This window comes from Hydrogenophaga sp. GW101-3F08 (assembly GCF_059424585.1).
In genome coordinates this window covers 1-110,839 of sequence record NZ_JBWKZP010000011.1, presented here as the reverse complement: position 1 = coordinate 110,839, position 110,839 = coordinate 1, and the positions used below count along the sequence as shown (strand labels likewise).

At 69.3% G+C, this 110,839-nt stretch carries 105 protein-coding genes and 1 riboswitch (1 of these 106 cut by a window edge); of the genes, 52 read left to right on the top strand and 53 right to left on the bottom strand.

From position 1 onward, the window contains the following. The 3 genes in view from AC07YZ_RS22420 to AC07YZ_RS22410 are tightly spaced (at most 8 nt apart) and all read left to right on the top strand, a layout consistent with a single transcriptional unit that may run on beyond the window. A protein-coding gene (locus AC07YZ_RS22420; RefSeq protein WP_494796418.1) for a PAS domain-containing sensor histidine kinase crosses the window boundary here: on the top strand, positions 1-263 show its 3' portion. It extends 1,261 nt beyond the left edge of the window; only the last 263 of its 1,524 coding nucleotides appear in the window; its start codon lies beyond the left edge, outside the window; it ends in the stop codon at positions 261-263. Beyond that, positions 260-973, top strand: coding sequence for a response regulator (locus AC07YZ_RS22415; protein ID WP_494796417.1), 714 nt, complete (start codon positions 260-262; stop codon positions 971-973). Before AC07YZ_RS22420 ends, AC07YZ_RS22415 begins: the two co-directional genes overlap by 4 nt. An 8-nt stretch (positions 974-981) precedes the next feature. Next, on the top strand, positions 982-1,977 hold the full coding sequence (locus AC07YZ_RS22410; protein ID WP_494796446.1) for a zinc-dependent alcohol dehydrogenase family protein: 996 nt from the start codon (positions 982-984) through the stop codon (positions 1,975-1,977). A 10-nt stretch (positions 1,978-1,987) separates the two neighbouring features. Here the strand turns inward: AC07YZ_RS22410 and AC07YZ_RS22405 are convergent, their stop codons facing one another. Genes AC07YZ_RS22405 through groL form a run of 4 tightly spaced genes read right to left on the bottom strand, consistent with a single transcriptional unit; the run spans position 1,988 to position 5,529 of the window. Further along, entirely contained in the window at positions 1,988-2,608 is a 621-nt protein-coding gene (locus tag AC07YZ_RS22405) for a phosphoribosyltransferase (protein WP_494796416.1), read from the bottom strand. 11 nt (positions 2,609-2,619) lie between these two features. Next, on the bottom strand, positions 2,620-3,195 hold the full coding sequence (locus AC07YZ_RS22400) for a bifunctional pyr operon transcriptional regulator/uracil phosphoribosyltransferase PyrR (protein ID WP_494796415.1): 576 nt from the start codon (positions 3,193-3,195) through the stop codon (positions 2,620-2,622). A gap of 18 nt (positions 3,196-3,213) precedes the next feature. Continuing rightward, a complete protein-coding gene (locus AC07YZ_RS22395) occupies positions 3,214-3,855 on the bottom strand; it encodes a dienelactone hydrolase family protein (protein WP_494796414.1) in 642 nt (213 codons plus the stop codon). A gap of 39 nt (positions 3,856-3,894) precedes the next feature. Then, a complete protein-coding gene (gene groL, locus AC07YZ_RS22390; protein ID WP_494796413.1) occupies positions 3,895-5,529 on the bottom strand; it encodes a chaperonin GroEL in 1,635 nt (544 codons plus the stop codon). A gap of 262 nt (positions 5,530-5,791) precedes the next feature. Between groL and AC07YZ_RS22385 the strand changes: the two genes are divergently transcribed. Beyond that, the gene (locus AC07YZ_RS22385) at positions 5,792-6,217 is read left to right on the top strand and encodes an Hsp20/alpha crystallin family protein (protein WP_494796412.1); all 426 of its coding nucleotides are present in this window, start codon (positions 5,792-5,794) and stop codon (positions 6,215-6,217) included. A 21-nt stretch (positions 6,218-6,238) separates the two neighbouring features. Here the strand turns inward: AC07YZ_RS22385 and ftsH are convergent, their stop codons facing one another. Both ftsH and AC07YZ_RS22375 read right to left on the bottom strand, forming a co-directional pair. After that, positions 6,239-8,089 carry an ATP-dependent zinc metalloprotease FtsH gene (gene ftsH, locus AC07YZ_RS22380; protein WP_494796411.1) on the bottom strand — a complete coding sequence of 617 codons (1,851 nt, stop codon included), beginning with the start codon at positions 8,087-8,089 and terminating at the stop codon, positions 6,239-6,241. A 133-nt stretch (positions 8,090-8,222) separates the two neighbouring features. Continuing rightward, on the bottom strand, positions 8,223-8,516 hold the full coding sequence (locus tag AC07YZ_RS22375; protein ID WP_226492329.1) for a hypothetical protein: 294 nt from the start codon (positions 8,514-8,516) through the stop codon (positions 8,223-8,225). Positions 8,517-8,635: 119 nt separating this feature from the next. On the opposite strand from AC07YZ_RS22375, the gene AC07YZ_RS22370 reads away from it, so the two are divergent. The 9 genes from AC07YZ_RS22370 to AC07YZ_RS22330 all read left to right on the top strand — a co-directional run bounded on the left by AC07YZ_RS22370 (position 8,636) and on the right by AC07YZ_RS22330 (position 15,632). Continuing rightward, on the top strand, positions 8,636-9,862 hold the full coding sequence (locus AC07YZ_RS22370; protein ID WP_494796410.1) for a YjgN family protein: 1,227 nt from the start codon (positions 8,636-8,638) through the stop codon (positions 9,860-9,862). Continuing rightward, positions 9,862-10,971, top strand: coding sequence for a M48 family metallopeptidase (locus tag AC07YZ_RS22365; RefSeq protein ID WP_494796409.1), 1,110 nt, complete (start codon positions 9,862-9,864; stop codon positions 10,969-10,971). The genes AC07YZ_RS22370 and AC07YZ_RS22365 overlap by 1 nt, the downstream gene beginning before the upstream one ends. Positions 10,972-11,224: 253 nt before the next feature. Next, positions 11,225-11,539 carry a BON domain-containing protein gene (locus tag AC07YZ_RS22360; protein WP_494796408.1) on the top strand — a complete coding sequence of 105 codons (315 nt, stop codon included), beginning with the start codon at positions 11,225-11,227 and terminating at the stop codon, positions 11,537-11,539. Positions 11,540-11,594: 55 nt separating this feature from the next. Further along, positions 11,595-11,990: a hypothetical protein gene (locus AC07YZ_RS22355; protein ID WP_494796407.1), complete on the top strand. Its 396-nt coding sequence runs from the start codon at positions 11,595-11,597 to the stop codon at positions 11,988-11,990. 16 nt (positions 11,991-12,006) lie between these two features. Beyond that, complete coding sequence (locus AC07YZ_RS22350) at positions 12,007-12,390, top strand: hypothetical protein (RefSeq protein ID WP_494796406.1); 384 nt, start codon at positions 12,007-12,009, stop codon at positions 12,388-12,390. Further along, positions 12,387-12,794 carry a hypothetical protein gene (locus tag AC07YZ_RS22345; RefSeq protein ID WP_494796405.1) on the top strand — a complete coding sequence of 136 codons (408 nt, stop codon included), beginning with the start codon at positions 12,387-12,389 and terminating at the stop codon, positions 12,792-12,794. Before AC07YZ_RS22350 ends, AC07YZ_RS22345 begins: the two co-directional genes overlap by 4 nt. Before the next feature lie 20 nt (positions 12,795-12,814). After that, on the top strand, positions 12,815-12,964 hold the full coding sequence (locus AC07YZ_RS22340; protein ID WP_226492336.1) for a lmo0937 family membrane protein: 150 nt from the start codon (positions 12,815-12,817) through the stop codon (positions 12,962-12,964). Positions 12,965-13,077: 113 nt separating this feature from the next. Then, positions 13,078-14,793: a PAS domain-containing hybrid sensor histidine kinase/response regulator gene (locus AC07YZ_RS22335; RefSeq protein ID WP_494796404.1), complete on the top strand. Its 1,716-nt coding sequence runs from the start codon at positions 13,078-13,080 to the stop codon at positions 14,791-14,793. Next, positions 14,790-15,632: a response regulator gene (locus tag AC07YZ_RS22330; protein WP_494796403.1), complete on the top strand. Its 843-nt coding sequence runs from the start codon at positions 14,790-14,792 to the stop codon at positions 15,630-15,632. Before AC07YZ_RS22335 ends, AC07YZ_RS22330 begins: the two co-directional genes overlap by 4 nt. A 144-nt stretch (positions 15,633-15,776) precedes the next feature. Here the strand turns inward: AC07YZ_RS22330 and AC07YZ_RS22325 are convergent, their stop codons facing one another. Next, the gene (locus AC07YZ_RS22325) at positions 15,777-16,394 is read right to left on the bottom strand and encodes a glycine zipper 2TM domain-containing protein (RefSeq protein ID WP_494796402.1); all 618 of its coding nucleotides are present in this window, start codon (positions 16,392-16,394) and stop codon (positions 15,777-15,779) included. A 216-nt stretch (positions 16,395-16,610) separates the two neighbouring features. Here AC07YZ_RS22325 and AC07YZ_RS22320 point away from each other — a divergent pair, with 216 nt between their 5' ends. The 5 genes from AC07YZ_RS22320 (at position 16,611) to AC07YZ_RS22300 (ending at position 27,195) form a co-directional block, all read left to right on the top strand. After that, positions 16,611-16,850 (top strand): hypothetical protein, encoded by a 240-nt coding sequence (locus AC07YZ_RS22320; RefSeq protein ID WP_226492339.1) that lies wholly within the window; start codon positions 16,611-16,613, stop codon positions 16,848-16,850. A gap of 57 nt (positions 16,851-16,907) precedes the next feature. Next, entirely contained in the window at positions 16,908-25,442 is an 8,535-nt protein-coding gene (locus AC07YZ_RS22315) for a GH36-type glycosyl hydrolase domain-containing protein (RefSeq protein ID WP_494796445.1), read from the top strand. Between the two features lie 166 nt (positions 25,443-25,608). Next, the gene (locus tag AC07YZ_RS22310; protein ID WP_494796401.1) at positions 25,609-26,328 is read left to right on the top strand and encodes a Crp/Fnr family transcriptional regulator; all 720 of its coding nucleotides are present in this window, start codon (positions 25,609-25,611) and stop codon (positions 26,326-26,328) included. 109 nt (positions 26,329-26,437) lie between these two features. Then, entirely contained in the window at positions 26,438-26,617 is a 180-nt protein-coding gene (locus tag AC07YZ_RS22305; RefSeq protein WP_494796400.1) for a hypothetical protein, read from the top strand. A gap of 23 nt (positions 26,618-26,640) precedes the next feature. Continuing rightward, entirely contained in the window at positions 26,641-27,195 is a 555-nt protein-coding gene (locus AC07YZ_RS22300; protein WP_494796399.1) for a hemerythrin domain-containing protein, read from the top strand. Between the two features lie 161 nt (positions 27,196-27,356). Here AC07YZ_RS22300 and AC07YZ_RS22295 read toward each other — a convergent pair whose 3' ends face one another. Next, complete coding sequence (locus AC07YZ_RS22295) at positions 27,357-28,493, bottom strand: OmpA family protein (protein WP_494796398.1); 1,137 nt, start codon at positions 28,491-28,493, stop codon at positions 27,357-27,359. 268 nt (positions 28,494-28,761) lie between these two features. Here AC07YZ_RS22295 and AC07YZ_RS22290 point away from each other — a divergent pair, with 268 nt between their 5' ends. The 6 genes from AC07YZ_RS22290 to AC07YZ_RS22265 all read left to right on the top strand — a co-directional run bounded on the left by AC07YZ_RS22290 (position 28,762) and on the right by AC07YZ_RS22265 (position 35,544). Next, entirely contained in the window at positions 28,762-29,463 is a 702-nt protein-coding gene (locus AC07YZ_RS22290) for a Crp/Fnr family transcriptional regulator (RefSeq protein ID WP_494796397.1), read from the top strand. 517 nt (positions 29,464-29,980) lie between these two features. Then, positions 29,981-30,478: a peptide-methionine (R)-S-oxide reductase MsrB gene (msrB, locus tag AC07YZ_RS22285; protein ID WP_494796396.1), complete on the top strand. Its 498-nt coding sequence runs from the start codon at positions 29,981-29,983 to the stop codon at positions 30,476-30,478. Between the two features lie 2 nt (positions 30,479-30,480). Then, entirely contained in the window at positions 30,481-31,065 is a 585-nt protein-coding gene (gene msrA / locus AC07YZ_RS22280) for a peptide-methionine (S)-S-oxide reductase MsrA (protein WP_494796395.1), read from the top strand. A 156-nt stretch (positions 31,066-31,221) separates the two neighbouring features. Then, a complete protein-coding gene (locus tag AC07YZ_RS22275) occupies positions 31,222-31,959 on the top strand; it encodes an ABC transporter ATP-binding protein (RefSeq protein ID WP_226492347.1) in 738 nt (245 codons plus the stop codon). Between the two features lie 7 nt (positions 31,960-31,966). Continuing rightward, on the top strand, positions 31,967-34,336 hold the full coding sequence (locus AC07YZ_RS22270) for an ABC transporter permease (protein ID WP_494796394.1): 2,370 nt from the start codon (positions 31,967-31,969) through the stop codon (positions 34,334-34,336). Beyond that, positions 34,333-35,544: an efflux RND transporter periplasmic adaptor subunit gene (locus AC07YZ_RS22265; protein ID WP_494796393.1), complete on the top strand. Its 1,212-nt coding sequence runs from the start codon at positions 34,333-34,335 to the stop codon at positions 35,542-35,544. Before AC07YZ_RS22270 ends, AC07YZ_RS22265 begins: the two co-directional genes overlap by 4 nt. A gap of 414 nt (positions 35,545-35,958) precedes the next feature. Here AC07YZ_RS22265 and AC07YZ_RS22260 read toward each other — a convergent pair whose 3' ends face one another. The 3 genes from AC07YZ_RS22260 to AC07YZ_RS22250 all read right to left on the bottom strand — a co-directional run bounded on the left by AC07YZ_RS22260 (position 35,959) and on the right by AC07YZ_RS22250 (position 40,227). Further along, positions 35,959-37,122 (bottom strand): lipocalin-like domain-containing protein, encoded by a 1,164-nt coding sequence (locus AC07YZ_RS22260; protein WP_494796392.1) that lies wholly within the window; start codon positions 37,120-37,122, stop codon positions 35,959-35,961. A 5-nt stretch (positions 37,123-37,127) separates the two neighbouring features. After that, positions 37,128-39,734, bottom strand: a complete 2,607-nt coding sequence (locus AC07YZ_RS22255; RefSeq protein ID WP_494796391.1) for an ABC transporter permease — start codon at positions 39,732-39,734, stop codon at positions 37,128-37,130. 127 nt (positions 39,735-39,861) lie between these two features. Next, complete coding sequence (locus AC07YZ_RS22250) at positions 39,862-40,227, bottom strand: SPW repeat protein (protein ID WP_494796390.1); 366 nt, start codon at positions 40,225-40,227, stop codon at positions 39,862-39,864. A 223-nt stretch (positions 40,228-40,450) separates the two neighbouring features. Here AC07YZ_RS22250 and AC07YZ_RS22245 point away from each other — a divergent pair, with 223 nt between their 5' ends. Together AC07YZ_RS22245 and AC07YZ_RS22240 are read left to right on the top strand one after the other, a co-directional pair. Continuing rightward, a complete protein-coding gene (locus tag AC07YZ_RS22245) occupies positions 40,451-41,347 on the top strand; it encodes a transglutaminase-like domain-containing protein (protein ID WP_494796389.1) in 897 nt (298 codons plus the stop codon). A gap of 109 nt (positions 41,348-41,456) precedes the next feature. After that, on the top strand, positions 41,457-41,627 hold the full coding sequence (locus tag AC07YZ_RS22240) for a hypothetical protein (protein ID WP_226492363.1): 171 nt from the start codon (positions 41,457-41,459) through the stop codon (positions 41,625-41,627). Between the two features lie 119 nt (positions 41,628-41,746). Here AC07YZ_RS22240 and AC07YZ_RS22235 read toward each other — a convergent pair whose 3' ends face one another. Continuing rightward, the gene (locus AC07YZ_RS22235; protein WP_494796388.1) at positions 41,747-42,409 is read right to left on the bottom strand and encodes a class I SAM-dependent methyltransferase; all 663 of its coding nucleotides are present in this window, start codon (positions 42,407-42,409) and stop codon (positions 41,747-41,749) included. Positions 42,410-42,601: 192 nt separating this feature from the next. Continuing rightward, a riboswitch (TPP riboswitch) is annotated at positions 42,602-42,710 on the top strand. Positions 42,711-42,776: 66 nt separating this feature from the next. On the opposite strand from AC07YZ_RS22235, the gene AC07YZ_RS22230 reads away from it, so the two are divergent. From AC07YZ_RS22230 to AC07YZ_RS22205, 6 genes are all read left to right on the top strand, one after another. Further along, positions 42,777-43,847 carry a thiamine ABC transporter substrate-binding protein gene (locus tag AC07YZ_RS22230; protein ID WP_494796387.1) on the top strand — a complete coding sequence of 357 codons (1,071 nt, stop codon included), beginning with the start codon at positions 42,777-42,779 and terminating at the stop codon, positions 43,845-43,847. A 76-nt stretch (positions 43,848-43,923) separates the two neighbouring features. Further along, the gene (locus AC07YZ_RS22225; protein ID WP_494796386.1) at positions 43,924-45,567 is read left to right on the top strand and encodes an ABC transporter permease; all 1,644 of its coding nucleotides are present in this window, start codon (positions 43,924-43,926) and stop codon (positions 45,565-45,567) included. Continuing rightward, positions 45,560-46,204 (top strand): ABC transporter ATP-binding protein, encoded by a 645-nt coding sequence (locus AC07YZ_RS22220; protein ID WP_494796385.1) that lies wholly within the window; start codon positions 45,560-45,562, stop codon positions 46,202-46,204. The genes AC07YZ_RS22225 and AC07YZ_RS22220 overlap by 8 nt, the downstream gene beginning before the upstream one ends. Before the next feature lie 79 nt (positions 46,205-46,283). After that, positions 46,284-46,631, top strand: coding sequence for a heavy metal-binding domain-containing protein (locus AC07YZ_RS22215; protein ID WP_226492368.1), 348 nt, complete (start codon positions 46,284-46,286; stop codon positions 46,629-46,631). Positions 46,632-46,647: 16 nt separating this feature from the next. Further along, positions 46,648-47,094, top strand: a complete 447-nt coding sequence (locus AC07YZ_RS22210) for a hypothetical protein (RefSeq protein WP_226492369.1) — start codon at positions 46,648-46,650, stop codon at positions 47,092-47,094. A gap of 5 nt (positions 47,095-47,099) precedes the next feature. After that, positions 47,100-47,534, top strand: a complete 435-nt coding sequence (locus AC07YZ_RS22205; RefSeq protein ID WP_494796384.1) for a DUF4124 domain-containing protein — start codon at positions 47,100-47,102, stop codon at positions 47,532-47,534. Between the two features lie 6 nt (positions 47,535-47,540). On the opposite strand, the gene AC07YZ_RS22200 is transcribed toward AC07YZ_RS22205, so the two are convergent. Both AC07YZ_RS22200 and AC07YZ_RS22195 read right to left on the bottom strand, forming a co-directional pair. Then, entirely contained in the window at positions 47,541-48,728 is a 1,188-nt protein-coding gene (locus tag AC07YZ_RS22200) for a lytic murein transglycosylase (protein ID WP_494796383.1), read from the bottom strand. Between the two features lies 1 nt (position 48,729). Next, complete coding sequence (locus tag AC07YZ_RS22195) at positions 48,730-50,094, bottom strand: MBL fold metallo-hydrolase (RefSeq protein WP_226492372.1); 1,365 nt, start codon at positions 50,092-50,094, stop codon at positions 48,730-48,732. A 170-nt stretch (positions 50,095-50,264) separates the two neighbouring features. Here AC07YZ_RS22195 and AC07YZ_RS22190 point away from each other — a divergent pair, with 170 nt between their 5' ends. Then, positions 50,265-50,966 carry a haloacid dehalogenase type II gene (locus AC07YZ_RS22190; RefSeq protein ID WP_494796382.1) on the top strand — a complete coding sequence of 234 codons (702 nt, stop codon included), beginning with the start codon at positions 50,265-50,267 and terminating at the stop codon, positions 50,964-50,966. A gap of 22 nt (positions 50,967-50,988) precedes the next feature. Here AC07YZ_RS22190 and AC07YZ_RS22185 read toward each other — a convergent pair whose 3' ends face one another. Continuing rightward, positions 50,989-51,774 carry an IclR family transcriptional regulator domain-containing protein gene (locus AC07YZ_RS22185; protein ID WP_494796381.1) on the bottom strand — a complete coding sequence of 262 codons (786 nt, stop codon included), beginning with the start codon at positions 51,772-51,774 and terminating at the stop codon, positions 50,989-50,991. A 220-nt stretch (positions 51,775-51,994) separates the two neighbouring features. Here AC07YZ_RS22185 and AC07YZ_RS22180 point away from each other — a divergent pair, with 220 nt between their 5' ends. The 3 genes from AC07YZ_RS22180 (at position 51,995) to AC07YZ_RS22170 (ending at position 54,669) form a co-directional block, all read left to right on the top strand. Beyond that, positions 51,995-52,918 carry a 4-hydroxyphenylpyruvate dioxygenase gene (locus tag AC07YZ_RS22180; protein ID WP_226492375.1) on the top strand — a complete coding sequence of 308 codons (924 nt, stop codon included), beginning with the start codon at positions 51,995-51,997 and terminating at the stop codon, positions 52,916-52,918. Between the two features lie 39 nt (positions 52,919-52,957). After that, complete coding sequence (locus AC07YZ_RS22175) at positions 52,958-53,872, top strand: sugar phosphate isomerase/epimerase family protein (protein WP_494796380.1); 915 nt, start codon at positions 52,958-52,960, stop codon at positions 53,870-53,872. Between the two features lie 83 nt (positions 53,873-53,955). Further along, positions 53,956-54,669: a YebC/PmpR family DNA-binding transcriptional regulator gene (locus AC07YZ_RS22170; protein WP_494796379.1), complete on the top strand. Its 714-nt coding sequence runs from the start codon at positions 53,956-53,958 to the stop codon at positions 54,667-54,669. Between the two features lie 23 nt (positions 54,670-54,692). Here AC07YZ_RS22170 and AC07YZ_RS22165 read toward each other — a convergent pair whose 3' ends face one another. From AC07YZ_RS22165 to AC07YZ_RS22155, 3 genes are all read right to left on the bottom strand, one after another. Beyond that, positions 54,693-54,947, bottom strand: a complete 255-nt coding sequence (locus AC07YZ_RS22165; protein ID WP_226492378.1) for a hypothetical protein — start codon at positions 54,945-54,947, stop codon at positions 54,693-54,695. 67 nt (positions 54,948-55,014) lie between these two features. Next, entirely contained in the window at positions 55,015-55,716 is a 702-nt protein-coding gene (locus AC07YZ_RS22160; protein WP_494796378.1) for a DsbA family protein, read from the bottom strand. A 12-nt stretch (positions 55,717-55,728) separates the two neighbouring features. Further along, the gene (locus tag AC07YZ_RS22155; RefSeq protein ID WP_494796377.1) at positions 55,729-56,595 is read right to left on the bottom strand and encodes an MBL fold metallo-hydrolase; all 867 of its coding nucleotides are present in this window, start codon (positions 56,593-56,595) and stop codon (positions 55,729-55,731) included. Between the two features lie 126 nt (positions 56,596-56,721). Between AC07YZ_RS22155 and AC07YZ_RS22150 the strand changes: the two genes are divergently transcribed. Next, the gene (locus tag AC07YZ_RS22150) at positions 56,722-57,612 is read left to right on the top strand and encodes a LysR family transcriptional regulator (protein WP_226492381.1); all 891 of its coding nucleotides are present in this window, start codon (positions 56,722-56,724) and stop codon (positions 57,610-57,612) included. 229 nt (positions 57,613-57,841) lie between these two features. Here AC07YZ_RS22150 and AC07YZ_RS22145 read toward each other — a convergent pair whose 3' ends face one another. Then, entirely contained in the window at positions 57,842-58,894 is a 1,053-nt protein-coding gene (locus tag AC07YZ_RS22145) for a DMT family transporter (protein WP_494796376.1), read from the bottom strand. A 211-nt stretch (positions 58,895-59,105) separates the two neighbouring features. Between AC07YZ_RS22145 and AC07YZ_RS22140 the strand changes: the two genes are divergently transcribed. Continuing rightward, on the top strand, positions 59,106-59,963 hold the full coding sequence (locus AC07YZ_RS22140) for a hypothetical protein (protein ID WP_494796375.1): 858 nt from the start codon (positions 59,106-59,108) through the stop codon (positions 59,961-59,963). On the opposite strand, the gene AC07YZ_RS22135 is transcribed toward AC07YZ_RS22140, so the two are convergent. From AC07YZ_RS22135 to AC07YZ_RS22110, 6 genes are all read right to left on the bottom strand, one after another. Next, positions 59,957-60,790 carry a shikimate dehydrogenase family protein gene (locus tag AC07YZ_RS22135; protein WP_226494701.1) on the bottom strand — a complete coding sequence of 278 codons (834 nt, stop codon included), beginning with the start codon at positions 60,788-60,790 and terminating at the stop codon, positions 59,957-59,959. The two genes, AC07YZ_RS22140 and AC07YZ_RS22135, sit on opposite strands and share 7 nt — an antisense overlap. 57 nt (positions 60,791-60,847) lie before the next feature. Next, positions 60,848-61,324, bottom strand: coding sequence for a type II 3-dehydroquinate dehydratase (gene aroQ / locus AC07YZ_RS22130; protein WP_226492384.1), 477 nt, complete (start codon positions 61,322-61,324; stop codon positions 60,848-60,850). 140 nt (positions 61,325-61,464) lie between these two features. Then, the gene (locus AC07YZ_RS22125; protein WP_494796374.1) at positions 61,465-62,463 is read right to left on the bottom strand and encodes a TRAP transporter substrate-binding protein; all 999 of its coding nucleotides are present in this window, start codon (positions 62,461-62,463) and stop codon (positions 61,465-61,467) included. A gap of 96 nt (positions 62,464-62,559) precedes the next feature. Continuing rightward, positions 62,560-63,840: a TRAP transporter large permease subunit gene (locus AC07YZ_RS22120; RefSeq protein ID WP_226492386.1), complete on the bottom strand. Its 1,281-nt coding sequence runs from the start codon at positions 63,838-63,840 to the stop codon at positions 62,560-62,562. A 22-nt stretch (positions 63,841-63,862) separates the two neighbouring features. After that, entirely contained in the window at positions 63,863-64,396 is a 534-nt protein-coding gene (locus tag AC07YZ_RS22115; protein WP_494796373.1) for a TRAP transporter small permease, read from the bottom strand. Between the two features lie 95 nt (positions 64,397-64,491). Beyond that, entirely contained in the window at positions 64,492-65,175 is a 684-nt protein-coding gene (locus AC07YZ_RS22110; protein WP_226492388.1) for a TetR/AcrR family transcriptional regulator, read from the bottom strand. 151 nt (positions 65,176-65,326) lie between these two features. On the opposite strand from AC07YZ_RS22110, the gene AC07YZ_RS22105 reads away from it, so the two are divergent. Continuing rightward, positions 65,327-66,361: a DnaJ domain-containing protein gene (locus tag AC07YZ_RS22105; protein ID WP_494796372.1), complete on the top strand. Its 1,035-nt coding sequence runs from the start codon at positions 65,327-65,329 to the stop codon at positions 66,359-66,361. 113 nt (positions 66,362-66,474) lie between these two features. Here AC07YZ_RS22105 and AC07YZ_RS22100 read toward each other — a convergent pair whose 3' ends face one another. From AC07YZ_RS22100 to AC07YZ_RS22085, 4 genes are all read right to left on the bottom strand, one after another. Next, a complete protein-coding gene (locus tag AC07YZ_RS22100) occupies positions 66,475-67,374 on the bottom strand; it encodes a DMT family transporter (RefSeq protein ID WP_494796371.1) in 900 nt (299 codons plus the stop codon). A gap of 96 nt (positions 67,375-67,470) precedes the next feature. Beyond that, complete coding sequence (locus AC07YZ_RS22095; RefSeq protein WP_494796370.1) at positions 67,471-69,435, bottom strand: potassium transporter Kup; 1,965 nt, start codon at positions 69,433-69,435, stop codon at positions 67,471-67,473. A 76-nt stretch (positions 69,436-69,511) separates the two neighbouring features. Next, a complete protein-coding gene (locus tag AC07YZ_RS22090; RefSeq protein WP_494796369.1) occupies positions 69,512-70,222 on the bottom strand; it encodes a response regulator in 711 nt (236 codons plus the stop codon). Then, entirely contained in the window at positions 70,219-71,793 is a 1,575-nt protein-coding gene (locus tag AC07YZ_RS22085; RefSeq protein ID WP_494796368.1) for a sensor histidine kinase, read from the bottom strand. Before AC07YZ_RS22085 ends, AC07YZ_RS22090 begins: the two co-directional genes overlap by 4 nt. A gap of 183 nt (positions 71,794-71,976) precedes the next feature. Between AC07YZ_RS22085 and AC07YZ_RS22080 the strand changes: the two genes are divergently transcribed. Both AC07YZ_RS22080 and AC07YZ_RS22075 read left to right on the top strand, forming a co-directional pair. Next, positions 71,977-72,636 (top strand): glutathione S-transferase family protein, encoded by a 660-nt coding sequence (locus AC07YZ_RS22080; RefSeq protein ID WP_494796367.1) that lies wholly within the window; start codon positions 71,977-71,979, stop codon positions 72,634-72,636. 403 nt (positions 72,637-73,039) lie between these two features. Next, on the top strand, positions 73,040-75,712 hold the full coding sequence (locus tag AC07YZ_RS22075) for a cation-translocating P-type ATPase (protein ID WP_494796366.1): 2,673 nt from the start codon (positions 73,040-73,042) through the stop codon (positions 75,710-75,712). On the opposite strand, the gene AC07YZ_RS22070 is transcribed toward AC07YZ_RS22075, so the two are convergent. From AC07YZ_RS22070 to AC07YZ_RS22055, 4 genes are read right to left on the bottom strand one after another with little or no spacing between them, the layout of a single operon-like run. Beyond that, the gene (locus AC07YZ_RS22070) at positions 75,704-76,687 is read right to left on the bottom strand and encodes an FAD:protein FMN transferase (protein ID WP_494796365.1); all 984 of its coding nucleotides are present in this window, start codon (positions 76,685-76,687) and stop codon (positions 75,704-75,706) included. The genes AC07YZ_RS22075 and AC07YZ_RS22070 overlap by 9 nt on opposite strands. Beyond that, positions 76,668-78,875, bottom strand: coding sequence for a PepSY domain-containing protein (locus AC07YZ_RS22065; protein WP_494796364.1), 2,208 nt, complete (start codon positions 78,873-78,875; stop codon positions 76,668-76,670). The genes AC07YZ_RS22070 and AC07YZ_RS22065 overlap by 20 nt, the downstream gene beginning before the upstream one ends. 10 nt (positions 78,876-78,885) lie before the next feature. Further along, on the bottom strand, positions 78,886-79,362 hold the full coding sequence (locus AC07YZ_RS22060; protein WP_494796363.1) for a DUF2271 domain-containing protein: 477 nt from the start codon (positions 79,360-79,362) through the stop codon (positions 78,886-78,888). Positions 79,363-79,385: 23 nt separating this feature from the next. Further along, positions 79,386-79,799 carry a PepSY domain-containing protein gene (locus AC07YZ_RS22055; RefSeq protein ID WP_494796362.1) on the bottom strand — a complete coding sequence of 138 codons (414 nt, stop codon included), beginning with the start codon at positions 79,797-79,799 and terminating at the stop codon, positions 79,386-79,388. Between the two features lie 730 nt (positions 79,800-80,529). Between AC07YZ_RS22055 and AC07YZ_RS22050 the strand changes: the two genes are divergently transcribed. Further along, positions 80,530-80,952, top strand: coding sequence for a hypothetical protein (locus AC07YZ_RS22050; RefSeq protein ID WP_494796361.1), 423 nt, complete (start codon positions 80,530-80,532; stop codon positions 80,950-80,952). Between the two features lie 144 nt (positions 80,953-81,096). On the opposite strand, the gene AC07YZ_RS22045 is transcribed toward AC07YZ_RS22050, so the two are convergent. Both AC07YZ_RS22045 and AC07YZ_RS22040 read right to left on the bottom strand, forming a co-directional pair. Beyond that, the gene (locus AC07YZ_RS22045; RefSeq protein WP_494796444.1) at positions 81,097-81,456 is read right to left on the bottom strand and encodes an FMN-binding negative transcriptional regulator; all 360 of its coding nucleotides are present in this window, start codon (positions 81,454-81,456) and stop codon (positions 81,097-81,099) included. A 25-nt stretch (positions 81,457-81,481) separates the two neighbouring features. After that, the gene (locus AC07YZ_RS22040; protein WP_494796360.1) at positions 81,482-82,993 is read right to left on the bottom strand and encodes a ComEC/Rec2 family competence protein; all 1,512 of its coding nucleotides are present in this window, start codon (positions 82,991-82,993) and stop codon (positions 81,482-81,484) included. A gap of 155 nt (positions 82,994-83,148) precedes the next feature. On the opposite strand from AC07YZ_RS22040, the gene AC07YZ_RS22035 reads away from it, so the two are divergent. Further along, on the top strand, positions 83,149-85,131 hold the full coding sequence (locus AC07YZ_RS22035; RefSeq protein WP_494796359.1) for an acyltransferase family protein: 1,983 nt from the start codon (positions 83,149-83,151) through the stop codon (positions 85,129-85,131). A 60-nt stretch (positions 85,132-85,191) separates the two neighbouring features. On the opposite strand, the gene AC07YZ_RS22030 is transcribed toward AC07YZ_RS22035, so the two are convergent. The 6 genes from AC07YZ_RS22030 to AC07YZ_RS22005 all read right to left on the bottom strand — a co-directional run bounded on the left by AC07YZ_RS22030 (position 85,192) and on the right by AC07YZ_RS22005 (position 90,790). Continuing rightward, positions 85,192-86,196, bottom strand: coding sequence for a transketolase family protein (locus AC07YZ_RS22030; protein ID WP_494796358.1), 1,005 nt, complete (start codon positions 86,194-86,196; stop codon positions 85,192-85,194). Beyond that, complete coding sequence (locus tag AC07YZ_RS22025) at positions 86,193-87,047, bottom strand: transketolase (RefSeq protein WP_494796357.1); 855 nt, start codon at positions 87,045-87,047, stop codon at positions 86,193-86,195. The genes AC07YZ_RS22030 and AC07YZ_RS22025 overlap by 4 nt, the downstream gene beginning before the upstream one ends. A gap of 34 nt (positions 87,048-87,081) precedes the next feature. Next, positions 87,082-88,341, bottom strand: a complete 1,260-nt coding sequence (locus AC07YZ_RS22020) for a TRAP transporter large permease (RefSeq protein WP_494796356.1) — start codon at positions 88,339-88,341, stop codon at positions 87,082-87,084. Positions 88,342-88,371: 30 nt separating this feature from the next. Next, positions 88,372-88,887: a TRAP transporter small permease gene (locus AC07YZ_RS22015; protein WP_494796355.1), complete on the bottom strand. Its 516-nt coding sequence runs from the start codon at positions 88,885-88,887 to the stop codon at positions 88,372-88,374. Between the two features lie 19 nt (positions 88,888-88,906). Then, positions 88,907-89,893, bottom strand: coding sequence for a TRAP transporter substrate-binding protein (locus AC07YZ_RS22010; protein ID WP_494796354.1), 987 nt, complete (start codon positions 89,891-89,893; stop codon positions 88,907-88,909). 147 nt (positions 89,894-90,040) lie between these two features. Continuing rightward, complete coding sequence (locus tag AC07YZ_RS22005; protein ID WP_494796353.1) at positions 90,041-90,790, bottom strand: SDR family NAD(P)-dependent oxidoreductase; 750 nt, start codon at positions 90,788-90,790, stop codon at positions 90,041-90,043. Between the two features lie 187 nt (positions 90,791-90,977). On the opposite strand from AC07YZ_RS22005, the gene AC07YZ_RS22000 reads away from it, so the two are divergent. After that, positions 90,978-91,862: a LysR substrate-binding domain-containing protein gene (locus AC07YZ_RS22000; protein WP_494796352.1), complete on the top strand. Its 885-nt coding sequence runs from the start codon at positions 90,978-90,980 to the stop codon at positions 91,860-91,862. A gap of 21 nt (positions 91,863-91,883) precedes the next feature. Here the strand turns inward: AC07YZ_RS22000 and AC07YZ_RS21995 are convergent, their stop codons facing one another. The 12 genes from AC07YZ_RS21995 to aroE form a co-directional block, all read right to left on the bottom strand. After that, positions 91,884-93,395, bottom strand: a complete 1,512-nt coding sequence (locus tag AC07YZ_RS21995; protein ID WP_494796351.1) for a tripartite tricarboxylate transporter permease — start codon at positions 93,393-93,395, stop codon at positions 91,884-91,886. Position 93,396: 1 nt separating this feature from the next. Beyond that, entirely contained in the window at positions 93,397-93,843 is a 447-nt protein-coding gene (locus AC07YZ_RS21990) for a tripartite tricarboxylate transporter TctB family protein (RefSeq protein ID WP_494796350.1), read from the bottom strand. An 83-nt stretch (positions 93,844-93,926) separates the two neighbouring features. Then, entirely contained in the window at positions 93,927-94,913 is a 987-nt protein-coding gene (locus AC07YZ_RS21985; protein WP_494796349.1) for a Bug family tripartite tricarboxylate transporter substrate binding protein, read from the bottom strand. A 114-nt stretch (positions 94,914-95,027) separates the two neighbouring features. After that, positions 95,028-96,452 carry a sensor histidine kinase gene (locus tag AC07YZ_RS21980; RefSeq protein ID WP_494796348.1) on the bottom strand — a complete coding sequence of 475 codons (1,425 nt, stop codon included), beginning with the start codon at positions 96,450-96,452 and terminating at the stop codon, positions 95,028-95,030. Then, positions 96,449-97,117: a response regulator gene (locus tag AC07YZ_RS21975; protein ID WP_494796347.1), complete on the bottom strand. Its 669-nt coding sequence runs from the start codon at positions 97,115-97,117 to the stop codon at positions 96,449-96,451. The genes AC07YZ_RS21980 and AC07YZ_RS21975 overlap by 4 nt, the downstream gene beginning before the upstream one ends. 20 nt (positions 97,118-97,137) lie before the next feature. Further along, positions 97,138-97,941, bottom strand: coding sequence for an amidohydrolase family protein (locus AC07YZ_RS21970; RefSeq protein WP_494796346.1), 804 nt, complete (start codon positions 97,939-97,941; stop codon positions 97,138-97,140). Beyond that, positions 97,938-98,945: a tripartite tricarboxylate transporter substrate binding protein gene (locus AC07YZ_RS21965; protein ID WP_494796345.1), complete on the bottom strand. Its 1,008-nt coding sequence runs from the start codon at positions 98,943-98,945 to the stop codon at positions 97,938-97,940. The genes AC07YZ_RS21970 and AC07YZ_RS21965 overlap by 4 nt, the downstream gene beginning before the upstream one ends. A 10-nt stretch (positions 98,946-98,955) precedes the next feature. Further along, the gene (locus tag AC07YZ_RS21960; protein WP_494796344.1) at positions 98,956-99,693 is read right to left on the bottom strand and encodes a GntR family transcriptional regulator; all 738 of its coding nucleotides are present in this window, start codon (positions 99,691-99,693) and stop codon (positions 98,956-98,958) included. Positions 99,694-99,810: 117 nt separating this feature from the next. After that, entirely contained in the window at positions 99,811-100,125 is a 315-nt protein-coding gene (locus AC07YZ_RS21955) for a helix-turn-helix domain-containing protein (protein WP_494796343.1), read from the bottom strand. Then, complete coding sequence (locus AC07YZ_RS21950) at positions 100,097-100,492, bottom strand: type II toxin-antitoxin system RelE/ParE family toxin (RefSeq protein ID WP_494796342.1); 396 nt, start codon at positions 100,490-100,492, stop codon at positions 100,097-100,099. The genes AC07YZ_RS21955 and AC07YZ_RS21950 overlap by 29 nt, the downstream gene beginning before the upstream one ends. Positions 100,493-100,584: 92 nt before the next feature. Continuing rightward, positions 100,585-101,472: an EamA family transporter gene (locus tag AC07YZ_RS21945; protein WP_494796341.1), complete on the bottom strand. Its 888-nt coding sequence runs from the start codon at positions 101,470-101,472 to the stop codon at positions 100,585-100,587. A 259-nt stretch (positions 101,473-101,731) separates the two neighbouring features. Further along, complete coding sequence (gene aroE / locus AC07YZ_RS21940) at positions 101,732-102,553, bottom strand: shikimate dehydrogenase (protein WP_494796340.1); 822 nt, start codon at positions 102,551-102,553, stop codon at positions 101,732-101,734. A 181-nt stretch (positions 102,554-102,734) separates the two neighbouring features. On the opposite strand from aroE, the gene AC07YZ_RS21935 reads away from it, so the two are divergent. From AC07YZ_RS21935 to AC07YZ_RS21900, 8 genes are all read left to right on the top strand, one after another. Beyond that, entirely contained in the window at positions 102,735-103,394 is a 660-nt protein-coding gene (locus AC07YZ_RS21935; protein WP_494796339.1) for a DsbA family oxidoreductase, read from the top strand. A gap of 54 nt (positions 103,395-103,448) precedes the next feature. Further along, the gene (locus AC07YZ_RS21930; protein ID WP_494796338.1) at positions 103,449-105,536 is read left to right on the top strand and encodes a sensor histidine kinase; all 2,088 of its coding nucleotides are present in this window, start codon (positions 103,449-103,451) and stop codon (positions 105,534-105,536) included. Positions 105,537-105,539: 3 nt separating this feature from the next. Next, positions 105,540-106,247 (top strand): response regulator transcription factor, encoded by a 708-nt coding sequence (locus AC07YZ_RS21925; protein ID WP_494796337.1) that lies wholly within the window; start codon positions 105,540-105,542, stop codon positions 106,245-106,247. A 223-nt stretch (positions 106,248-106,470) separates the two neighbouring features. After that, the gene (locus AC07YZ_RS21920; protein WP_494796336.1) at positions 106,471-107,286 is read left to right on the top strand and encodes a type II secretion system protein; all 816 of its coding nucleotides are present in this window, start codon (positions 106,471-106,473) and stop codon (positions 107,284-107,286) included. Between the two features lie 38 nt (positions 107,287-107,324). Continuing rightward, the gene (locus tag AC07YZ_RS21915; protein WP_226492407.1) at positions 107,325-108,221 is read left to right on the top strand and encodes a type II secretion system protein; all 897 of its coding nucleotides are present in this window, start codon (positions 107,325-107,327) and stop codon (positions 108,219-108,221) included. After that, positions 108,222-108,701: a hypothetical protein gene (locus tag AC07YZ_RS21910; protein ID WP_494796335.1), complete on the top strand. Its 480-nt coding sequence runs from the start codon at positions 108,222-108,224 to the stop codon at positions 108,699-108,701. It begins immediately after the preceding gene. Further along, positions 108,698-109,987, top strand: coding sequence for a hypothetical protein (locus AC07YZ_RS21905; RefSeq protein WP_494796334.1), 1,290 nt, complete (start codon positions 108,698-108,700; stop codon positions 109,985-109,987). The genes AC07YZ_RS21910 and AC07YZ_RS21905 overlap by 4 nt, the downstream gene beginning before the upstream one ends. A 99-nt stretch (positions 109,988-110,086) precedes the next feature. Next, positions 110,087-110,686 (top strand): hypothetical protein, encoded by a 600-nt coding sequence (locus AC07YZ_RS21900; protein WP_494796333.1) that lies wholly within the window; start codon positions 110,087-110,089, stop codon positions 110,684-110,686. Positions 110,687-110,839 lie beyond the last annotated feature (153 nt).

Below are 110,839 nucleotides of genomic sequence, written 5' to 3'. Positions count from 1 at the left end.
GTTCGGCGTCGCATATCGAACTTTGTGTCGAGGACAACGGCGCCGGGTTTCCCGACGACCCTCTCGGGACACCGAAACGTTCATTCGGCCTGATCGGCATCCGCGAGCGGGTGCTCATGCTGGGAGGGCAGCTCAGCATCGGCAACCTGCCGGAGGGTGGCGCGAAGCTGGTGGTGAGGCTGCCCATATCCGGGACACACGACACGGCGATGGCCACGGCGGTGCCGCAGGACAACGGTTCGGTTGCTGGAGATGCGCCATGAACGACACCACATTGCACGCCGGGCTCCGTCTGCTGCTGGTGGACGACCACACGGTGGTGCGCGAGGGGCTCAAGCGGCTGCTGGACCCGCAGGCGAACCCGTGGAGCATCACCGAGGCCGGCACCGGTTTTCAGGCGCTGGAATGCCTGCGCCGCCAGGCTTTCGATCTCGCCATCGTGGACCTGTCCCTGCCGGGCATGAGCGGGCTGGATCTGATCCAGCGCATCAAGGGCGAATTCCCGTCGGTGGCGGTGCTGGTGCTGACGATGCACAGCGAAGAGCAATATGCCATTCGCGCCTTGAAGGCGGGGGCCAACGGCTACGTCACCAAGGACAGCGCGGTCACCGAGCTGGTGGCCGCGGTGCGCAAGGTGGCGTCGGGTGGTGTTTTCCTCTCGGCGTCGCTGGCCGAGCGGGTGGTGCATCAGCTCAACTGGCAGCATCCGCTGCCCGGTCTGCAGGACCTGACCAACCGGGAGCTCGACATCCTGCAGCGCCTCGTGAGCGGCCAGCGCCCGGTGGACATCGCCGACGCGCTGCACCTGTCGATCAAGACAGTGAGCACGCACAAGAAACACATCCAGGAAAAGCTGCGGCTGGACTCCACGGCCGCGCTGGTGCGTTTCGGGCTGGAGCACCAGCTGGGCCGGGAGCTCATGGGGGAGGCACCGCCCGGGGACGGCGATGGCAATGAAAGGGCAGCGAGATGAGCCACACGATGCGCGCCATGGTGCTGGAGCGGCCCGGTACCGGCCTGCGCCTGGTGCACCGCGCGGTGCCCGCGCCCGGCGCCGGGCAGATCCTGATCGCGGTGGAAGCCTGCGGCGTGTGCCGCACCGACCTGCATCTGGTGGACGGCGAGCTGCCCGACCCGGTGCTGCCCTTGATTCCCGGCCACGAGATCGTGGGCCGGGTGGCAGCGCTGGGGGCCGGTGTGCCGGGCTGGCAGGCTGGCCAGCGCGTGGGCGTGCCCTGGCTTGGCTGGACCTGTGGCCATTGCCGCTTCTGCCGCGCCGGACGGGAAAACCTGTGCGAGCAGGCGCGCTTCACCGGCTACCAGATCCCCGGCGGCTACGCGCAGTACACCGTGGCCGATGCGCGCTACTGCTTTGCGCTGCCCGATGAGCCCGCGCCCGAGCACCTGGCGCCGCTGCTGTGCGCGGGGCTGATCGGCTACCGCGCGCTGCGCATGGCCGGCGACGCGCGGCGGCTCGGGGTGTATGGCTTTGGCGCGGCGGCGCACCTGATCACGCAGGTGGCGCGGCGCCAGGGCCGCGAGGTGTTCGCCCTCACGCGCCCGGGCGACGCCGAGAGCCAGGCGTTTGCGCGCCGCCTGGGCGCGGCCTGGGCCGGTGGTTCGGATGAAACGCCCCCCGAACCGCTGGACGCGGCCCTGATCTTTGCCCCGGCGGGTGCGCTGGTGCCCACCGCGCTGCGGCACCTGGACCGGGGCGGCTGCGTGGTGTGCGCGGGCATCCACATGAGCGACATCCCTTCATTTCCCTACGCCTGGCTCTGGGGCGAGCGCTCGCTGCGCTCGGTGGCCAATCTGACGCGCCGCGATGGTGATGAATTCTTTGAACGGGTGCGGCAGGCGCCGCTGCAGACCGAGGTGCACGTGTTTGCGCTGGAGCAGGCCAACGAGGCGCTGGATCAGTTGCGCCGCGGCGCCTTTCAGGGCGCGGCCGTGCTGCGCATGGACGCCCCCGCCTGAAAGAGACGGGTCAGGCCCTGAGCTGCGCGATCACCTCGTCGTCCTCCACCTGGGGGAAGTCGCGGTAGAACTGGCCGACGGCCTGGAAGTCTTCGGGGGCGTGCAGGCAGACCACCTCGTCGGCCAGGGGCTGGACCAGCTCCAGTGCTTCGAGCGACGACACGGGCACGGCGCAGACCAGCCGGGCCGGATGGCGCTGGCGCACGCTGTGCAGCGCGGCGATCATGGTCGCGCCGGTGGCCAGGCCGTCGTCCACCACGATCACCACGCGACCGGCCGGGTCGATGGGGGTGCGCAGCGGCGAGTACATCGTGCGGCGCGCGTCGAGTGTCCGCAGCTGCTGACGCTTTTCTTCGTCAATGTAGTGTGGGTCGGCGCCGACCTCGGCCGCATAGGGGGCGATGGTGCTCCAGCCGCTCTCGTCGATGGCGCCGATGGCCAGCTCGGGCTGGTACGGCGCGTGCAGCTTGCGCACCAGCACCACGTCGAAGTCGCCCTTGAGCAGACCGGCCAGGGTCTTGCCCATGGGCACCGCGCCACGGGGAATGGCGAGCACCAGCGGTTTCTGGCCCCGGTAGGCGCCCAGCCGGGTCGCCAGCTGGCGGGCGGCGTCTTCGCGGTCCTGGAACATGGCGGCTCCTTTCAAACGGTCCGGCCCGCGGGCGCCGGCTGCAGCAACTGGATGCTGAAGTCGGGCTCGTAGGGCGGCACATGGCATTCGACGATGTCGGTGGGCGCGACCTCGAGTCGCAGTCCCACCACGTCGGCCCGCAGCGGCAAGGTGGTCACGCAGCGGTCGGCCAGCACCACGAGGCGGACGGCCGCGGGCCGTTTGCGGGTCAGCCAGTCCACCACCTTCAGCGCCGAGTGACCGGTGTACAGCACATCGTCCACCACGAGCAGGGTGTGGTCTCGCAGGTCCAGCGCGGCGTGGTGCGGCTCTTCGGCGAACTGCGTGTCGGGGAACAGCAGCGTGAGGTCGTCGGCGTAGCGCTTGACCGACAGGTCCAGCCGCAGTGGTGGGGCCAGACCATGGCGCTGCACCATGCGCTGGGTCAGGTGGTCGGCCAGCGGAGCGCCCCGGCGCAGCACGCCCACCACCGCCACCGGGCCGTGGCCCTGCAGCAACCCGACCGCCTGCTGTGCCATGCGGTCCATCACAGCGCCCAGGCTGGCGCTGTCGTAGAGACAGGTTCGGGAGCCAGGAACGTCGTTCATGGGTGTTTGCGGCCCGCTTCAGGCGTCCGGCCTGTGAGGCAGGTGTTTCAGGAACCAGTCGGCGGCGAGCGCGGCCACGCTCTCCAGCGTGCCGGGCTCTTCGAACAGGTGGGTGGCACCCGGCACCACTTCCAGGCGTTTGGCGCAGCGCAACTGGCGCAGCGCCCAGCGGTTGAGTTCCAGCACGTCCCCGTCGTCGCCGCCCACGATCAGCAGGGTGGGCGCCTGCACCCGGGGCAGGTGCTCCTGGGCCAGATCGGGGCGCCCGCCGCGCGAGACCACCGCGGCGATGCCCTGGGGCCGATCCGCCGCGGCCACCAGCGCGGCTGCCGCTCCCGTGCTGGCGCCAAAGAGGCACAGCGGCAGGCCCGAGAGGTCTTCGCGCTGCCAGGCCCATTGCAGGGCCTCCTGCACGCGCTGGCCGAGCAGTGTGATGTCGAACACCTTGCGCCGGTCCCGCGCTTCGTCCAGGGTCAGCAGGTCGAACAGCAGGGTGGCCAGCCCATGCCGTTGCAGCGCGCGGGCCACCCAGCGGTTGCGCTCGCTCAGGCGGCTGCTGCCGCTGCCGTGCGCGAACAGCACCAGGCCCCGGGCCCGGGTTGGCACCGCCAGATCGCCCTGCAGCGAGGACGCCTGGAGAACCACGGCTTCAGTGATCATGACCATGTCGGTGGCTGATGGCGCGGGGGGTGTTTCATCCTATAACTCCGGCAGGGTGGCTCCGGGCATGCCCATGTCCTGCGGGGCTTTGGGCGCCGGGGCGTTGGCGATCATGCAGTCGGTGGTCAGCACCAGGCTGGCAATGGAGCCGGCGTTCTGCAGCGCCAGGCGCGTCACCTTGGCCGGGTCCATCACGCCCATCTGCAGCAGGTCACCGTAGGTGCGGGTGGCCGCGTTGTAGCCGTACGCGGGCTCGGCCGAGTCGTCCACGCGCTGGAGCACCACCGAGGGCTCGTCGCCCGCATTGCGGGTGATGCAGCGCAGCGGCTCTTCCAGCGCCTGCGCGATGAGGCGGATGCCGGAGTCGTGGTCCAGCGAGCTGCCGTGCAGATCCGCCAACACGCGACGCGCGCGCAGCAGCGCCACGCCGCCGCCGGGCACGATGCCTTCCTCGATGGCCGCGCGGGTGGCGTGCAGCGCGTCTTCGACGCGGATCTTGCGTTCCTTCAGCTCGGTCTCCGTGGCCGCGCCCACCTTGATCAGGGCCACGCCGCCCGACAACTTGGAGATGCGCTCTTCCAGCTTCTCCTTGTCGTAGTCGCTGGTGGCGGCCTCGCGCTCCTTGCGCAGGCTGGCCACGCGTTCCTGGATCGCCTGCGTGGTGCCGGCGCCACCGATCACGGTGGTGTCCTCCTTGCCCACCTCCACCCGCTTGGCACGCCCCAGATCGGAGAGCTGGGCCTTGGCCAGCGTCAAGCCCAGTTCGTCGCTGATCACCGTGCCACCGGTGAGCACCGCCATGTCCTGCAGCATCGCCTTGCGCCGGTCGCCAAAGCCGGGCGCCTTCACCGCGCAGGCCTTGAGCGTGCCGCGCATGGTGTTGATCACCAGCGTGGCCAGCGCATCGCTGTCGATGTCCTCGGCGATGACCAGCAGGGGCTGGCCGCTCTTGACCACTTCTTCCAGCAGGGGCAACAAGTCCTTCAGCGAAGACAGGCGCTTGTCGCACAGCAGGATGACCGCTTCCTCCAGCGTGGCGCTCTGGCGCTCGGGGTTGTTGATGAAGTAGGGCGAGAGGAAGCCGCGGTCGAACTGCAGACCCTCCACCACCTCCAGCTCGCTGCTCAGACCCGAGCCGTCTTCGATGGAAATCGCACCCTCGCGGCCCACGCTGTCGATCGCGCGCGCCAGCAGTTCGCCGATGGAGCGGTCGTTGTTGGCCGAGATGGACGCCACATGGGCGATCTCCTGCGAGCTGGCGCAAGGCCGGGCCATGCGGTGCAACTCGGCCACCACGGCCTCGATGGCCTGTTCCATGCCGCGCTTGAGGTCCATCGGATTCATGCCGCCGGCCAGGTAGCGCAGGCCTTGCTGGATCATGGCGTGCGCGAGCACGGTGGCGGTGGTGGTGCCGTCGCCGGCCATCTCGCTGGTGCGCGAAGCCACCTCGCGCAGCAGCTGCGCGCCCATGTTCTCGAACCGGTTCTCCAACTCCACCGATTTGGCCACCAGAACACCCGAGTTCACGATCTGCGGCGCGCCGTATTCGCGGTCCAGGATCACGGTGCGCCCGCGCGGTCCCAGCGTTACCTTCACCGCCTCGGCCAAGGCATCGACACCGCGGCGGATCTTGTCGCGTGCCTCCTCGCGAAAGAGCAGTTGTCTGGCGGTCATGTTCAAGTCCTCCGGCAGCAAGTCTCTGGGAATCTGCGTGACAGCACGTACAGCGCATCTTTCCATCGTCCGGAGCAGGTTCGATTGAGCGTGCGCAATGCCGTGGCATCTGGGTCCGCCGCCAGCGGTGGCACCGCCGTGTGGCGTGCCATTGACCAGACTCAATGCGCAGGCTGTTGTGGCGTATCAGCATTCCCGGCGGGGGCGCGTTTCCGTGTTTGCGCTCCAGTCATCCCGCATCCCACCCCAAAGGAGAAGCTCCATGAACGAAATCAGTACCCGGGACCCGTTTTCCGTTGACCTTTTTGACGATGCGTTCCGCAGTTTCTTGCGCCCCTGGGTGGCCCGTGGCACCAGCCACGCCCCCCAGATCAAGGTCGAGCTCACCGAAAGCAACGGCGACTACAAGCTCAAGGCCGACATCCCCGGCATGCGCAAGGAAGACATCGAAGTCAACATCGATGACAACAAAGTGAGCATCTCGGCCGAGCTGAAGAAGGAAAGCGAGGAGAAGAAGGGCGACCGTGTCATCCGCTCCGAGCGCCAGTACGGCTACGCCAGTCGCAGCTTCTGGCTGGACAGCCCGGTGGACAAGGCCAAGTCCACGGCCAAGTACCAGGACGGCGTGCTCGAACTGACGCTGCCCAAGAAGGCGCCGGCCACCTCGCAGCGCCTCGATATTTCCTGACGGCCCGCGACCGGCCGGCCTTCAGTTCACGGGCGGCTCGGGAGCGGGCTGCCCGGGCGCCGGCAGGCCGGTCAGGGCGCGCAAGGCGTCCGCGTCCAGCGTCTCCCGCACCAGCAACGCCCGCGCGCAGCGCTCCAGCATCTCGCGCCGCTCCTGCAGGATGTCGGTGGCCCGCCCGAAGGCCTGCATCACGGCGGCTCTCACTGCCTCGTCGATGCGTTGCTGGGTCTCGGGGCCGGGGTGCCAGCCGTTCTGCGCCAGGCCCGGTACGTCCAGGAAGGGCTGGCGCTGGGGCTCGAAGGCCACATAGCCCAGCGACTCGACCATGCCGTAGCGCGTGGCCATGTCGTGCGCGATGTTGGTGGCCCGGGCCAGATCGTCCGCGGCGCCGGTGGAGAGCTGGCCGAACACCAGTTTCTCCGCCGCGCGGCCGCCCAGCAACACCGTGATCTTGTGCTCCAGCTCTTCCTGTGACATGAGGAAGCGGTCTTCGGTGGGGCGCTGGATGGTGTAGCCGAGCGCGCCGACGCCACGCGGAATGATGGACACCTTGTGCACGGTGTCGGTGCCCGGCAGCGCCATCGCCACCAACGCGTGGCCCATTTCGTGGAAGGCCACCACCTCGCGTTCGTGCGGGTTGAGCACGCGGTTCTTTTTCTCCAGCCCGGCCACGATGCGCTCGACGGCGGTGGTGAAGTCCTCCAGGGCGATGCCTTGCGCGCCGCGCCGGGTGGCCGCGAGCGCCGCTTCGTTGCACAGATTGGCCAGGTCGGCCCCCGAGAAGCCGGTGGTGAGTTGGGCCACCTGCTCCAGCGACACCTGGGGCGCGAGCCGGATCTTGCGGGTGTGCACCTGCAGGATCTGCACCCGGCCGGCCTTGTCGGGCCGGTCCACCAGCACCTGGCGGTCAAAGCGGCCGGCGCGCAGCAGGGCCGGGTCCAGCACCTCCGGCCGGTTGGTCGCCGCCAGCAGCACCAGACCCGAGGAACTGTCAAAACCGTCCAGCTCGGCCAGCAACTGGTTCAGCGTCTGCTCACGCTCGTCGTGGCCGCCGATGGGCGAGACCGCGCCGCGCGCGCGGCCCAGCGCGTCGAGTTCGTCGATGAAGATGATCGCCGGCGCCCTGGCGCGAGCCTGCTCGAACAGATCGCGCACGCGCGCGGCGCCCACGCCCACGAACATCTCCACGAACTCGCTGCCCGAGATGCTGAAGAACGGCACGCCCGCCTCGCCGGCCACGGCCTTGGCCAGCAGGGTCTTGCCGGTGCCCGGGGGGCCGACCAGCAGCACGCCGCGGGGCAGCCGCGCGCCCAGCCGGCCAGACCCTTGCGGGTCCTTCAGGAAGCTCACGATCTCCTGCAGCTCGGCCTTGGCCTCGTCCACGCCGGCCACGTCGGCGAAGGTCACGCCGGTGTCGCGCTCGACATAGACCTTGGCGTGGCTCTTGCCAATGCTCATGAAGCCGCCCGCGCCCTGGCGGTCCATGAAGCGGCGGATCACGAAGAACCACACGCCGATGAACACCAGACCGGGCACGATCCACGACAGCAGGTCGCGCAGCAGCGTGCTTTCCACCACACGCCGGTAGGGCACGCCGTGTTTCGAGAGGCGTTCGGCCAGATCGCCCTCGACCCGGTTGGCCACGATGGTGGTCTTGCCGTCGGCCGCGGGGGTTTTCAGGGTGCCGGTGAGCGTGGTCTCGCCCACCACCACTTCGGCCACACGGCCCTCGGCCAGCGCCTGCTCGAACTCGCTGTAGGGCACGGCCTCCACCGTGCGGGCGGTCTGCCAGAGGGTCTGGATCCATGTCAGGGCCAGCAGCGCCAGCAGCCAGTAGCCCAGGTTCCACTGAACCTTTTGATGGGGTTGCATGTGATCGCCTTTCTGTCGGGAGCGCAGGTGCAGCGCCGCCCATGGCGCAGCGCCATGGATGCCGGCCATCGGCCATGCATCTTAGTGGTTCATGGTGTCTGGCGGCCCCCCGATCGGGCGGGGCAGGGACGGGTCAGGCGTGGCTGTGCGCCAATTCGCGGGCGATGCGGGCGTGGACCCGCTCCAGCTCGACGATGAGCTCGTCGACCTGCTCCATGAACTCTTCCCGGCTGGAGTGCGGGCTGCGCGTGATCAGTTCGGTGGAGTGCTCGGCCAGCGCCTGCTCACCCGCTTGCCGGGCCCAGCGCCGCACCTCGCAATAGGCCAGCAGGGCCAGCCGGCCCATGTCGCCGCTGCGGCGGGCGTATTGCAGGTCCCCCAGAAGGTCTTCGAGTCCGGGCAGCAAGAGTGCGTTGGAGGCGTTCATGTTGCAGTGCAGCATATCCCGGTTTGCGGGCCCTGGCTCGCCCATTCGTCGGCCGGCGGAAGCCATGTAGCCAAATGTTACGATGTACGCCATTTTTATACACAGAGGGAGGATCCGGCATGGCCTATGACGATTTCGCGGCAACCGAGTGGATGGCGGGCAGCGCGCCCGGGGCGTTGCACAAACCCCGGGTGCTGGACATCCGCTTCACCGGCTCGGGCAGCGAGTATTTCCGCATCTGGATCGTCAACCTGTTGCTGACCCTCGTCACGCTCACGCTGTACCTGCCGTTTGCCCGCGCGCGGCGCATGGCCTATTTCCAGAACAACACCCTGGTGGGCGGCGACCCGCTGGGCTTTCACGCCGACCCGTGGAAGATGTTTCGCGGCTACTTGCTGGTGCTGGTGCTTGGCGTGGGGTATTGGGCGGTGTCGAACTTCATGCCGGCGTTCGCCTGGGCGGCGCTGCTGGTGTTCATGGTCCTGTGGCCGGCCCTGTGGCGCGCCTCGCTGCAGTTCCGCCTGCGCAACACCAGCTGGCGCGGTGTGCGGCTGGCCTTCCTGGGCGACCTGAAGTCCGCTTACCTGACCCTGTTGCCGTTTTTCCTGCCGGCGCTGGCCTTCGTGCTGTTCCTGCCCAATCTGCCGGATGGCGAAGAGGTGGACCCCGAAGCGATCCAGCGGGGGCTGGTGATCGTGGGCGTGGTCGTGCTCGGTTTCCTGGCTGCACTGCCCTGGCTGATGGCGCGCATCAAGCGCTACCAGCATGGGGGTTACGCCTTCGCGCAGGAGCGCGCCGAGCTCACCGCGGGGGCCGGCCGTTTCTACGGGCTGTTCTTCAAGGTGCTGGGGGTGATCCTGCTGACCTTGCTGCTCGCCGGCGTGGTGGTGGCCATGGCGATGGGGGCCTTCATCGCCTTTGGTGCGCTCACGCTCGCCGAACTCTTCAGTGGCGGTGCTTCCCAGGGCATCTTCGCCATGATCGCGATGGTGTTCGTGATGGGCCTGGCCTACCTGATCCTGCCGCTGATCGTCGGCCCCTACGTCTCCTCGCGCCTGCAGAACCTGCTGTGGGCGCACACCAGCAGCCCGCGGGTGCAGTTCCAGAGCGCGCTGCGCTTTGGCCCGCTCTTGCGCATCACCCTGGTGAACTGGCTCCTGATCCTCCTGACCCTGGGCCTGTTCTGGCCGTTCGCCAAGGTGCGCGCCACCCGGGTGCGGCTCGAAGCCCTGTCGCTGCAGGTGCAGGGCGATGTGGACCAATGGGTGGCCGAGGCGCAGACGCAGGGGCAGGGCGTGCTGGGCGACGCCGCGGGCGACTTCTTCGGCCTTGACATGGGCCTGTGATGAGCACGCCGGGGTCGCTCGACACCCAATGGTTTGACGGGCGCAGCCCACGGGCCCGGCCCGCGAGCCTGCGCATCGAAGGCGACGAACTGCTGCTGGGCACCGACGATGGCCAGGTGCGGCGCTACCCGGTGAAGGCCGTGCGCTGGCCCGAGCGCACCACCCACGGCCAGCGCCAGACCGAGCTGCCCGACGGCGGGCTGGTGCAGCACGCCAACGCCGCCGAATGGGACGCCTGGTGGCGGGCCAGCGGCCTGCACGAGCGCGCCGTGGTGGGCTGGATGCAGAGCTGGCGCGCCACGCTGGTGGCCATGGCGGGCAGCGTGGCGTTTCTCGCCGCCGCCTGGGTCTGGGGCGTGCCCTGGCTCAGCCAGGCGCTGACCCACCTGGTGCCCGCCTCGGTGGAGGTCGCCATCGGAGAACAAAGCCTGGAGCAGCTCGACCGGCTGTTCCTGGCGCCCAGCCGCCTGCCCCAGACCCGGCAGGACGCCCTGCGCCAGCGCTTTGCCTCGGTGGTGGAGCGCGCCTACCCCGAAGGCGATGCACCGGCCTGGCAACTGTCGTTTCACCGCTCCGAGCTGCTGGGCGCCAACGCTTTCGCACTGCCCGGTGGCGCCATCGTGATGACCGACGAACTGGTCGAGCTGCTGGACGACCAGCCCGATGCCATCGTGGGCGTGCTCGCGCACGAGCTCGGCCATGTGCAACACCGCCACGGGCTGGACCTCATGGTGCGCGCCAGCCTGGTCAGTGCCCTGGTGGGCGTGGTGCTGGGCGATGCCAGCGGCTTCCTGGCCACGGTGCCCGCCACCCTGGCCACGCAGTCGTACTCGCGCGATGCCGAGCGCCAGGCCGACGCCCATTCGGCGCTGCTGCTGCACCGCAGCGGCATACCGCCGGCGGTGATGGCGGTCTTCTTCGAGCGCCTGCTGGAGGACGAGGGGGGCGACCTGCCCGACACCAAACCGGGGCCGAAAGCCCCGACCCGCGATGACGCGGGTGCCAAGCCGGACGAAGAGGGCGACGCGCTGCCCATCGCCATCTCCAGCCACCCGGACCACGCCGCGCGCATCCGCTTCTTCCGGGAATGGCAGGCGTCTGCCCCCTGAGCACCAACACGGTCTGAGCGCGGCGGCGCGCTCAGACCCAGGGCGGCACCCTACGCGGCGGTGCCGCACCCGCCTGTCACCTGTCTGAATCGTCCTGATCGGCACTGCCGGCCGGTGGTGCGCCAGCGCACAGACGCACCCGCGTCACAGCCCTACTGTGGACCCATTGGCACCGGGATCGACCCGGCCTGCCATGCGGTGCGGCCCACCCAGGGTCGCGGCCGCCGTTCAACCACACCACAGAAGGACGACCATGAAAACCAACCAACGCTTCGCCATCCTCCTGCTCGCCGTGGCGGCCGCCACCGGCATCGCCGGCTGCGCTTCGAGCCCCACGAAGGAAAGCACCGGCCAGTACGTGGACGACACCGTCATCACCACCCGGGTGAAGGCCGCGATCATCAAAGACGACATGCTCAAGGCGACGGAGATCAACGTCGAGACCTTCAAGGGCGTGGTCCAGCTCAGTGGTTTCGTGAGCTCCGAAGCCCACATCAACCGCGCCGTGCAGGTCACGCAGGGCGTGCCCGGCGTCCGGTCGATCAAGAACGACATGCGCCTGAAATGACCGGCGGGCCACGGCCCCGGTATTCCCTCTCCACCCTGATCACCAAAGGAACACCATGAGCAACAACCCCAACACCCTGGGCGACGACGCCTCTTCGCTGGCCCACGCGGTCGCGCAAACCACCGGGGACGCGATGCGCGCCACCCAGCGCGCGACGCAGCAAGGCATGGACCGCCTGTCCGACGACATCGGCAACGTGCGTGGCCAGGCCAGCACCGCGTTCCAGCACCTGAAGAGCGACACCGAAGCGCTGGCGCACCGCGGCATGGACGCCGTGCGCGACAGCGCCGGCCAGCTGCGCGAGAAATCGCTGCACGTGAAAGACGCCACCACCACCTACATCCAGCACGAGCCGGTCAAGTCCGTGCTGATGGCCGCCGCCGTGGGCGCCGCGCTCATGGGCCTGGTGGCGCTGTTCAGCAGCCGACACGGCGGCCACAACGGTCGTTGAATTCGGAGCGCCGGCCATGATCCACCCCGTGTTCCGTCTGGCCGCCTCGCAGCCTCAGCTGCTGGCGGAGCACGCGGCGGCGTACGCGGGCCTGCTGGGCGAAGAGCTGGCCATCGGTAGCGCGCGCCTGAAGCGGCGCCTGGCGCTCCAGCTGGCGGGCGCGGCCTGCCTGGTGGTGGCCGCGGTGCTGCTGGGCGTGGCCTTGCTGCTGTGGGCCTCGCTGCCCGGGGCCGGTGCCCGCGCCCCCTGGCTGTTCGTGCTCACGCCCGTGCTGCCGGCGGTGCTTGGCCTGTGGGCCCTGTGGCTGGCGCAGGACCGCGAGACGGTGGAATGGTTCACCAGCCTGCGCCGGCAACTGGCCGAGGATGCAGCGCTCCTGCGCATCCCGGAAACACCATGAGCCCGACCCGGGCGCCCGGCGCGGTGCCGGCACTGACGGCCGAGTTGCGGGCCGTGCTGGCCTGCGAACGGCTGGCGCGCAACCGCGAGCGCCTGTCCGGCTGGCTCGAACAGGACCGCCGCAACCAGGCCGCACGGGTCTCCGGCGGCTGGCTGGCGGGCGCCCTGTGGCCCGTGCTCCAGGGCCTGGGCACCCAGCCGGTGGTGTCGCTCGCGCTCGGTGCGCTGGCCCGCGGCTGGCAGCAGCGGGCACCGGCCACCTCCCTGCCAGCGCCGCCGCTGGAAACCCAGGCCCTGGGCGCCGCGTGGGCGGTGGTGCGCCGCCATCCCAAGGCCAGCCTGACCGCTGCGGTCATCGCTGGCGCTGCCCTGCTGTGGAGCCGTCGGCGCCGCAGCCCTTCCTGATCCCAACCCAAGGAACCACCATGCTCTACACCATCGCCGTCGTCCTGCTCATCCTCTGGCTGCTGGGACTCGTCACCGCCACCACGATGGGCGGCTTCATCCACATCCTGCTGGTGGTCGCCATCGTCATGGTGCTGCTGCGCGTGATCAGCGGGCGCAGTCCGCTCTAGCGTTCCAGGTCACCCGTTGTGCTGGCTGTGTGGGCCAGCGTACAGACGCTGCCCGCAGGGGCGGCTAGTGTCCGCCCATGCCGCCCCACGGGTGGCCCTCACCAGAGACCTTGATGCCCGAGACCACCCTGCGCCGCGGCGCCCCAGAGTTCCCGGGCAAGCCGGGCGAGCCCACCGAGTCGGGGCGGCGCAATGCGTTGCTCAAGGCCGGGGCGCTGCAGAACGCCATCCTGAACAGCGCCAATTTCTCGATCATCGCGACCGATGAAAAAGGCATCATCCAGCTCTTCAACGTGGGGGCCGAGCGCATGCTGGGCTACCGCGCCGACGAGGTGGTCAACCGCGTGAGCCCGAGCGACATGCACGACCCGCAGGAAGTGCATGCGCGCGCCATGGCCCTGAGCCGGGAGCTGGACACGCCGATCGCGCCCGGCTTCGAGGCCCTGGCCTTCAAGGCCTCGCGCGGCATCGAAGACATCTACGAACTCACCTACATCTGCAAGGACGGCAGCTGGTTCCCGGCCATCGTGTCGATCACCGCGCTGCGCGACGACTACGGAGACCTCATCGGCTACCTGCTGATCGGCACCGACAACTCGGTGCGCAAGGGCGTGGAGCTGCAACTCAACGAGGCCGTGGACGCGGCCGAAAAAGCCAACCGCGCCAAGACCGATTTCATCTCCAGCATGAGCCACGAGCTGCGCACGCCGCTCAACGCCATCCTGGGATTTGCGCAACTGGTCGAGTCGGGCACACCCGCGCCCACGCCCACGCAGCAGCGCAGCATCGGGCAGATCCTGAAGGCGGGCTGGTACCTGCTGGAGCTGATCAACGAAATCCTCGACCTCACGCTCATCGAGTCCGGCAAGCTCACGCTCTCGGGCGAACCGGTCTCGCTCACCGAGGTGCTGGCCGAGTGCCGGGCCATGGTGGAGCCGCAGGCGCAGCAGCGCGGCATCGGCATGGTGTTCGCGCGGCTGGAGGCACCGCGCTACGTGAAGGCCGACCGCACCCGGCTCAAGCAGGTGCTGATCAACCTGTTGTTCAACGCCATCAAATACAACCAGCGCGGGGGCCACGTCACGGTGGAGTGCACGCTCACGCTGGACCCGCCCGACACGGTGCGCATCAGCGTGCGCGACACCGGCCCGGGCCTCGTGCCCGCTCAGCTGGCCCAGCTGTTCCAGCCCTTCAACCGGCTGGGCCAGGAGTCGGGCGCCGAAGAGGGCACCGGCATCGGCCTGGTGGTCACACAGCGGCTGGTGCACCTCATGGGCGGCCAGATCGGTGCCAGCAGCACGCCCGGCGTGGGCAGCGTGTTCTGGGTCGAGATGGCGCTGACCGCGGCACCGCTGAACGCCGTGCTCGACGCGGTGCCCGCCGACCCGCCGCGCCCCGATGCACTGCCGGGCACGCCGCTGCGCACGCTGCTGTATGTGGAAGACAACCCGGCCAACCTGGAGCTGGTGGAGCAGATCATTGCGCGGCGCACCGACCTGGGCCTGCTGGGCGCGGCCGACGCCAGCCTGGGCATCGAGTTCGCGCGCGTCTACCAGCCCGAGGTGATCCTGATGGACATCAACCTGCCCGGCATCAGCGGCATCGAAGCGCTGAGGATCCTGCGCGCCGACCCCGCCACGGCCCACATTCCCATCATCGCGCTGAGCGCCAACGCCGTGCCGCGCGACATCCAGAAGGGCCTGGAGGCGGGTTTCTTCAACTACCTCACCAAACCCATCAAGGTCGCCCAGCTCATGGACGCGCTGGACGCGGCCCTGCGTTTCGCCGAAACCACCAGCGGCCCCGCCATCCACCAGGAACCCGCATGACCCTCACCGAACAAGAACGGCTCGGCGCCCGCATCCTGATCGTGGACGACCAGCCCGCCAACGTGAGCCTGCTCGAAGCCATGTTGCACGAGGCCGGCTACACCCAGGTGTCCAGCACCATGGAGCCCGACAAGGTCTGCGCCATGCACCGCAAGACGCCGTTCGACCTGATCCTGCTCGACCTGCAGATGCCGGGCATGGACGGTTTCCAGGTGATGGAAGGCCTCAAGGCCAACACCGCCGAAGACGACTACCTGCCGGTGCTGGTGATCACCGCCCAGCCGGGCCACAAGCTGCGCGCGCTGCAGGCCGGCGCCAAGGACTTCGTGAGCAAACCGTTCGACATGGTCGAGGTCAAGGCGCGCATCCACAACCTGATCGAGGTGCGCCTGCTGCACCGGCAACTGGCCCGGCACAACAGCGATCTGGAACGCCAGGTGCACGAGCGCACGGCCGAGCTGCGCGAGAGCGAGGCGCGCTACCGCGGCCTGACCGAGCTGGCCACCGACTGGTACTGGGAACAGGACGGCGATGGCCGCTTCACCAAAGTCTCGGGCCCGGTGCTGGAGATGCTGGGCCTGCAGGTGGAAGCCTTGAACGACGACGATGGACAGTCGCCCGTCGACGACGATGGCGGTGGCTGGAACCCGACCGAGCGCCAGCTGCTGCAAGCCCGCATCGCCGCGCGCAGCCCGTTCCTGGACATGGTGCTGAGCCGCGAACTGCCAGGCGGCGTGACCCGCCAGTACCGCGTGAGCGGCACACCCATGTTCGACGCCAGCTGCACGCTGATCGGCTACCGCGGTTTCGGCGTCGAGATCCTGGGTTCAAACAAGTAAAACGCCCAGCTCCAGGGGCGCGGTGAAGGACACCACGCCTTCCGGAGCGACATGCCCCAAGCCCAGGGCACCGCCGGGCCGGCTCCGCCGGACGGCCAGTGCCGCCCCCCTGGGGGGGTAGCGCGAAGCGCTGCGGGGGGGACTCTACTCGCGTGGCTCGCCGTTGCCGTTGACGGTGAGGCTGCGCCCGGGGGGCGAGAGCATCTGCGCGCGGTGCGTGATGCCGCGGAAGCGGTAGGTCACGTCCCAGTAGGCGGGTTCGCTCTGGCTGTTGACGGTGCTGCAGCGCTGCACCTCCTGCGTGCTCACCGGGTTGCCGTAGCGGTCGCGGCCGACCTGGGAGCCGATGGCCGCGCCCGCCACCACGCCGCCGGCGGTGGCCAGGTCCCGGCCGCTGCCGCCACCGATCTGGTGCCCGATCACCCCGCCGATGACCGCACCGACGATCGCGCCACCGACGTTGGCCGCGGGGCGCTGCGGCACCTGTTCACGTTCCATCCAGCAGCGCTGCTCGGTCTGGCCCATGACGGCGCGGACCGACAGCACCTCGGCCTCGTAGAGGGTCTCGTTCTGGCGGCGGCGGTAGTCGCGCCGCTGTTCGCGCTGGCTGGGGTAGGTCTGCACCTGCACCGGTTCCTGCGCCATGGGTTGTTGCTCGTACACCGGGTAGGGCACGGCGCAGCCGGCCAGGCCCAGCGTGGCGGCGGCTGCCAGCCAGACAGCGGTCTGGCGCAGCGTGAAGAGGGGTGTGGGGTTTGACATGGGGAATCCTTTGCGTGAGAGGAAGCGTTGTGGGTCGGGCCTCAGGATGGCCCCCGCACCGGGTGGCGTCTGTACGCTGACGAACACCCGGGCGCGCAGGTGGCGCTGGCGGATCGGTCTGTTCGTCAACGTACAGACACGTGGTGGCCCAGTCGGTACAAGGGGTGACGCGGGGCGCTGCCTGGCAATCCCCCACCCCCGATCCTGGAGAAGATCATGTCAACCCATTCAATGGCCCCCCACTGGGCCACCTCGTCGTTGGGCCACCCGGCGGACATTTCGGCGCTGGAGCGCTCGGCGCTCAGCGACCACCTGGCCCACTGCGGCGCCCAGCGCGGGCGGCTGCAGGTGTTGTGGAGCGGGGCCGACGAGCTCCAGGGCATCCTGGCCGGGCGCGTGATCACGTCGGCCGTGGTGCTCACGCTGCTGTTCGGTGGCTCCTGGCTCATGCTGTAAGTGGTTGCCACCAGCTTGCAGGCGCAATGGGCCTGGGTTCCACCGAAGATCGAGCGCATGCTCGACGCGGCGCGCGGCGTCGCACTCGAACCGATCCGCTCCGAGCTCTTTGGCGTGGCCCGCTTCGAGCAGCACGGCCGCAGCCTGGGCGAGTCGCACCGGGCCGGGCGCGCGGGCTTCGGCCAGGCCACGTTCTATCCCCGCCTGCAGAGCAACATCCGCAGCCTGCGGGCGGCCTACCAGTACATCGCGCACGAGGCCCACGAAGGGCACGACATCAGCCCCGCGGCCGAATGGCTGTTTGACAACTTCCACCTGATCGAAAGCCAGCTGCGGGAAATCCGCGAAGGCCTGCCGGCGCGCTACTACCGTTCGCTGCCGGTGCTGCAGGACGCCCCGCTGGTGGGACTGCCGCGTATCTACGGCGTGGCCTGGGCCTTTGTCGCGCACACCGACAGCGCCTTCGACGAAACCCTGCTGAGCCACTTTCTGGACGCCTACCAGGACTCGCGCGAACTCAGCCAGGGCGAGCTGTGGGCGCTGCCCACCACGCTGCGGGTGGTGCTGGTGGAAAACCTGCGCCGCCTGGCCGACCGCATCGCCAGCCACAAGGCCGCGCGCGACCTCGCCGGCCTGTGTGCCAGCCGCATCGGCGAGCTCTCGCTGGGGGCGGTCACGTCGATGCGCGAGCTCATGGAGCAGCGGGGTGTGGGCGATGTCTTTCTGTCGCACCTGGCGCAGAGCCTGGTGGGGCACGCCACCGCCGCCAGCGACTCGCCCCTGGCGCAGGTGCGCCGCTGGCTGCAGGACGTGGTGCCCGACCTGGCCGCGCTGCAGGCCCAGCACCACGCCGCCCAGGCCGCCGACCACCTGAGCGTGGGCAACGCCGTGACCGCGCTGCGCCTGATCGGCGCGGCCGACTGGCCCGACATCGTAGCGCGCACCAGCCGCGTGGTCCGCGTGATGCTGCGCTCGCCGGTGTTCAAGGCCGAGGACGACGCCACGCGCGACAGCACGCTGCACGGCATCGAGCGCCTGTCCACCCTGAGCGGGCAGGGCGAGGCCGCCGTGGCCCAGGTGCTGCTGGTGCTGATGGACGGCGCCAGCGGCCCCGCCGCGCTGGCCGGCCACTGGCTGCGCGGCGAAGGCCGCGCCACGCTGGAGCAGTCTCTCGGCCTCAGGCACCGGGTGGCGGGCCTGTGGCGCGCGTTCAGCGGGTTCTCGCGCACGCCCGCCTACCTGGGCGCCATGGGGGTGGGCACGCTGCTGCTGGTGGCCTGGCTGCTGCACCGGCCCGACTGGCTGGCCGCGGGCGGGCCGGCCCAGCTCGGCAGCGTGCTGGTGGGCCTGGTGATGCTGCTGCCCGCGTCCGAGGCCGTGGTGGCCGTGCTCAACCGCCTGATCGGCGAGTCGGTGAAACCCGCGCACCTGCCGCGCCTGCTGCTGGCCGATGGCATCCCGCCGCAGGCCCGTGTGATGGTGGTGGTGCCGGCCCTGTTGAACCACCCGGCCGGCATCGCGCAGACGGTGCACCGGCTGCAGCTGCACCACCTGGCCAACCCCGAAACCAACGCCCAGTTCGCCCTGCTCAGCGACTGGTGCGATGCCGACACCGAACACCGGCCCGAAGACCAGGCCCTGCTGTCGTACGCGCAAGACCAGCTCGCCGCGCTCAACACGCGCCACCCGGTGGCGCCGGGCCGCCCGCCGCGTTTCCTGCTGCTGCACCGCGCGCGCAGCCCGAGCACCACGCAAGGCCAGTGGCTGGGCTGGGAGCGCAAGCGCGGCAAACTGGAGCAGCTGGTGGCCGCGCTGGCCACCGGAGCGCCCGGGCCCTTCTTCGAGCTCGGTGAACTCTCGTGCATGGCGCCGCACACGCGCTACATCTTCACGCTCGACAGCGACACCCAACTGCCGCCGGGCCGCCTGCGCACCCTGGTGGGCGTGGCCGAACACCCGGACAACCAGCCCCGGCTGGACGCCAGCGGGCGGCGCGTGCTGCAGGGCTACGGCATCCTGCAGCCGCGCGTGGTGCCGCCGCTGGCGGGGGAGGGCGTGCGCACCGCCTGGCAATGGCTGTTCGACGGCCAGGCCGGCATCGACCCCTACAGCGCCATGAGCTCGGACGTGTACCAGGACCTGTTTGGCGAAGGCAGCTTCACCGGCAAGGGGCTGCTGCACGTGGCCACGCTGCACGCCGTGCTGGGCCAGCGCCTGCCGACCGAGCAGGTGCTCAGCCACGACCTGCTCGAAGGTGCCCTGGTGCGCTGTGCCGTGGTGACCGACGTGACCCTGATCGAGCCCGAGCCCGACCACACCGACGCCGCCGCCTCGCGCCTGCACCGCTGGGCCCGCGGCGACTGGCAGCTGCTGCCCTTCCTGCTGCGGTCCCGCCAGTGGCCGCTGGGCGCCATCAACCGCTGGAAGCTGTTTGACAACCTGCGCCGCTCGCTGGTGGCGCCGGCCTGCCTGCTGCTCGTCGGCCTGGCCATGGCGGGCCTGGGCCTGTCGCTGCCCGCCGCGCTGGCGCTGACCGTGGCCGCCTACACCGCCGGCCCGCTCATGGGCGCGCTGGCGGGCTGGGTGCCGCGCCACTGGCGCCTGCTGGGCCAGCGGTACGCGGTCGCCGCGTCGCAGGACCTGCTGCGCGCGCTGGGTGGCGGGCTCTGGCACCTGGCGCTGCTGCCGCAGCAGGCGGTGCTCGCGCTCGACGCCGTGCTGCGCACCCTGCACCGGCTGCTGGTGAGCCGGCGCCACCTGCTCGAATGGACCACCGCCGAAGCGGCCCAGGCCGGCCTGGGCACCGGCCTGCTGCCCACCCTGTGGCGCCACCGCGCCGAGCCGCTGGCCGCGCTCACCCTGGCGGGCCTGCTGTGGCTGTTCGTGCCGGCCCCCGGCGCGCTGGCGCTGGCCGTGCTCGGGCTGTGGGCGCTCGCGCCGCTGCTGGTGTGGCTGGGCAACACCCCGCGGGCACGCCGCCCCGCGCTGGCGGCGGCCGACCGCGAGCTGCTCGAAGGCGTGGCGCGCGACACCTGGCGCCTGTTCGAGCGCTGCGTGGACGCCGACAACCACCACCTGCCGCCCGACAACCTGCAGACCATGCCCTACGAGATGGTGGCGCACCGCACCTCGCCCACCAACATCGGCCTGTATCTGCTGAGCACCGCCTGCGCGCGCCAGTTCGGCTGGATCGGCACGCAGGACCTGCTCACCCGGCTGGAAGCCACGCTCGCCACCCTGCAGCAGATGGAGCGTCACCGCGGCCATTTTCTGAACTGGTACGACACCCGCACCCTGCAGCCGCTGCCGCCGCGCTACGTGTCCACGGTGGACAGTGGCAACCTCAGCGCGCACCTGCTCACCGTGGCCCAGGCCTGCAGCGAGCTGGCCCACGAGCCACACGCCGCACAGCCCGGCGCCGAGGCGCTGCGCCTGTCGCACCAGCGGCTGCGGCCGCGCCTGGCCCTGCTGCAGACCCTGCTGCACCGGCCGCTGGAGCAGACCGCCATCGGCCGGCTGCTGGAAACCCCCATGCCCGAGCCGTGCGAGGCCGCGGCCTGCGCCGCCTTCTTCGCCCTGCTGCAGGAAGCCAGCCACGAGCTGGGCGGCCTCACGCAGGCGCGCAACCCGGCCATCGTCAGCCACGTCACCACGCCGCAGGACGAACTGGTCTGGCTGCTGAGGGACCACCTCGCCACGCTGCACTCGGCCGGTCAGGACGCCGCCGCGATGGGCGCGGGCAGCTGCGAGCGCACCACCGGGCGCCTGCGCGAACTCGCCGCCGCGCTGGAGGCGCTGGCCTGGGCGCCGGACTTCCACTTTCTCTACAGCCCCAAGCGCCACCTGCTGCACATCGGCTACCGGCTCGAGGAGCAGCAGCTCGACGCCAGCTTCTACGACCTGCTGGCCTCGGAATCGCGCAGCACCAGCCTGCTGGCCATCGCCAAGGGCGAGCTGCCGGTGCGCCACTGGGCGGCGCTGGGTCGGCCGTTTTTTGCCAGCGGACGGCGCGCCGTGCTGCGCTCCTGGTCGGGCTCGATGTTCGAGTACCTGATGCCCTCGCTGGTGGTCGCCGAACCGCGCGGCAGCGCGCTGCGCGAAGCCGGGCGCTCGGCCTTGCAGGAGCAGATGGCTTTCGTGGACGGCACGGCCATGCCCTGGGGCATTTCCGAGAGCGCCTACGCCGGGCAGGACCACACCCTGGCCTACCAGTACGCGCCGCAGGGTGTGCCGCGCCTGGCGCTGCGCCGCACCCCGGTGGCCGAACGCGTGATCGCGCCCTATGCCACCGTGCTCGCCACCCAGGTGGATCCGGCGCTGGCCTGCGACAACCTGCGGCGTCTCGCCGCGCTGTCCGCGCGCGGGCGCTACGGCTTTTTCGAGGCGCTGGACTACACCCCCGCGCGGCAGATCCACGGCGAGCGCTTCACGGTGGTCCACACCTTCATGGCGCACCACCAGGGCATGAGCCTGGTGGCGCTGGCCAACGTGCTGCGCGGCGGCGTGGCGCAACGCTGGGGCATGGCGCATCCGCGCATGGAGGCGGTGGGCTCGCTGCTGCACGAGCGCGCGCCGCGCGAGCTGCCCGCGCTGCAGGCGCCGCTGCGGCTGCCGCTGCCGCTGCAGGCCCTGCAGAGCCGCGCGCCGGACCACATCCGCACGCTCATGCCAGGCGCGCAGGCGCTGGAGCCCACGCACCTGCTGGGCAATGGGCGCTACAGCGTCACGCTGCGTGCCAACGGCGCGGGCTGGAGCCGCTGGGGCCAGACCGGCATCACGCGCTGGCGCGACGATGCGCTGCGCGACGCCTGCGGCAGCTTCGTCTACCTGCGCCTGGACGCCGCGGGCGCTCCGGTGTCGGTCACGCAACACCCCGCGCCCGACCCGCACGCGGTCTACAGCTGCCGCTTCCACACCGACCGCGTGTGTTTCGATGCGGTCTGGCCCGAGCTGCGGATCAACACCACGGTCTGGGTCAGCCCGGAAGACGACATCGAACTGCGCAAAGTGGTGCTGTCCAACCTGAGCGATCAGCCCATCGAGCTGGAGCTGATCTCGGCCTTCGACGTGACCCTGGCCAGCCACGCCGCCGACGAGGCGCACCCGGCGTTTTCCAACCTGTTCGTCAAGACCGACTGGCTGCCCGAGCAGCAGGCGCTGCGCTGCGTGCGCGCGCCGCGCCTGGTGACTGAAAGCGCGATGCAGGCCGCGCATTTCGTGGCCGACACCGAGGGCGAGGTGCTGGGGCTGCGCTGCCAGACCGACCGCCTGCGCTGGCTCGGCCGCCACCACACGCCGGGCCAGCCGCTGGCGCAGATGGACCCGGTGCCGCTGGAGGCCGGCGCGCTTGAAACCGGGCTGGACCCGGTGGCCGCGCTCGGGGTGCGGCTGCGCATCGCGCCGGGCGCGCAGGCCATCGTGACCTTTGCCACCGCCGCCAGCGACGACGCGGCCACGCTGCGCGCCGTGATCGACAAGTACCGCCAGCCCAGCTACGTGGCGCGTTCCTCGGTGATGTCGGCCACGCTGGCCGGCATCTCGGCGGTGCCGCACCGCCCGCGCACCGACTACCTGCCCGCGCTGCACGCCCTGACCACCGCCCTGGTGCTGACGCTGCCCAGGATCGACCCGCCGCTGCCCGGCCTCGCGAACGCGCCGCCGCACGGCAGCGACCGGCGCCTGCTCTGGCCGCTGGCGATCTCGGGCGACCGCCCGCTGCTGCTGGTGCACGCCGGCGCGCCGCAGGGCCTGGGCCTGTTGCGCGTGCTGGCGCAGGTGCTGCGCGAGTGGTCGCGCGCCGGTGTGGCCTGCGATGTGGTGGTGCTCAGCCACGAGGCGCATTCGTACCACATGCCGCTGCAGCGCGAGCTCACCCTGCTGCTCGAACAGCACGCGGCCGACCTGCAGACCCGCCCCGGCCCGGCCGTGACCGGCCTGCACCTGCTGCGGGCCGACGAACTCTCCACCGAACAGATCGGCACGCTGCGCCACCTGGCGCGCGTGCAGCTGCAGGCCGACGGCCAGGCCCTGCTGCACCAGGTGCGCGGCTGGTGCGACTGCCACGAAACGCCGGTGGCGCGCCCCTGGCGCGGTGAGCCCGCCGTGCCGGACCCGGTGCCGCTGCGCCTGGGCGAGACCGCGGCCGCACCGGCCGAGGGCGTGTTCGCGCATGACATCGGCGCCTTCGCCTTCGAGGCGAGCTCCACGCAGACACCGCAGAGGCCCTGGTGCAACGTGCTGGCCAACCCCGGCTTCGGCGCGCTGGTCTCCGAGAGCGGTGGCGGCAACACCTGGGCCGGCAACAGCCGCCTGAACCAGCTCACCGCCTGGGCCAACGACCCGGTCGGCGATCCTCCGTCCGAGTGTTTCCTGCTGCAGGACCGCCGCACGCGCGAGGTCTGGAGCGTGGCGCCGTCGGCCTGGGCCGCCGAGGGCATCGGCTACCAGGTGGTGCACGGCCAGGGGCTCACCACCATCAGCCACCGGCGTGGTGCGCTGGCCGTGTCGGTCAGCTGGTGTGTCGACCCCGACACCGCGGTCAAGCAGGTGCGCATCCGGCTGGCCAACCACGGCAACGGCAAGGCCCACCTGCGCATCACCGGCCTGGTGGAGTGGATGATGGGCGAGAAGCGCAGCGATCGCGGCAGCCTGCTCTGCAGGCCGTATTTCGTGAGTCCGCCCGGCGCCGGCCTGATCGGGCTGTTCTGCACCCAGACCGAGGCGGCGGGTGGTTTCGGCGAGGGGACCGCCTTCTTCTGCGAGTCGCACGAGGGCGTGGACGACCCCGAGGGCATGGACTGGACCTGCGACCGCCGCGCCTTCTTCGACCACCGGGGCCAGCTGGTGCTGCCGCAGCGCCTGGGGCAGCGCAGCGGCTTCGGGCTGGACCCGTGTGCGGCGCTGTCGCGGCCGGTCACGCTGCGCCCCGGCGCGTCGCTCGATCAGGTCTTTCTGATCGGCTACGCTCCCAGCCCCGAGGCGGCGCGCACCCTCATGCGCCAGGCCACCGCCAGCAACGCCCGCGAGCGCGAGCGCCGCACTTCGGCACGCTGGGACGCGTTGCTGGGCACGACCCAGGTGGCCACGCCCGACCCGCTGTTCGACACCCTGGTCAACCACTGGCTGCTCTACCAGACCGTGTCCTCGCGCCTGTGGGCCAAGGCCGGTTTCTACCAGGCCGGCGGCGCCACCGGCTACCGCGACCAGCTGCAGGACGCGATGGCCCTGGTGGGGGCCGACCCGGCCATCTTGCGCGCGCAGATCGTGCTCTGCGCCTCGCGCCAGTTCGGGGCAGGCGACGTGCAGCACTGGTGGCACGCGCCGGGCGGCGCTGGCGTGCGCACGCACTTTTCAGACGATCTGCTGTGGCTGCCCTACGCCACCACGCACTACCTGCAGGCCACCGGCGACACCGCCCTGCTGGACGAGACCGCGCCCTTTCTCGACGGCGCGCCACTGCCCGAGGGCGCGGAAGACCGTTACGACACGCCCGGCATCAGCGCCGAGACCGCCAGCGTCTACGAACACGGCGCGCGCGCCATCGACCGCAGCCTGCCGGTGGGCGCCCACGGTCTGCCGCTGATGGGCAGCGGCGACTGGAACGACGGCATGAACCGCGTCGGCAGCGAAGGGCGGGGCGAGTCGGTCTGGCTGGCCTGGTTTCTGTGCAGCATCGTGGCCGACTGGCTGCCGCTGGCGCGCGCACGCGGCGAACGCGACCGGGCGCGCGCCTGGGAAACGGCGCTGACCGGCTGGCGCGTCGCGCTGGGCAGCGAAGCCTGGGACGGCGCCTGGTTCAAGCGCGCCTTCTTCGACGACGGCAGCCCGCTCGGCTCGGCCACCCAGGCCGAGGCCCACATCGACCTGATCGCGCAGGCCTGGAGCGTGCTCTCGGGCCAGACCTCGCCCGAGCGCCAGCGCCTGGCGATGGACGCGGTGGAGGCTCAACTGGTGGACCGGGAGCATGGCCTGATCCGCCTGCTCGACCCGCCGCTGCAATACGCCAGCCCGAGCGCCGGTTACATCCAGGCCTACCCGCCGGGCGTGCGCGAAAACGGCGGGCAGTACGCCCACGCCGGCGTCTGGGCGCTGATGGCCGCGGCCACCCTGGCGCAGCGCGAGCCGGGCAACGCCGCCGCGCAGGACACGCCTTACCGCTATTTCACCTACCTGAGCCCGGCCCACCGCGCGGCGCACGCCGACTGGGGGCCGCGCTACGGCGTGGAGCCCTATGTGATGGCGGCCGACGTCTACAGCCAGCCGCCCTACGAGGGCCGCGGCGGCTGGAGCTGGTACACGGGTGCTGCGGGCTGGCTGCACCGGGCCGCGCTGGGGTCCATCCTGGGCCTGCAGATCGGCGCCGAGGACCTGTGCTTCACCCCCTGCCTGCCCACGCACTGGGCACGGGCCGAGCTGACGCTGGTGCGCAACGGTCGCCACATGCGCTTTGTGCTGGTGCGCGGCGACCCGCAGGCGGCCCTGGCCGCCTGCACCGAACCGCATGCCCGTTTGCTGCGGGTGGGCGAGCCCCTGCGCTGGACCGATCTGCCGAAAAACAGCTGTTGCGTCGTGCCGCTGCCGCCCGCCGCCTGAGCCGCGACGTGGACAACCCGCCCCTGGCCACCGCAGGGCGGCCACCGTACGTCAGCGTACAGACAGGGCCCCTGTTTGTCTGTACGCTACCGGACACACTACGCTGCCCGGCTCTCCCGCCGGGCGGGTGGGCGACGAACACAACCACACCAGGGGACTACGAACAATGGACACTGCACCGGACCAGTCGGCCAATGACTTGCTGGCCTCGATGCCCGCGCCCGAGTGGCAACGCGTGGCGCCCCTGCTGGAGGCGGTGGACCTGCCGCTGGGCCTGGTGCTGTACGAGTCGGGCAGCAAGATGAGCCACGTGTACTTCCCCACCAACGCCATCGTCTCGCTGCTGTACGTGATGGAAAACGGCGCCTCTGCCGAAATCGCGGTGGTGGGCAGGGAGGGGCTGGTGGGCATTGCGCTCTTCATGGGTGGCGAGACCACACCCAGCCGCGCCGTGGTGCAGAGCGCGGGCAAGGGCTACCGCCTGCGCGCGGCCGACATCAAGGACGAGTTCAACCGCTCCGGGCCGGTGCTGCACCTGCTGCTGCGCTACACCCAGGCGCTCATCACCCAGATGGCGCAGACGGCGGTGTGCAACCGCCACCACTCGCTGGACCAGCAGCTGTGCCGCTGGCTGTTGCTGAGCCTGGACCGCCTGAGCGGCAACGAGCTGGTGATGACGCAGGAACTGATCGCCAACATGCTCGGCGTGCGCCGCGAGGGCGTGACCGAAGCGGCGCTCAAGCTGCAGAAGCTGGGCATGATCCGCTACGCCCGCGGGCACATCACGGTGCTTGACCGCGACGCGCTCGAAGAACGCGTCTGCGAGTGTTATGCCGTGGTCAAGAACGAGTACGACCGGCTGCTGCCTCACCGCATCGCGGTGTGAGCAGGGGCGCCGGGTTCGTGCGGTGTCGCACAGACGCTGCCGGGTGGCAACCTTTACAAAGACACACGGATGGGCGCGTTGTGCGCAACTCCAGTGCCAGGAACTTGCCATGATCGAACTCGCCAACAAAGTCACCACGCCCCAACCGCTCGCGCCCCAGCCACCGGACAACGCCGTGACCGGCGAAGGCACGCCGCCCACAGGGCACCCGCTTCGGCCGGTGCACCCGCCCACCACCACCGACACGCCGCCGGCCACGCCGGGCATGCCGCCCCCGCGGCCCGCTTGAGCGCGGCGGCCCTGGAGCCACCGATGCGGCCCAAAGCCGGCTTGCGCGCCCGCGACGCCCTCGACCAGTTGCGGCTGGACTACGAGGTGATCCGAAAGCTGCTGCGCGAATACGACGGCCTGCGTCTGGTGGAAGGCTGTGCCCCCGCGCGCAAGGCCGAGATCGTGGACCGGCTGTGCGACGCGCTGAGCCTGAACGCGCAGATCGAGGAAGAGATCTTCTACCCGGTGGTGCGCCCGGTGCTGGGCTGCAATGTCCGTGCCCAGGCCGCGCTGTGGGACCACACCCCGCTGCGCCACCTGATCGCGCGGCTCGACGAGATGGACCCCGCCGACCCCGCCTACGACGGCACCGTGATCGACCTCGGCGACTGCGTGCTCGCGCGCATCGAAGAGGCCCGGGCGGTGCTGTTCGTGGAGGTGCGCGTGGTGGGGTTGGACACCGCCGCGCTGGGCGAGCAGATGGCCCGCTGGCGCCGCGCGCAGCAACAGCAGGACCTCACCCTGGTCGGCCTGCCGCAGGCCCCCGCGGTGCCGGCGCCAGGCTGGCCGGTGGACTGCCGCTTGACGCTGGCGTGAGGCCCGTCAGCGTCAGCGCCTGAGCCGTTTCGCCGCTCGCGCCTCACAAAGCCAGAGCCCAAGAGAAAGCCCGCCCCCAGCGGTATCGCTGGCGGCGGGCTTTGGCCTTTGCGCCTGCTGCTGCCCCACAGGGCACGGCAGGCGCTCAGGAGGTCAGAGGCTCAACGGGTGCCGTTGACTTCCACTTCCACGCGGCGGTCGGGCTGCAGGCAGTTGATCAACTGGGCGCGCGACTGTTTGTCGGAACAATCGCCCGCGGCGGTCACGGGCTGGCTCTCGCTCTTGCCCACGGCGCTGATCAAGGCCGGGTCCACCTTGCCGTTGCTCACGAGGTAGTTCTTGACCGAGGCGGCCCGCTCGTCGGACAGGGTCTGGTTGTAGGCGGTGGAGCCCAGGCGGTCGGTGTGGCCTTCGACGCTGATCGACTGGTAGCGGGTGCCGCCGAGCTGGTTGCTGAACTTGTCCAGTTCGGCCTTGCCTTCGGGCCGCACGGTGGCCTTGTCAAAGCCGAACAGCGTGTCGGCCGAGAAGCTCACGCGCTGGGGCGCGGGGGCCACCGCCACGGGGGCGGGCATGGGGGCCGCCGCCACCGGTGCCGGCATCGGGGCGGGCGCCACATAGACCGGGGCCGCGGCCACCTGAGCAGCGGGCGCACGGCCGAACGGGAACACCAGGCTGACCGAGACGACGTCGGCGTTGGTGCGGTGGCCGGTGGCGTTCTTCAGGCGGTAGCGCTCCAACTCGCCGCGGACCCACACCGAGGACGACATCTCGTATTGCACGCCCAGGCCGACCTTGTAGTTGGTGTCGTTGTGTTTGCTGCGCGAGGAGATGCCCGCGCCCGCACCGGTGCCGCTGAAGCGGTCTTCGGACCAGGCGTGTTGCGCGCCCACGCGGGCCAGGGCCGAGAAGCGCTCGGTCAGCGGCATGGTGCCCACCAGATCCAGGTTCATGCCATGGACCCGGGTTTCACCGGACAGCGTGCCGAAGGGCGCGGTGTTGGTGGTGAAGCGGTTCTTGCCCAGGTCGAAATAGCCACCCTCGATGGCGAGGTTGCGGTTGAACTGGTAGCCGCCAAAGATCTTGAAAGCGGTGTCCTTCTCGTCGCTGGCGGTGCCCGAGGTGTTGACGCCAGGCAGCAGGATGCCGGTGGTGCGCGGGGCGTCGAGCTCCGTGCGCGACTGGCCCACCGAGCCACCGCCGTAGAAGTGGCTGGTGTCCTGCGCGTACGCCGACGATGCCAGGAAGGTGGCCATGCCGGCGAGGCCGAGCAGGTGGAGGACGGACGTTGATTTCATGGAGGTCTTTCTCGCGTCAGAGACGCATTTGCGCGGAGTGCACCCCCCGTTTTTAGGGCGTGGTGTGCACAGCGTCCGTGCGCTGGAATACATGTGCGCAATCGCCACAGTGCCGGCCCGAAAAGCCCTTGTGTGCGCTGGCAGACAGTCAAGCCCGTTCGCGGCGCACACACTGTTTTTCGGTTCACCGCGGGCACGTTGTCCGGGGCGGATTCCATGACGCCATCCCTTTCGGCTGGCGCCGAACCACCAAGGACACCCCACATTCATGGCACATGCCGACAACCTCCTGCTGCAACAGCTGCCGAACGCGGCGCGACGGCATCTGATCGACCAGTGCGAACCCTTCGAGCTGGTGTTGTCCGCCGAGCTCAGCGTGCGCGGCGAGCCGCTGAGCCACGCCTACTTTCCGCTGGAAGGCTTCATCTCGCTGGTGATCGACGTGGACCACTACCCGGCGCTGGAGGTGGGCATGGTGGGGCGCGAGGCCATGCTCGGTTCGGAGCTGGTGCTGGGGCTGGCGAAGACGCCGTGGCGCGCCCTGGTGCAGGGCGCGGGCAACAGCTGGCGCATCGGCGCCGAGGCCCTGCGCGCGGAGCTGGCGAGCAGCCCGGCGCTGCTGCAGGTGCTGCAGACCAGCCTGCTGGTGCGGCTGCACCAGCAGACGCTGGCCTCGGCCTGCGAGCGGTTCCACGAGATCGGCCCGCGCCTGGCGCGCTGGCTGCTGATGAGCCAGGACCGCGCCCAGGCCGACAGCTTTCACGTCACGCAGGAGTTCATGGCCCTGATGCTCGGTGTGCGACGCGTGGGCGTGACGGTGGCCGCCGGCGAGTTCCAGCACAGCGGTTTCATCGCCTACCACCGGGGCGAACTGACGGTGCTCAACCGCGCGGCGCTGGAGGAGCAGGCCTGCAGCTGCTACGCCGCCGACAAGCTGCTCCACACGGAGCTGACGGGCCACAAACACTAGGGTTCACGCCTTTCAGGGGCGTTTTCTTCCTGTGCCTGGTGGGCGCTGTCTATCGGGTGGCACCTCGCGGCTGCGGTGAGCGCAGCACCTCGTGGCCAAGGCGGGCAGGCCTTGGCAACAAAGGGGTGGGTTCACCACCGTTGGAGCGCCACGTCACTTCTTTGCTGCGGCAGGCGCTGTCCGGTGGGGGCGATTTCTGGGGCGGCTGTGACCGCCAGCCTGGGGCCGGGCGCGCAGGTGCGCGCTTCGTTTCTGACTCGCGGCCATTGTCTGAGCGTAGAGAGCGCAGCGAACGCAGCGAGTTTGGGCGCGCCGGCCCCAGGCTGGTGGGCACAGCGGAGTCGGCGCAAAGCGCCGACCGCCCCAGTATGAGCCCCCGCCGGACAGCGCCTGCCGCAGTCGCGAGGTGCAACGCGCGGCGCCAGCGCACCGGACCGGACCGGGGTGGGGCCTTTTCATTCGCTGTAAGGTTCCTACGCCAGGTCCGACTCACGGTATCGAAACAATGGAGACTGCCATGGAACGCAGAGACCTGTTGAAGCGCCTGACCGGCTGGTGCGCCGCTGCGGCGCTGCCCGCCAGCGCGCGGGCCGCACCCCCCGCTGCGCTGAAGAAGACCGAGGCTGAGTGGAAAAAGCTCGTCTCGCCCGCGGCCTACGCCGTGCTGTTCGAGCACGGCACCGAGCGCGCCGGCAGCAGCCCGCTCAACGCCGAAAAGCGCCCGGGCACCTATGTGTGCGCGGCCTGCCACCTGCCGCTGTTCGACGCCGCCCACAAATACGAGAGCGGCACCGGCTGGCCCAGCTTCTGGCAGCCGCTGCCCGAGGCCGTGGGCACCCAGACCGACTTCAAGCTGATCGTCCCGCGCACCGAATACCACTGCGCGCGCTGCGGCGGGCATCAGGGCCACGTGTTCAGCGACGGCCCCCCACCCACCGGCAAACGCTATTGCAACAACGGCCTGGCCCTGGCCTTCGTGCCCCAGGGCCAGGCCTTGCCCCCACTGAGGACCTGACCATGATGAAGACCCCACGTTTGCTGGCGCTGGCCGCGTTGCTGGCCACCGCCGCGGCCGCGGCCCAGGCGGCCACCGCCACGGCGGTCTTTGCCGGCGGCTGCTTCTGGTGCATCGAGAAGGACTTTGAAAAGCTGCCCGGGGTGGTGGAGGTCGAGTCCGGCTACACCGCCGGCAACACCGCCAACCCCAGCTACGAACAGGTCAGCGCGGGCCGCACCGGCCACACCGAGGCCGTGCGCGTGGTCTACGACCCGGCCCAGGTGAGCTATGCGCAGCTGGTCGAGTACTTCTGGCGCCACATCGACCCCACCGTGAAAGACCGGCAGTTCTGCGACGTGGGCAGCCAGTACCGCAGCGGCATCTACTGGGGCAACGAGGCCGAGCGCCAGGTGGCCCAGGCCAGTCGCGACGCGCTGCTGAAAAGCGGGCGCTTCAAGACCATCCACACCGAGCTGGCGCCGGCCAGCGCGTTCTACCTGGCCGAGGACTACCACCAGGACTATTACAAGAAGAACCCGGTGCGCTACAACTACTACCGCCTGTCCTGCGGGCGTGACGCGCGTGTGAAGCAGCTCTGGGAATAGCGCTGTGGTGGGCACCCCGGGCCGCGCGGCCCCGGGGTGCGTGCGTGGTGTCTGGCGGGCGCTTGATACAAGTCAGGGCCGGAAGCGGCATTGCTGCAATACTGTCCACGGGTCGCGCGTCCGCGAGGCCCTGGAACCGCTGCCACACCCGAACCCATGGATGCTCCCATCGCCCGCACCGAATCCGTGTTCCAGGCCCGCGGCCTGACCAAGGTCTATGGCGAGGGCGCGACCGCGGTGCACGCGCTGCGTGGGGTCGATCTGGACATCGTGCGCGGCGAATTCGTGGTGCTGCTGGGCGCCTCGGGCAGCGGCAAGTCCACCCTGCTCAACATCCTCGGTGGCCTGGACACGGCCACCAGCGGCACGGCCCAATGGACCCACGCGGGCGAGACGCACGAACTCATCGGCGCCGACGACGCCGAGCTCACACGCTACCGGCGCGAACACGTGGGCTTCGTGTTCCAGTTCTACAACCTGATCCCCAGTCTGACCGCGCGCGAGAACGTGGCGCTGGTGACCGACCTCGCCGAAGACCCCATGAAACCCGAAGACGCGCTGGCGCTGGTGGGCCTGGGCGAGCGTTTGAACCACTTCGTGTCGCAGCTCTCGGGCGGCGAGCAGCAACGCGTGGCGATCGCGCGCGCCATCGCCAAGAACCCCCAGGTGCTGCTGTGCGACGAGCCCACGGGCGCGCTCGACTGCGCCACCGGCGTGATGGTGCTGCAGGCCATCGAACACGTGAACCGCGAACTGGGCACCACCACCATCGTGATCACGCACAACGCGCCCATCGCCGAGATGGCCGACCGCGTGCTGCGCCTGGCCGACGGGCGCATCGTCGAGACCCGCGTCAACACGCACAAGGTGGCGGCGGCGGGCCTGAGCTGGTGAACGCGCCATGAAGGCCATCCACATCAAGCTCTGGCGCGACCTCCAGCGCCTGCGCGCGCAGGTGTTCACCATCGCGGTGGTGGTGGCGATCGGTGTGGCCGGTTTCGTGGGCATGTTCTCGGTGCACGAGTCGCTCAAGGGCTCGCGCGACGCCTTCTACCGCGACAACCGCCTGGCCGACGTGTTCGCCAGCGTCAAGCGCGCGCCGGTGCACCTGCGCGAGCGGCTGGCCGCGCTCGACGGCGTGGCCGAGGTCAAGCTCGACGTGGTGTTCGACGCCCAGATCGACCTGCCCGGCGTGGCCCCGCCCGTGACCGGGCGCTTCATCGGGTTGGACCTGGCCCGCGCGCACGCCGGCCGCCAGGGCTTGAACGCGCTCACGCTCAAGCGCGGGCGCTGGCCCGAGCGCGACGGCGCGCTGGAGGCGTTGGTGAGCGACCGTTTCGCCGTGGCGCGCAGCCTGAACCCCGGCGACACCGTGCACGCCATCCTCAACGGCAAACGCGAGCGGGTGCACCTGGTGGGCACGGTGGCCTCGCCCGAATACGTGTTCGCCTCGCAGGGCGGCGCGCCCGACGACCAGTCGTTCGGCATCTGGTGGATCGATGGCGACCGCATGGTCCAGGCCTTCGACATGCAGGGCGCGTTCAACCAGGCCGCGCTGCGGCTGGACGCGGGCGTGGTGGCGGCGCCCGTGCTGGCCCAGGTGGATCGCCTGCTCGAACCCTTTGGCGCGATCGGCGCCGTGGGCCGCGACAAGCAGCTCTCGGCCAAGATCGTGGAAGACGAGCTGGCCCAGCTCAAGGTGATGGGCACCGTGCTGCCGTCGATCTTTCTCATGGTGGCCATGTTCATCCTCAACGTGGTGCTCAGCCGCCAGGTGGCCACGCAGCGCAGCCAGATCGCCGCGCTCAAGGCGCTGGGCTACAGCGACGGCGCGATCGCCTGGCACTACATCCAGCTCGCTTTCGCCATCGCCGGGCTCGGCGTGCTGGCCGGGCTGGGCCTGAGCGTGCTGATCGGCCAGGGCATGCTCAGCCTGTACGACGAGGTGTTCCGCTTCAACCGGCTGGCCTATGTGACCCGGCCCTGGCTGGTCGGGGTCTCGGCGCTGCTGGCCGGCGGCGCGGCCGCGCTGGGCACCTGGACGGCGATCCACGCGGTGGTGCGGCTGCGGCCCGCGCAGGCCATGCAACCGCCCGCGCCGCCCGCCTACCAGCCCACGCTGGTGGAGCGCCTGGGCCTGCGCCGTTTTGTCAGCACCGGCGCGATGATGGTGATCCGCAACTTCGAGCGCCGCCCGCTGCGCGCGGCCTTCACCGTGACCGGCATCGCGCTGGCGGTGGCGCTGCAGATTTCGGGCGCGTTCTGGATCGACGCCATCGCGCACATCGTGGACGTGCAGTTCCGCCAGGTGCAGCAGGGCGACGTGTTGGTCAATTTCCACCGCCCGGTGCCGGTGAGCGTGGCGCGCGACCTCAAACGCCTGCCCGGCGTGATCGACGCCGAGCCCTACCGCACCGAGCCGGTGCGCGTGCGGCTGCGGGGGCGCAGCGTGGACACCGCGCTCACCGGCTACCGCAGCGACGCGCGGCTGATGCGCGTGGTGGACGACCGGCGCGGCGCGGTGGCGATGCCGGCGCAGGGCGTGGTGCTCTCGGCGTTGCTCGCGCGCGAGCTCGATGCCCGCGTGGGCGACCGCATCGACATGGAGTTCCGGCTCTGGAACCGCACCCAGGTGCGGGTGGAGGTGGTCGACATCGTGCAGAGCATGTTCGGCCAACTGCTCTACATGAACCTGGAGGCGATGAACACCCTGGCGCGCGACGGCGACGGCGTGGCCGACGCGGCGCTGCAGGTGGACCCGCGGGCCATGGACGCGTTCTGGGTCGCGGTGAAGGCTGCGCCGGGGATCAACGCGGTGTTCGACAAGGCCGGCTCGATGGCTGCGTTCAACGAGACCACCTCGCGCAACATGGGCGTCTTCAGCGGCATCCTCACGCTGTTCGCGGTGGCCATGGCCGTGGGCATCATCTACAACGCGGCGCGCATCTCGCTCTCCGAGCGCGCCTGGGAGCTGGCGAGCCTGCGCGTGCTGGGCATGACGCGGGCCGAGGTGTCGGTGCTGCTGCTGGCCGAGCTCGGCGCCGAGCTGCTGGTGGCGCTGCCCATCGGGGCCTTGACGGGCTGGGGGCTGGCCACGCTGATGATGCGGCTGATGTCGTCCGACAGCATCGACTTTCCGGTGATCATCGAGCCCTCGACCTACGCGTCGGCGGCGCTGATCGTGCTCGCCGCCGGCATCGCCAGCGCGCTGCTGGTGCGCCGGCAGATTGACCGGCTGGACCTGGTTTCTGTGTTGAAGGTACGCGAATGAACGAGAAGAAATCCTGGAAACCGGTTCGCCGCTGGGTGGTGGGCGGGCTGCTCGTGGCGGGCGCCGCCGCACTGGTCTACGCCGCCTACCGGCCGCGACCGCTTACGGTGGAAGTGGCCACCGTGGCCACCGGCACCTTCGAGCAGGCCATCGAGGAAGACGGCGTGCTGCGCCTGAAAAACCGCTACCTGATCACCGCGCCCACGCCGGCCACCCTGCTGCGGCCCACGCTGAAGGTGGGCGACGCGGTGAAGGCCGGCGACGTGGTGGCCACGCTGGAGCCGGTGGCGCCGCAGATGATCGACGCGCGCACGCGCACCGTGCTGCAGCAGCGCGTGGGCAGCGCCGAAGCCGCGCGCCGCGCCGCCGCCGCGCAGGCCCAGCGCCTGCAGACCGCACTGGCCCAGGCCACGCTGGAGGCCGAGCGGGCCGACAAGCTGGCGCGCGACAACTTCATCGCCCCCTCGGCGCGCGACCAGGCCGTGCTGGCGCGCCAGGCCGCGCAACAGGCGCTCAACGCCGCGCGCGCCGAGCAGAGCGCCGCCGATTTCGCCGCGGCCGAGGCCCGCGCGGCCCTGAGCCGCTCGGAGCCCGCGGCCGGCGCGAAATCGACGGGCCTGTGGTCGCTCAAGAGCCCGGTCGACGGGCAGGTGCTCAAGCTGCACCAGGACAGCGCGGTCGCGGTGACCGCGGGCCAGTCGCTGCTGGAGATCGGCGACACCGCAGCCATGGAGGCGGTGATCGACGTGCTCTCGGGCGAAGTGCAACAGATCCAGCCCGGCGCGCCGGTGCAGCTGTCCACCGGCAGCGGTGCGCCGGCCCTGGCCGGGCGGGTTACCCGCGTCGAGCCGGTGGCCTTCACCAAGGTGTCGGCCCTGGGCATCGAGGAACAGCGGGTGAACGTGGTCGTGGGCCTGGCCTCCGCGCCCACCGAGGCGCAGCGCCTGGGCGACGGTTTTCGCGTCGATGCGCGCATCACCGTGTCGTCTCAGGCGGGCGTGCTGCTGGTGCCCACCGCGGCGCTGGTGCGCGACGGTGATCAGTGGCGCGTGTTCGTGGTCGAAGCCGGCAAGGCGCGCGCCCGGCCGGTGGCCTTCCACGACCGCAACACCGAGGTGGCCTGGGTCAAGGACGGCCTGCGCGAGGGCGAGACCGTGCTGCTGTACCCGGGGACGATCATCACGGATGGCCAACCGGTGAGGTATTGATCCTTTCTTTCTACCGTCTGGCGTGAGCGGGCACCTTCTCTCAGGTGTTCGCACCTCGCGCGCTGCGGCAGGCGCTGTCCGGCGGGGGCTCATACTGGGGTGGTCGGCGCTGAAGCGCCGACTCCGCTGCGCCCACCAGCCTGGGGCCGGCGCGGCCAAACTCGCTGCGTTCGCTGCGCTCTCTCCGCTCAAACAATGGCCGCGAGTCAGAAACGAAGCGCGCACTTGCGCGCCCGGCCCCAGGCTGGCGGTCACAGCCGCCCCAGAAATCGCCCCCACCGGACAGCGCCTGCCGCAGCAAAGAAGTGTCTGGGTATTCCACCGGTGGCGAATCCACATCTCTTCTGCCAAGGCGCGCTGCGGCCTGCCCGCGCACGCCTTGGCCCGCGAGGAGCCGCGAACGAAGCCAACGGTTCAAAGCACCAGCCGCTGGGCGTAGCCCGTCATTTCCAGGTAGCCCCGGCCCACGCGCTGGCCGTGGCTGTTGAACAGGTCCGACAGGCCTTCCCAGTACACCGTGCCGGTGCCCTGGCGGCTGTCGAGTTCCTGCGGGTCGATCACGGCCTTGACGGTGTAGACCTCTGCCGGCGTGCGGATGCGCCACTCCATCGGGTAGCGCGCGCGGGTGCGCGGGCTGGTCCAGAAACGCTGCGGCGCCCAGTCGAGATCGTCGGGGTGAAAGCGCTGGATGTCGGTCGGGCTGTGTGCGCTGGCGGCGCTGCGCACCGAGCCGCCCGCCCAGAGCGGGCTGCCGTCCTGGCGGCGCAGCTGGAAGGCGGTGAGGCAGTCGCCGTTGAACAGGTTCATGCCGATCCAGTCCCAGCCCACGGCCTCGGGGTGCAGGATGGCTTCGCTCCACTCGTGGTCCAGCCAGGCGCGGCCCTGCACGATCTCGAACGCTTGCCCGCGCAGGGCCAGTCTGCCGCGTACCGAGAGCTGTGGGTGGCTGACGTAGAAGCTGGCCTGTTCGGGCTGCGGGCCTTTGCGCGAAAAGCCCGCATCGCCCTGCAGCAGGATGGCCTGGGTGGGCGTGGCGGTGAGCTCGATGCGGATGTCGTCACCCGCGATCGCCGTGGCGTAGCCGCCGTCGGGCTGGCGCGCGATGAACCAATCGCGCAGCACCACCTGGGTGTCTTGCTCGCGGGCGAACACGCCACGCGCCGGGTCGGCAGGGGCATGGCCGTTCCAGCGCGCGATGCGCTGGTCGTGCCAGAGCCGGCCGCCCTGCACGTCGGTGATGGCGGCGTGGGCAAACAGCAGTTGCCGGGCCGCGAGCCGGCTCTGCAGCGGCTGCGCCGCATCGACCCGGCTGCGGAAGAACGTGACCTGAAAGCCGAAGGGGCGCCCGGCGGCGTCCTGCGCGTGGCCGGTGAGGTACCACCACTCGGTGCGGGTGTCGTTGTGCGTGCCGTGGTCGCGCGGGAATCGGAGGGCGCGCGGGCTGAGCATCCGTGGCGCCGCCGGGGCCTGGGCCCACGCCGGGTCGCCCAGCCAGGGCGCGGCCAGCAGGCCGCTGCCGGCCAGGAGCAGGCGGCGGCGCGCCGGGCCATCGGCCGGTGAAGGGGTGGGGCGTTGCATGGGGTTCACCAGTCTTCCTTCACCGCCTGCACCGCGTCGCGGCTGGCGGCGGCGCGCCCGGCCAGCCAGGCCGTGGCCGTGCCGGCCAGCACCACGGCGGCGCACAGCGCGAGCAGCCGCGCCCAGGGCAGGGCGAGGTCCATGGTCCAGTGGAAGCTCTGCGGGTTGACCACGTGCACCAGCACCACGCTCACCGCCAGGCCCAGCGCGAGGCCGGCGAGCGCGCCCAGCACCGTCCAGGCCAGGCCTTCGAGCGCCACCACGCCCAGGATCTGCGCCCGTGTGAGGCCCAGGTGCGCGAGCAGGCCGAACTCGCGCCGCCGCGCCAGCACCTGCGCGCTGAAGCTGGCAGCCACGCCGAACAGGCCGATGGCGATGGCCACCGCCTGCAGCCAGTAGGTAACGGCGAAGCTGCGGTCGAAGATGCGCAGCGACACGGCGCGGATCTGGCCGGCCGAGGCGAATTCGACCAGGTCGCCCGCGCCCAGGGCTTCGGCGCGCTCGCGGATGCGTTCGCGCAGCGCTTCCTCGTCGGCACCGGGTGCCAGATGCACCGCCAGATCGTTCACGCTCGCATCGCCCGAGAGGCGCACGAAATGCACGCGGTCGATCACCACGCTGCCGTGCTGGCGCGCGTAGTCGCGCCAGACGCCGGCCACGAAGAAGCGCGTGTTCCGGCCGCGTTCCGCCGGAAAAGCCAGCGCCAGCGCGGGCAGCCAGCCGCCCGGGCGCGCGCCGTGCAGGTCGAGCATGGCCTCGCTCACGTACACCGGCACCACCGTCTCGCCCGCAGCCAGCGCGGGCAGGGGCAGCGGGTTGCCCACCAGCGGCAGTGTCTGCCCCGCGCCGGGCGCGCCGCCCACGGACAGGGGGCGCGCCAGCAGCGTCACCGGGGGCCGCGCGGCGTCCATCTGAAGCAGGGTGGCGCGCAGCGGATCGACCCGCGCCACGCCGGGCAGCGCGCCCACCGCCTGCACGAAATCGGGCGGCAGGGTGTTGCCCTCGCCCACGCTGCTGCTGCCCGCGCGCACGTAGAGCTGCGCGGGCAGCACGCCGTCGAGCCACTGCGTGACCGAATCGCGAAAGCTCGCCACCATCACCGTGAGCGCCACCGACAGCGCCAGGCTCGCGACCACGCCGCTGGTGGCCACGGCCGCGGTTTCGCGCAGGCGCCGCGAGCGCTCCACCGCCAGCAGCGGCAGGGCGTGGCGCGCCACCAGCGGCGCCAGCCGGTGCAGCAGCGCGCCCACGGCCAGCGGCAGCGCGGCGATGCCGCCCACCAGCAACAGGCCCACCGACACATAGGCCGCCAGCGGCACGCCCCCCACCGGCGGCGCCCAGGCCAGCACCGCGGCCAGCACCATCAGGGCCAGCGCCCCGCCGTGGTGTCTGGCGCCGCCCGAGCCGGCACCGCCCAACCCCTTGAGCGCGAGCGCCGGGGCCATGCGCGCCATGGCGCGCGCCGGCCACCAGCCGCCCGCCAGCGCGGCCGCCACACCCAGGGCGCCGTAGAGCAGGGCGGCCGGCGCGCTCCATTGCAGGGGCGGCGCCACGCCGGAAAAATAACCACCGCCCAGATCACCACCGAGCACGCGCAGCGCCAGCGCGGCCAGGGCCGTGCCCAGTGCCACGCCAAGCACGCTGCCCAGCAGACCGAGCAGGGCCGATTCGGTCAGCACCAGGCGCAGCCGCTCGTTGGCCGACAGGCCCAGCACACCGAGCAGGGCGAACTGCTGCTGGCGCCGCGCGACCGACAGCGAGAGCACGGAGAACACCAGGAACGCGCCGGTGAACAGCGCCACCAGCGCCAGCACCGTGAGGTTGACGCGGTAGGCGCGCGAGAGGTTGCTGGCGCGCTCGCCGGTCTGCTCGGGGCGCTGCGCGATCACCGTGGCGGGCAGTGCCAGCGCGTCCAGCAGGGCCTCGGGCCGGGTGCCGGCCTCCAGCCGCAGGTCGATGCGGCTGAGCGCGCCCAGCCGGCCCATCAGCGCCTGCGCGGCGGCCACGTCCATCACCAGCAGGGGCGCGCCGGGCGCGTTCACGCTGCCGGCCACCCGCACGGTGGTCAGGCTCAGCCCGCTCTGGATTCGAAGCTGTGTGGGCGCCGCGCCCGCGGCCACCAGGGCCTGGCGCGCGGCCGGGTTGAGGAACACCGCGTCGGGCGCGAAGATGTCCAGCCGACGGGGTGGGGCGCTGCCCTCGCCGTCGGCCGCTTCGGTGGGGTTCCGGGGCATGGGCAGCAGCGCGGGCGACACCCCGGCCACCGTGAGCGCGTCCACGCCCACCAGCTTCACCGCCACCGGCCCGCCGCCCGGGGCCTGCGCGGTCGTCGGCAATTCCAGCACCGGGCTGGCCAGCGCCACGCCGGGCTGTGCGGCCACACGCTCCAGCAGCTCGTCGGACAGCATGCCCTGGCGCGCGCGCAGGCTCAGGTCGGGCTGGCCGTTGACCGAACTCACCGCACCGGCGAACTCGGCCAGCGCCGAGGCGTTGATGAGCTGCACCGCGAAGGCCAGCGCCACGCCCAGCGTCACGGCCAGCACCGCCAGCGCATTGCGCCAGGGGTGGTGGCGCAGTTCCTGCCAGGAGTAGGTGGTGAGCAGTTCGCGCATCGGGCCTTGAGCTTACGGCAAGGCGCGCTGGCGCATGCGCGAATCCATCCCATCCGCCCTCCCTCGGCGGGTGTTTGCTTTGCACGCCGGGGCGGCTGGCTTGGGACCGGTCGCCCCGTTCAGGTGCTCAGTGCCCGGTGGCCTTGTGCCACCAGTCGTTGTATTCGCTGTCGGTCGTCAGGGTCCAGAGCGCCAGCGCGAAGATCACCACGCCCGTGACCACCGCCGTGAGCATGGCGGCTTCCATGGTGGCGAACCCCAGCAGCCAGGGCGATGCGACCAGCCACACCGCCAGACCACCCTCGGTCCATTCTTCCCAGGCCCGTGGCACGAAGATCGCGCCCAGCGCAGCGGCGACGAGCGCCATCCCGACGATGACCGCGTTCCACATGGCCGCGGAGCTGTCCTGGTAGCCCATCAGCCAGGGCGATACCACCAGCCAGACGCCGAGGACGGCGTTGACCGCGTCGGTCCAGTGTTTCAGGGGTTTCATGGCATGTACCTCCTGCAGCAGGAAAACAACCCGGCTGCACGGGTTTTGAGCCTGCGCCGGGGTGGTTTGTTCCGTGCCCGGCGTGTGCTGGCGCACATGGCCCGAAGCTTGCGTGCGCGTAAGATGGTCTTTCCATTTTTCTGACGACATTCACCGTTTTGCGGCGCGTGCGCGCCAGCGGCCGCTTCCGGGCCCACAGCCTCTTTTTTTCACGGTGATCCCCATGGTCCGCATCCACCTCGCCATCGATCTGCAGTACGCGATCCACCCGCCGTCCGCCGATTTCATCTTCAACGTCCAGGCCGCCCATTCGCCCCAGCAGAAAGTGGTGTGGGAAGAGCTCCAGGTGAGCCAGCCCGTGCCCCTGGTCATGCACACCGACCCGGCCACCCGCAGCCGCACGCTGCGCCTGAGCGCCGGGCCGGGCCCGCTGCAGCTGCGCTACCGCGCCACGCTCGACATCACGCACCACGTGGCACAGCCCGACTCGGTGTTCGAAACCCCGGTAGCCCAGCTGCCCCCCGAGGCGCTGATCTACCTCTACCCCAGCCGCTATTGCCAGTCGGACTGCGTGACCGCCATGGCGAACAACCTGTTTGGCCAGCTGCCGCAGGGCTACCGCCGCGTGGAGGCCATCAAGCAGTGGGTGCAGAGCCAGGTCAGGTTCGAGTCGAACAGCAGCAACTCCATGACCTCGGCGCTGGACACGCTCAACGACCACAAGGGCGTGTGCCGCGATTTCGCGCACCTCATGATCACCCTGTGCCGCGCGCTCAACATTCCCGCGCGTTTCACCACCGCGATCGACTTTGGCGCCGACCCGGCGCTGGGCCCGACCGACTTCCACGCCTACGTCGAGGTCTATCTCGGCCACCGCTGGTACCTGTTCGACCCCTCGGGCACCGCCATCCCCATGGGCTTCGTGCGCATCGGCACCGGGCGCGACGCGGCCGACGCCTCGTTCGCCACCATCTTCGGCGGCGTGGTGGCGCATGCGCCGCGCATCGACATCTCGGCCCAGGTGAACCCGCAAAACGGCTGGCTGATGCCGGTGCACCGCCCCGAGGCCCTGTCCACCGACTCGGCGTTCACCTGGAACATGGTGGACGTGGCGGGCTGAGGGCCGCCAGGGCGTTGGCCCCCTGGCGCGGGCGGGGCGCCGCTGGCCTCGCCCGCGCGGCCTGTGGCCTAATAGAGGGGTTTTCAACCAATTTCTGTCTGGATCCGACATGGGCAACAAAATCGTCACCGAAGCCGACCGCAAAGCCACCCCCCGTCCCAAGCCCATTGCTGGCGTCTCCCTGGCCACCCCTGGCCGTGGCCAACGTGTCAGCCTGGAACGTGGCGTGGCCACGCGCAGCAAGAAAAACCCGGGCAAGCGCTCGAAGAAGGGCGGCTGACCCGTACCGATCGCCCCCGCGGCGGTCCCACAAAAAAGGCCCTTGCAGGGCCTTTTTTGTGGGCGGGCGCCAGTGGGCCGGTGGCTCAGCCTCCCGGCGCTTGGCACCTGTCCGCGGTTTCAGCGCGCGAACGTGAGGAAGCGCCCTTTGTAGGCTTCGCCGGTTTCCAGCGTTCGGCCGGCGGCCTGCATGTTCAGCCCGTAACCCAGCACCGCCATCTCGCGGCAGAAGGCGCTGCGGTTGCCGCGGTCGGGGTCCACGATGATGACTTCGGCGCCCGCGCGGGCGTGCTGGTCGATGAAGCGCGCGAGCTGGGCCGGTTGCTGGCGTTCGTAGAGCACGTCGCTGCCGATGATGAGGTCGAAGCGGCCCAGGCCGCTGGCGCCGTTGGCATCGTCCAGCGCCCAGTTACCCGGCTGGTAGGGCAGCGGGCCCAGGCCGTTGGCCAGCAGGTTTTCGTGCAGGAAGGCCTCGGTCAGCGGGTGCCAGTCGGTCACGGTCACGTCGCCCGCGCGGCGGTGGATCACCAGGCTGGCCAGCGCCAGGCCGGCGCCAATCTCCAGGATACGTTTGCCCTCGATGGCGTGGCTGTGCATGGCCAGCGCCAGCACACGTGCCGAGGGCCAGACCTGGCCAAACAGCGGCCAGCCCGAAGCGCCCATGCCCGCGTCTTCGGCACTGCCGTGCGGGTCAGCGTATTGCTGGTTGTCGAGCAGGGAGCGCACGGCGTACTCCAGGCCGCCGATGGTGACCGTCTGGTGTCGGACTTCGTAGCCGGGCATGCGGTGTTCTTTTCATGGTGGGTGGGCGGTGTGAAACGGTTCTGATCGAACGGGCACAGCGCTTCCATGGGAACCAGGGACGGGGCATGCGGGGCCGAGGAGGCAATCTCGCGGGTGGGCCGCGCCGTGGTTGCGGGCCCAGGCCACGGTAACACAGGGCTGCGCGAAGCACAGGGCGGGGTCTACAATTTGCAGCTTCACCGGGGGTGCCGGGCCCACCGCACAGCGGGCCACGGCTGAGAAATACCCCTCTCACCTGATCTGGATCGTGCCAGCGTAGGGAGCGTGAGCAGCCGGCCGCCGATGTGTGCGTTGCTGTCCCTGTCAGACGCTTTCCCTGGCGTTCTTTTTGACAAGGCGGCTTCCCATGCAACGGCGTTTTTTTTCGGCAGTACTGGTTTCGGTTTCCCTCGCGGCGCTGGGGGCATCGCCCACGGTCTGGGCGCAGGCGGTGCCGCTGCGTGTGCTCACCCACAGCTCGTTCGACCTGCCCAAGGAGCTGCTGGCGCAGTTCGAGAAAGACGCGGGCGTGAAGCTGCAGATCGTCAAGGCCGGTGACGCCGGCGAGATGGTCAACAAGCTGATCCTCACCAAGGCCCGGCCCATCGCCGACGTGGTCTACGGCATCGACAACACCTTGCTGCCGCGCGCCGTGGCCGCGAAGGTGCTCGACGCCTACACCGGCCCCGCCGCCCAGCGCGCCTCGGCCGCGGCCATGGCCGAGGGCGCCGACCAGACCGGTGTGGTCTCGGGCGTGGTGCCGGTGGACTACGGCTTCGTGAACCTCAACATCGACAAGGCCTGGTTCGCCCAAAAGGGCCTGGCGCTGCCGACCTCGCTCGACGATCTGGCCAAGCCCGCCTACGCCAAGCTGCTGGTGGTGCAGAACCCGGCCACCTCCAGCCCCGGCCAGGCCTTCGTGTTCGCCACCATCGCCGGCCTGGGCGAAGAGGCGGCGTTCACCTGGTGGGGCCAGATGCGCGCCAACGGCGTGAAGGTGGTCAAGGGCTGGACCGAGGCCTATTACACCGAGTTCACGCGCAACGGCGGCACGCGGCCCATCGTCGTCAGCTACGCCAGCAGCCCGGCGGCCGAGGTGTTCTACGCCAAGGAAAAGCTCAGCGTTTCACCCACCACCAACCTGTTCTTCAAGGGCGGTGTGTTCCGCCAGGTCGAGGGGGTGGCGCTGGTCAAGGGTGGCAACCCGGCCGCGCGCGACGCCGCCGGCAAGTTCATCGAGTTCCTGCGCTCGGCCCCGGCCCAGCAGGCGCTGCAGACCACGATGTGGATGTTCCCGGCCGAAGCTGGGGCCGCGCGTGTGGAGGTGATGAAGCAACACGCGAGCGAACCCACCGCGTTTGACAACCCGGGTGTCACCGACATGAACAGCAAAGGCAAGGCCTGGCTGCAGCGCTGGACCAAGGTGGTCTTGAAGTGACCCTCCTGCGCCGCTGTGCGGCTTCCCCCCTGGTGGGGGCCCGTGCTCCGGCCGAGCGCCTGGGTTCAGTGCATTCATGCATGGATTGAGATCCCGCCACCTGCTGCCCGCGCTGCCGCTGGTCTTTCTGGCGCTGCTGCTGGTGGCGCCGGTGGTGCGGCTGCTGGTCGAAGGGCTGGGCGGGGGCGAATGGTCGGGTGACGAGCCGCTGCGCTGGCTCGACGTCTGGCAGGACGACTTCCTGCGCTGGCGGGTGTTGTGGTCCCTGGCCCAGGCGGCGATCACCTGCGCACTGGCCCTGGCGCTGGGCCTGCCGGTGGCCTGGGTGCTGGCGCGGCTGGAATTCCGGGGCCGCTCGCTGGTGCTGCGCCTGTTGATGCTGCCCTTCGTGGTGCCCACGCTGGTGGCCGCGCTGGGTGTGCTGGCGCTCTGGGGGCCGCGTGGCCTGCTTGGCGCGCCGCTGGCCGGGGCCGGCATCGAACTGGTGGACACGCCCTGGCTGCTGCTCTACGGCAACCTGTTTTTCAACCTCTGCGTGGTGGTGCGTGCCGGCGTGGACGCGCTGGAGCAGGTGAGCGCGCCGCGCGTGGCTGCCGCGCGCACGCTGGGCGCCACGCCCTGGCGCGCCTTCTGGCGCGTGGAGTGGCCGGCGATCGCGCCCTGGCTGGCCTCGGCGCTGTGTCTGGTGTTCCTCTATTGCTTCGCCGGCTTCGGCCTCGCGCTGATCCTGGGCGGGCAGCGCTACGCCACGGTCGAGGTCGAGATCTACACCCTGGTGGCGCACGAGCTGGCGCTGGGCCAGGCCAGCGTGCTCGCGGTCTGGATGCTGCTGCTGACCGGCGCCGTGGCGCTGGCCTACGCCTGGATCGAAAAGCGGCTCGCGGCGCCCGGCCGCGTATCGCCCATCGCACGCCAGCGTCCGCGTGGTCTGGGCCAATGGGCGGCGGTGGGCGCCGCGCTGCTGGTGTTGTTCGTCGTGTGCGCGGCGCCGTTGCTGGCCATCGTGTGGCACGCGGCGCAGGCGCTGCTGGGTGGGCAGGGCATGGCCGTGCTGCTCGAAGCCGACACGCGCGCCGCCCTGTGGAACACGCTGCGTTTCACCGCCATGGCGCTGACCCTGGCCACCGCGCTTGGGCTCACCCACGCGCTGGCGGTGCGCGCGCTGGACCTGGCCAGCCTGCAGCGCCACGCCAGCGAAGCGCGCGGTGCGCTGGCGCTGGCCTGGCGCGCCGCCGCCTTCCTGCCGTTCGTGGTATCGCCGGTCACGGTCGCCTTCGGCCTGCTGCTGCTCTACCCGGACTGGACCGCCAGCCTGGCCCTGCTGGTTTCGGCCTACGCCTTGCTGGCCTATCCCTTCGTGGCCAAGTCGCTCACCGCCGCGCTCGACAGCCTGCCCGCGAGCTACGCGCAGGCCGCGGCCACGCTGGGCGCGCGGCCGTGGCGCGTGTTCCTGCGGGTCACGCTGCCGCTGGTGGCGCCCGCACTGCGCCGTGGCATGGCCTTCGCCGCCGCCACCGCGCTGGGCGAGTTCGCCGTCACGCTGTTTCTCTCGCGGCCCGAATGGACCACGCTCACGACGCTGATCTACCAGCACCTGGGCCGCCCCGGCGCCGCCAACCTGGACGCCGCGCTGGTGCTCGCCTGCGTGCTGATGGGGCTGGCGCTGGCCGCGTTCACGCTGCTCGAAGGTCGACCCAGAGACAATGCCCCCCATGCTTGAACTGCGCGACATCCGTAAACAATGGGACCACCGTCCGCTGCTGGACGGCGTGGGCCTGCGCGTGGCTGCGGGTGAAACCGTGGCCCTGCTGGGCGCCTCGGGCAGCGGCAAGAGCACGCTGCTGAAGATCGTCGCCGGGCTGGAGGCGCCGGAGGCGGGCAGCGTGTGGTTCGACGGCGTGGAGATCACGGCCCTGCCGCCCGAGCGGCGCGGCTTCGCGCTCATGTTCCAGGACTTCGCGCTGTTCCCGCACCTCAACGTGCAGGACAACGTGGCCTTCGGGCTGGTGGAGCAGGGCGTGCGCCGCGGCGAGGCGCGGGAGCGGGCCCGCGCCATGCTCGCGCGCTTCGGCCTCGCAGAACACGCGACGGGCAAGGTCTGGACGCTCTCGGGCGGCGAACAGCAGCGCGTGGCGCTGGCGCGTGCGCTCATCACGCAACCGCGCGCTCTGTTGCTCGACGAGCCCTTCAGCGCGCTCGACGCCACGCTGCGCGAGCAACTGCGCACCGAGTTCCGCGAGCGCATCACCGAGGCCGGCATGACCGCCATCCTCGTCACCCACGACGAGCAGGAAGCGCGCGCCATGGCGCAACACGCCTGGGGGCTGCGGGGCGGGAAGCTGGTTGCCCTCTGGTGAGGGCGCCCGTGGCCACTGGCACAATGAATCCGCAGGCACCTGCGGGTGCGTCCCACTCACACATCCACCGGGAGTTCACATGGGCTGGTTTTCGAAATCCACCGACGGCTTTTTCCTCAGCACCACCACGCCACCGGGCATCGAACTGAAGCAGTACCTCGGCGTGGTCAATGGCGAAGCCATCATCGGCGCCAACATCTTCCGCGACATGTTCTCTTCGGTCCGCGACGTGGTGGGTGGACGCGCGGGTGGCTACGAGCGCGCGCTGGCCGGCGCGCGCGATGCCGCGGTGGAAGAACTGATCGAGGCGGCGAAAGAGCTGGGCGCCAACGGCGTGATCGGCATCGATTTCGACTACGAAGTCATGGGCGAGACCAACGGCATGATGATGGTCGCTGTCAGCGGCACGGCGGTGAAGCTGGGCTGAGGCCCGGTGCATTCCCATGGACGCCTACATCGTCATCGGCAACCCCAACACCCGCAAAGCCTCACTGGTGCGCAGCCTCACGGGCTGCTTCAACCGCAGTGTGCGCGACATCCTGATCCAGGGTGGCCGGCGGCCCCTGCGCTTCTATGCCCGCGTGGGCACCCTGCAGGACACCCGGACCACGGTCGAGCAGTTCGTGGTGGAGGTGACGCGCTCGCGCTGCGACGCGGTGCTGTTCTGCCTCTCGCCCAACGCCAACAAGACCGACACCGTGGAGTACCCGGACGCGCTGACCTATGTGGCCGCCCTCAGGGAACTCGGCTGGCGCGTCAAGGGCGTGGCCGTGCTCGGGCAGGACGGCGGTGGCGTGCGTGCACCCAACCTGCGGCAATACACCCAGGCCCCCACCGCGCCGGTGAACGTGACGGCGCGCGAGGTGCGGGCGCAGTTTGGGTGGGTGTGAGGGCCATGAAATCCATCATTCGCGGCGCAAAGCTGCTGCCATGGCTGCTGGGGCTCGTGTGTGCCGCCTCACAGGCCGAGATCTACCAATGGGTGGATGCGCAAGGGCGTACCCACTTCGACGACAACCGGCCAGATGCGGGGCGGGAGAAGGTCGAGGAGGTGAAGGTGCGCAAGCCCAACCTGATGAACCGGTTCGTGGCGCCTCCACCAGCAGCGAAACCGGCGCCCAAGCAGGAGGTGAACAAAACACCGCCGGAGTCCGCTTTGCCGCCGAAAGAGCCCGTCGGTGTGGCCGCGAGTCAGGCCACATGCGCCGAAAAGAAGCAGGCGTACGAAGCCTCACAGGCTTGTTATGCCGCTTGCGGCAAACCGGTTTGGGGAGGCCGCAACAATGCAGAGTGTGGGCACTGTACCGATTTGCCCGATCCGCACTGCTGATTTGGCCTATCCGCCGCGCAGCGCCTGCAACAGCTTCTGCCCACCCCGCCCGTTCACCTCGTGCCCCAGCCGTTCCTGCTCGGCGCGGATCGCCACGCGGCTCTTCTCGCCCAGCATGCCGTCCACCTCGCCGATCTCGTGGCCGCGCAGGATCAGCAGGCCCTGCAGCTCGCGGCGTTCGGCGCGCGAGAGACCTGGGTCGTCGGTGGGCCAGGGGGTGGTGAACGGACCGCCGCCGCGCAGCCGGTCGGCCAGGTGGGCGATGGCCAGGCCGTAGCTCTCGGCGGCGTTGTAGCTGTAGATCGCATCGAAGTTCCTGAACACCAGAAACGCCGGGCCAGCGGGGCCGGCGGGTGTCATCAGGCCGGCGCTGCCGAGGTTGGCGGGCAAGGGTGAGCCGTCCACGCGGGTCACGCCGCGCGCGCTCCACTCGCCGATGGCTCGCTTGCTGCGCCGGCCTTCGCCGCCGGTGTTGAAGCCCTCGGGGAGCTTCACCTCAAAGCCCCAGGGCTGGCCGGTCTGCCAGCCGGCTTTCTGCAAGAAGTTCGCGGTCGAGGCCAGCGCATCGGGGGTGCTGTCCATCAGGTCGGCCCGGCCGTCGCCGTCGAAGTCCACCGCCAGCCGCTCGAAGGTGCTGGGCATGAACTGGGTGTGGCCAAAGGCGCCGGCCCAGGAGCCGACCAGGCGCTCGGGCGCGATGTGGCCGGCTTGCAGGATGCGCAGCGTGGCGTACAGCTCGGTGCGGAAATAGGTCTGGCGCCGCCCGTAACACGACAGCGTGCCCAGCGCCTGCACCAGCGGGTATTTGCCGAAGCTCTGGCCGAAGTTGCTCTCGACCCCCCACACCGCCACCACCGTGGCCGGGTCCACGCCGTAGCGCTGCTGCGCGCGCTCCAGCGTTTCGGCGTGCTGGGCCAACAGCGCACGCCCTTCGGCCACGCGCTCGTCGTCCACCAGGCCGGCGAGGTAGTCCCAGATCGGGGTGCGGAACTCGGGCTGGAAGTCGAGCTTTTCGATCACGCTCATGTCGGGCTGCAGGCCTTGGGTGAAACGGTGGTAGGCCGTTTCGGAGACCCCGGCGGTGCGGGCAACGCCTTGCAGGCCGTCGATGCACTGGGTGAATTCGGGTGGGGCGGTCTGGGCGAAGGCGGGCAGGGTGATGGCAAAGGCGGTCAGTCGCAGGAGGTGTTTCATGTCATACAGCCCAAGTCGAGCCATGTTCGGGAACCAGCGCCTGCCAACGCAGCTCGGTCTCGATGCGGTGGCGCAGCGCGTCGGAGGCGCCCATGTCGCCGTGTGTCACGAACACGCGGCGCGGCGCGGCGGGCAGGGCGCGCAGCCAGTCCATGAGCTGGCTGGCGTCGGCGTGGGCCGAGGCCGACTTCATCTGCACCACCTCGGCGCGCACGGGCACGTCCTGGCCGTGGATGCGCAGCTGGGTCGCGCCGTCCGACAGGCTGGCGCCGCGCGTGCCGGGTGCCTGGTAACCGGTGAGAACGACCATGTTGCGGTGGTGGCCGAGGTACTGCACCAGGTGGTGCAGCACGCGCCCACCGGTGGCCATGCCGGCAGCGGCGAGCACAATCTTGGGGCCATGTTGTTGCGCAATCGCCTTGGACTCGTCGGCCGAGCGCGTCATCTTGGCCACGTGTTCCATGTCGCGGCATTGCGCGGCGTTCAAGCGGTGTTCGCCCAGGTGGCGGTCGTAGAGGTCGGTGGTGTGGATGGCCATCGGGCTGTCGAGGTACACCGGCAGGCTGTGCGGCAGCACGCCGTTGGCCTTGAGCAGGGCGATGGCGTGCAGGATCTCCTGCGCACGGCCCACGGCGAACACCGGCACCACGGCCGTGCCACCGCGCGCGGCCACGCGTTGCAGGGCAGGGCCGAGCTCGGCGAGCACGTCTTCGTCCGGGTGCTCGCGGTCGCCGTAGGTGGACTCGATCACCACCACGTCGGCTGCGGGCGGCTTGTCGGGCGGGTTCATCAGCGAATCGTCGGGCCGGCCCAGGTCGCCCGAGAACAGGATGCGCCTGCCACCCACCTCCAGCAGCAGGCTGGCCGCGCCGAGGATGTGGCCCGCGCTGGTGAAGCTGGCCTTCCAGCCGTGCAGCGGCTCAAAGGGCTGGTGCATGGGCACGGTGCGCAGCAGCTTGAGGCTGTCGAGCGCGTCGCTTTCGGTGTAGAGCGGCAGCGCGGGCGCGTGTTTGCTGAAGCCCTTCCGGTTGGCGAAGTTGGCGTCTTCTTCCTGGATGTGGCCACTGTCGGGCAGCAGGATCTGCGCGAGGTCGCGCGTGGCGGGCGTGGTCCAGACCTTGCCGCGAAAGCCCTCCTTGGCCAACAGAGGCAGGTAGCCGCTGTGGTCCAGGTGGGCGTGCGTCAGGATCACGGCGCCGATGTGGTTGGGCATCACCGGCAGCGGGTCGCGGTTGCGCAGGCGCAGCTGCTTGTAGCCCTGGAACAGGCCGCAGTCCACCAGCAAGCTGTGGCCGTCGTGTTCGACGAGGTATTTGGAGCCGGTCACGGTGCCGGCCGCGCCGAGGAATCGGATGTGGACGTTCATGCGGGCCATCTTATCCCCATGCCCACAACGGCTTCCCGAATGGCGCCGGTGCCGGTGAGGCCTTGCGCCCGGGGCGCCGCGCGCAGGCACCGGCGGCGCAAAATGCAACACCGCAGCCCCGACCCGGTGGCGCTGCGCGTTGTGCAACCCGATCCGGCGGAGGCCGTCCCATGGCGATTCAAGCGGTGGTTTTTGATGCCTATGGCACCTTGTTCGACGTGTATTCCATCGGCGTGCTGGCCGAGCGCCTGTACCCCGGCCAGGGGGCCGCGCTGTCGGCGCTGTGGCGCGACAAACAGATCGAATACACGCGCCTGATTTCCCTCAGCGACCCCGATGCCGAACAGGGCAGCAGCCACTACCGGCCGTTCTGGGACCTGACCCGCCAGTCCCTGCGCTACGCCCTGCAGCGCCTGGGCCTGCCCCTCTCGGAGGCCAACGAAGAGGCGCTGATGGCGCAGTACGCGCAACTCACCGCTTTCCCGGAAAACCGCGGCGTGCTGGAGGTCCTGCGCCGGCAGGGCATGACGACGGCGATCCTCTCCAACGGCAACCCCGAGATGCTGGCGTCGGCCGTGGACAGCGCCGGCATGCGCGACCTGCTGGACCACGTGATCTCGGTCGACGGCGTGCGCCAGTTCAAGACCATGCCGGTGGCGTATGGCGAGGTGGCCCGCCACATTCCGGCCGAGAAGACGGACGTGCTGTTCGTCTCCAGCAACGCCTGGGACGTGCTGGGTGCCGCCTGGTTCGGCTTCACCACCCTGTGGATCAACCGCCAGGGCCTGCCGTTCGAGACCATCGGGCCTCGGCCCGACCACGTGGGCGCCGATCTCACGGCTGTGCTCGGCGTGTTGGGTCGGGGCGGCTGAACAAGCTGCTGAGACACCACACCTAGATCAGGTTCCTGAGCGTTCGCGCCGCTTCCTGCAGCACCGGCAGCACGCGCTTGATCGCGTCCTCGCTGCTTTCCTGGTTGATCGGCATGGTGATGCTGATCGCGCCTTGCACCGCGTTGTTGCGGTCCAGCAGCGGCACCGCGATGCCCCGTGCGTTCAGCTCCAGTTGCTGCTCCAGCAGTGCCCAGCCCTGCCGGCGAAAGCGCTGCAACTCGCTGCTAAGTTGCTCCTTGCTGGACATGGTGAACGGCGTGAAAGCATGCAGCTCGCGGGGTCCTAGCCAGGCATCGGCCGCTGCTTCGCCCATGGCCGCCAGGATCGCCACACCCGCGGTCGACAGTTGCGCCTGGATGCGCGAACCCAGCATGTAGCCGGTGTTCATGTGGCGGTGCGCGCCGCTGCGCGCGATGTAGACCACGTCGTCGCCGTCGAGCACGCCAAGGTAGGCGATTTCCTGCGTGCCGCCCGCGATGCGCTGCAGAAAGGGCTGCACCACCCGCGGCAGCCGCGCCGACTCCAGGTAGGCGTGGCCCAGGCGCAGGATGCGCGGCGTGAGCCAGAACAGTTTGCCGTCGCTGCCCACATAGCCCAGGTGCGCCAGGGTCAACAGGTAGCGCCGCGCGGCGGTCCGGGTGAGGCCACAGCGGGCGCCCGCCTGGCTCGCGGTCAGGCGCGGGTGCTGGTCGTCGAAAGCTTCGATGACCGACAGGCCTTTTTCCAGACCGGCGATCCAGTCGCGCGGCTCCAGCCGGGGTGTTGTCGAAACGGGTGGGTTGGGCATGGGTGTGACGCTCGCAGGGCGGATACGGATGGGTGAAAACCCTGATATCGATCGATGATCGAACGAAGATGATCGATTATCGATCGGCACCATCCGGTGCGTGCGGGTCAAAACCGATGTGCCCACCTACAGTGAGAGCTGTAGCGGGTGACCTCACCCGATGCCGCGCCCGCTGGCCCTTTGACGCCCGGCCTGGCGCTCACCCGATGGAGACACAAGCATGAGTGACCTGCTGCTCAACACCCCCGACGGCCGCGAGCCGCTACAGGCTTCTTTCAGCGATGCCGCCAACCCGCTGGGCCTGGACGGCATCGAGTTCATCGAATACGCCACGTCCAAGCCCCAGGCGCTGGGCCAGGTGCTGGAGATGATGGGCTTTCGCCCGGTGGCGCGCCACCGCTCGCGCGAGGTGCTGCTGTACCGCCAGGGCGATCTCAACATCGTCGTCAACGCCCACCCCACCGATGCCCAGGGCGCTACCCATGGCAGCGAGGTGCCTTCGATCTCGGCCATGGCGCTGCGCGTGCGCGATGCGCGCGCCGCCTACCACTACGTGCTCGAACGCGGTGCCTGGGCGGTGCCGACGCACGCCGAGGTGATGGAACTCAACATCCCGGCCATCCACGGCGCGGGCGGCAGCCGCATCTATTTCGTGGACCGCTACAAGGAGTTCTCCATCTACGACGTGGATTTCGTGCCCATCCCCACGGTGGACCAGCGCCCGCCGGCCACCGCCGGCATCCACTTCTTCGGTGTCGTGCAATACATCGGCCCCGAGCGCAGCAACGACTGGATCGCGTTCTACAACGAGCTCTTCGGCACCGAGCTGATCCCCGACGAACAGCGCTTCGGCATCATGCCCAAGGGCACCTTGCTGCGCACCCCCTCGCTGGACGCCACCCGCCGCTTCATGCTGCAGCTGATCGAACCCGAGATCAACGTGGTCGATGCCGACGAGCGGCTGCAGCGCATCGGCCTGGGCGTGCCCGACGTGCTGGCCGCCGTGAAGGCGCTGCGTGCGCTGGGCGTGGAGTTCGTCGAAACCCAGGCTGCGCACACCGAGCAGCGCGGCGCCATCACCAAGACCTACCTGGGCTCGGTGGTGTTCGAGCTGGTGCACAGCGAACTGCGCACCGGAGCCTGATCGCATGAGCAGCGCAGCGCGCCGCACGGAGGACCAGCCATGAAACCGAAACACAGCGCCATTGTCGAAGCCATCAGCGGCTTCGGCATGGACACCATCACCCTGGCCGGCCCGCTCGAAGCCAAGCTCGCGGCCATGAAGGCGGCCGGCTTCTCGCAGGTCATGCTCAAGGCCAACGACATCAACGGCCACCCCGGTGGCATGCAGGCCGCGGTGCAGGCCGTGAAAGACAGCGGCCTGCGTGGCACCGGCTTTCAGGTGCTGCGTGACTTCGAGGGCCTCAGCGGCCACCTGCACCACTACAAGATCGACATCGCCAAGGCCATGCTGGAGATGTGTGCCGCGCTGGACTGCCAAGTGCTGCTGGCCTGCTCGTCCACCTCCACCCATGCCAGTCAGGACCTGGACCACCTCGCGCGCGACCTGCGCAAGCTCGCCATGCTGGCGCTGCCCCTGGGGATCAAGATCGCTTACGAAGGCCTGTCCTGGGGCCGCACCGTCAACGAATTCACCACCGCCTGGGACGTGGTCTGTCGCGCCGATTGCCCCAACCTGGGCCTGGGCCTGGACTCGTTCCACATCTTCGCGGCCAAGACTCCCCTGGAGGAAATCGACTACCTCGACCCGAGCAAGATCTTCCTGGTGCAACTGGCCGACTTCATGTGGCAGGAGATCAAGACCTTCGAGGAGCGCATGAGCACCGCGCGCACCTTCCGCGTGTTCCCCGGCGAGGGCGTGCACAGCGAACAACTGGTGGACCTGGTGCAGAAGCTCGACCGCCTGGGCTACGCGGGCGACTACAGCTTCGAAGTCTTCAACGACGACTACCAGCAGATGCCGCTGCCCATGGTGGCCGAACGCGGCCGCCGCTCGGCCCTGTGGCTGGCCGAAGACGTGCTGCGCCGCTCGGTGCCGCTGCCCAACCAGATGCGGTTGAAGTCGGTGGCGGGTTGATCGTTCGTCGCGCCAGTGGTGTCGTGTCAGGGGTCGTCCACTAAACTCATGCACCCCCGTCAGCCACAACACAAGGAACTCCCATGGGCGCGCAGTGGAAAGCGAAACACAAGGACCTGGCGGCCAACGCCAAGGGCCGCCTTTTCGGCAAACTCGCCAAAGACATCATGATCGCGGCGCGCCACGGTGCCGATCCGGCGGCCAACGCTCGGTTGCGCCTGGTGGTGGAGCAGGCGCGCAAGGTCTCCATGCCCAAGGACACGCTGGACCGCGCCATCAAGAAGGGCGCGGGCCTCACCGGTGAAGCGGTGCATTTCGATCATGTGATCTACGAAGGCTTTGCGCCGCACCGCGTGCCGGTGATGGTGGAGTGCCTGACCGACAACGTGAACCGTGCCGCGTCGGACATGCGGGTGCTGTTCCGCAAGGGCCAATTGGGCACCAGCGGCTCGGTGTCCTGGGACTTTGACCACGTCGGCATCATCGAAGCCGAACCCGCCGTCGCGGGCGCCGATGCCGAGGTGGCGGCCATTGAGGCCGGCGCGCAGGACTTCGAGCCTGCCGACGAAGAGGGCGTGACCGTCTTCCTGACCGACCCGACCGATCTCGACCTCGTGAGCCGCGCGCTGCCCGCGCAAGGCTTCACCGTGCTGTCGAGCAAGCTGGGCTACAGGCCCAAGAACCCCATCGACCCGGCCAGCCTGAGCGCCGAGGCGCTGGAAGAGGTAGAGGCCTTCCTGGCCGCGCTGGACGACAACGAAGACGTGCAGAACGTCTTTGCCGGCCTGGGGGGCTGAGCGCGAGGCGCCGGGGCCCCGTTTCAGGACGGGCCAGCGGTTTTCAGCAGCTCGGCCTCGAATTGCCCGAGCTCTTCCTCCAGGGTCCCGCGGCTGTGGAAATGCCGATGGGCCTGGCCGTACCAGTACTCGGCGTCTTCCAGATCACCCTCCTGCATGTGCAGAATGCCGTGCAGCCAGGCGCCCAGCGGAGAATCCTCGTTCTGCACGAGGTTGTGGGCCTCGTCCCAGCGCCCCGAACGCGTCAGAACCAGGACTTCATGAAGAGGGGAGGACATCGAAGGCTCCTTCTGGTTGGCCGTGCCTGAAACCGTTCCATGGCACGGCCCCCTTTTACCGCGACGCTCAAGCGTCCGCAATATCGCTCAGCAGTTGCTCAAGGTCGCCGTACAGGGCATTGCCGCGCAACAGCCGGCGACCGTTGTCGTCCGTGACCACCAGGGCGGGCACGCCCTGCACGCCGAAGCTCTGCATCAGCCCCTGCGCCTGGCGCATGCGCGCCGCGTTGGCGGCCAGCAGCTCGGCGTCGGCCGCCGCCAGGCGGTGGGCCGCATCGGCCAGGCCCTGGTCGCGCAGCAGTTGGCCCACCACGGTCGCATCGCAGGTGTCCAGGCCCTGCACGTAGCGGGCCTCCTGCAAAACCTTCAGCGTTGCCAGCTCGCGTGAGGGCTCGGTCAGCGCCACGGCCGTGAGTGCCAGCGTCGTCGCGGCCGAGTCGAAGGGGCTGCCGTGGCGGCCCAGCACCTTCTGGCGGTAGGCCTCGGTGAAACGCTGGCCGGTGAGCTTGGCGATGCGCAGGTCGTTCGACCAGGCGTAGGCGGCAAAGTCCGCGTCCATGGCGCGCCCGTTGCCTGCAAAGAGGCCCGTGGGCGCCAGCGCCAGCGTGATGGCGCTGTGTTGCCCCAGCTTCTGAACCACGGGCGAAGCGCCATAGCACCAGCCGCACAGGGGATCGAACAGGTAGGTGATGGCTGTGCTCACTGGCGTACCTTCGCCCTGCGGGCTGCGGTGCGAGCTTGCTTGGGAACGGCCCGGCGCTGCGCTCATGGTCCTATCTCCTTACCACTTCATCTCGCCCTTGTTGACCTTGGCGCCGATGTCCAGCGACAGGGCGCCGTCGGTCATCTGGGGGTAGGACTTCTTCATGGCTTCGATCAGCTCGGCGCCGGTCTTGCTGGCGGCCAGGTTCTTCTCGAAGGTCTGCAGGTAGTCCTTGGTGAAGGTGATGGTGCTGGCGTCCACGGCGGTGCCGGCTTTCATGTGGCCGGGCACCACCAGCTCGGGCTTGAGCGCGGCCATTTCGTCCAGCTGGGCCACCCAGGCGGCGCGCTCGGCGGCGCTTTGCGTGTCGGCTGTCCACACGTGCATGTTGCCGAAGACGCCGATGTTGCCCACCACGGCCTTGATCGACGGGATCCAGGCGTAGGGGCGGTGGGCCAGCAGGCCCTGGGTGCCACGGATTTCGATGGTCTGGCCTTCCAACGTCAGGCTGTTGCCGGCGAGTGCGCGCGGCGCCACGGGTTTGCGCGGTGCGTTGGCGCCCATCTTGGGACCCCAGAACGCCACTTTGCCGGCCATCTTGGCGTTCAGTTTTTCCAGCACGGCGGGCGTGCTCACCACGTCGGCCTGGGGGAAGATTTCCTTCAGCGTTTCGACGCCGAAGTAGTAGTCCGGATCGGCCTGGCTCACGTAGATGGTGGTGAGCAGCTTGCCGCTGTCGAGCACGTTGGCGGCGATGCGCAGGGCGTCGGCGCGGGTGAAGCCGGCGTCGATCACCATGGCTTCTTTTTCCCCGTAGACCAGGGTCGAGTTGACGTTGAAGCTGTTGCCGGCGGCGTTGTAGACCTTGACGGTCAGTGGCTGGGCGGCCTGGGCGCTGGTGAAGGCGATGGCCAGCGAGGCGGCGACGACGGTGGTGCGGATCATGGAAGGCTCCTGTTGGATGTCATTGAAGGGGATGCACTTTTCAGCGCTGGGATGCACTGTAGTTTCAATATCCGAACAGATAAATCGCATAATCTGGCCATATATGTTTCAAAAACAGAGCAAATCATGGACCGATTGACCGCCATGCGCGTGTTCGTGGCGGTGGCCGAGAGCGGCAGCTTCAGCGCCACGGCCGACCAGCTGGAGATGTCGCGCGCCATGGTCACGCGCTACGTGGGCACGCTGGAACATTGGCTGGGCGCGCGCCTGCTGCAGCGCACCACGCGCAGCGTCACGCTCACCGACGCGGGCGAGAACTGCCTGCGCCGCAGCCAGCAGATGCTGGCGCTGATGGACGACGTGGAGCAGGAAACCAGCCGCCACGACACGGCGCTGCGTGGGCAACTGCGCGTGACCTGCAGCGTTTCCCTCGCTCACGCGCAGATGGCGGCCGCGCTGGCCGATTTCCTGAAACTGCACCCAGCGCTCAAGATCGACCTGAACGCCAGCGAGGGCGCGCTCAACCTGGTGGAGGCGCGCATCGACCTGGCCATCCGCATCAGCGCGGAGCCCGACCCCACGCTGATCGGCCGGGTGCTGGCGCCTTGCGCCTCGGTGCTGGTGGCGTCTCCCGCGTACCTGGCCGAGCACGGCGTGCCCCAGGCGCCGGCCGATCTGGAAACCCACCGCTGCCTGAGTTTTGCCAATTTCGGCAAGAGCACCTGGACCCTCCGACGGGGCGAAGAACGCTGCCAGGTCGGCGTGCGCAGCCAGCTCAGCGCCAACGAGGCCACCGCCCTGCTTCAGGCGGCCCTGGCGGGCGGCGGCGTGGCCCTGCAGCCGACCTACCTGGCCAACCCCTACCTGGCCGACGGGCGCCTGCGGGCGGTGCTGCCGGACTGGCAGCCGCCCGACATGGCCATCCACGCGCTGTACCCCTCACGAAAACACCTGTCGCCCGCGGTGCGGGCCCTGCTGGACTTCCTGGTGGCGCGGTTCGCCAGCGTGCCCTGGTAACGCCACAGTAGCAGGGGAAGCACCCCAGGCGGAGCACGACCCGCAACGCACGAAGCGGCCCAGCCAAGGACACCGCCGGGCCGGCTTTGCCGGACGGCTGGTGTGCCTTGCAGGCCGCAGCCTCGCCAGAGGCGAGGCTTCTTCGGGCCGTCCAAGCCTGCGCAGGCAGGCTCGGAGCCGCGGCCCTCAGCCCCCTAGGGGGTAGCGCGAAGCGCTGCGGGGGGGGGAGTTAATGCCTGTGTAAATGGTGTGCATCCGGCACATGCGGATGCGCGTGGCCCATCGGGCTGTGGTGGTGCCAGTGGCTGTGGGGGCCGTCGGGCATCACCTCGTGGCGGTGGGTGTGGTGCCCATCGTCGTGGGTGTGGGCGTGTTCGTGTTCCAGCTCGCCGTGCTCGTGCCCGTGTTCGTGGCGCTCGGCCAGGTGCAGGACCACGCCGCAGACCATCAGGAAACCACCCAGCGCCATCAGCCACGAAGCGGAGCGGTCGCCCAGCGCAAACGCGCCCAGGGCCCCGATGAAGGGCGCAAACGCAAAGACCGAACCGGTGCGGGCCGCGCCGAACGCGCGCTGGGCCAGCAGGTAAAAGCGCAGGCTCAGGCCGTAGCCGGTGGCGCCCACGGCCAGCAGGGCCGCGGCCGCGAGCCCGCCGGGCCGGGGCTCGCCCCAGAGCATGGCAATGATCGCCGTGGCCACGCTGCCCAGCACCGCCTTGACGAGGACCACCTGGCCGGGGTCGCGCTCAGCCACCCCGCGCGAGAGCGTGTTGTCAACGCCCCAGGCCGCCGTGGCGGCCGTCACGGCCAGCAGGCCCAGCAGCTGGACCTGGCCGATCAGCCCCTGTTCGAACACCAGGGCCACCCCGCCCGCCAGCAGCAGCGCCACTGCGGCCGCCACCCGCCGGTCCAGCGTTTCGCCGTACCAGCGCCAGGCCAGGATGGCGGTGAACACGGCTTCCAGCGTGAGCATCAGGGACGCGCTGGAGCCGCTGGTGCGCTGCAGGCCCCAGGCCAGGGCCACGGGCCCGATCACGGCGCCCATGCCTGCCATGGCCAGCAGCCGGGGCCAGTCGCCGCGCTGGAGCTGCGCCTCCCGCGCCGCCGGCCGGCGCAGCAGCCCCGCCACCAGCGCCGCGCCGGCGTAGAGCAGCGCCGCGGTGGTGAACGGACCCATGCCGGCGCCGAAGCGTTGCACCAGCGGGGTGCTCAGCCCGAACAGCGCCGCCGCCAGCAGCGCGAGCAGGCCACCTCGGAGCGCGGGTGAGGGCGGCGCGAGGGTCATGGGCGGGTTCTCCTGTGAAGTGGGTGGTGGGGGTGTGCTTGAGCATATCGCCGGCGCCCGGGGCCGGCGCGGGGTCTCGCGCAAAGAGGGCTTGTCCGTGAATTCTGCTGCTGGGAGCGGTCCCCGATCCGCACTATGCTTGCACGTGGCCGTCGCCTCGGGTGTGTTTCGCAGGGGCGCACGTGGCTTTTATTTCATCAACGGAGAACACATGGCGAGCGATTTGGACACGGTGCGGGTGCTGCGGGCATTGTTCAACGACATGCCCCGGGCGCCGCAGGGCCTCACGCACCTGGAAACCATGGCCTGGATCAAGCAGTCGATGGCCGACTTCGAAGGCGGGGACATGGCCTACACCATCGAACACATCACCCGCAACGCCATGCTCGACATCGTGCTGCGCATGCGCGAAGACGGTCCCCTGGCGGACGACGCGGCCTTTGACGAGATCGTGAACCTGATCTCGACCAAGGAAGGCCGCAGTGCCTTCATGGACCGGTGCATCCAGGCCCAGAAGAGCGGCGCCGCCACCGAACGCCTGCTTTCCCGTGTGCAGCGGCCCTGGACGGAGCCCGAGCCGCTGTTCGTGCCCGATCCGCAAGAGGTGCAGCGCTTCGTGGCCGCGCAGGCCAGCGGGCCGGGGCCGATGTTCGCCGAGTACGGTGCGCGCGAAGACGTGCGGCAGATCGGTGTGTTCGAGCAGCCACCCGAGCGGGTGCACGAGTTCGCCTGGGGCTTCGTGACCGAAGACCAGGGCGACTGGAATTTCTACCTTGCCGAGGTCTGGCGCCAGGGCACGGTGGGCTACTTCGAGCGTTTCCTGAGCGCGGTGCAGCTCGAAACCACGGGCCTGCCCGAAGGCCCGGCCGCCGCCTCGCCCATGCCGGCCAGCCTGGCGCTGGACGTGGGCATCGCCGCGTTCAGCAGCCTCACGCTGCACGGCGGCGACAGCCTGGCCGATCCGGCTGTGCGGCGCTGGGTCGGCGAGGTTTTCATCGCCGGGTTGCTGCCGCGCATGGCCGCGCGCGTGCTCGACGAGCGCTGCGAGTTTCCCGAACGCGTTCAGTAGCTCAGGCGCGCCAACGAGCGCAGCAGATCGGCGCTGGCGGTGGGCAGGCCGAAGAATTCCAGGTAGGCGGGGATCTGTTCGAACAGCATGTCGGTCCCGACCTGCACGCGGCAGCCGCGCGCCTGGGCCGCAGTGAGAAAGGCGGTCATCTCGGTCTTCATGACCACCTCGCCCACGAAGGTGCGCGCGTCCAGGCGCGACACGTCCAGCGGCAGCGGGTCGCCTTCTTTCATGCCCATGGGCGTGGCGTTGACCACCAGGTCGAAGCCAGCCGGGTCGTTGTGGCCGGTGGTCACGTCGATGGCCGGGTAGGCGGCCTTGAGGCGCTGGCCCAGGGCTTCGGCCGAGGCGGTGTTCACGTCGAACAGGGTGATGGCGCCGATGCCCGCGCCCGCCAGCGAGGCGGCGATGGCGCAGCCCACGCCACCACTGCCCACCACCAGCACACGAGCGCCGGCCAGCGCCAGGCCCTTGCGCACCACGCCGCGCACGAAGCCCGCGCCGTCGAACATGTCGCCCAGCAGGCGACCGTCTTCCAGGCGTTTGACCGCGTTGCAGGCGCCGGCCACGGTCACGTTGGGCGTGACTTCGTCGAGCAGGCCCACCGTCACCACCTTGTGCGGCATGGTGATGAGCGCGCCGCGGATGTTGGTGAGCGTGAACACCGACTTCAGGAACGCCGGGTAGTCCGCCGACCGGCAGCCCATGGGCACGACCACGGCGTTCACGCCCGCGTGCTCGAAGTACGGGTTGTAGATCATCGGCGACTTGAAGGTGTGGGTCGGGTAGCCGATGTGGGCGATGAGTTCGGTGTGGCCGTTGATCATGGTGAGGACGAGAGTCACCCCCGCCGCGCGGGCGGTGGGGTGGGGGAATGAAGGGGGTCAGGGCCTTCGGGTGGCCGCCGAGTTGACGAACTTGCGCACCAGGCCGTCCATGGCGATCAGGTAGCCGTCCACCCCGAAACCGACCACGATGCCGGCCGCCGCGGGCGACACCCAGGAGTGGTGTCGGAACGCCTCGCGGGCGTGCACGTTGGAGATGTGGCACTCGATCACGGGCAGCGGCTCCACGCCCTTGATGGCGTCGTGCAGCGCAACGGAGGTGTGGGTCAGCGCACCGGGGTTGATCACCACGCCCAGGGCCTTGCCCTCTTTGTAGAGCCGGCCGTACTCGTGGATCTTGTCCAGCAGCGCGCCCTCCCAGTTGCTCTGGAAGCACTCGACCTCGTAGCCGATCTGGGTGCCGTGGGCCTTGCAGAAGGCCTCCACATCGGCCAGCGTGGTGTGGCCGTACTGCGCGGGCTCGCGCGTGCCCAGCAGGTTGAGGTTGGGGCCGTTGAGGATGAGGATTTTTTTCATGGCATTTCAAGGTTGGCAACAAGAAGATTCGACCACACGAAGTGTCTCCTCCAGCAATCACGGTGGAACCGGCTTTGCCGGGCCACACGTGATGCCCCTTGAGGGGGTGACGCGCCCGAGGGCGCGGCGCAGGGGTGGGCTTACTTGCGTGCCTTGGCCAGCTCGGCCAGCAGTTCGTTGACCGTTGCCTCGCCCACGCTGGCGGCGTGTTTGGTGATCACCGGTTTCATCTTCTCGACCAGCTTGACCTGTTCGGCGGCGGGCAGCTCGGAGACGGTCATGCCCGCTTTCTTCAGGTTGTCCAGCGTGCTGGCGACCGACGCGCGGGCCTGGCTGCGCTGGAACTTGGCGGACTCCAGCACGGCCTCACCCACGATCTTCTTCTCGTCGGCCGACAGCGTGTCCCAGAACTTCTTGCTGATCACCACCGATTGCGGGTTGTACTGGTGGTTGGTCAGGGTCATGAACTTCTGCACTTCGTGCAGCTTGGCGCCCCAGATCGTGGCGACCGGGTTCTCCTGGCCGTCCACGGCTTTCTGCTCCAGCGCGGCGTACAGCTCGGGGAAGGGCAGGGGCGTGGGGTTGGCGTCCAGGGCCTTGACCCAGTCCACGTTGATCGGGTTGGGGATCACGCGCAGCTTCAGGCCGGCGATGTCCTCCACCTTGGTGATGGCGCGCTTGCTGTTGGTGATGTTGCGAAAGCCCAGCTCGTAGTAGCCCAGGCCGACCAGGCCCTTCTCTTCCAGCTTGGCGTGCAGCTTCTTGCCGAAGGGGCCGTCGACGACCGCGTCGGCTTCCTTGCCGTTGGCGAACATGAAGGGCAGGTCGAACACCGCGAAGTCCTTGACCTGGCTGGCGAAGATGCCCGAGTTCATCGACGCCATCTCCAGCGTGCCGCCCTGCAGGGCCGAGACGTTGGCTTGGTCGCTGCCCAGCTGGCCGCTGGGGAACACGTTGACCTTGATCTTGCCGCCCGACTTGGCCGCCACGATCTCGGCGAACTTCTCCATGCCCTGGACGATGGGGTGGCCCGCGGCGTTCTGGTTGGCGAACTTGATGACCTTGTCCTGGGCGGCGGCGATGCCGACGGCAGCCAGCGCTGCCGTGGCCACCAGGGTCTTGATGAACAGTCGTTTCATGGGATGTCTCCAGCTCTTCGGTTTGGGACGCGGTGGAAGAAAGCCCTTGCCGTGGCGTGCCCGTTCCGGGCAAGGGTGTGGAAATCGGATGTGGTCTCAGCCGTAGAACCAGCCCAGCGGCACCAGCACGATCTGAGGGAACAGCACCATCAGGAACATGAGGGCGAACTGGGCGATCATGAACGGCCACACGCCTCGGGTCACCTCGTCCATGCTCACCTTGCCGACGCCGGCCACGGTGTTGAGCACCGTGCCCACCGGGGGCGTGATCAGGCCGATGGCGTTGTTCATCACGAACAGCACGCCGAAATACACCGGGTCGATGCCCGCGGCCTTGACGATGGGCATCAGCACCGGGGTCAGGATCAGGATGGTGGGTGTCATGTCCATCGCGGTGCCGACGATGATCACCAGCACCATGATCGCGAACATCAGCAGGGTCGGGCTGTCCAGCAGCGGCTGCAGCAGCGCCACCAGTTGCATTGGCAGCTGGGCCACGGTGATCAGCCAGGCCGAGACCATGGCGCCGGCCACCAGGAACATGATCACCGAGGTGGTCTTGGCGGCGGCCAGGAACAGGCCGTAGAGCTGCGAGAGCCTGAGTTCGCGGTAGATCACCAGCGAGATGAACAGCGCGTAGACGGCGGCGACCACGGCGGCCTCGGTCGGCGTGAACACGCCGAACTTCAGGCCCACCACCACGATGATCGGCAGGCCCAGGGCCCAGACCGCGTCGCGCAGCGCGTGCATCACTTCGGCGCGGGTCTTGCGGGCCGGCGGCGTCACGTTCTCCTTGCGCGCCACCCACCACCAGGTGAAGCACAGCGCCACGCCCAGCAGCATGCCGGGCACGATGCCCGCCATGAACAGCTTGGAGATGGACACGTTGGCGGCGACGCCGAAGATCACGAAGCCGATCGAGGGCGGGATGATGGGGGCGATGATGGAGGCGGCGGACAGCAGGCCGGCCGAGCGCGCCTTGTCGTGACCGGCGGTGTGCATCATGGGCAGCAGCAGGGCGGCCAGGGCGGCGGCGTCGGCCACGGCCGAACCCGAGAGCGAGGCCATGATGACGGCGGCCATGATGGCCACGTAACCCAGGCCGCCGCGCACATGGCCGACCAGGGACATGGCGAAGGCCACGATGCGCTTGGACAGGCCGCCAGCGTTCATGATCTCGCCGGCCAGCATGAAGAAGGGCACGGCCAGCAGCGGGAAGCTGTTGGAGCCTTCGATCAGGTTCTGCGCCAGGATCTGCGCGTCGAACATGTTCAGGTGCCACATCAGGGCGGCGCCGCACAGCAGCAGCGAGAAAGAGATGGGCACGCCGATCATCATCGCGGCGATGAGCGAGCCCAGGAAGATGGCAATGGTCATGGGAGTTCTCTGGGGGCTCGGGTCAGGGGTGGGGGTCGCCGTGCGGCATGTCGTCCGATTCGCGGATGCCGATCAGCTCGCTCTCGGCCATCTGGCCGCTGAGCAGGCGCCACAGGTTGAGCAGCAGCACGGGGGCTCCCAGCACCGCGAACACCACGCCGCTGGCGTAGAAGTAGCCCATGGAGGTTTCCATCACGGCACTGGTCGAGCCCCAGTTGATCTTGGTCTGCTCCAGCGAGCCCTGGAAGATCAGCCAGCAGATGAACAGCATCAGCAGCAGCGACAGGCCGAGGCAGGCCTTCTGGCCGGCCACCGGCAGGCGCGAGATCAGCGAATCGGTGCCCAGGTGGGCGCGTTCGTTGAGCGCGATCACGGCGCCCATGAAGGTCATCCACACGAACAGCCAGCGCGAGAGTTCTTCGGAGAGGGTGATGCCGGAGTTGAAGCCGTAGCGCATGACGACGTTGCCGAACACCATGAGCACCATCGCGGCGAGCGAAAGCACCATGAGAGCGCCCAGCAGGCGGCAATAGCCGTTGATGTATTTCTGGACCAAGGAACTGTCTCCTGAATCGTTGGAATCAATAATGTACGAACTGGTTAGTTTTTGGTGATCGGTGGAAACCCTAATCTGGAGGCCGCGCAGGGGGCTCAGTTTTTGACGAAGCGGACCACCATGTCGACGATCGAGGCGCGGCGCAGCGTGGCCACGGTGGGCGAGGCGAAGTCCCGCTTGAAGATCAGGCCGAAGGTGTGGCGGTTGGAGACGTTGAAGAACGACAGCGCCGAGATCGAGGCGTGGATGTCGATCGGGTCCAGGCCGGCGCGGAAGATGCCTTGTTCGACGCCGCGCGCGTAGAGCTTTTCGATCGCCGAGATGGCCTTGAGGTTGAGCGCCTGGATACTTTTGCTCTGGGCCAGGAACTGGCCGCGGTTGATGTTTTCAGAGACCACCATGCGGATGTAGGGCTCGTTGCCCGCGTGGTGGTCGAAAGTGAATTCAACCAGCCGGCGCAGCGCGGCCTCGGGCTCCAGGTCGTCGAGGTTCAGTTCGGCCTCGGTCGCCCGGACCCGGCGGTAAGCCTCTTCCAGGGCGGCCAGGTACAGACCTTCCTTGCTCTGGAAGTAGTAGTAGATCATGCGCTTGGAGGTGTGCGTCTCGTCGGCGATTTCGTCGATCCGCGCGCCCGCCAGACCCTTCTCGGCGAACTCATTCATCGCCACCTCGAGGATGTTGGCCATGGTGCGTTCGGGGTCGTTGGTGCGCGTGGGCGCCTTGGCCGCGAGCGGCTTCGCACGAACGGTCTGCCCGCGAGAATGTACTGGTTCGTTCATTTTTCCAGTATAGGGTCAACGGCTGCGGATGGCGCGCGTGCAAAGCCGGTGATGGGCTCAAAAACCAGGGAGTTGCCGTGGTTTATACGGGTTTGCCCTTACGATCCGCCCTTGTCTTTGCCCCGCTGTCCTGCCCGGACGGCCCCATGCCATGCCCTCAGCCACCGCTCACGCTTTTGCGTCGGCATTCTCAAAACGGCCCGTCGAGTCGCCACCCGAACGATGGAGCGGGCGGCTCGACCCGGACGGCTTCAAGCGCCCCGGGGGCCTGCTGATCGCGGCCCTGATGCAGGCCGCGGCGGAGCAGGACCTGTCGCTGGGCGAGCTGGCCACCACCCTGGGCGTGAGCTACTGGAGCCTGAGCCAGTTGCGCATCGGCTTTCGGCCCATCGAATCGCTGGACGACGACGTGGCGCAGGCCAGCGCCGCGTTTCTGGACCTGCCGCCCTTGACCATCGAGATGCTGGCGGGGCTGGCCGATCCTGCCGAGGCCCTGGCTTCGATGCCGCTGACGGGCGAGGACCTCTGGCATGCGCGCCAGCTGCTGGACACCGAGCCGGCCGAGCTGGTGCTGCTGCCCCCGCCCAACCGCATGCGGCCCCTGCAGTCTCTGAGCGTGGACGAGCTGGCCGCGCTGTACCAAGAGCACGGCCGCAACGCGTCGGTGTGCGAGGCGGTGCGCGTGGAGCTGGGGTGCCGACCGTTGTCGAAGACCGAGCGCCTGCGGGCCACGCTCGGCGGACAGGCCGCCGCCAGCGCCACGCCGCAGGCCACCGCACCGCAGCCGCCCATCCTGCGCTGCGTGAGCTGCCACAAGCGCCTGCGCATTCCCCTGCTGGAGGGGCCTGGCGAAGTGAGCTGCCCGACCTGCCAGACCGAGTACGCGGTGCACTGGCAGGCTTCGGTGTGCCTGGTGCAACGCATCGAGGCGCCACAGGCCGAGAGCGCCAGCGACGATGGCGACGAGGCGGCGGAGCCGGGCAGCGAGGCCGAAACATCGCCCTGGGCCGTGCTGGGCCTGGACGAGAACAGCCCCTGGGACGCCGTGGAGCGCGCCCGGCGCACGATGCTGCAGCAATACCACCCAGACCGCCTCGGCCATGTGCCGCCGCTGGTGCACAAGCTCGCTGAAAACGCATTCAAGCGCGTGAACGAGGCCTACGACACGCTCCGTTCGCGGCGCTAGCGCGCAAGGAGGCGGAGAACCACCGCCTCGACATCGTCGCCGCCCGACCCCTGACCCGCAACCCATCACACCGTCGGTGGCCACGGCGGCCCCCTGGCGATCGGAACACCTGCTCAGGGCGCGGGTGTCTCCGGCGCGGGCACGACCTTGCCGCGCAACGGGTTGAACCCCGTCACCAACGCGGTCGCCAGCAGCACCAGCGCACCGCCCGCGAAGATGCCGGGCGAGACCGCTTCGCCCAGGAACAGGTGGCCCCAGGTGACGCCGAACACCGGGATCAGGAAGGCCGGGCTCATGGCCGCCACCGGCGACACGTGGCGGATGATGCGCAGGTGCACCCAATACGCCAGGCCCGAGGTGATCACACCCAGCACCAGCATCGCGCCCAGCGCGGTGGGCGTGAACCGCGCCTGCGGCAGCGCCCACAGCGCGCCGGGCAACACCAGCACCAGTGACGCCAGGTGGATGCCCGCCGCGATCGCCAGCGGCTGCATGCGCGTGGTGGCGCGTTTCATGAGCGGTGTGGAGAAGCCATAGCAGGCCGCTGCCGTGATGCAGGCCAGCGCCGCGGCCAGGGTCGCCGCGTCGGGCCGCACCGGCCCGAGCCGCACGATCAGCGCCACGCCCGCGAAACCACACAGGCAGCCCAGCAGCTTGCGCGCTGTGAGCGTGTCTTCCTTGAACCAGGCCGAGGCCAGCGTGCCGAACAGCACGGCGGTGGTGTTGAGCAGGGCGCTGTAGCCAGCGGGCAGGCGCAGCGCGGCCCAGGCGTAGAGCAGGAAGGGCACCGCCACCGAGAGCACGCCGAGCACCAGCAGCTCGCGCGCGTGTTGCCAGGGCCAATGGTGGTTGCGCCACCGCATGATGAGCGCCAGCGTGAGCGTTGCGAGCCCCACGCGCCCGCCCGCAAGCACCAGCGGCCCGAGCAGTGGGCTGGCGATGCGCAGGAACAGGAAGGAAGCGCCCCAGAGCGCGGACAGGCCGATGAGTTGGGCGAAATGGCGGGTTTGCACTGGGGCTATTGTGCGGGGCTTCGCGTGGCCCGGCTGTCCGCTGCGGCGCAGAGGTGACAGGCGCCGCGCATGCCCGGCGCCTGTCACCGCGGGCCGTCAGATCTGCACCCGCGTGCCCAGCTCCACCACGGCGTTGCCGGGCAGGCGGAAGAACTCCACCACGCCGCCAGCGTTCTGGCTCATGGTGGCGAACAGGTGTTCGCGCCAGCCGGCCATGCCCGCGCCGGGCGCGGGCACCACCGTTTCCCGGCTCAGGAAATAGGTGGTCTCGAACAGCGGGATCGGCAGGCCCTGGGCCTGGGCGAGTTCCAGCGCCTTGGGCACGTCGGGCGTGTTCATGAAGCCGAAATTGACCGTGATGCGCCAGAAACCGTGGCCCAGCGGCGCGATGTCCAGCCGGCGTTCCATCGGCACCCAGGGCACGTCGTGGAACACCACCGTCAGGATCACGTTGCGCTCGTGCAGCACCTGGTTGTGCTTGAGGTTGTGCAGCAGGGCCTGCGGCACGGTGCTCGGGTCGGCCACGGCGTAGACCGCGGTGCGCTCCGCGCGGTTCATGCTGCGTGGGTCCAGCCCCTCGATGAAGGGCTGCAGCTCCAGGCCGTCGCTGCGCAGGCTCTGCATGAGCAAGGCCCGCCCGCGCAGCCAGGTGCTCATCAACACGAAGATCAGCAGGCCCAGCGCCAGCGGGAACCAGCCGCCGTCCAGGAACTTGATGGCACAGCCCGCCACCAGCAGTGCGTCAACCGCCAGAAAGAAGGCGGTGGCCCCGATGGCCAGCGGCGCGGGCAGGCGCCAGCCGTCGCGCACCACGAAGAAGGTGAGCACGGTGGTGATCATCATGGTCAGCGTGACGGCGATGCCGTAGGCACTGGCCAGCGCCGACGAACTGCCGAAAAACAGCACCACGGCCACCACACCGGCCAGCAGCACCCAGTTGACCGCCGGCATGTAGATCTGGCCGACCTCGCGCGCCGAGGTGTAGCGCACCGTCATGCGCGGCAGAAAGCCCAGCAGGATGGCTTGCTTGGTCATGGAGTAGGCGCCCGAGATCACGGCCTGCGAGGCGATGATGGCCGCCAGCGTGGCCAGCACCAGCGCGGGCAGCACCCAGGCCTCGGGGAACATGCGGTAGAACGGGTTCTGGATGGCCGTGGGGTCGCTCATCAGCAGCGCGCCCTGGCCCAGGTAGTTCAGCATCAGGCCGGGGAAGACCACGAAGGTCCAGGCCAGCTGGATCGGCCGCCGGCCGAAGTGCCCCATGTCGGCGTACAGCGCTTCGGCGCCGGTGATGGCCAGCACGATGGCGCCCACGGCGGCGAACAGGTGCCAGCCACGGCTGGCCAGGAACGTGTAGGCGTGCAAGGGGTTGAGCGCGGTCAAGATGGCCGGCTGCTGCGCGATCTGCAGCGCGCCGGTGAAGCCCAGCACCACGAACCACAGCACGATGATGGGGCCGAAGAACCGGCCCACGAAGGCGGTGCCCCGGCGCTGGATCAGGAACAGGCCCACCAGGATGGCCAGCGTGAAGGGCACCACGTAGGACTTGAGCGCGGGCGTGACCAGCTCCAGCCCCTCCATGGCGCCCAGCACCGAGATCGCCGGGGTGATCACGCTGTCGCCATAGAACAGCGTGGCGCCAAACATGCCCAGCAGCAACAGGCCGCCGCGCAGGGCGGGGCGGCTCTGCACGGCCTTGGCGGCCAGCGCGGTGAGCGCCAGGCCACCGCCCTCGCCGTGGTTGTCGGCGCGCAGGATCAGGATCACGTACTTGAGCGTGACCACCAGCATCAGCGCCCAGAAGATCACCGAGACGGCGCCAATCAGGTGTTGCGCGTCCAGCGGCACGCCGGTGTGCGGCGCGAAGATTTCCTTGATGGTGTAGAGCGGGCTGGTGCCGATGTCGCCGTACACCACGCCGATGGCGCCCAGGGTGAGCGCGGCCAGGCCCTGTTTGCGTGTGGCGGCGGAACCGCGGGGGCCGCTGGTTTCGGCGGGTTCGTCGAGCCGTTGCGGGCTGGCTGCCGGGGAGCCGATGGGGGAGGCGGGGGATGTCGTCATGAAGGCTTCCATGGTTCAGAAGCCTGGACGATGGCGCAGCGCGCATCAGGATCGCATAAGTGCCGCGCGTTTCGGGTCAGTCGTCGGCCTGCGCGTCCGCCATGCGGTAGCCCACGCCGGGCTCGGTCAGCAGGTGCCTGGGCTCGGCGCTGTCGTCTTCCAGCTTGGCGCGCAGCTGCCCCATGTACAGGCGCAGGTAGTGCGTCTGCTCGGTGTGTTCGGCGCCCCACACGTCGGCCAGCAACTGCCGGTGCGTGACCACCTGGCCGGCCTGGCGCACCAGGCGCGCCAGCAGCTTGAATTCGGTGGGTGTGAGGTGCACCTCGTGCCCGTCGCGGCGCACGCGCCGGCTCGCCAGGTCGATGTCCAGCCCGCCCTGGCGGTAGCTCAACACCGCCGGCTGGCTGTGGCGCCCGCGGTGGCGCAGGGCCACGCGCATGCGCGCCAGCAGCTCGCCGATGCCGAAGGGCTTCACCAGGTAGTCGTCGGCGCCGCCGTCGAGCAGGCGGATTTTCTGGCCCTCGGCCTCGCGCGCCGAGATCACGATCACCGGCGCCGTGGACTGGCGCCGCAGCTCGTTCAGGAAGGGCTCGCCGTCGCCGTCGGGCAGGCCCAGGTCGAGCAGCACCAGGTCGGGCGCGGCGCCCCGCTCGGCGTGCTGGAGCAGGGCGCGCGCGTCGGCCAGGCTGGCGGCGGCCTGCACCGCGTAGCCCTCCACCGAGAGCGCTTCGCGCAGGATGGCGCGCAGTTCGCGGTCGTCTTCCACCAGCAGGATGCGCTCACTCATGTCGGGTTGTCTCCGTCTCCGGGCGGTGGGTCTTGCAGCTCGCGCAGGGGCAGCAGGCAGTCGAAGCGGCAGCCGCCGTGCTGGCGCGGGCTCAGCCGCAGTTCACCGCCGTGCGCCCGGGCAATGGCGCGGCAGACCGCCAGCCCCACGCCCGCGCCCTGGCGGCTCGCCTCCACCGAGGCGGCGCGGCTGGCCTCGTCGCCGCGCTGAAACACCTCGAACACCCGCTCGCGCCAGGCCGGCGCGATGCCCGGCCCGCGGTCGCACACGCTCAGGCAGGCCTGGGCTTCGCGGCGCTGCACCCGCAGTTCCACCGCCGAGCCTTCGGGGCTGTACTTGAGCGCGTTGTCCAGCAGGTTGTCGAGCAACTGCGACACCAGCATCGCGTCGCACCACAGCAGTGGCATCTCGGGCTCGATCCAGGCTTTCACGCGCGCGCCCTCGGGGCGGCGGCGCGCGCGGCGCAGCACCGCGCCCACGATCTCCTCGGCCGACTCCCAGTCGCAGCGCAGCTGCACCGAAGGCATGTCCAGCCGCGCGAGCTGCAGGGTGTTGTCGGTCAGGCGGCTCAGGCGCTCGGCCTCTTCCACGATGCCACCCGCCAGCCGGCGGCGCTGTTCCAGGTCGAGCCGCTCGGCCTGGTCGTGCAGGGCCGAGGCGGCGCCCATGATGGTGGCCAACGGGGTGCGGTAGTCGTGCGAAATGGCGGCCAGCAACGCGTTGCGCGTGGCCTGCAGCTGGGCCTGTTCGCGAGCGCGCTGCTCCTGCTGGCCCATCAGCGAGCGGTGCAGGGCGCCCCCCATCTGGTCGCACAGCGCCTGCAGGTGGGGCCGCAGCTCGGGGCCGGCGCCGCGCGCCTCCATGCCGCCCAGCACGGCCGCGCCCAGCGTCACGCCGCGCCCGCGCAGGGGCAGGTACCAGTCGCTCAGTTCGTCGTAGCGGCCGGTGCCCGCGCCCATGGGCCGGCCGTCGCGGATGCACAAGGCCAGGCCGGCGCGCTGGTCGTCCGTCACCGCGCCCACCTGCAGCGTGGACTGGTCTTCCGGCTGGGCGCCCAGGCCGCGCAGCACCGCCACCGCCACCGGCACCCGCGCGGCCTCTTGCAGCGCCGCGTGCAGCGCGCTGGCGTGGGCGGCCGGGTCCACCGCGTCGCGCAGCGTGTCGCCCCAGGTGCGCAGCCGGGCCTCGCGCTTGGCCACCAGGCTGGCGGCCTCGGCCAGGTGCCGCTGGCGCACCACCAGACCCGAGATGATCCAGTTGACCGCCAGCATCGCCAGCAAGAGCAGGGCGTGTTGGTGCAGGTCCACCGTGAAGGTGTAGCGCGGTGGCACGAAGCTCCAGTTGAAGCCGACCACCGCCAGCGCGCTGGCCAGGGCGCTGGCCCAGCCGGGCCACCACAGCGAGGCGATGGCCGAGGTGAGCATCAGCACCATGGCCAGGTTGGCCAGGTCCAGGTGCTGGTCGAGCACCAGCATGAGCGCCCAGCCGGTCAGCCAGGTCAGCCAGGGCCACAGGGCCGCCCGGCGCGGCGCGGGTGGGTGGCCTTCTTCAAGGGGGTTGGTGGGGTTCATGGTGGGCAAGCCTAGCGGCGGGGCCATCAGGAAAGCATAAGGCTGCGGGGCCGCCCTTGGTCGGCCGCGGCGCCACGGCCCGCACACGCAGGCACTCGGCGCCCGGTCTGGCCGGGCGCCGGGAGGCCCTGTAAAGTGCCATCGCTGGCAGATTCCCAGCGATGGCAATCGAGAGGTCTCACCATGTCGCTCGCGCTCTACGGTCACCCCTTTTCCTCGTACACGCAAAAAGCGCTCGTCGCGCTGTACGAAAACGGCACACTCTTCGAATTCCGCTGCATCGGGCCCGACACGCCCGAACACGCCGCCGAGTGGCTGCGACGCTGGCCCATGGCCCGGTTCCCGCTGCTGCTGGACGGTGAACGCCAGATCGTGGAGACCAGCCTCGCCATCGAATACCTGCAGCTCGCCCACCCCGGGCCGGTGCGCCTGCTGCCCGCCGACCCGATGGCCGCGCTGGACGTGCGCTTTCTCGACCGCTTCTTCGACCTGTATGTGATGAGCGCCATGCAACTGGCCGTGGACTGCGCGCTCAAGCGCTACCCGATGACCGTCGAAGAAGGGCGGGCCATTGCCAGCGAACGGCTGGAGCGCGCCTACGCCTGGCTCGAAGGGCATCTGGCCGGCAAGACCTGGGCCGCGGGTGAAGCCTTCACCCTGGCCGACTGCGCCGCCGCGCCCTCGCTGTTCTACGCGGACTGGGTGCACCCGATCCCCGAAACCACCCCCGTGCTGCGCGCCTACCGCACACGCCTGCTGGCCCGCCCATCGTTCGCCCGCGCGGTGGAAGAAGCGCGGCCGTTCCGACCGCTCTTTCCGCTGGGCGCGCCGGATCGGGATTGACGGGCTGAGTGGGCTGGTTCTGAGGGGGCTGGGTGGGCTTGGGCAACTTGGGACACTTTCTCGGGGCGGCTTGGGGGAGGAAACCGCGGGGAGCATCAATCGTGGCGTACTCTGTGTATGGCGCAGAACGGCCCGCCGAACCTTGGTGAGCCCGTTTCAGACGCCGTCAATGATTGGGATGCCCACGTCATCACGGAGGGCCTCTCTGATGGGACAAACGAATCGGCCGCCCACGCCAGAATGTGTCGATGACCAGCATCGTCGCGCAGCCCAGTCTTCTCGGCCTGTGCGAACGGTGCCTCAGGCACAAGAAGTAGCTTCGTGGGTTCGCGACCTAACAGGCTGTCACCGCGGTCGCTTGTAAGCTTGTAGCCAAGGAGGTGGTCGACGACCCGGCCCTGACATGTCCAAGACCCAAACTGATCTGGCTGAACTTGGCGCGGCACCCCAAATCGAGGTGCCCGCCTCTACGGTCGAACCCGAATCGGGTCTGTCCGCGGCCCAGGCTGCCCAGCGCTTGGCCGAAGACGGCCCCAATGCGCTGCCCGGCGGACAGCGCCGTTCCTTGCTGTCGATTGCCTTGGCAACCGTGCGCGAGCCGATGTTTCTTTTGCTGATTGCGGCGGGAACCCTGTACCTCCTCTTCGGCGATCTGCAGGAAGGCCTGACGCTCTTTGGATTCGTGGTTGTTACCCTTGGGCTCACTCTGTACCAGGAGGGCAAGACAGAGCGGGCCATTGAGGCTCTGCGCGACCTCACGAGCCCGCGCGCGCTGGTCATCCGAGACGGCCAACCCCAACGCATTGCCGGGCGCGACGTGGTGCGCGGCGACCTGCTCAAGCTGAGCGAGGGTGACCGTGTTCCGGCCGATGCCCTGCTGGTTTCCGCCGATGGAGTCCGGGCCGACGAATCGCTGTTGACGGGCGAGGCTGTTCCGGTGGGCAAGCGGTTGGCGCAGCCCGAAGAACTGGCTGCTGCGGCGAAGCCTGCAGACACCGCGCGCGTTGCGCCTGGCGGCGACGATCTGCCTGTGGTCTACGCGGGCACGCTGATCGTGCAGGGCAACGCGCTGGCGCGTGTGACAGCCACAGGTGAGCGAAGCGAGATTGGCCGCATCGGTACCTCGTTGGGTACCGTGGAGAACGAGCGTTCGCCTCTTCAGAAGCAGACGACCCGGTTGGTGCGCAACCTGGCGTTGCTGGCGCTGGCGCTCAGCCTGTTGCTGATACTGGTTCATGGGCTGATCAAGGGTGACTGGCTACAGGCACTGCTGGCTGGCATCGCCCTGGCCATGGCTCTGCTGCCCGAGGAATACCCAGTGGTGCTGACGGTTTTTCCCGCGCTCGGTGCACGCCGACTGTCCAAGGAGGGCGTGCTCACCCGGCGCATCAACGCTATTGAGACGCTGGGCGCCACCACGGTGCTGTGCAGCGACAAGACGGGCACCCTGACCGAGAACCGCATGACCGTGACGGTCCTGGTCGCCGGAGGTGTCGATCTGGCCGAGAGTCTCGCGCTGGATACGCGGGCCGAAATCCAGTCAACCGAAGGTTCACCGACCGAACGCCAGTTGCCCGAGGTATTCCATGCCCTGGTGGAGTTGGCGATCCTGGCCAGCGTGGTCGACCCCTTCGACCCCATGGAGAAAGCCTTCCATCAACTCGGCTTGCGCTTCCTCGCCGACACCGAACACCTGCACCGCGACTGGCGTCTGGTGCGTACCTATGCGCTGAGTCCGGCATTGCGGGCGATGTCGCACGTGTGGGCCGCGCCGGGTGACGGCGTCCAGACCGTCGCCGCCAAGGGCGCGCCGGAGGCGGTGATGGACCTGTGCCACCTTGACGATGCGCAGAGGTACCGCGTCGGCAGCGCCGTTGACAAGCTGGCGGCCGAGGGACTGCGCGTGCTGGCGGTTGCGCGCGGATCGTTTGCTGGGCAGGACTGGCCGGAAGAAGAGCACGGCTTCGATTTCGAGTTCATCGGGTTGCTTGGCCTGGCCGACCCGGTGCGCGCAGAAGTGCCAGCCGCCGTGGCCGAATGCCGTGCCGCCGGTATTCGTGTGGTCATGATCACCGGCGACTACCCGGCGACGGCGCGAGCGATCGCACAACAGGCTGGGCTGGCCGAGTGCGGTGGTGACGTGCTGACTGGCGACGAAATCGCAGGACTTGGCGACGAGGAGCTGCGCGAGCGCATGGCCACCGTCAGCGTCTGCGCCCGAATCGCACCGGAGCAGAAGCTGCGTATCGTCCAGGCGCTGAAGGCCCGAGGCGACATCGTCGCGATGACGGGTGATGGCGTGAACGACGCACCGGCGCTGCGCGCGGCGCATGTGGGCGTGGCCATGGGAAGGCGCGGCACCGACGTGGCACGCGAGTCGGCTTCGCTGGTGTTGATCGACGACAACTTCGCGGCCATCGTCGCCGCGGTACGCCTGGGTCGCAGGATCTTCGACAACCTGCGCAAGGCCATGTCGTACATCCTGGCGGTGCACGTTCCTATCGCTGGCATGGCGATGTTGCCGGTGCTGTTTGGATGGCCGGCCTTGCTGTACCCGATGCACATTGCCTTGCTCGAGCTCATCATCGACCCGGCCTGCTCGATTGCCTTCGAAAACGAGCCTGCGGAAAGCGACGTGATGCGGCACCCGCCGCGTGATGCCACCGCCCCCCTGTTTGGCGGCGCTACCCTGGTTCTGGCGCTGGTTCAGGGTCTGGGTGTGCTGGCTGTCGTCATGGCCGCGTTCGCATGGGCCAGTACGCGCATCCCCGAGCCCGAGGCCCGGGCCTTTGCGTTTGCCACTCTGGTCGTGGGCAACCTGTCCCTGATCCTTTCCAACCGTTCGGCCACCCGGTCGCTGTGGGCAACGCTGCGCACGCCGAACTGGACGCTGTGGGGCGTGCTGGGTTTGGCAAGCGCATTGTTGCTGGCTGCGCTCTACATTCCCTGGGCTTTGGGAGTGCTGCGATTCGCGCCCCTGCCGGCACACGAGCTGGCCACCGCCTGCGGTCTGGGCGTGCTGAGCGTGCTGTGGTTCGAAGGCATCAAGTGGGTGCGTCGAAGGCCGTCAGCTTGACAGATCTGCGGATCTGCCAAACCGACCCAGCCCCAGTTCCATCAAACCTTCAGCACGGCGCAACAGAAACAGCACATCCATCCCCATGCGCTGTGCGATGGCCAGACCCTTGTCGGGGCCTGCCACCAATAGGGCCGAGGCCCAGGCGTCCGCGTGCATGCAGGTGCCCGCCAGCACGGTGACCGATGCCACGGCGTTGTTCACGGGTGCGCAGCGGCGCGGGTCCATGGTGTGTGCGAGGCGCGCATCACCCACTTCCAGATAGCGTCGGTAGTCGCCCGAGGTGGCCACAGCCAGATTCTCCAGCTCGATGACGCCGTGCACCGCGCGGTGTCCAGGCTCTGGGCGTTCGAGCGCCACAGCCCAGGGAACGCCGTTGGCCTGAGCGCCCACGGCGCGCAGCTCACCATCCAGCGCTGCCAGTGCATGCCGCACGCCGTGCTGTTGCAGCACGGTGGCCATGCGGTCCACCGCGTAGCCCTTGGCAATGCCGCACAGGTCGAGTTGCAAGGTCGCACGCTTGCGGGCGCGGCCAGAGGGCCTGTCCAGCTCCAGGCGCTCGTGCGCACCGGAAGATGTGGACTGGCGTGCGGCGCGGATCGCTTGCGCGTCGGGTGCATCGCGCACCGCGCCAAACCCCCAGGCATTCACCAGCGCACCCACGCACGGATCGAATGCACCCGCGCTCAGGCGGTGGACATCGAGTGCACAGTCCAGTACCTCCAGGATTTCAACGGGCAGGTCCACCCATTCGTCCACGGGCGCGCGGTTCAGGCGCATGAGGTCGCTGTCCGGTTTCCAGGGCGACATCTGCTCGTCCACCTGCTCAACCGCAGCGGCGAGGTCCTGGCGCAAGGCCGCCAGGTTCATGGTGTTGTCGGCGTCGACCGTGGCAGACCAGCGTGTGCCCATGGTCGGACCGTGTAGGGTGGTGCGCTGGCAGGGCGCATCGGGCTCAGAAGACATCTTCGGCATAACGCTCCTTGGCTTTCAGCTTCGATACGCTCAACTGCAGTGGCGCCAGCACCATGTCCAGCGTTTCGGCCACGCCCTGCGCCATGGCACGGCTTCCGCATACGCGCACGATGGCGCCCTGTGCCAACAGGCCGCGCACGCGCTCGGCATCTCGGCGCAGGGCATCCTGCACATAGCCGCCGCCGTCGGGTACACGGGAGAAAACCGTCTGCAGCGTTGCCAGGCGCCCTTCGCCGAGCCAGCGCTGAATGTCGGGGCCGAAGTAAAAATCCCGCGCCGGGTCGCGCCCACCAAAGTACAGGTGCATCGGGCGGCGTCTGTCGTTGCGGCGGATGAAGCCGGCCAGCGGCGCCACACCGGTGCCCGCCCCGATCAGCAGCACCGGCCGCCGGGTTCGCGGCAGTGCGAAGCCAGGGTTGGGTCGGATGAAGGCCGCAATGCTGTCTCCCTGTTGCAGGCCCAGCAAGTGCGTAGAACACAGGCCACCGGGCATCTGACGCACGCAGATTTCCAAGAACCCGTCTTTCCAGCCCGACGCCAGCGAGTAGTAGCGCGGCACAGCCGAACCCGGCGGCACGATGCCCACGAGATCGCCTGCTGCAAACCGCGCCAGACCGTGCCCGCGCAGGCGTGCGCCCGGTCCCTCTGCAGGCCACGCAAAGCGCAGGATCGCCGTGGCCTGCCCGGTGACCCCGGGATAGTCCTGGCGCGCCATGAGTGTGAGCGTCGCGGTGGGTGGTACGCGCGGTACATGCTCCAGGGCCAGGGGTTCGCCGAGCGCCTGCGCCAGGGCATCGCCCCAGCGCGCGAACTGCTGGCCCGATTGCTGGTGGATGCACTCCAGCGGCAGCAACGCGGGCCAGCCCTGTGCGCGCAGCGTCTGATCCAGCGCCACGGCAAAGGCGCAGAAGGTCGGGTACTGCCGGTCGCCAAAGCCCAGCACCGTCGCTGGCACAGCGCTGGCGCTGTGCCCGGCGATGTGCTCCAGGGCGCTGCTGGCGTGGGCCGGGGCCTGGCCTTCGCCATAGGTTGCTGCAAGCACAAACACCTGCCGCGTGGCGGCCGTGGTTCGAAAGTTCTCCAGCGCGCTGGTGTGAACGCGGTGGCCGCCCTGGCTCAGCGCGTCTTGCAGCGTTTGGGCAAAACCCCAGGTGCTGCCGCCTTCGCTGGCCACGAAGATGAGCACGTCAGCCTGTGCCAGCGGGGTGTTGCCGGTGATGTGTGGCGCCTGGCGGCGCGCTTGCCACCAGATGACAACGCCCGACAGCCAGAACAGCAGCACGCTGGCGCCCACGAGCCCGAGCACCACGGCCCAGGGCCAGGCCGCTTCGCCCGTGTGCAGCACCACGGCCCAGTCGTAGACGCGCTGAGTCAGGGTGGCGTCTTGCCAGGCCAGCATCTGGCCCGAGTACCGGTCGATCCAGCCCTGACCCTGGGCAGTGGCAACGTTCCAGGTGTCTTCCGGGTCGGTGGCGCCGGGAAAGTTCAGTTTGCGCAAATCCTGCACAGCAAGGCCTTGCAGCGCGGCCAGCTGCGCGCCGGGCAAGTCGGGCTGGCCGGTGAGCATCGAGAGCACCTCAGGCTCGGCCCGGGAGTCCAGTTCCACGAGACCCAGTGTCGATGCGCTCATGGTCAGCGCCGTGAGCGATGTCAAGCAAAGCACTGCGAGCACCACACGGCCCGCGACCACGTGGATGCGCTGCGCCAGCGAGCCACGCACCCGCGCCGCCAGCTTCCGCCAGCCGCCCATGCGACGCAGCAAAAGCACCAGGGCAGAGACGCACAACACGCCCATGGCCAGCGCAATGCCCGCTGCGCCCCAGCGCCCGGTGTCGCCCAGCAGCAGCGAGCGGTGCAGGTTCTTCACCCAGCGCGGCAGCGCCGAGGCTTGCCAGGCGCCCAGCACCCGGCCATCGGCAGGGTCCACGTACTGCGCCTGCGGCTGGTCGCCGGCAAAGCTGAACACCACGATGGCACCCGAGGGCAGGTGGCGAATCTCTTCCGCGCCTGGAACGGTGCGCGTCACGCGCTCCACCAGCGTGGCCACGGGCAAATCGCCCGGTGCGGCGGGCGCCTGCCACGCCTGCTGTACCGGGTCGATCGCCAAAACAGAGCCGGTGATGCCCAGCACCACAGCCAGGGTTCCCACGGTCAGGCCCAGCCAGCGGTGGATGACTTTCCAGCTCATGCGAGTCCCTTTACTGAAGTTGGAAGGTCACCGACTGGATGTACTGCTTGCCGGCCTGCGGCTTGCCGACGTTCGCTTTGGAAAGCGGGACGCGGACCTCCGACGGGCTGTCCCGCATGTCTTCCACAGCGGCGTCGATGCGGATTTCATAGCCCGCGTCAATCAGTGCGTCCGCCAGATCGGCTGTGACCTTGAGCGTGCGCCCTGCGCCCACACTGGCGCCGGTCACGCCATCCAGGCGCTTGGCGTCACCCGCCGAGAGGCGGCTCCAGTCAGACAAGTGCTTGTGGTACTTGGCCTTGCCACCTGCCACCCACAGCGTGCGCACATAGGCGCCTTTTGCATCGGTCAGGTACGCCGCCAGGTAGGCGCCGTCGCCGCCGTAGTTCTTGAGCTGGGCTGTCAGCGTGAGCGGGCGGCTGTGTGCCAGGGCGGGAAGGGCCAGCGCGCAGGCGGTGGCCAGAATGGTCATGAGAGGTTTGGACATGGTGATGCTCCTGTGGGAAGGGGTTACTCGATCTGGCCGCGCGGCGCGGTGCCAGGGTTCAATAAAGGCGGTGGCGCGGTGGCGCCGTCTGGTTGCGGTGGTCGTTCCTGCTGCGCAGAGCCCTTTTCATCGCGATCGCGTTCCCGTGCACGCTGGCGGTCGTCTTGCTTCATCTTCAATACCGTCAGGGTCTCCGGGTCGATCTTGGCTTTGAAGCTGCGTCCTTGGGCATCCGTGCCGCGAATTTCATAGCAGCCGTCATCGATCTTCAGCCGTTGGATCTGCCAGCCCTGTGCGGCTGCCATTTGCCGCACAGACTCACGCGTCTGCCAACGATTCAGCGGCGCATCGCAATCGTCACCGGCCCATACGGGAAGGGTGGTCAAGCCCAGTGACAGAACCAGCAAGCCGTGCCGCAAAGAGGGTTGGTGTTTCATGGGAGACTCCTTTAAAAGGGGGGGTACATGGCAAGCGGTTCGCGGTGCAGGCTCCGCATGGCGGCGTGAGGATTCGACCCAACCCGCCATGAATCGCAGCGTGTGGACCAGCCTTCGTAGCAGTCGGGCGGCGCGACGGCCGCCCATGCAAAAGCTGGTGCCCGTCAGCCCAATTCCTGCTTCAACTTTGATCCGAATGAGGTTTGCGCCTTCTTACTGAATGGCATTGTGGAAAAACCACCGTGTATGCACGCTGAATGGCGCATTCATTCGCTGTTCATCATCTGAAAGGCAAAACGCAGGCCCATGGTCTTGTGCTGTTTCGTCGCCCTTCGCTGGAGTGAGGCGGCATGTGTGCGTTGGCGTCGGATGCATGGTACGCGCCCCATTTCGTTTCAAGCTGAACGCTTGCCGACCGGTCCTGGCAACGTGCATCGATCACGCTCTCTATGACCGGGCGCTCGGTCAATGGCTGCACGCTGACGACGTTTCCGGTGCCGGACCGCTCCAACGGGTCAAGCTCGGCTCTGCGGACATTCACCAGGGCGGGCGTCCACGAGGCTTGTCGACGCCCACCCTTTGTGGCCAGCGTGCTCCATTGGCGCGCAAGCGACGGGGGAGGGCCAGCTGAACGACTGGTGAACGAGTTCTTCAGCGTCTATACATCACGGCATGTGCAGACTGAACCCACAGTCAATGTCGACTGGGATTGCACGCAGAGGACTTCATCATGAACAAGACCATACTTCTTGCATCGCTAGGCATGTTGGCCGTAGCCACCAGTACCTTGTCGCTGGCCGATGCCCGCGAATACCGCGCGGACCTTGGCGTGGGGCTTCTGTCCGGCCATGGCAAAGAAGATATTCGATTGGCATGGGACTCTCGCAAACGCGACGAGCATGCGGACCGGTATGAAGTAAGCGACAACCGTCGCAACCGCGAAAAGACCAAGCGCACGCGTCCGGATGACTGGGTCGACCACGGGATGCAGGCCGTGCCCACCACTGCCGGCGCGGGCCAACCTGGTGACGGGTGGCGTTACTTCTCGGACCCTGCGGCGGAACGCGCCGTCGTCATCAGTCCGCAAGGTGAGTACTTCTTCAGTCGCGGCAAGGGCCTCAGGTTGGTCGCGGTGACACAGCCCGGATCCTGAGCCCTCGCAGCTTCAAAGTGGTATCTGGCTCGCCGCAGAAACCGCCATTCCGGGGCATGGGCTCAATCGGCGGAAACCATCGGTGGCGAGGGCGTTTTCTGGCTGATCGGATGATCGGAGCTGGCCGAAAACAGCTCCCCTTCTTCACGCCTCCCCAGCCCCGCGCATGGCCTCCGCCGTCTCCGAATTTCCCAATCCCGCCACTCCCTCGGCGGCTCCCAGGCGGTCGCGCGCTTCGCGGTTCTGGCTCAGCTTGGACTTGCCCGCCAGGTGGGTGATTTGAATCTCGATGCCGACGATGTCTTTCAACCGTTCGTTGATGTAGTCCGCCGGTGCATCGCCCATCTTCCAGGGCCTGGCCTGTTGGGAGTGCTGTTCGTTTTCGCGGGTGAGTCGCGCGAGCACGCCACGCAGATAGGCTTCTTCGTCGCGCACGCGCTGGCGGCCGTGGGCGTGCACGACCTGGTAGTTCCAGGTGGGCCCGTGGTGGGGACGTACATGCAGGGTGTCGATGGAAGTGGTGGCTTGCTCAACTCAGCTCCAACTCCCCCGCCGCGTTGAAGGCGTAAAGAAAGTAGAACCACTTCTTGGTGTCCGAGCCGCTTTCGATGCGGAACGCGGTCATCAGCCGTTCGCCGTCGGTCTTGAGGTAGATGGCGCCGTACACCTCCACGTTGCTGCTGCCCAGCTGGCGTATGTCTTGTTTGATGCGCTCCAGTTGCGCCGGGGTGATGCCAGCGCTCAGGGCGTCCACGCGGGCCAGCAGGGCGTCCACCGTCTTGCGGTTTTCCTGCGCGCGCGTGGAGCGCTGCAGCTCGGTGGACAGGATCACCGGCGCCGCGCCGCGGCCGGCGGCGCCCAGGCGGCCCAGCAGGTCGGGCCGGGGGTGCACGTGGCCTTCCGCGTCGCCCGAAGAGATCACGAAAGCCGCGGGGTGCACCGCCTGCAGGAAGGCGTCGGTCACCTGGCTTGAACCGTGGTGGCACGACTTCATGACCTCGGCGCTCAGGGTGGCGCGCGCGGTGTCGATCATCTGCTGGTAGGCGGCGCTGCCTTCGCGGGGCCAGGCGTCCAGGCCGGCGTAGTGCGTCAGCAGAAATTTTTCGGCCGGCAGGTTGAGGTCGCCGCCGAAGAGCACGCTGAACCGGCCGAGGCTGAGCTTGAGCAACACCGAATGCCCGTTCTTGGTTTCGCCGTACGAGTTGAAGCGGCGCAGCCGCGGCGCCTGCTGCGCATCGGGCTCCACCACCGGGCCCAGCACCTGGATGGTGTAGCCCCGCTGGTCCGAGGGGCCGAAGCCGGGCATCCACGCGAGGCCCTGCTCTTGCTGGGCGTGGGTGGTGGAGAGCATGCGGATGTCGCCAATCTTGGGGTTGTCCAGCGCGGCTTTCATGACGCGTGGGAACAGGTAGCGTGTGTCGTCGGTGACGCCGCCAAACGCCGCCTCGATGGCCGGGCGGTCCACCGCCAGGGCGTGGATGTAGGCGCGGCCGGTGGCGCCGTCGACCACGGGCTGGCCGATCTTGTCCCAGGTGCCGGGCACGGGGCGCTCCACCAGGCCGTTGTGGTAGACGGTCTTGAAGCCGACCTGCGGGTTCTGGAACAGCTGCAGGAAGCCCTGGTAGTGGTCCTGGTCGGGGTGGGTGAGCACGGCGGCGTGGAAGTTGAAGCCGGCGTAGGTCTGGAAGCGCGCTTTGAGAAAGGCGTTCATGTTGCCGGCCTCGCCCGCGTCGATCACCATGATGCGTTCGTGCGCGCCGCGTTCGGGCGAGACGACGACGGCGCCGTCGCCCTGGCCGACGTCGACAAAGATGATCTCCAGCGGGCGCTGGGTCACCACGTCCTGCTCGGGGATGTAGAGCGTGCGGCGGGCGGTGGGCGAGCGTGGCGCCCAGTCCACCTCCAGCCAGCCGTCGCCCAGTTCCTGGCGGATGTTGAGGTAGTCGCCCCAGAGGACTTGCCGGGCCTTGGTCTTGCGGTTGCTCTCGTACAGGTACGAGGGTTTGCCGTCTGCGCGCAGCGCCACGAATCGATGGGCCATGGTCAGTCCCTCCTTGTGCTGAGCGGGAGCGTAGGCGCAAGTGGTGCCGCCGTCCAGTGGGGCAGGGCTCAGAAGCCGCCGCGACCCGCCGGTCACGGCGTTTCAAGGCCTTTGTTAGGATGCGAAGTTGCCTTTTTGCCCCTCACCCCAGCCTCATGTCGCACCCGCCACACACCGACAACTACCGCCCAGACATCGACGGCCTGCGGGCCGTTGCCGTCTCTGCGGTCGTCATCCACCACGCCTTTCCCCAGTTTTTTCCGGGCGGCTTCATCGGGGTGGACATCTTCTTCGTGATCTCGGGCTACCTGATCAGTTCGATCATCCTGGACAACCTGGCGCGCAACCGGCTCAGCTTCGCGGACTTCTATGCCCGCCGCGTCAAGCGGATCTTTCCGGCGCTGTTTCTGGTGCTGGCGTTCACGCTGGTCTATGGCTGGTTCGTGCTCTCGCCGCTGGAATACAAGGCGGTGGGCAAACACGCGCTCGCGGGCAGTTTCTTTCTGTCCAACTTTGCTTTCTGGCAGGAGGCGGGTTACTTCGATGCGTCGGCGGTTGAAAAGCCGCTGCTGCACCTGTGGTCGCTGGCGATCGAGGAGCAGTTCTACATCTTCTGGCCGCTGACCCTGTTGGCGCTGCACCGCAGCCACCAGCCCAAGAAGGTCTGGATCCTGGCCCTGCTGCTGCTCTCGCTGGCGGTCAACCTGTGGCTGGTGCGGCGGGACTTGACGGCGGCGTTCTACAACCCGATGGGCCGCTTCTGGGAAATGATGATGGGGGCCTATCTGGCCGCCAGCCGCCCGGCCCCGGGGGCCGCGGAGCCGGGCTCCGGCGCCAGGGCGCAGTGGTTGTCGACCCTGGGCATCGCGCTGCTGGCCCTGGTCATGTTCAAGCTCCACCCGGAGCGGCGGTTCCCCGGGGGCTGGGCTTTCGTGGGCACCCTGGCCACCTGCCTGCTGATCGCCGCCGGCCCGCGCGGGTGGTTCAACCGGTACGTGCTGTCGAGCAAACCCGTGGTCTGGATCGGGCTGATCAGCTACCCCCTGTATCTGTGGCACTGGCCGCTGCTGGCCTATCCACACATTGAATTGGGCGAGGCGCCGCGCGCGCTGCATCAGATTGGCTGGGTGTTGCTGGCCGTGCTGCTGGCCTGGCTGACCTACCGGCTGGTCGAGCGCCCGATCCGCTTTGGCCATTGGCGCCAGTGGCGCTTCACCACGGTGGCCCTGGGCGCCGGGGTGGCACTCTCTGGCCTGACCGGCTTCACCATCTACCAGCAGGAAGGGCAGCCCGAGCGCCTGCAGATGCTGGCGGCCAACCGGGCGTCCAGCGACGGCACGCCCGAGCAGACCCAGGCGCTGCTGGCCACGCTCTCGTCCAAAGGGGGGCGGTCCGCCGTCACCGAGGGCTGGCGCGACGGCGACTGCATGCTGGATTTCAAGGCGCTGCCCAGCCAATACAAGCCGTTCTGCGTCGAGAAGAAGCGCCCGCTGGTCTTCCTCTGGGGCGACTCGCACGCCGGCTCGCTCTACCCGGGGTTCAAGGCGCTGCAGGACAGCGGCCAATACAGTTTCGGCCTGGGTGAGCGCACGGCCGCGATCTGCCCGCCCATCCTGGGCATCGAGCCGCGCCCGCGTTGCAGGAGCCTGAACGACGACACCATCCGGGTCATTCGCGAGACCAAACCCGACGTCGTCGTGCTCTACGCCTGGTGGCACGAGGGCAAGGTCAAGGGCCGCTACAAAGACACCTCCGGCCTGGAGCCGACCGTGGCCGAGCTCAAGAAGGCCGGCGTCAAGCGCATCGTGCTGCTCGGCGCGGTGCCGTACTGGCGCGAAGATCTGCCCAAGCTGCTGCTGAAGGAGTGGAAAGCCAGGCAGCGCCTGCCGCTGCGGCTGGGTGACGAGTTCCTGGACCCGCACGTGAAGGCCGCGACCGCCGAGATGCGCCAACGCGCCGCCGCCATGGGCATCGAATTCATCTCGGGGATGGACTCTTTCTGCAACCGCGACGGCTGCCTGTCGCGCATGGAATCCGGCTCCACCGAGCCCCTGAGCTACGACTACGGGCACCTGTCGTTGCCCGCGGTGAAGTACTACGTGCAGCAGATCGCGCCGCGGATTCTGGGGAAGAGCTGAACGCGGTGTCGGCCACGTGGCGGCGTGTTGGGGTGCCTCGTGCGGCGCGCCGAATGTCCGTCAGCTCAGCCAGGCCTTCACGCGGCCAGCCAGCGCCTCGGTACTGATGCCGTAGCGGTCGTGCAGCGTGGGCAGGGCGCCGGCGTCGAGGTAGGCATCGGGCAGGCCGGCCAGGCGGAATTTGGCGGGCGCCACGCCGTTTTGCAGCAGGCTGCTGGCCACCGCTTCGCCCAGGCCGCCGACCACCGAGTGGTTCTCGGCCACCACCACCAGGCGTGGCTTGCGCAGCACTTCGGCCAGGATGGTCACCTCGTCCAGCGGCTTGATGGTCGGGCAGTGCAGCACGGCCACGCCGATGTTGTCGGCCTGCAGCGCCTTGGCCACTTCCAGCGCGCGCATGGTCATGAAGCCGCTGGAGATGATCAGCACCTCGTCGCCGTCCAGCAGGCGCTTGGCCTTGCCGAGTTCAAACTGGTAGTCGTACTCGTCCAGCACCAGCGGCACGTTGCCGCGCAGCAGGCGCATGTAGACGGGGCCGTTGTGCGCGGCCATCTGCGGCACGGCCTGTTCGATGTCGAGCGCGTCGCAGGGGTCGATGATGGTCAGGCCGGGGATGCCGCGCATCATGGCCACGTCTTCGGTGGCCTGGTGGCTGGGGCCGTAGCCGGTGGTCAGGCCGGGCAGGGCGCAGCACATCTTCACGTTCAGGTTTTCTTCGGCGATCACCTGGTGGATGAAGTCGTAGGCGCGACGCGTGCCGAACACGGCGTAGGTGGTGGCGAAGGGGATCAGGCCTTCCTTGGCCATGCCGCCGGCCGCGCCCATGAGCAACTGCTCGGCCATGCCCATCTGGTAGAAGCGCTCAGGGTAGGCCTGGGCGAACAGGTGCAGGTCGGTGTACTTGGCCAGGTCGGCGGTCATGCCCACAATCTCGGGGCGGTTCGCGGCCAGTTCCACCAGGGCCTTGCCGAACGGCGCGGCCTTCACGCGCTGCCCCTCGCCCGCGATGGAGGCGATCATGGCGGAGGTGGTCAGGCGCGGTTTCTTTTCAGCGACGGTGTTCATGCGGCGGCTCCTTCGGGGGCGGTCTGGTCGAGGATGGCGAGGGCCTGCTGCCACTCGGGCGGATCGACACGGATGAAGTGGTTCTTGTCGCGCGTCTCCAGGAAGGGCACGCCCTTGCCCATGAGCGTGTTGAACAGGATCACGCGGGGCTTGGCTTCTTTCAGCTGGCGCGCCGTGTCGAAGGCGGCCAGCACCGCGGCCAGGTCGTTGCCGTCGATGCGCTGCACGTGCCAGCCAAAGGCCAGCCACTTGTCGGCCAGCGGCTCGAAGCCCAGCACCTGGCTGCTGGGGCCATCGGCCTGCTGGTTGTTGATGTCCACCAGGCAGATCAGGTTGTCCAGCCGGTGGTGGGCGGCCGACATGGCGGCTTCCCAGGTCGAGCCCTCGTCCAGCTCGCCGTCGCTCATGGAGTTGTAGACGAAGGCCTGATTTTTCCTCTGCTTGAGGCCCAGCGCCATGCCCACGCCGATGATCAGGCCCTGGCCCAGCGAGCCGCCGGAGATTTCCATGCCCGGCGTGTAGCTGGCCATGCCGCTCATGGGCAGGCGGCTGTCGTCGCTGCCGTAGGTTTCCAGTTCCTCCTGCGGAATGACGCCGGCCTCGATGAGGGCCGCGTAGTGGGCGATGGCGTAGTGGCCGTGCGAGAGCAGGAAGCGGTCGCGGCCTTCCCATTCGGGGTTCTGCGGTTGCAGGTTCAGCGCGTGGCCATAAGCCACGGCCAGCACGTCGGCCCAGCCCAGGGCCTGGCCGATGTAGCCCTGGCCCTGAACCTCACCCATGCGGACGGCGTAGCGGCGGATGCGATGGGCGCACCGGGCCAGCGCCGGCAGTTTGTCTGCGGCGGAAGTCATGGAAATCTCCTGTGTGAAAGCGGAAGGAAAGCGGTCAGCGCAAGATGGCTGCCGGTACGTAAGAGACCAGTGCCAGAACCAGGAAGGCCACGAGGTAGAACGGCCCGAGCTCGCGCACCGTCTGGCCCACCTTGACCTTGGCCAGTGCCGAGGTGATGAACAGCGTGGTACCCACCGGCGGGGTGTAGAGGCCGACGGCCAGGTTCACCACCATCATGATGCCCAGCTGCACCGGGTCCATGCCGATGCTCTGGGCCAGCGGCAGGAACACGGGGGTCAGCAGCAGGATGGCGGCGGGCAGGTCGATGAACATGCCGAGAAACAGCATCAACACGTTCATGATCAGGATCACGATCCAGTCCTGGCTCACGTTCTGCGTCACCCAGTTCGCCACGCCGCTGGGCATCTGGTCGTAGGTGAGCAGCCAGCCGATGGCGGCCGAGGCCATGATCACCAGCAGCACCACGCCTGTGGCCAGGCCGGCGGACACCACGGCGTCGTTCAGGCGCTTGAGCGACAGGTCGCGGTAGACCACCACCGACACGACCGCCGCGTACAGCGTGGACAGCACGGCCACCTCGGTCGGGGTGGCGATGCCGAAGCGCAGGAACACCACGATCAGCACCGGCAGCAGCAGCGCCGGCGAGGCGTAGAGCAGGTGGGTGCGGAACACGCTCCAGTCGATGGGCGTGGTGTCGCGCGGGAAGTTGCGGCGCCGTCCCACCCACCAGCACATGAACATGAAGCCGCCGCACATCAGCAGGCCCGGCAGGATGCCGGCGACGAACAGCGCCGCGATGGAGGCGTTGGCCGTCAGCGCGAACAGGATCATCGGGATCGAGGGCGGGATCAGGATGTCGATGGTCGCTGCCGCCGCCAGCGTGGCGGCCGAGAAGGCCGGCGGGTAGCCCAGGCGCTTGTGCCAGGGGATCAGCAGCGAGCCAATGGCCGATGCGTCGGCCACCGCCGAGCCCGAGACGCCACCGAACAGCGTGGACGAGAGCACGCCCACCTGCGCCGGGCCGCCGTGGAAGCGGCCGATCAGCGTGGACAGCACGCCGACCAGGGCGGCGCCCAGGCGCCCGCCCATCATCAGCGAGCCGGTGAGCATGAAGAAGGGAATGGCGATCAGCGGGAAGCTCTGCACCTGCGCCACCATCTGCTGCACCAGCAGATCCAGCGGCACGCGGTCGGAGGTCGCTGCGGCGGCCATGGCAGCGACCAGCAGCGCGTGGGCGATGGGCATGGCCAGCACGGCCGCCCCGAGAAAGACGAACAGGATGAGGGCGCTCATGGTGGGCTCCTTGGCGGGTCTTGCGAGGGCTTACCAGTGCGCTTCGGGCACGGCGTGTTCTTCACCGGCCGGGTGTTCCACCGGCGGCGCGGTCCAGGCGTTCCAGGCCGACTTCAACGCCAGCAGACCCAGCATCAGCAGCCCGCCCATGACGCAGCCGTAGGTCAGCGAACCGGGCACCTGCAGGATGGGCGACTTCTCGTCGTGCACGATCTCCAGCATCTGGTAGGTGGACCCCGCCAGCGTGCCGTAGAGCGCGGCCACCACCAGCCAGGTGCCGATGGCCGTCCAGCGGCGCAGCGCGGCGGGCACCGCGTCCATCAGGAAGCTGGTGGTGATGTGCGCCCCGTGCGCCGCGGCCAGCACCACCCCCGACATGACCAGCCAGGGGAACAGCAGTTCGGGCACTTCGTTGGCCCACTGCAGGCTGCTGCCGGTGGCGTAGCGCAGCACGGTGTTGGCCACCAGGATCACGAAGATGACGGCCGTGCTGATCCACAGCAGCACACGGCACAGGCCGACAACGGCGCGTTCGATGAGGTTCATCACACAGCTCCTGGGTCGATCAGCGGGCGGCCGCGATCACCTTCTTCAGGTACGGGCCGATGGGCGTGGCCAGCCACTTGTCGTCCACCGCGGCGGTGGCCTTGGCGAAGGCGGCCTTGTCCACCGTGGTCACCTGCACGCCCTTGGCTTTCAGGTCGTCCAGCAGCTTGGCGTCGGCGTCAGCCGAGAGCTTGCGCTGCAGTGCGGTGGCTTCGGCGGCGGCGTCCTGCACGGCCTTCCTGTCGGCGTCGCTCAGGCGGTCCCAGGTGCGCTTGCTCATCAGGAAGGGCGTCATCTGGAACATGTGGCTGGTCAGCGCCAGGTGCTTCTGCACTTCGTACAGCTTGCTGGCGTGGATGTTGACCAGCGGGTTCTCCTGGCCGTCCACCACACCCTGCTGCAGCGCCACGTACAGCTCGGCGAACTTGATCTGCTGCGCCTCGGCGCCCAGGGCCTGCATGATGTCCACCAGCACCGCGTCGGGCGGGGTGCGCATCTTCAGGCCCTTCATGTCCTCGACCTTGCCGATCGGGCGTTTGCTGTTGGTCATGTGGCGGATGCCGTTGTCCCAGTAGCCCAGCACCACCATGCCCTTGTCGGCCGATTTCTGCGCCAGCTCCTGGCCCAGCGGGCCGTCCAGCAGCTTGAAGGCCTGGGCCGGCGTGGAGAACATGAAGGGCATGCCGTAGGCCGCGTACTCGGGCACGGCCACCGACACCGCGCCCTGCGAGTTGGCGGTCATGTCCAGCGCGCCGGTGCGCACGGCCGTGACCATGGCGGCGTCGTCGCCCAGCTGGGCCGAGGGAGCGACCTGCACCTCGATGCGGCCGGCCGATTTGGCCTTGAGCACCTCGGCAAACTTGACCGCGGCCTCATGGCGCGGGTTGCCCGGCGCGGCGCCGTGGCCCAGGGTCAGCTTGGTGGCCTGGGCCTGCGCGGCCAGGGGCAGGGCGGCGGCCAGCGCAGCCACGGCGAGCAGGGAGCGGGTGAAGGTCTTGCGTTGCATGGTGTTTGTCTCCAGTGGTTATGGGTGAAGGTAAAGGGTCTCAGTGCGCCGCGCGATGCGAACCAGCTGGGGATGCCGCCGATCTGGCTTGGCCAGTCGGCTGGCATCGCCCCCTGGGGGGTGACGCCGAAGGCGGCGCGGGGGGGGTCAATGAATCAGCATGCCGCCGTTCACGTCGAGCGTGATGCCGGTGCAGTAGGTCGAGAGCGGGCTGGCCAGGAACACGCAGGCGCCGGCGATGTCGCCGGCCCGGCCCAGGCGGGCCAGCGGGATGGTCTCGGCGATCTCGGCCTTCTTCTCTTCGGTCAGCTTGCCTTTGATGATGTCGGTGCCGATCAGGCCGGGCGTGATGCAGTTGACGCGGATGTTCTCCGGGCCGAACTCGCGCGCCATGGCACGGGCCAGGCCCAGCACGCCGGCCTTGGCGGCCGAGTAGTGCGGGCCGCCCAGGATGCCGCCGCCACGCTGCGCCGATACCGACGAGATGCAGACGATGGAGCCGCTCTGCTGCGCGCGCAGCGTGGGCAGCACGGCCTGCGACATGTAGAGCGTGCCGCGCAGGCTCACGTCCAGGATGCGGTCGTAGTCGGCGCCGGTGATTTCCAGTGTTTTCACCGGCTGCGTGATGCCGGCGTTGTTGACCAGGGTGTCGATGCGGCCGAAGGCCTGCAGTACCGCGGCCACGGCGGCGTCGCACGATGCCTTGTCCGTCACGTCGGCCACCAAGCCGATGGCGCCCTGGCCGATCTGCGCGGCGGCGGCGGCCGGTTCGGCGCGTTCCAGATCGAGGATGGCGACCTTGGCCCCTTGCGCGGCCATCAGTCGGGCGGTGGCGAACCCCAAGCCATTGAGGCCGGCCCCGCCGGTGATGATGGCAACCTGGTCTTTGAGCAGCATGTGTCGAGTCTCCTGTGGTGGAACAAAGGCAGGAGACGCACCGCCCTGGACGGGGCGTTTGTGGTGTGGCTGGGGGCGCCTTGTCTCCTGTTCTGGGAGCGGATTCTGGAAGCCGCTCAAGTTGATGACAAGCGATTAAATGTCAGCGTAAGATGACAAATCGTCACCCAACCACAGGGTTCACCCCATGTCCGCCTTGCCCCCCATCGCCAACCTGCAAGCCTTCGAAGCCGTGGCGCGCCGCCGCAGTTTTGCGCTGGCCGCGGCCGAGCTGCACCTCACGGCATCGGCGATCAGCCACCAGGTTTCGCGGCTGGAGGCGCAACTGGACATCCGCCTGTTCGAGCGCAGTGCGCACGGCGTGCGCCTGAGCCCGGCGGGCGAGCATTACCTGCTGCACGTGGGCGCGGCGCTGTCGGCCATTTCGTCGGCGACCGACGATCTGCGCCAGGGCATCCGCAATAGCCTGTACGTGCATTCGGCGCCCAGCATCGCCAGCCTCTGGCTCATGCCGCGCCTGCACCGCTTCGCGCAGGCCTACCCCGACATTTCGCTGAACCTCTCCGCCGCCCACACCCCCAGCGACTTCGCGCTCGGCCAGGCCGACATCGACATCCGTTACGGCATCCCGCAATGGGGCGATCTGGTGGTGGAGCCCTTGTTCGAAGAAGCCATCGTGCCCCTGGCCAGTCCGGCCTTCATCAAGGCGCACAAGCTCAAGCGGATCGAGCAGTTGCTGGAGGTGCCGCTGATTCAGAGCAATGTGAGCATCGTGCAATGGTCGGACTGGTTCGGCCGCTTTGCGAAACTGCGCGCGCCCGACCGTTTTTCGCTGCGCTTCGACCGGGCCCAGATGTCGCTCGACGCGGCAACCCAAGGTTTGGGCGTGGCGCTGGAGAGTGCGGTGAATGCGGGCGGCCACCTCGCCGATGGCAGGCTCAAGGCGCCGTTCGGCACAGCCCAGGCCATCCGCGTGAAGGCGCACTTTGCCGTCTACCCCGAGCGCCATGCCAAGCGCCCGGCGGTCGAGGCGTTCCTGTCGTGGTTGCACGGCGAGGCGGCGAAGACCTGAGTTCGCGCCTGGTGCAGGAGGTCAGGCCGCCGCGGCCGTTGTAGCGCGCCGACCCGCCAGCAAACGCATCCCAATGGGCACCACCAGCATCAGCGCCGCCGCCACCCACAGGCCGATGGTGATGGGGCTGCCCACGAGGATGGCCGCGTCGCCGTTGCTGATGGACAGCGCGCGGCGCAGGTTCTGTTCCATCATGTCGCCCAGCACAAAGCCCAGGATCAGCGGCGCCATCGGGATGCCCTGCTTGCGCAGCAGGTAGGCCACGAAGCCCAGCGCGGTCATGAGCATGAGGTCGAACGTGGTGGCGTGCACCGCGTACACGCCGACGCTGCTGACGGCCACGATGCCGGGCACCAGCAGCCAGTTGGGCACGCTCAGCACCTTGGTGAACACGCCCACCAGCGGGATGTTCATCACCAGCAGGATCACGTTGGCCAGGAACAGCGAGGCGATCAGGCCCCACACCAGGTCGGGCTGTTGGGTGAACAGCGCCGGGCCGGGCGTGATGTTGTAGAGCGAGAGCGCGCCCACCATCACCGCCGTGGTGCCCGAGCCGGGCACGCCCAGCGTGAGCATGGGCACGAAGGAGCCGGTGGCGGCCGAGTTGTTGGCCGCTTCGGGCGCGGCCACGCCGCGGATGTCGCCCTTGCCGAACGTGCCTTCGGTGTCGGTCAGGCTTTTCTCCATCGAATAGGTCATGGCGCTGGCGATGGTGGCGCCCGCACCGGGCAGCACGCCCACGCCGAAGCCCACCACGCTGGAGCGCAGCGTGCCCCACCAGGTGGCTTTGAGTTCCTTCCAGTTGAAGAGCATGCGTCCGGTCTGCGTCACCAGGCCGGCGTTGCTGTGGTGCTCCTGCAGCATCAACAGCAATTCGCTGATGGAGAACACGCCGATCACGACCACCACGAACTGGATGCCGTCGGAGAGGTGGATGTCGCCACCGGTGAACCGGTAGACACCCGAGTTCGAATCGAGCCCGACGCAGGACATGGACAGGCCGATGATGGCCGCCAGCCCGGCCTTGACCGGCGCGTCGCCCATCAGCCCCGCGATGCAGGCGAAGGCGAAGCACATGAGCGCGAAGTACTCGGCCGGCCCGAAGGACAGCGCCCAGCTGGCCAGCAACGGCGCGAACAGCACGATGCCAACCGTGGCCACCAGTGAGCCCACGAACGAGCTCCAGGCCGAGATGGACAGCGCCACGCCGCCCAGGCCTTGGCGCGCCATGGGGTAGCCGTCGAGCGCGGTCATGATCGCGCCCGCGTCGCCCGGCACGTTGAGCAGGATGGACGAGATGCGCCCGCCATATTCGCAGCCGATGTAGACGGCCGCCAGCAGGATCAGTGAGGTTTCCGGTGGCAGCTTCATGGCAAAGGCCAGCGGCATGAGGATGGCCACGCCGTTGATGGGGCCCAGACCCGGTAGCAGGCCGACGACGGTGCCGATGAAGCAGCCGATGGCGGCGATCAGCAGGTTGGTCGGGCTCAGCGCGACGCCGAAGCCCGCGACCAGGTGTTGCAGGATGTCCATGTCAGCCTCCTCCGAGCAAAGCGGCCAGCGGGCCGGCGGGCAGCACCACGTCCAGCAGCTTGTCGAACAGCAGGAACAGCACCAGACCGAGTGAAGCGCCGCCGGCGAGCGACTGCTTCCAGCCGCCGCCGAACGCCATGCCCACCGGCAGCGCCATCAGCGCCGTGGCCAGTGCAAAGCCCAGCCACTGGAACAGCAGCGCGTAGGCCAGCACGGCGGCCGCGCACAGGGCCGTGGTTTTCCAGGGCACGCCGCGAAACGCTTCAGCTCCGGCCGTGGGGCGCAGCACCAGCCACAGGCCACAGAGGCCCAGGCCGGTGGCCAACAGCAGCGGGAAGGCACGCGGACCGACGGGTTCGTAAGAGATGGCGGCGGCGTAGTCTTGCGCGGCCCAGGCCATGGCGGCGGACGCGACAACACACACCGCGCCGAGGACGCGGTCACTCATGGTGAAACTCCAGTGAGAGAGGGGGGACGAGCGGGCCACCGCAGAGGGTGGCGCCGTGAAGCGGGGCCGACGCCCCGCGGGGATCACTTGGCCGGCACGACGTTCAGGCCGAACTCTTCGGCCAGCTTGCGGTAGCCGGCCACCTGCTTCTTGACGTAGGCGTCCAGCGGCGCGCCGGTCAGGGCCATGGGGAACAGGCCGCGTTCATTGCGCAGCTTGTCGTAGGCGGGGGTGGCCATCAGCTTGGTGAAGGTGTCGGCCCAGACCTTGTAGTCGGCGTCGCTGACCTTGGGGCCGACGTAGAAGCCGCGCACGATGGGCCATTCCACGTCGTAGCCCTGTTCGGCGGCGGTGGGGATGTTGGCCATGTCGCCGGTCAGGCGCTTGTCGTGCATCACCGCGAGGATGCGGATCTTGGCACCGGCCTTTTGCTGCTGCTGGGCTTCGGCCGCGTCGCCGGTGAACACGTGGATGTGGCCGCCCTGCAGCGCGGTGAGCGCTTCGCCGCCGCCCTCGAAGGCCACGTAGCGCATGGTCTTGGGGTTCACGCCGCCGGCGCGCGCGGTCAGCGCGGCCTTCATCCAGTCCTGGCTGCCCACGGTGCCGCCCGCGCCCAGCACCACCTTGGTCGGGTCGGCCTTCATCGCGGCCATCACGTCCTTCAGGCTCTTGAAGGGCGAGTTCTCGGCCACCACCACGGCGCCGTAGTCGGTGCCGATGGCGGCGAGCCAGCGCACGTCGTTTTCGGTGTAGCGGCCGAACTTGCCCTGCGCCAGGTTCAGCAACGAGCCGCCCGAAAAGGCGACGATGGCGTTGGCCGCGTCGGGCTTCTGCGCGATCACGGTGTTGTAGGCCACGGCGCCGATGCCACCGGGCATGTAGGTCACGCGCATCGGGTCGGCGATGAACTTGCCCTCCTGCAGCGCGCTCTGCACGAGTTTGCAGGTGAGGTCGAAACCGCCGCCGGGCTTGGCGGGGGCGATGCACTCGGTCTTGTCCAGCGGGTTGGCGGTGGCGGTGAGCGCGGCGGCCGAAACGGCGGCGGCGATGAACTTGGAAGCGATGCTCATGAAGGTGTCTCCTCAATGGGGTGGAATCCTCGCAGCGGAATGTGCTGCGATGAGGGCACTGTAGAAACTGGGTACTTTCAACGCGCTTTCAGACATCCGGCCAAAAGCCGAGGGTTAACCCGGAGCCGATCCGGGTGCCGGCGTTGCCGGCAAGGTGAGCGTGACGGCCAGTCCCCGGCCCTCGGGACCGGCGGCCACCCGCATCTGTCCACCGTGCCGCTGGGCCACGGTGCGCACGATGGCCAGGCCCAGACCGGAGCCGGGCAGGGCACCGCCACGGCCACGGAAGAAGCGTTCGCCCGCCCGCGCCAGCTCGTCGGGCGGCAGGCCCGGGCCGTCGTCCATCACCGCCATCTGCACCTCACCCTCCGCTCCGCCGCGCACCGTCAGCGTCACGTGGCAGCCCGCGCCGCCGTGGCGGATGGCGTTGTGCAGCAGGTTGGCCAGCGCCTCGCGCAGCAGGTCGGGTTCGCCGCTCAGCGGCAGCGGGTGGTCCGGCGCGTCCAGCCCCAGGTCCACGCCTTGCTCGCGCGCTGGCCCCCACCACTGGCGCACCAGGGCTTCGGCCAGGGCCACCGCGTTGAAAGGCTGGCGCTGTGGCGGCGCGCTGTCGGCCCGGGCCAGCGAGAGCATCTGGTTGGTCTGGCGGATGGTCTCGTCCAGCTGCGCGCGGATCTTGTCCAGCACCTGACGCTGCGCCGACGGGTCGGCCTCGCGCTGCGCGTAGGCCACCTGCGTGGCCAGCGTGGTCAGTGGGGTGCGCAGCTGGTGCGAGGCGTCGTCGATGAAGCGGCGGCGCGCTTCGGCTTGTTCGCGGTTGCGTTCGATGTGGTGGTTGATGGCCTGCACCAGCGGCCGCACCTCGGCCGGCGCGCCGGTGTCGTCCACCGGCGTCAGGTCCTGCGGGTCGCGCGCGTCCACCTCCTGGCGCAGCCGGTCCAGCGGGCGCATGGCCCAGGCGATGGCCAGCGCCAGCAGGCCGGTGGCCGCCACCATCAGCAACACGTCGCGCGCCAGCGACTGCAGCACCAGCCCGCGTCGGAAGTGATTGCGCGCCTCCAGCGTTTCCGCCACCTGGATCACCACACGCTGCGGCCCGCTCTGCCCGGCCAGCGGCGGGTTCAGCTCGCGCGCGTAGCTGCCCACGCGCACCGCACGCCCCAGATACTCACCCTCGTGGAACTGCGGCTGGCCGGTCTGCAGCGGCCGGGGTGGCGCGGGCAGATCGGCGCTGCCGATTTCCACCAGCCCGTCTTCGGTGGCGACGCGGTAGAACACCTGACCCTGCGCGGTCAGCTCGAAGAATTCGAGCATGCGGTAGGGCAGTTCCACGCCGATGCCGCCGCTGGCGGTGGAGATGCTCGAATCGATGGACTTGACCGCGCCCAGCAGGGAGCGGTCGTAGGCTGCGTCGGCGGCGTCGCTGGCGGTGCGCCAGCCCAGCCAGAGTTCACCGGCGATGACAGCGCCCAGGCCCGGCAGCAGCAGCACCAGCAGAAAGCGGCGGATGCTCGCGCGCGACCACGACAGCGGTGTCACGCGGCGCTTTCGAGCTGGTAGCCCAGGCCGCGCAGCGTGGCGATGCGCACCGGCGAGGCTTCGAGCCGCTTGCGCAGGCGGTGGATCAGCACCTCGATGGCCTCGGGGTTCACGTCCTGCTCGTCGGAGAACACGCGTTCGAGCAGTTCACGCTTCGACAACGGTTCGCCCGGGTGCTGGATCAGCGCGCGCAGCACCGCGTGTTCGCGCGGCGTGAGGCTGAGCACCTCGTGCTGCAGGCGGAACTGTTTGGCCGCGCTGTCGTAGCTGAGCGGCCCGCAGGCAAAGCGCGGGTGCTCCTGCCCGCGCGAGCGGCGGATCAGCGCGATCAGCCGCGCCTCCAGCTCGGCCACGTCGAAGGGTTTGGCCAGGAAGTCGTCGGCGCCGCCGTGCAGGCAGCTCACGCGCTCCATGAGCGAATCGCGCGCGGTGAGGATGAGCACGGGCAGTCGCTCATCGGCCTCGCGCAGGTCGGACAACACGTCGTGCCCGCCCAGGCCGGGCAGGCCCAGGTCGAGGATCAGCGCGTCGTACTTCGTGGCCTTGAGGCTGCGGCGCACCAGCCGGCCGTCGTTGACCCAGTCGACCTGGAAGTCGTTCTGCGCGAGCGCCTTGACCAGCCAGGTGCCCAGTTCGGTTTCGTCTTCGGCGAGCAGGATGCGCATGGCGCGAGTCTCCCCGGTGTTCAGGTGTAGAGCAAGGTGCCGGCGGTGCGCACGGCGGCGGCGCGGGCCTCGCCGAGCGCCTGCACCACCGGCTGCCAGACGCTCTCGTAGGGGGGCAGGGCGTCGTGGTGAAAGGCGGTGTGCGGCCAGTCGGAACCCCAGACCAGGTGTTCGTCCATCGTCTGCGCCACACGCTGGATGTGGGCATGCAGCGCGTCATAGGGCGCGCTGGCTTGCAGCCGGTACCAGCCCGAGAGCTTGACCCACGCGCCCTGCGCCGCCAGGCGCTGCAGGGCGACCCAGGCGGGATCGTCGGTACCGATGCCCGGGTGCAGGCCGGCGAGGTGGTCGAGCACGGCGGTCAGGCCGCTGCCCTCGTGCATTTCGGCGATGGCTGAGAGCTGGTCGGCCCTGGCGTACCACTGCACATGCCAGCCCCGCGCTTTCAGCCTCGGCGCGAGCGCGCGAAACGCCTCGGGGCCATTGCCCACCGGCGAGACCAGGTTGAAGCGCACACCGCGCACGCCCAGGCTGTGCATGGTGTCGAGTTCGGCGTCGGAGACGGTGGTGTCCAGCACCACGACGCCCCGGTGACGGCCCGGCTCGCGGGTCAGCGCCCGCAGGATCAGGTCGTTGTCGGTGCCATAGACGCTGGGCTGCACCAGCACGAGATGGCCCACGCCCAGCACCGTGGCGGTTTGCTCGATCTCGGGCAGGTCGCGCAGCACCGGCTGGTAGTGGCCTGCCTGTGCCGGGTGCGTGGGGTCGAACACGTGCACATGGCAGTCCCAGCCAGGCTGGATGGCTTCTGGAGTCCGGGTCATCCGATGGTGATGCCGCGCTCTTTGATGACCTTGGCCCACAGTGCCTGCTGCGCGGCGATGAACTTGCCCGCGCTCTGCTGGCTGGCGTCGGCAAACACGTCGCCGCCGAGCTGGCGGATGCGGCCGAGCACCTCGGCGTCTTCCAGGGCCTTGCGGATGGCGGCCACGAGCGTGGCCTTCACGTCGGCCGGCAGGCCGGCGGGCGCCAGGATGGGGTTCCACTCCAGCACCTCGTAGCCGCTGACGCCGGCCTCGGCCATGGTAGGCACGTCGGGCAGGGAGCGGGCGCGCAGCGTGCTGGTGACGGCCAGGGCGCGCAGCTTGCCGGCCTTGATGTGGCCCAGCGACGAGGCCACGTTGGCGAAGAACAGCGGCACCTGGCCGCCCATCACGTCGTTCATGGCCGGGCCGCCGCCTCTGTAGGCCACATGGGTGAGGGTCACGCCCGCGCGCTGTTCGAACAAGGCGCCGGCCAGGTGCTGGGCCGAACCATTTCCGGACGACGCGTAGTTCAGCGGACCGGCCTTGGCCAAGCGGATCACGTCTTTCACGCTCTTCGCTTCGAAGCTCGGCGTGCACACCAGCACGTTGGGGAACGTGGCCAGCACCGCCAGCGGGGTGAATGCGGTGGCGGCGTTGTACGGCAGCTTGGGAAAGAGCGATGGGGTGACCGCAAAGGACGATGCGTCCAGCAGCAGAACGCTGCCGTCGGCGGCCGCGCGCGCCACATGCCCGGCCGCCAGCTGGCCGCTGGCACCGGCCTTGTTCTCCACCACGACGGTCTGGCCCAGCGCGGCTTCCAGTCTGGGAGCGATGGTGCGGGCCATGAGGTCGGCGCCGCCACCGGGCGGGTAGGAGACCACCAGCGTGATCGGCTTGCCACCGGCGATCTTGCCCTGCGCGTGCGCGCCGACCCAGGGTGCGGCCAGGCCGGCGCCGGCAGCGACCATCAGGCCGCGGCGCGAAGGCGTCCAGCCATGGGCGGGGGAATTCAGGCTTGTCATGGGGGCTCCTTCAGGTGATGGTGACGGTGTAATGAAAGGCATGGGCGTCGCCGCGCGTGATGCGCAGCTCGACGCAGCGCCCGGTGAGGTCGTAGGCCGAGCGCTGCACCTGCGCGCAGGGGTGGCCGGCGGGCAGGTCCAGGTGGCGGGCCTGCGTGGCACTGAGCTGGGCGAAGCCGATGTCGTCCCGCGCACGGTGCACGTGGACCTGCACCCGGCGCGCGAACATGGGGTAGAGCAGGTCGTCCCAAGTGGCGAGGTCGTCCTCGGCCAGCGGCTCAAACAGGTCCAGCGGAAGCCAGAGTTCTTCAAACAGGCGGGGCTGGCCGCCCATGAGGCGCAGGCGGTGCAGGCGAAGAACCGGCTCCCCGGCGCCGATGCCCAGTGCCCGCGACACCGCGGCCGGCGCACGCACACGGCTGCGCTGCAGGATGCGCGAAACCGGCACCTCGCCCGTGCCACCGTCGAAGCGGAAGAAACGCAGCATGGACGCGCCCGCCAGCCCCTGGCGGACGAAAGTGCCCTTGCCGTGGATGCGCTCGATGAAGCCCTGCTCCACCAGCAGCTCCAGGGCGCGGCGCATGGTGCCCAGGGCCACGCTGTGCTCGCTGGCCAACTGGCTCTCGGCCGGCAGGGCCGAGCCCGGTGGCCATTCCCCCGCCACCACGCGGGCCCGCAGGGCCTGGGCGAGCGACGCGTAACGGCTGAGGCCGGGTTCGGTGGGCACGAGGCGAAGCGGTGGGTTCATGTCCTGAACTTTAGTCCTCTATAGGACTAGATGAATCAGGGTGAACCCTAGGGTGTCTTTGGGGCGCATGCGCCCGGTATTGCGGCACCGGGCGCGTCAGCCGTCGCCGCGGTGTGTCTAGGCGACGACCTCGAGGCCGCGCTTTTGCACCAGGTGCAGCAGCTTGAGGGCGGTGCCCGTGGGCTTCTTCTGACCAATCTCCCACTTCTGTACCGTCGAGAGGCTGGTGTTCAACAGTCGCGCAAAGACGGCCTGACTAACCCGCGTGGTTTCGCGGATCTGCTTGATCTGCTCGGGCTGCAGGGGTTCGATGGGCGGCAGGCACAGCTGATCGAATTCGCGCAGCGTGACTTGATTCATCACACCCGCCTTGTGCAGCCCCTTGGCCGTGTCATGCACGGCTTCAAGGATGGGGGATTTCGTTTTTCGCATGGCATTCCACCTTTATCAGTTCACCGGCACGTTGTGCCGTGTCGAGCGCCTGCGTCGTCAGTGACAGCAGATGCGTTGCCAACTTTTTCAAAGCCTCGGATTCGTCCTTGTCGATGTTGCTTCGCTCGTTTTTCGGAAAGCCAAACACAAACATCCAACGGTCCCCCTTGTTGGTGGCGACCAGCGTTCGATAGCCGCCGCTCTTGCCCTGTCCAGGCCGTCCAATCCGCTTTTTGACCAGGCCACCACCGAGGTCGGCATCCACAAGGCCTTGCATCATTTCGTGCACCGCGGCGCAGAGGCTGGACGAGGCCAATCCTTCTTTGCGCGCCCAGCGGTCGAACCACCGCGTTTTGTAGACGTTCATGCCCATCCTCCTGAGTGGAGGATTGTATAGCACTTGGTGCTATGAATGGAATCCCTGCGGGTCGCACCTGCCCCGTCCAGTTGTGCTCTTCCTCACTGCACGATCTCGTCCGCCGGGCCGCGGTGCGCGTCGGGTTTGGCGGTCGCCGCGCTGCCCGCCGCCGCGCCCATCACCAGCATGACCGCCAGCCATTGCAGGCCAGTGAGCTGTTCGCCCAGCACCAGCAGGCCCAGCAGGGCGGCCACGGCGGGCTCCATGCTGGTCATCACGCCGAAGGCGGCGGGGGTCAGGCGCTTGAGCGCGACCATTTCCAGCGAGATCGGGATGGCGCTGGACACGGCCGCCACGCCCAGGCCATAGAGCAGGACATGGGGTTGCAGCAGCGCGCTGCCCGCGTGCCAGATGCCGAAGGGCACGACGGTGATGGCCGCCATGGTCAGGCCCAGGGCGACCGAGTGGCCGGCGTGCAGGTGGCCGACTTTCTTGCCGAACAGGATGTAGGTCGCCCAGCAGACGGCGGCGCCCAGCGCAAAGCCCACACCCACCGGGTCCAGCGAGGTGACGTCGTGCCCCAGCGGCAGCAGCAGGCCCAGGCCGGCCGCGGCCAGCGCGATCCAGAGGGTGTCGATGCGCTGGCGCGAGGTGAAGAAGGCCACGGCCAGCGGGCCGCTGAACTCGATGGCCACGGCGACACCGAACGGAATGCTCTGCAGCGACTGGTAGAACATCAGGTTCATGCAGCCCAGCGCCACGCCGTAGCGCAGCAGGCTCTTGGCGTCGGCCTTCGACAGTGGCCAGCGCCAGGGCCGCCAGATCAGCAGCAGCAACAGCGCGGAAAAGCCCACGCGCAGGGCCGTGGTGCCCAGCGAGCCGACCTGCGGAAACAGCTGCTTGGCGAACGAGGTGCCGATGCCCAGCGCGACGACCGAGCCAAGCACGGCAAGCAGGGGCAGGGCTTGCGCCCAGCGGGAAGAAGTCAAAGCGGGCTCAGACGACCCGCCGCCGGGCCGCCCCAAGGCGGGGCAGCCCCCACGGGGGGCAGTGACCCGCGCAGCGGCGGAGCGTGGGGGCACAGATGACCCGCCGCCGGGCCGCCCCAAGGCGGGGCAACCCCCACGGGGGGCAGCGACCCGCGCAGCGGCGGAGCGTGGGGGCACAGATGACCCGCCGCCGGGCCGCCCCAAGGCGGGGCAGCCCCCACGGGGGGCAGCGACCCGCGCAGCGGCGGAGCGTGGGGGCTCATACCAGCGGCACGGTGAGCTGGTCGATCACCGGCCGGGTGGCGGGGCGCACGCCGCGCCACCACTCGAAGGCTTCGGCCGCCTGCTCGACCAGCATGCCCACGCCGTCGGCGACCTGCGCAACGCCCGCGGCCTGGGCCTGGCGCAGGAAGGGCGTGAGGCCTTTGCCGTAGACCAGTTCGTAGGCCAGCGCGCCGGGCGCGAACACGCCCGCGGGCAGCGGCAGCTCGGCCTGTGACAGGCCGGTGGAGGTGGCGTTGAGCACCACGTCAAACGATTCGCCGGCCAGCTCTTCGTAGCCGCCGGTCTGCAGCGCGGCGTGGGTGGCGAAGTCGGCCTTCAGACCGTGGGCCTTGTCGGCGCTGCGGTTGGCGATGGCGATGAGGGAGGGCTTCTGCGCGGCGATGGGCAGGATGGCGCCGCGCGTGGCGCCGCCCGCGCCGCAGATCAGCACGCGCTTGCCCGCGAGCGACACGCCCAGGTTGTGCTGGATGTCGTTCACCAGGCCCAGGCCGTCGAAGTTCTGCGCAAAAATGCGCTCGCCCTCGAACTTGAGCGCGTTGACCGCGCCGGCCAGGCGGGCCGACTCCATCGGGTCGGTAGCGATCTCGAAGGCCTGCAGCTTGAAGGGCAGGGTCACGTTCAGGCCGCGCCCGCCGCTGGCGCGAAAGGCCTCCACCGTGGCCTGGAAGCCGTCGAGCGGGGCTTCGATGGCGGTGTATTCGATGTCCTGGCCGGTCGCCCGGGCGAACAGGCCGTGGATCAGGGGCGACTTGCTGTGCGAAATGGGGTGGCCGATGACGGCGTAACGGTCGGTCATGGTGCTCGGGGGCGCGGTGGGTGGGAGGCGAGATTGTCGCGCAAGCCCATGTGCGGCACCGGGGCGGGTCGGGCCGGAGACTGCAGGCGCGGGCGGCTGTCGCTACCATCGCCGCATGAACGCAGCGCCGGGCCGTTCCCCAGCAAGCCCGCACCGCAGCCCGCAGGGCGAAAGCAAACCCATGACCACGAACCTCAAGATCGACTTTGTGTCCGACGTCTCCTGCCCCTGGTGCGCCATCGGCCTCGCCGCTCTGGAGCAGGCCCTGGCCGCCGTGCAGGGCGACGTCACCGCCGAGATGCACTTCCAGCCCTTCGAGCTCAACCCGCAGATGGGCCCCGAAGGCCAAGACGTGACCGAACACCTGACCCAGAAATACGGCAGCACGGCCGAGCAGCAGGCGCAGATCCGCGCCACCATCCGCCAGCGCGGGGCCGAGGCCAGCTTTGCCTTCAAGGCCGAAGGCCGGGGCCGCATCTGGAACACCTTTGACGCGCACCGCCTGCTCGCCTGGGCCGACCAGGAGGGCGCGCCCGGCCAGCAGCACGCGCTGAAAAAAGCGCTGCTGAGCGCCTACCACGGCCGCGCCGAGAGCCCGGCCGATCACGCCGTGCTGCTGGCCGCGGTGGTCGAAGTGGATCTGGACGAAGCCCGCGCCCGCGAGGTGCTGGCCAGCGATGCCTTCGCGCAGGACGTGCGCGAGCGCGAACAGTTCTACAACAGCCAGGGCATCCACTCGGTGCCCGCGGTCATCGTCAACGACCGGCACCTGATCTCGGGTGGCCAGCCGGCCGAGGTGTTCGAGCAGGCGCTGCGTCAGATCACCGCGGGCGTCGCCTGACATGGGCCGCGCCCGGGTTGCCGTGACACCTGGCTCAGCCGCTGTGCCCCGCGGATGCTGAACGCCGACGCCACGCCCAAGCCCAGCGGCGGGTGGTGGCGCCAGGCCGGCGCGTCGCTGCTGGAGCGGGTGTCCTTCTCCGGTGCCCATGGCCATCTGGTGAGTGTGCTGGTGGCCTTGTGCACGGTGTGGGCCTACATCGGGCTGACCAGCCTGATCGAGGGCGACCCGGGCTCGGCGGTGGTGGCGCTGGCCACCGACCCGCAGGGGCTGATGGACATCGAGGCGGTCTCGGCGCTGCCGCCCACCGCGTTCGAACCGGTGCCCCCGGTGGTGGCGCTCGGTTACTCCGGCGCGGCGCGCTGGTTTCAGGTGCAGGCCTCGGCGGCGACGCCGGGGAACGCCGCCGTGGTGGTGGTGCAGCCCAGCTACCTGGACGACGTGCGCATCTACGTCCCGGACCCTGGCACGGCGTCGGGCTGGCAGGTCCACCAGCAAGGCGATCGGGTCGCCTTTGACCAGCGCGTGCGCAAAGACCTGGCGTTCACCGCCGAGATGCGGCTGGACCAGGGGCAGCGGGCGTTCGTGCGGGTGGCTACCCGCAACGCGCACAACATCCGCGTGCGCCTGCTCAGCCCGCAGGCGGCGGACCGGGAGAACGCCTTCACGCTCGCGGGCGTGGGCCTGTACTGCGGCACGGTGCTGATCCTGGCCCTGGCCTCGGCGCTGTCTTCGGTGCTGTACCGCGACCGCTTCTGGGCCGCCAATGCCCTGTTTCAGCTGGCCACGCTGGCCACCCTGTTTTTCTATTTCGGGCTGGGCAACCAGTTCCTGTTTTCTGGCCACCCCCAGGTCGCCGACCAGGCGTCGGTGCTCAGTGGTTTCCTGCATTTTTTCTGCGGCGCGCTGCTGTACCGGCTGCTGTACCGGCAGTACGGGGCGCCCGATTGGCTGGTGCGCCTGTGGTCGCCCATGCTGCTGGTGTTTCCGGTGCAGCTGGTGCTGATCGTGCTGGGTCGGGTCGATCTGGCCCTGCAGCTGAGCAATGTCATCCTGCCGGTGGCCATCGTGCTGGGCGTGAGCATGGTGCTGGCGCTGAGGTACCACGACGTGTTCCTGCTCAACCTCCTGCGGGTCAACATGGTGATCACCCTGGTGTTTCTGGGGCTGCTGTACGCCACCCACCTGGGCTGGCTGAGTTCCAGCTTCATGCAGCTCTACCCGGGCGTCTTCATCAACCTGCTGACCGCCGTGATCCTCCACCTGGTGCTGCTGCGCCGCAACTTCCTGCTGAGCCGCCAGCAACAGCTGGACCAGCGCGAGTTCGCGCTGATGCAGCAGCAGATGCACATCGAGCGCCGGCAGCGCGAGGAAGACGGGCGCTTTCTGAGCATGCTGCTGCACGAGATCCGCTCTCCCTTGTCCGTCGTGGCGCTGGCCCGCGCGGCGCTGGAGCGCAAACTGCCCCAGATCGGCCACGCCACGCGCGGCTCGGCGGCGCGCGATCTGCAGCGCATCGAGGCGTCGGTGCAGCAGATGCGCGAGGTGTTGCAGCAGGTGCAGGCCACGAGCGAACTGGAGCACCGCATGAACGCCGACGAGGGGCTCTCGGCCAAGGCGGCGCTGGGGACCTGCGGGATGGCCGCGTTGCTCCACCGCCTGTTGGCCGAGCACGTGCGGCATGCGTCCGTCGACACCCTGCAACTGGCGTCCTTCGAGCAGGGCGAGCGCTGGGTGGTGGCCGGGGGGCTGGAGCGGGTGCTGATGATGATCCGCAACCTGGTGGACAACGCGATCAAGTACTCCGTGCCCGGTTCGATGGTGGTGCTGGACCTGGCGGTGCGTCCCATGAGCGGGGACTGGAACTCGCAGTGCGCCCTGGCGGTGCGCAACCAGGTGGGCGCGGTGGGCATGCCCGACCCGCAGCGGCTGTTCGAGAAGTACTACCGGGGCCCCAATGCCCACCAGTACTCCGGCTCGGGGTTGGGGCTGTACTGGGTCCGGGGCCTGGCGCAGATGCTTGGGGGCGACGTGAGCTGCCATGTGCAGGGCAGCGAGGTGACGTTCACGCTGGTGCTGCCCATCCTGGCGGTCGGCGACCGGGGTTCGACTTTTCCGCCGCCCGGCGGGGACAAGGTGTGACGGATGTGGGATGTGCTGGTCTGCGAAGACTTCACCAATTTGCGCGAGGCCCTGGTGGACTACCTCATCGACAGCGGCGTCTGGCGGGTGCGCGCCGTGAGCGATGGCCAGGGCGTGCGCCAGGCGCTGGCCGAGCGCGTGCCCGACGTGCTGCTGCTCGACGTGGGGTTGCCCCAGGAAAGCGGTATCGAGGTGGCGCGCTGGGTCAAGGCGGCGCACCCGGGGCTGGGCATCGCCATGTTGTCCGGGCGCACTTCGCCGGCCGATCGCCTGGCCGGCTGGCGCTGCGGGGCCGACGTGTACCTGCTCAAGCCCGCTGAAATGGAAGAGGTGGAGCTGGCGCTCACGGCCCTGGTGAAACGCGGCCAGCCCGCCGCCGTGGGGCCCGAGACCGCCGAGTCCGTGCCGGTGCTGCAGGTCGCCAAGGCCCAACTGGTGTGCCCCAGTGGCGAAGCCTGCCAGCTCACCGCCCGCGAAGGCATGCTGCTGCACGCGCTGGCGCTGTCGCACGGCAGCGTGGTGGAAAGCGAAACCCTGAGGCGTCTGCTGTGGTCCGGGCAGGAAGAGGGCGAGGTCGACTTCAACAACGCCCTGTTCTCCCTGGTCCGTCGCTTGCGCCGAAAGCTCGATGGCATGGGCTTTCCCGCGGACGCGCTCAACGTCGTGCGGGGCCGGGGCTACCGGCTGGGCTGCCCGCTGCGGATCGAATAGGCGCGGCCCGCCACCGCTGGCGCCGGACCGCCGGACGGGTCGCCCGAACGGCACGCCCCGCGCTGCCGTGATGCGTGCAATAAATCACGCCTAGAACAGCTTTGGCCGAGGCGCAAGGCCTTTTATCAAGGTTTCTGTCGACTTGTGACAGGTTGTGACAGATTCAGAAAAAATGCAGTCCATAGACTCACCGTGGTTACAAAAATATCACTGGAGAGTCTTAATGAAGCGTGAATTTGAGCGATTTGGTGGTGTTGCTATAAAGCAACGTCAAGGCGGTTTCACCTTGGTGGAGCTGTCGGTGGTGCTGGCCGTCATCGGCCTGATCATCGGCGCCATGGCCATTGGCAAGGATGTCCAGCGCAATGCGGAGTTCACCAAGGTCAAGAACAAGTTCATCGACCAGTGGGAGCAGTCCTACAACCAGTATTACCAGCGCACCGGCGTGGTCGTGGGCGACAACCAGGTGGCACCGCGCCTGATGGTCAACGGCGCGGCCTATGTGGCCGGCGGCGTGCTCCCGATCTCGGGGGGCAACATGACCGCCGTCGTGGCCCCGCCCCGGGTCTGCGACAAGGCCGAGAACGCGGCCATGACCGCGCGCGCCGCCGCCGCGGCCATCACCCTGCGCACACAGATGACGCAGGCCGGCATCCGCATGCCGCCCGGCCGGGCCGAGGGTTTTGAAGACCGCTACGTCTACCTCGACAGCAACGGCAACCCGCAGGAGGTGCAGGTCTGTTTCCAGTGGAACAACCCCAGCGCCCCCGAGGGCGCGGGCAACGTGATGATCGTCTCGGGCCTCACGCCCGAGCTGGCGCGCATGCTCGACCAGATGGTGGACGGCAAGCCCGATGCCCAGGAAGGCCGTTTCCGCCTGCAGGCGGTGGCCAACGGCACACCCAACGCGCCCGGCGTGCAGTGGAACCGCACCAACGACGACACGGTGGCCAGCGGCGCCGGTGCCGCGGGCGACAACCTCCAGCGCGACGAGAGTCAGGTGGTGACCGTGGTCGCTGTCTACAAGATGAACCAGTGACCCCCAGCCCTCACTCCTCACTCTTCGGGAACCACGCCATGACCCCTTCTTCCAAAGCCCGCCGTGGCGCCCAGTCGGGCTTCACGCTGATCGAGTTGACCCTTGTGCTGGCGGTGATCGGCCTGATCATCGGCGCCATCGCCATCGGCAAGGACGTGCAGCGCAACGCCGAATACACCAAGGTCTCCAACAAATTCCTGGAGCAGTGGAAGATGGCGTACGACCAGTACTACCAGCGCACCGGGACCGTGGTCGGTGACTGCCAGCAGGCACCCACCTACATGATCAACGGTTCGGAGACCACCATCGGTGGCACGGGCGCCTGCCAGCGCACCGGCGGCCAGGCCGTGGCCGGCATTCCCGAGAACTTCGGCGGCACCGGCGCCAAGGTCTGCGAGGGCCAGGGCTACGCCAACAACCAGGCTGGCGCGGGCGATACCGCGCTGGCGGTGCAGACGCTGCGAACGCTCATGACCCGCCACGGCGTGCGTCTGCCGCCGGGCCGCGGTGAAGGGCACGAAGACCGCTACGTCTACCAGGACACCAATGGCAACTCCGCCGAGGTGCAGGTGTGCTTCCAGTGGAACCCGGCGGGCACCGCCAGCGGTGCCGGCAACGTCATGGTGGTGCGCGGGCTCACGCCCGACCTGGCCCGCTACATGGACCAGCTGGTCGACGGCAAGCCCGACTCGCGTGAAGGCCGCTTCCGCATCCAGGACCGTGCGGCCCACACCCAGACCACCGACGCCAATGCCCCGGGCACGTCCTGGGAAGCCAACAACACCATCGCCAGCGGCATCGGCGGCAACAACCAGACCGGCAACGACCCCGTCGCGGTGGGGCCGGACAACCCGGGCGCCGCGACCGCCACCGGCCGGCAGTACGACGAAGACCGCGTCACGCTGCTGACCGCCCACTGGATGATGGATCAGTAAATGGCCATGTCCCGCCATGGACGTCTGGTCGTCCTCGCTGCCGTGACCGTCGCCCTGGCGGTGGCGGCCTGGCTGGGCATGAGCCAGGTCTCGCAGCTGAACCAGGCCCGCGCACAGGTGGCCGCCACCCGCGCCGAGCTGGCCCAGCTGCGTGGCCTGATGCCCGTGGTGGAGCAGCGCGAGCGCTACGCGCGCCAGGACGCCGAGATCCGCGCGCTGGCCGAGCGCGAGGGCATCGACCCGGCCCGCTGGAGCAGCCGCCGTGTCCAGCGCGCGCCTTCGGCGGTGTCGCGCCTGGAGGCCGAGCGCCTGCTGAGCCAGCAGCTCGGTGGCGGCGCCCTCCAGTGGTTCGCCGCCGACCGTTTCGACGTGGCGGTGGTCAGCCCCACGGCGGGCCTGTTCACGCCGGCGCAGCCCGATGACCGGGGCTTCAGCCTGGAGCTCTCCGGGGTGGTCTACTTTCCCTTGGGTGCCCCATGAAACCTGACCAGATCATTCTTGTCTGCGCGCAGGGCTGGTTCCAGCTCGCCGAGGGGCGCTGCCGGGAACTGCAACCCTGGGCCGACGTCAAGGGCTCCGCGCTCGTGGTGGTGGAGTTCGCCCAGTCGCAGGTCGGCGTGCAGTCCTGCAAGGGCAAGGCCGAGTACGCCGCGGCCATCATCGAAAAAGCGGTGCGCGCCGAGGGCGCGGTGGACGGCCCGCTGCAGGTGTTCGTGCACCGGCAGATCCGCCACAACGACAGCAGCACGGTGCTCTACACCGCCATTCCGCTGGACGTGTGGCAGCAGTTCCAGACCTGGTCGCGGCACCAGCCCGACCATTGCCTGATCGTGCCACTGGCGGGCCTGTTCCTGGGCAAGGCCGCGGACGACCAGTTGCAGGTGTTGCGCATCGGCTCGCAGCTGCATGCCTTCAGCGCGGCGGGCGGCAAGATGCACTACGCCGGCGCGACCGCCATCGGCAGCGACCCCGCCGACCTGCACGCTCCCTTGCGCACCGTGGTGATGCAGCTCAAGGCCGGCGGCTGGACCGGCGCGCCCAAGGGCGTGCGCTGGGGCGGCGTGCTGGCCGACGATCTGGACGTGGAGCGCGGCCTGCTCGGCAAGCTGGCCGAAGCCGGTCTGAACGACGTGCGCCTGATGCCGCACGGGTCGTTCCGCATCGGCGACGCGGCCTGCGCCAGCGCGCTGCCGCAGCTGCTCGACGCCATGGATGCCCAGGCGATCCAGGCGCCCTGGCTGGGCCGCATGGCCTGGCTCAGCGAAAGCTATGTGGTGCCGCTGGCCGCGTTGATCGCGGTGATGACGGTGGGGCTGGGCGCTTTCGCCTTTTTCTCCAACCACCTGATCGCGCAGGAGCGGACCGCCCTGCAGGCGCTGCAGAGCGAAACCGAACAGTTGCGCCAGCGCGTGAGCCAGGTCGGCCAGGCCAACGCCGCGGCCCTCGATCCCGAGGCGGCCACCTTCGTGCGCCAGCTCGGCTTCGCCGCGGTCCACGACCCCATCCGGATGCTGGCCACGGTGCGCCAGGCGGCGCGCCCCGGCGTGCGGGTGCAGCGTGTGCAACTGGTCAAGACCGACAGCCAGGCCAAGCCCCGCTTCCGTGTGGACGGCGTGGTGGACGGCCAGGCCAACCAGGAGTTGCGCCGCTTTCTGGCCGAGCTGCTGGCCCAGGGCTGGCAGGCCGAGTCGGTGTCTCCCAACGACGGTTCGCCCGGGGCGTTCGCCTACCTGTTGAAACCGGCCGCGCCGGGCAAGAGCGTCTGAGCGCCCAAGGCGCCCCCGGCCCGTGAGCGGGTGGCCCGTCGCTTGGCGGGTCCCCGGTCCGGTGGCTTTTTCCGAGAACAGCATCCAGCGACACAGCCCATGAAATACGTAGCCCTGACTCTCACCACCGCCGCCACGGCGCTGCTGGTACTGGCGATGGCGGGCATTGCCCAGCAGATCGGCGTCAATGCCCGGCCGATGCCGCCGCTGCAGGTCACGCTCAGCCCCTTGAGCGCGCAGCAGATGCGCGAGCAGGACGAGGTGAAGGACGCCCTGGTGGTGCTGCGCGGCGCGGCCGTCGGCCGTCCGCACGGGCTGGCCCAGGTCGGCCGGGCCCCGGCCGTGCCGGTGGACCAGGGCGTGCAGGCCCAGGCCGATTACGGCAGCATCTTCGCCCTGCCGCCGGAGGTGGTGGCCACGAAGGCGGTGAAGGGGAGCCCACGGCCCGAGCGGGTCGCGCGCTCGGCCGTGGCCCTGCCGCGGGTCAGCGTGGTGCTGCGCGCCGGCAGCGAAGGCAAGGCCGTGGTCGACGGCTATCTGGTGGGCGTGGGTGACCAGGTGGCGGGCGGCCTCGTGGTCAAGTCCATCCGCATGGAGACGGTCACGTTCTCCGCCGGTGGCGAAGACATGGAGGTTGCCGTCCCGCTGGAGCGCCTGCGCGTGCTGGGCGCCTTTCCTTCGCGGGCCAAAGGCAACTGATGAACAAGGGTGTGCTCGTCGGAGGTGGGCTGGGTCTGCTGCTGCTGGCGTTTCTGGCCGGCGTCTGGCTGTCCAGGCCGGCGCCCGAGCCGGGCCCGGTCGCCGCGCTGCCCGCCGCGCCTCAAGCGCGCCCGCCGGCCGGCGGTGCGGCGG

Bases quoted from the DNA above. Each gene is read 5' to 3' on its own strand.
- AC07YZ_RS22415 (WP_494796417.1), top strand. From the start codon at position 260: ATGAACGACACCACATTGCACGCCGGGCTCCGTCTGCTGCTGGTGGAC.
- AC07YZ_RS22410 (WP_494796446.1), top strand. From the start codon at position 982: ATGCGCGCCATGGTGCTGGAGCGGCCCGGTACCGGCCTGCGCCTGGTG.
- AC07YZ_RS22405 (WP_494796416.1), bottom strand. From the start codon at position 2,608: ATGTTCCAGGACCGCGAAGACGCCGCCCGCCAGCTGGCGACCCGGCTG.
- AC07YZ_RS22400 (WP_494796415.1), bottom strand. From the start codon at position 3,195: ATGAACGACGTTCCTGGCTCCCGAACCTGTCTCTACGACAGCGCCAGC.
- AC07YZ_RS22395 (WP_494796414.1), bottom strand. From the start codon at position 3,855: ATGATCACTGAAGCCGTGGTTCTCCAGGCGTCCTCGCTGCAGGGCGAT.
- groL (WP_494796413.1), bottom strand. From the start codon at position 5,529: ATGACCGCCAGACAACTGCTCTTTCGCGAGGAGGCACGCGACAAGATC.
- AC07YZ_RS22385 (WP_494796412.1), top strand. From the start codon at position 5,792: ATGAACGAAATCAGTACCCGGGACCCGTTTTCCGTTGACCTTTTTGAC.
- ftsH (WP_494796411.1), bottom strand. From the start codon at position 8,089: ATGCAACCCCATCAAAAGGTTCAGTGGAACCTGGGCTACTGGCTGCTG.
- AC07YZ_RS22375 (WP_226492329.1), bottom strand. From the start codon at position 8,516: ATGAACGCCTCCAACGCACTCTTGCTGCCCGGACTCGAAGACCTTCTG.
- AC07YZ_RS22370 (WP_494796410.1), top strand. From the start codon at position 8,636: ATGGCCTATGACGATTTCGCGGCAACCGAGTGGATGGCGGGCAGCGCG.
- AC07YZ_RS22365 (WP_494796409.1), top strand. From the start codon at position 9,862: ATGAGCACGCCGGGGTCGCTCGACACCCAATGGTTTGACGGGCGCAGC.
- AC07YZ_RS22360 (WP_494796408.1), top strand. From the start codon at position 11,225: ATGAAAACCAACCAACGCTTCGCCATCCTCCTGCTCGCCGTGGCGGCC.
- AC07YZ_RS22355 (WP_494796407.1), top strand. From the start codon at position 11,595: ATGAGCAACAACCCCAACACCCTGGGCGACGACGCCTCTTCGCTGGCC.
- AC07YZ_RS22350 (WP_494796406.1), top strand. From the start codon at position 12,007: ATGATCCACCCCGTGTTCCGTCTGGCCGCCTCGCAGCCTCAGCTGCTG.
- AC07YZ_RS22345 (WP_494796405.1), top strand. From the start codon at position 12,387: ATGAGCCCGACCCGGGCGCCCGGCGCGGTGCCGGCACTGACGGCCGAG.
- AC07YZ_RS22340 (WP_226492336.1), top strand. From the start codon at position 12,815: ATGCTCTACACCATCGCCGTCGTCCTGCTCATCCTCTGGCTGCTGGGA.
- AC07YZ_RS22335 (WP_494796404.1), top strand. From the start codon at position 13,078: ATGCCCGAGACCACCCTGCGCCGCGGCGCCCCAGAGTTCCCGGGCAAG.
- AC07YZ_RS22330 (WP_494796403.1), top strand. From the start codon at position 14,790: ATGACCCTCACCGAACAAGAACGGCTCGGCGCCCGCATCCTGATCGTG.
- AC07YZ_RS22325 (WP_494796402.1), bottom strand. From the start codon at position 16,394: ATGTCAAACCCCACACCCCTCTTCACGCTGCGCCAGACCGCTGTCTGG.
- AC07YZ_RS22320 (WP_226492339.1), top strand. From the start codon at position 16,611: ATGTCAACCCATTCAATGGCCCCCCACTGGGCCACCTCGTCGTTGGGC.
- AC07YZ_RS22315 (WP_494796445.1), top strand. From the start codon at position 16,908: ATGCTCGACGCGGCGCGCGGCGTCGCACTCGAACCGATCCGCTCCGAG.
- AC07YZ_RS22310 (WP_494796401.1), top strand. From the start codon at position 25,609: ATGGACACTGCACCGGACCAGTCGGCCAATGACTTGCTGGCCTCGATG.
- AC07YZ_RS22305 (WP_494796400.1), top strand. From the start codon at position 26,438: ATGATCGAACTCGCCAACAAAGTCACCACGCCCCAACCGCTCGCGCCC.
- AC07YZ_RS22300 (WP_494796399.1), top strand. From the start codon at position 26,641: ATGCGGCCCAAAGCCGGCTTGCGCGCCCGCGACGCCCTCGACCAGTTG.
- AC07YZ_RS22295 (WP_494796398.1), bottom strand. From the start codon at position 28,493: ATGAAATCAACGTCCGTCCTCCACCTGCTCGGCCTCGCCGGCATGGCC.
- AC07YZ_RS22290 (WP_494796397.1), top strand. From the start codon at position 28,762: ATGGCACATGCCGACAACCTCCTGCTGCAACAGCTGCCGAACGCGGCG.
- msrB (WP_494796396.1), top strand. From the start codon at position 29,981: ATGGAACGCAGAGACCTGTTGAAGCGCCTGACCGGCTGGTGCGCCGCT.
- msrA (WP_494796395.1), top strand. From the start codon at position 30,481: ATGATGAAGACCCCACGTTTGCTGGCGCTGGCCGCGTTGCTGGCCACC.
- AC07YZ_RS22275 (WP_226492347.1), top strand. From the start codon at position 31,222: ATGGATGCTCCCATCGCCCGCACCGAATCCGTGTTCCAGGCCCGCGGC.
- AC07YZ_RS22270 (WP_494796394.1), top strand. From the start codon at position 31,967: ATGAAGGCCATCCACATCAAGCTCTGGCGCGACCTCCAGCGCCTGCGC.
- AC07YZ_RS22265 (WP_494796393.1), top strand. From the start codon at position 34,333: ATGAACGAGAAGAAATCCTGGAAACCGGTTCGCCGCTGGGTGGTGGGC.
- AC07YZ_RS22260 (WP_494796392.1), bottom strand. From the start codon at position 37,122: ATGCAACGCCCCACCCCTTCACCGGCCGATGGCCCGGCGCGCCGCCGC.
- AC07YZ_RS22255 (WP_494796391.1), bottom strand. From the start codon at position 39,734: ATGCGCGAACTGCTCACCACCTACTCCTGGCAGGAACTGCGCCACCAC.
- AC07YZ_RS22250 (WP_494796390.1), bottom strand. From the start codon at position 40,227: ATGAAACCCCTGAAACACTGGACCGACGCGGTCAACGCCGTCCTCGGC.
- AC07YZ_RS22245 (WP_494796389.1), top strand. From the start codon at position 40,451: ATGGTCCGCATCCACCTCGCCATCGATCTGCAGTACGCGATCCACCCG.
- AC07YZ_RS22240 (WP_226492363.1), top strand. From the start codon at position 41,457: ATGGGCAACAAAATCGTCACCGAAGCCGACCGCAAAGCCACCCCCCGT.
- AC07YZ_RS22235 (WP_494796388.1), bottom strand. From the start codon at position 42,409: ATGCCCGGCTACGAAGTCCGACACCAGACGGTCACCATCGGCGGCCTG.
- AC07YZ_RS22230 (WP_494796387.1), top strand. From the start codon at position 42,777: ATGCAACGGCGTTTTTTTTCGGCAGTACTGGTTTCGGTTTCCCTCGCG.
- AC07YZ_RS22225 (WP_494796386.1), top strand. From the start codon at position 43,924: ATGCATGGATTGAGATCCCGCCACCTGCTGCCCGCGCTGCCGCTGGTC.
- AC07YZ_RS22220 (WP_494796385.1), top strand. From the start codon at position 45,560: ATGCTTGAACTGCGCGACATCCGTAAACAATGGGACCACCGTCCGCTG.
- AC07YZ_RS22215 (WP_226492368.1), top strand. From the start codon at position 46,284: ATGGGCTGGTTTTCGAAATCCACCGACGGCTTTTTCCTCAGCACCACC.
- AC07YZ_RS22210 (WP_226492369.1), top strand. From the start codon at position 46,648: ATGGACGCCTACATCGTCATCGGCAACCCCAACACCCGCAAAGCCTCA.
- AC07YZ_RS22205 (WP_494796384.1), top strand. From the start codon at position 47,100: ATGAAATCCATCATTCGCGGCGCAAAGCTGCTGCCATGGCTGCTGGGG.
- AC07YZ_RS22200 (WP_494796383.1), bottom strand. From the start codon at position 48,728: ATGAAACACCTCCTGCGACTGACCGCCTTTGCCATCACCCTGCCCGCC.
- AC07YZ_RS22195 (WP_226492372.1), bottom strand. From the start codon at position 50,094: ATGAACGTCCACATCCGATTCCTCGGCGCGGCCGGCACCGTGACCGGC.
- AC07YZ_RS22190 (WP_494796382.1), top strand. From the start codon at position 50,265: ATGGCGATTCAAGCGGTGGTTTTTGATGCCTATGGCACCTTGTTCGAC.
- AC07YZ_RS22185 (WP_494796381.1), bottom strand. From the start codon at position 51,774: ATGCCCAACCCACCCGTTTCGACAACACCCCGGCTGGAGCCGCGCGAC.
- AC07YZ_RS22180 (WP_226492375.1), top strand. From the start codon at position 51,995: ATGAGTGACCTGCTGCTCAACACCCCCGACGGCCGCGAGCCGCTACAG.
- AC07YZ_RS22175 (WP_494796380.1), top strand. From the start codon at position 52,958: ATGAAACCGAAACACAGCGCCATTGTCGAAGCCATCAGCGGCTTCGGC.
- AC07YZ_RS22170 (WP_494796379.1), top strand. From the start codon at position 53,956: ATGGGCGCGCAGTGGAAAGCGAAACACAAGGACCTGGCGGCCAACGCC.
- AC07YZ_RS22165 (WP_226492378.1), bottom strand. From the start codon at position 54,947: ATGTCCTCCCCTCTTCATGAAGTCCTGGTTCTGACGCGTTCGGGGCGC.
- AC07YZ_RS22160 (WP_494796378.1), bottom strand. From the start codon at position 55,716: ATGAGCGCAGCGCCGGGCCGTTCCCAAGCAAGCTCGCACCGCAGCCCG.
- AC07YZ_RS22155 (WP_494796377.1), bottom strand. From the start codon at position 56,595: ATGATCCGCACCACCGTCGTCGCCGCCTCGCTGGCCATCGCCTTCACC.
- AC07YZ_RS22150 (WP_226492381.1), top strand. From the start codon at position 56,722: ATGGACCGATTGACCGCCATGCGCGTGTTCGTGGCGGTGGCCGAGAGC.
- AC07YZ_RS22145 (WP_494796376.1), bottom strand. From the start codon at position 58,894: ATGACCCTCGCGCCGCCCTCACCCGCGCTCCGAGGTGGCCTGCTCGCG.
- AC07YZ_RS22140 (WP_494796375.1), top strand. From the start codon at position 59,106: ATGGCGAGCGATTTGGACACGGTGCGGGTGCTGCGGGCATTGTTCAAC.
- AC07YZ_RS22135 (WP_226494701.1), bottom strand. From the start codon at position 60,790: ATGATCAACGGCCACACCGAACTCATCGCCCACATCGGCTACCCGACC.
- aroQ (WP_226492384.1), bottom strand. From the start codon at position 61,324: ATGAAAAAAATCCTCATCCTCAACGGCCCCAACCTCAACCTGCTGGGC.
- AC07YZ_RS22125 (WP_494796374.1), bottom strand. From the start codon at position 62,463: ATGAAACGACTGTTCATCAAGACCCTGGTGGCCACGGCAGCGCTGGCT.
- AC07YZ_RS22120 (WP_226492386.1), bottom strand. From the start codon at position 63,840: ATGACCATTGCCATCTTCCTGGGCTCGCTCATCGCCGCGATGATGATC.
- AC07YZ_RS22110 (WP_226492388.1), bottom strand. From the start codon at position 65,175: ATGAACGAACCAGTACATTCTCGCGGGCAGACCGTTCGTGCGAAGCCG.
- AC07YZ_RS22105 (WP_494796372.1), top strand. From the start codon at position 65,327: ATGCCCTCAGCCACCGCTCACGCTTTTGCGTCGGCATTCTCAAAACGG.
- AC07YZ_RS22095 (WP_494796370.1), bottom strand. From the start codon at position 69,435: ATGACGACATCCCCCGCCTCCCCCATCGGCTCCCCGGCAGCCAGCCCG.
- AC07YZ_RS22090 (WP_494796369.1), bottom strand. From the start codon at position 70,222: ATGAGTGAGCGCATCCTGCTGGTGGAAGACGACCGCGAACTGCGCGCC.
- AC07YZ_RS22085 (WP_494796368.1), bottom strand. From the start codon at position 71,793: ATGAACCCCACCAACCCCCTTGAAGAAGGCCACCCACCCGCGCCGCGC.
- AC07YZ_RS22080 (WP_494796367.1), top strand. From the start codon at position 71,977: ATGTCGCTCGCGCTCTACGGTCACCCCTTTTCCTCGTACACGCAAAAA.
- AC07YZ_RS22075 (WP_494796366.1), top strand. From the start codon at position 73,040: ATGTCCAAGACCCAAACTGATCTGGCTGAACTTGGCGCGGCACCCCAA.
- AC07YZ_RS22070 (WP_494796365.1), bottom strand. From the start codon at position 76,687: ATGCCGAAGATGTCTTCTGAGCCCGATGCGCCCTGCCAGCGCACCACC.
- AC07YZ_RS22065 (WP_494796364.1), bottom strand. From the start codon at position 78,875: ATGAGCTGGAAAGTCATCCACCGCTGGCTGGGCCTGACCGTGGGAACC.
- AC07YZ_RS22060 (WP_494796363.1), bottom strand. From the start codon at position 79,362: ATGTCCAAACCTCTCATGACCATTCTGGCCACCGCCTGCGCGCTGGCC.
- AC07YZ_RS22055 (WP_494796362.1), bottom strand. From the start codon at position 79,799: ATGAAACACCAACCCTCTTTGCGGCACGGCTTGCTGGTTCTGTCACTG.
- AC07YZ_RS22050 (WP_494796361.1), top strand. From the start codon at position 80,530: ATGAACAAGACCATACTTCTTGCATCGCTAGGCATGTTGGCCGTAGCC.
- AC07YZ_RS22040 (WP_494796360.1), bottom strand. From the start codon at position 82,993: ATGGCCCATCGATTCGTGGCGCTGCGCGCAGACGGCAAACCCTCGTAC.
- AC07YZ_RS22035 (WP_494796359.1), top strand. From the start codon at position 83,149: ATGTCGCACCCGCCACACACCGACAACTACCGCCCAGACATCGACGGC.
- AC07YZ_RS22030 (WP_494796358.1), bottom strand. From the start codon at position 86,196: ATGAACACCGTCGCTGAAAAGAAACCGCGCCTGACCACCTCCGCCATG.
- AC07YZ_RS22025 (WP_494796357.1), bottom strand. From the start codon at position 87,047: ATGACTTCCGCCGCAGACAAACTGCCGGCGCTGGCCCGGTGCGCCCAT.
- AC07YZ_RS22020 (WP_494796356.1), bottom strand. From the start codon at position 88,341: ATGAGCGCCCTCATCCTGTTCGTCTTTCTCGGGGCGGCCGTGCTGGCC.
- AC07YZ_RS22015 (WP_494796355.1), bottom strand. From the start codon at position 88,887: ATGAACCTCATCGAACGCGCCGTTGTCGGCCTGTGCCGTGTGCTGCTG.
- AC07YZ_RS22010 (WP_494796354.1), bottom strand. From the start codon at position 89,893: ATGCAACGCAAGACCTTCACCCGCTCCCTGCTCGCCGTGGCTGCGCTG.
- AC07YZ_RS22005 (WP_494796353.1), bottom strand. From the start codon at position 90,790: ATGCTGCTCAAAGACCAGGTTGCCATCATCACCGGCGGGGCCGGCCTC.
- AC07YZ_RS22000 (WP_494796352.1), top strand. From the start codon at position 90,978: ATGTCCGCCTTGCCCCCCATCGCCAACCTGCAAGCCTTCGAAGCCGTG.
- AC07YZ_RS21995 (WP_494796351.1), bottom strand. From the start codon at position 93,395: ATGGACATCCTGCAACACCTGGTCGCGGGCTTCGGCGTCGCGCTGAGC.
- AC07YZ_RS21990 (WP_494796350.1), bottom strand. From the start codon at position 93,843: ATGAGTGACCGCGTCCTCGGCGCGGTGTGTGTTGTCGCGTCCGCCGCC.
- AC07YZ_RS21985 (WP_494796349.1), bottom strand. From the start codon at position 94,913: ATGAGCATCGCTTCCAAGTTCATCGCCGCCGCCGTTTCGGCCGCCGCG.
- AC07YZ_RS21975 (WP_494796347.1), bottom strand. From the start codon at position 97,117: ATGCGCATCCTGCTCGCCGAAGACGAAACCGAACTGGGCACCTGGCTG.
- AC07YZ_RS21970 (WP_494796346.1), bottom strand. From the start codon at position 97,941: ATGACCCGGACTCCAGAAGCCATCCAGCCTGGCTGGGACTGCCATGTG.
- AC07YZ_RS21965 (WP_494796345.1), bottom strand. From the start codon at position 98,945: ATGACAAGCCTGAATTCCCCCGCCCATGGCTGGACGCCTTCGCGCCGC.
- AC07YZ_RS21960 (WP_494796344.1), bottom strand. From the start codon at position 99,693: ATGAACCCACCGCTTCGCCTCGTGCCCACCGAACCCGGCCTCAGCCGT.
- AC07YZ_RS21955 (WP_494796343.1), bottom strand. From the start codon at position 100,125: ATGCGAAAAACGAAATCCCCCATCCTTGAAGCCGTGCATGACACGGCC.
- AC07YZ_RS21950 (WP_494796342.1), bottom strand. From the start codon at position 100,492: ATGAACGTCTACAAAACGCGGTGGTTCGACCGCTGGGCGCGCAAAGAA.
- aroE (WP_494796340.1), bottom strand. From the start codon at position 102,553: ATGACCGACCGTTACGCCGTCATCGGCCACCCCATTTCGCACAGCAAG.
- AC07YZ_RS21935 (WP_494796339.1), top strand. From the start codon at position 102,735: ATGACCACGAACCTCAAGATCGACTTTGTGTCCGACGTCTCCTGCCCC.
- AC07YZ_RS21930 (WP_494796338.1), top strand. From the start codon at position 103,449: ATGCTGAACGCCGACGCCACGCCCAAGCCCAGCGGCGGGTGGTGGCGC.
- AC07YZ_RS21925 (WP_494796337.1), top strand. From the start codon at position 105,540: ATGTGGGATGTGCTGGTCTGCGAAGACTTCACCAATTTGCGCGAGGCC.
- AC07YZ_RS21920 (WP_494796336.1), top strand. From the start codon at position 106,471: ATGAAGCGTGAATTTGAGCGATTTGGTGGTGTTGCTATAAAGCAACGT.
- AC07YZ_RS21915 (WP_226492407.1), top strand. From the start codon at position 107,325: ATGACCCCTTCTTCCAAAGCCCGCCGTGGCGCCCAGTCGGGCTTCACG.
- AC07YZ_RS21910 (WP_494796335.1), top strand. From the start codon at position 108,222: ATGGCCATGTCCCGCCATGGACGTCTGGTCGTCCTCGCTGCCGTGACC.
- AC07YZ_RS21905 (WP_494796334.1), top strand. From the start codon at position 108,698: ATGAAACCTGACCAGATCATTCTTGTCTGCGCGCAGGGCTGGTTCCAG.
- AC07YZ_RS21900 (WP_494796333.1), top strand. From the start codon at position 110,087: ATGAAATACGTAGCCCTGACTCTCACCACCGCCGCCACGGCGCTGCTG.